Consider the following 112,514-nt stretch of genomic DNA (forward strand, 5'->3'; position numbering starts at 1 on the left):
AGAAAATCGCAGCGACCTCGCGGTGTTCAACGCCACCGACGTCGAGGCGGGTCCCGTCGCGCTGGTGCAGCTCGGCCACCGCGTGCCCGATGGCTTTCACGGCAATTGGGTCGGGGCGGCGTAGCCCTCGTCAATGCCGGGCGCAACGCGGTCGCGAGCCCGGAATCCCCGTGGATATTGCGTCATCAAGGAGGCCCGATGCACATGCTCCCGATCGCCACGCAATCCGTCGCTGTCCTCGCCCCGGCGGGCGCCGCACTTGCATTCCTGGCGATACGGCTACGCCGGCGAAGCCTCACGTTCTTCGAAGGCGGCATCCTGCTCGCTGCCGGCTTTCTACTCGCCGCCACACTCCCGATGTTGCCGCCCCTGCCCTGGACAGGATTGATCGACGAGATGACCGACCAGCTCGTTGCAGCACTTCATTTTCTGGAGGTCGCTTACGTCGCCTTGACATTGTAAGAGATGGTTGACCGGCACGGCTCCCCGTCTTGAGCGCGCCGCCCTGGTTATTACGGTTCCGAATCCCGCGCTGCCGCGTCCGGACCTGGGCGTTCCGGTCGGTTTTTGGGGCCCCTGCGCGATCTCGCAACAGCGCGCTTGTCTTCACAAAGTGATATGCCGGGTATCGCCGGATCAAGTAGGGTGCGCCGGTCCGCGCCTTGCCCGCGCCGCTGAACAGGAATGACGATGAAGGACGTATTCGCCCGCCTCGCCTCCGACCTCCTCTCCGTTATCATCTTCCTGGCCGTCTATCTCGTCACAGACAACGTGATCCTCGCAACTGCGGTGGCGATTGCTGGCGCGGTCGCGCAGGTGATCTACGCGCGCCTCAAGGGACAACCGCTCCACTACATGACCTATGCGAGCCTCGCGCTGGTCGTGGTGCTGGGCGGTATCACGCTGCTGACCAACGATCCGCGCTTCATGCTGGCAAAACCCTCGATCGCACATTTCGCCATCGGCGCGATCATGCTCAAGCGCGGCTGGATGCTGCGCTACATGCCGCCGATGGTCGTCGAGACCGTTCCGGAATATGTCACCGTTGCGGGCTATGCCTGGGCGGTGCTGATGTTCGTGATCGGCGCTGGCATGATCGTGGTCGCCGCCACCGGCGACCTGAAGCTGTGGGCGTTCTATCTCATGGTGGTCGCAGGCGGCGCCAAGATCCTGGCCTTTGCCGTGCAGTACTTCGTTCTGCGGCTGATCGTTACCAGCCGCCGGCGCGCCGCCGCCCGCGCCTAAATGCCCTATTCGAGGGTTAGGCAGGAGCTGCGAGTTGGGCTATAGGCTCGACTTCGGGACTGGCTGCGGATCGTCGCGGCCGGCCTGGATTTGTTCGGGAGACGGGAATGGCCGTAGACGGCAACTGGAATCTGACCATGACGACGCCGATGGGCGAGCGCCAGGCGACGCTGAGCCTGAAGGCCGCCGGCGGCACGCTCACGGGCACGCAGGGCGCGGAAGGTAATACCGCCGAGATTTTCGACGGCAGCGTCTCCGGCGACAACGTCTCCTGGAAGGTCTCGATCGACAAGCCGATGCCGCTTACGCTCGAATTCACCGGCACCGTCTCCGGCGACGGCATGAGCGGCGAGATGGGCATCGGCCCGATGGGCAGCTTCCCGTTCACGGGCTCACGCGCGTAGGGCCGCGCACCATCATGCGCGTGCTCCGTCTCATCGCGGCGGCGATCCTGTCCGTCGCGACGCAAGCGGCGCGCGCGGACGACACCGGGCCGGCGTGGCGCGCAAGCGCGCTCGCCATGGTGCCCGCCGGCTACGTTGCCGGCACTGCGTATCGCACCGAAGGCTCGACCGGCTATCTCGCGGTCTATCCGGCAACCTCGAATGATCCGAAGACACCGGCCAGCGTGTTCGCCGCACGCCAGACCCTCGTTGTCGCGCTGACGCCGGATGCGACACGCGCCTTGTCAGCCGAGATCAAGCCGCGCAGCGATCCCGATCGCGATGACAGCGACTTCGCCAAGCTGCACGCCGAGCTTGCCGGAAAGCGCAGGACGCTTCCCGACGGCACCGAGCCCTGCAGTCTCGGCGCCTGGTCCATCGACAAGGATCCACACGGGCTCAACGTGCGCGCCGAGCCGTCAGCGACGGCGCGCGTGCTCGGCACGCTGCCGCCGCCCTACCAGCTCAAACTGGGCGGCGCCGAGAACACGCCCGACGGCGGCTGGCTCACCGAATTCCGCATCATCGGCTTCAAGAACGGCTGGTTTCTGATCGAAGGCGCAAGGCCGCCCGGCAAGGACTACGAGGACGAGAAGCGATATCCGCGCAACGCGCCAAAGCCCTATGCCGGGCGCGGCTGGGTTGCGGCGAGCAAGATCGGCGCGAACTACGCCAATGGCGGCACGCGCGCGGGCGGCCTGTTCCAGGCCCCCTTCGTCGACGCTCAATGGATGCCGGCGCAGCGCGAGCTCGGCGGCCCGATCGACGGCGACGGCGGACCCAAGCGCCTCCTCGCCTGCAGCGGCTTCTGGGGTCTGGTCGAGAGCCACGACGGTGTGCGCGGCTGGTGGCGCGCGCTGTGCTCCAACCAGGTCACGAATTGCAGCTGATGAGATAGCGTTCGCTCGCGTGTCCCGGACGCGGTGCAGCGTGCAACACTGCTCCGCAGAGCCGGGACCCATGCCTCTACGATGGCCCCCGGATCAGCAGCGCAGCATTTCATCCTACGCAGCATCCGGGGAACGCCGCCTCAACCCAGATTTAACTCCTTGAAGAAGTCGTTGCCCTTGTCGTCGATGATGATGAAGGCGGGGAAGTCGACGACTTCGATGCGCCAGATCGCTTCCATGCCGAGCTCGGGATATTCGAGCACCTCGACCTTCTTGATGCAGTGTTCGGCGAGATTGGCCGCAGCGCCGCCGATCGAGCCGAGATAGAAGCCGCCATATTTCTTGCAAGCTTCCCGCACGGCCGGTGCGCGGTTGCCCTTGGCGACCATCACCATCGAGCCGCCGGCGGCCTGGAACTGGTCGACGAAGGAATCCATGCGCCCCGCGGTGGTCGGACCGAACGCACCGGAGGCGTAGCCGTCGGGCGTCTTGGCGGGGCCGGCGTAATAGACCGGATGGTTCTTGAAGTAGTCCGGCAGCGGCTCGCCCTTCTCCAGCCGCTCGCGCAGCTTGGCATGGGCGCTGTCGCGCGCGACGATCATGGTGCCGGTCATCGAGACCCGGGTCTTGATCGGATATTTCGAGAACGTCGCCAGTATGTCCTTCATCGGCTGGTTGAGGTCGATCTTGACGACCTCGCCGCCGAGCGACTGCTCGATCTGGGGCAGGTACTGCGCCGGGTTATGCTCGAGCTCCTCGAGATACACGCCGTCCCTAGTGATCTTGCCGAGCACCTGGCGGTCGGCCGAGCAGGACACGCCGAGCCCGATCGGCAGCGAGGCCCCATGACGCGGCATGCGGATCACGCGCACGTCGTGGCAGAAATATTTGCCGCCGAACTGCGCGCCGACGCCGAGGCTTTGCGTCATCTTGTGGATTTCCTTCTCCATCTCGACGTCGCGGAAGGCATTGCCGTCGGGCGAGCCGTGCGTCGGCAGCGCATCGAGATAGCGCGCGGAGGCGAGCTTCACCGTCTTCATGCACAGCTCGGCCGAGGTGCCGCCGATCACGACGGCGAGGTGATAAGGCGGACACGCAGCGGTGCCGAGGGTCAGGATCTTCTCCTTCAGGAACGCGAGCAGCCGGTCCTTGGTCAGCACCGAGGGCGTTGCCTGGAACAGGAAGCTCTTGTTGGCGGAGCCGCCGCCCTTCGCCATGAACATGAACTTGTAGGCATCGTCGCCCTCGGCGTAGATCTCGCACTGCGCCGGCATGTTGTTGGCGGTGTTCTTCTCCTCATACATCGAGAGCGGAGCGACCTGCGAGTAGCGCAGATTGCGGCGCAGATACGCATCGCGCGCGCCTTCCGACAGCGCCGCCTCGTCGTCGCCGTCGGTGATGACGTTGCAGCCCTTCTTGCCTATGATGATGGCGGTGCCGGTGTCCTGGCACATCGGCAGCACGCCGCCGGCCGCGATGTTGGCATTCTTCAGGAAGTCCAGCGCGACGAACTTGTCGTTGGGGCTGGCCTCATTGTCCTCCAGGATGGCACGGAGCTGCTTCAGATGGCCGGGGCGCAGGTAATGGTTGATGTCGCCGAAAGCCGCCTCCGACAGCGCCCGCAGCGCCTCGCGCGACACCACCAGCATGTCCTTGGCCAGGACCTTCTCGACCCTGACACCCTCGGACGAAATCTTCCTGTAGGGCGTTTCGTCCTTGCCCAGCGGGAACAGGGGGGTGTGCTTGTAGGGGGGAACGGGCTTGGACTGGTCGGGGAAGGCGGTCGGGGCGTTCATGGGTGAATCTCGGGGTTTTGGAGCCCTGGCGGGCCTCTCAGCATAGAAGCGTTCTAAGCCTTTTTGCCGCAAAGGGAAGCACCCCGAACGCCCGCCAGCTCATGGGTCGAGTCTAGATTTCGCGATCCCTGGCGCCATGAACGATGGCCAATATGTCGATCAGCTGATTTGGCTGATCGACCGCGTAGACAATGATATAGGGAGCCTCCACCAGCTCCCGCGTTCCTTCAAGCTGGCCCGGACGACCGATGTTGGGCAGGCCCAAAACGGCAAGACGCTCGATCTTCGCCCTGATGCGATCGGCTACCCGCGCTGCTGCGGGGGGATTGTCCTGGGAAATCCAGTCAACAATCTCATCGAGATCACGAGCCGCCGACTCGTGAATGACGACCTTCATTCGCCGAGGCGTCGCTTGAGGCGCTCTTTGAACTCATCGAGCGTGAGACGGCGCGCGTTCGGATCCGACCGGCGGCGGCGAATCTCCTCGACCTGCTCGTCGGTGAGCCGGTAAACGCTCTCGTCCTGCGACTCCATCAGCATCAGCATCTTCGCCGCATCCTCCTGGCGCTCGAGCGGCCAAGTCAGAACGCGATCCAGAACGGCTTTTACCTGCTCCTTGCTCATGTGCTCTTTATATCACGTGCCGGCCAACAAGAAAGACCCGGCCCTTGCGCTTGGCGTCCGCCGACGCTTGAATGCGCGCCGTAAGGGGCTTTTCATCATGACATTGAAACTGAACGTCCGCGGCGCGATCCTGGTCGCCGCCGCCATCACCGGCCTTGTGACCCTCACCTCGCCGGCCCGGGCCGACCGCTGCGATGACAGCGCCAAGGAGCTGGCGAACCAAGTCGACCGCCTGAAGGTGAATTTCCGTGCCGCAAACGTCGTTTACATGACGCATCCGGCGGCCAAGGAGCTCTCCGTGAGTTGCCGCGGCGACAAGTATTCCATCGAGCTCTACGCCAAGGGTGATCGCAAGCCCAAGCCGGAGTTCTATACGCTGGTGGGATCGATGGCCGCGATCGTCTTCACCGTGACCAAGGACGACACCACGACGGGCGCGACACGCTGCCTGAAGCGCATGGGCCTGCTCCGCGGCGACAAGGTCAGCATGCGCTATCGCCGGCTCAACATGGAATGCATCCGCACCAAGACGGAGGCGTCGATCGCGATCACGCGCGGCAAGGACGAATAGGCGGCGGCTCTTCTTCGTGCTTGCTGCGAATATTGTGCAGGTGTAGCGCGACGCTGCTCACCACGGACCCCGTCATTGCGAGCAAAGCGACTTGTCCGCCAAAGCCTTGGCGAAGGCGGAAGCAATCCAGGAATTTCTCTGCGGAGACAGTCTGGATTGCTTCGTCGCGAGAGCTTCTCGCAATGATGGGGAGAGATTTTTCGTCGCCCTCATCCAGCGTCGATGAAGCGAGCAGCCTATTCCCCCGCGCAATCCCTCGCATTTTAACGATCGCCTTGAAGGAATCTTCGCTCCTCACAGCGCAGGCTGAATTGTTTCCATATGTGAGGATTTGCGGATGAAGGTTTCCACCGTAGCACCGCCGCCGATCGCGATCGTGGTTCCCAGCTACGACACGACCAAGCAGCAGGACGATCAGACCAAGACCAGGGACGCCGACCCGACCTACAAGCCGCAGCCGCCCGTGCCGCTGCCGCCGGGTCAGGGCACGCGGATCGATCAGCTGGCCTAATCAGGCTTGCCACGGCGCTGTTGCCCTCGGCGTTCGCTGCCCTGAGGCGGCCATACACCCTTCGCGCACGAGCGGCGTGGAAACCGCGCGTTTTCTTGACGCGAGCCGATATCCACTTCGCTTGAAAACGCTTTACCCGTCCAGCTCCTTGTAGCGGCGGAAGATGCCCTGCTCGTTGAAGGGAATGCGGCGCGGGCTTGCGAGATAGGCCTTGATGTTGGGCCGCGCGGCGATCCGATCGTGCAGGCCGGCGAGGCCCGGCACGTCCGTCTCGAACGCCTTCATGCGCTTGGGAAAGCCATAGCGCAGCCCCGCGACGATCTGGAACAGCGAGAGATCGACATAGGTGAGCCGGCGGCCCGTAACATAGATGCCGCCGTTCGCGTCGAGAAGCTGCTCGAAATAGCCGAGATATTTTGGCACCCGCTCGTCCCAGAATGCGGCCGTGCGCTTCTTCGCCGGCGGCTTCTGGTCCTCGTAGTACAGAGAGGGCCCGAGCGGATGATGGGTGTCGTGGATCTCGACCACGAAGTCGGTGATGGTGAGCTGGAGTTGGTGCACCCAGAGCTTTCCCGCCTCCGTCTTCGGCGCAAGCCCGTGGCGGCTGCCGAGATAGAGCAGGATGTTGGCGGTCTGGCCGATGACGAGCTTGCCGGCCTTCAGGAACGGCGGCGCAAAGGGCGGCGTGCCCTTGCGCGCGTCCATCATCTTCATCATCGCCGCCGTCCCGCGCGCTCCGCGCGCGACATCGACGTAAGCCGCGCCTGCCTCCTCGAGCGCCAGCCGCACATATTCGCCGCGGCCCTGAATCTCGGGCCAGTAATAGAGTTCGTATGTCATGGGAGGGGTCCGCGAACGTGAACACGTGCGAACTAATGTAACATGCCGTCGGAGGTTCCGTCAGGTGAGACGGAGTACTCGCGCCACATAGCCGCCATTGCGGGCGTAGCGACTCGTCCGCCGAAGCCTTCGACGAGCTCCTCGCAATGACGCGCGGAACGAGTGTCGGCCTCAGTTCAATTCGCAGCGAAACAATACAGCAGCCCGTCGCCGCCGGTGCTCCTCAGATCGGCCTGCGAGCAGCCGCCATCGGAACCGCGCGAGGGATGCGAGCTGTTCCAGGACTTGGACGGTTCATCGTCGCGCAGGCCCTGGCGATCGGCGTGGCCGACCACCGCCGCACCTTGCGTGCTCGACGTCCAGTTCTTGCATGTCTTGTCGTCACCGGCCGCGAACGCGGTGCCGTCGGGTTGGGTTCCGGTCAGGATGTCGTGCCGGTTCGGCGTGTCGCCGCGGCCGTTGATGATTTCACCCTTCTCGCTGAGGGCCGTCTGCTTGGTCAGGTTGTTGGCGGGACCATGCAGCTCGGCCACGTCCTTGGCGATCACCGCACCCTTGGCATTCTGCCACGGTCCTTTGCCGATGCGATCGCGCGCGTTGACGGCCGGCTTGCCCTCGGCGGCCTGCGTCGAGAGATAGGCGCGCCAGGTCTTCGCGCCGGCGCCGGAGGCTTGAGCCAGCTTCTGGCACTGCGCATCGGCTCCCTCCAGGCCGCCGAGGTCGGCACCCTTGCCTGGGCCGCTGGAGGTCACGAAGAATGTCATGTCGGGCGACTGCGCCTGCGCCGACGGCGCCGCAAACCATGCAAACGGAACCGCGGCCAGCGCGGAAATCGTCAGGGATCTCCTGATACGGATCATGTTTGTCCTCCCGTTTTGTTTGGCGTCGGTTGTTTTTCGTTGGCCGCTTGATTTCAACCCGCTGCGCTCCCGCTTATTCCGATGCCGCGATGCAGGGCCGCAAAAGAAAAGGCGCCGTGCAGGAAGCACGACGCCCTGTCTCGTTCGATCGCTTTGCGATCAGTTGGTCTGCTGGATCGCCGACAATTCCCAGCCGCTGCCGGGCCGGCGGGCGAACGTCCAGACCTCGGTGACTTCACCCGGCTGCTCGCTACCGGCGACGAGCGTGCCGCTGTTGCGGTCCAGCGTCTTGTCGGTGAGCGCGAAGCGCAGCGCCACCGTGGCGTAGTCGGTCTCGCCTTCGCGCCAGGCTTCGGCGAGGTCGCCCTGCAAGAGCTTGACGCCGGTCACCTTGTTGACGACGTTCCGCGCACGGTTCTGGGCGAGGTCCTGCTCGAAATAGGAGACCATCTCAGGCGTCGCGAGCGTGTGCAGCTTGGCCACGTCCTCGTTCGACCAGGCCGCCTGAACTTCGCCGAGCAGGCGCTCGAACGCCTCGTAATCGTCCGGCTTGATCTCGAGCGGCGCATTGTTGGCATTGGCGCCGAAACCGAAGCCGCCAAGTCCACTACCAAGTCCACTACCAAGCGCGCTGCGCTGGTTCGGCTGCGGTCCGGAAGCTGCGCCCGCGTCGGCATTGGCATAGGCCGCCTGCGGCGCGTGACGGCGCTGCCACCAGGACATCGCCAGCCGCACCACCAGCACCACCAGCACGATCTGGATGATCAGGCCGAGGATCGAGGACAGACCGCCGAGGCCGCCGAACAGGCCGCCACCGAACAGCATGCCGAGCAGGCCGGCGCCGAGGAAGCCAGCCGCAAGGCCGCCCATGAAGCCGCCGGCACGGCCGCCGAACAGGCCGCCGCGCGCGGGCGCGGACGCAGCCGAGTTCATGCCTGCACCCGGCTGGGTGTAGGTGCGGTTGAATTGCGAGGCCGAACCCGGCGCCGTCGTGGTCGGGGGCGGAGCGGAATAGGTGCGCGAGCCGCGCGAACCGGACGAGCCGCCGCCGCCGACGCGCGCGTCGGCGGACGAGATGACGAGCGCTGTCGGCAGCGCAAGCGCCAGCATGACGGCGAGCGTCTTGAAGAGATTGCGGGAGCGTAGCGAGAAGTTCATGTTCGTTTCCCAAATCCCCGGCATGGGGACGCGCTCTTAAGATGGGCAGACTTCCCCAAAAGTGAAGCCGGTTTCGGAACTTGTGGCTGCGGCCCTCAGTCGCGGGGATGTGGCAAAAGCCCATATTGGGCGGGATCTGGCCGGATCCGGCGGGGAAACCGTCGTTACGGGTTACCGGCGGGGCCGGAGATGCGCGGCGAGAGCGCGCCCTCAGCCCTGCTTCGTCATCGTCTCCTTCACCGCCGCCACGAGCTGGCTGAGCGTGAACGGTTTTGGCAGGAAGTCGAATTGCTGCCCCTCGGGCAGGCTCTTCTCGAAGGCGTCCTCAGCGTAGCCGGAGACGAAGATGAACTTGATGTCGGGGTTCTTCTCCCGCATCGCCTTCAAGAGCGTCGGTCCGTCCATCTCGGGCATGACGACGTCGGAGACGACGAGATCGATCGCCCCGCCCTGCTCCTCCAGCATCTCCATGGCTTCGACGCCGTTCTCGGCCTCGACCACGGTATAGCCGCGCGAGCGCAGGCCACGTGCGTTCAGCGCGCGCAGGCCCTCTTCGTCCTCGACCAGCAGGATGGTGCCCTGTCCCGTGAGATCGGTGCGCGGCTTGGCCTCGACGGCAGCGGCGTCCTTCGCGGCGCCATTGGTCGCGCTGGCGACAGCCGGCTGCTCGACCTGCACCTCCGGCTCGGCGTGATGGCGCGGCAGGAAGATGTGGAACGAGGTGCCCTGCCCCGGCTCGGAGTCCACGTAGATGAAACCGCCGGTCTGCTTGACGATGCCGTAGACCGTGGAAAGGCCGAGGCCGGTGCCCTTGCCCACTTCCTTGGTCGAGAAGAACGGCTCGAAGATCTTGTCGCGGATGTCGGCGGGGATGCCGGTGCCGGTATCGGCGACCTCGATCCGGACGTAATCCGCCGCCGGCATGCCCTTGTAGGCGAGCTTGCCGGCGTCGTCGGTGGAGACGTTGGCGGTGCGGATGATCAGCTTGCCGCCGTCGGGCATGGCGTCGCGCGCGTTCACCGCGAGGTTCACGATCACCTGCTCGAACTGGGAGACGTCGACCTTCACCGGCCAGAGATCGCGGCCGTGGACGAGGTCGAGCTTGACCTTCTCGCCGATCAGCCGGCGCAGCAGCATGGTGAGATCGGAAAGCGCGTCGCCGAGGTCGAGCACCTGCGGCCGCAGCGTCTGGCGGCGCGAGAACGCCAGCAGCTGCCGCACCAGCGTCGCGGCGCGCGTGGCGTTCTGCTTGATCTGCATGATGTCCTGGAACGACGGGTCGGTCGGCTTGTGCGCGTTCAGCAGGAAGTCGTTCGCCATCATGATGGCGGACAGCACGTTGTTGAAGTCGTGGGCGATTCCGCCGGCGAGCTGGCCGACCGTCTCCATCTTCTGCGACTGGTTGATCTGGTTCTCCAGCGCGCGCCGCTCGGTGGTCTCGAGCATGTGCACGATGGCGGCTTCCGCGTCGTTCTCGGCCGAATCGACCGGCGTGACGAAGAACTGGCCCCAGCGCTCCTTGGTTCCTTCCAGCGCCACCTCGACCGGCGCGATGTCGGCCTGGCCTTCGGCGGCCTGGTTGATGGCCGCGATCAGGAGGTGGCGATCGCGCGCATTGACCGCGCGGAAGATCGACTTGGAGGCGCTGTCGAGCCCCAGCGCCTGGCCGAGCTTGGCGTAGCGGGCATTGGCGCGCACGACGTTGCCGGCGCGGTCGACGGTCGCGATCGCCATCGGCGTATGGTCGAAGAAGCGCATGAAGCGCACTTCGGCGGCACGATCGGGATCGCTGCGCTCGTCGCGGGCGCGGCTGATGACGAGCGTGCGCGAGGGCCCCGGCGCGCCGTCGGCGCCGAAGGCGAGCTTGTGATAGAGCCGCACCGGCATGGTCTTGCCGGTGCGCATGCGCAGATCGATGTCGAAGACTTCCGTCTTCACCTCGCCCGGCACCGCCACGATCGACGTCAGCAACGAGGCGCCGTCGCCGGAGACGATGTCGGTCAGCTTGAGGCCGCCCGAACCGATTTCGGCGAGGTCGTAGTCGAGCCAGTTCGCCAGCGTCGCGTTGACATAAGCGAGCTCGCCGGCCGGATTGACCGAGAAGAAGCCGCACGGCGCGTGGTCGAGATATTCGATGGCGTGCTGGAGCTCCTGGAACACGTCCTCCTGACGCTCGCGGTCGCGGGTGATGTCGGCGATCGACCATACCGCATATTTCGCCTCGCGCTTTTCAGTGCCGAGCGGGCGAACGCGCATGCGCAGCCAGCGGCCTTGGCTGCCGTCGTGGCCGGAGATGCGCACCTCCTCCTGCTGGCGCTTGCCCTCGCGCGCGGCCTTCAGCAGCCGGAACACGGCTTCGGAGACATCGGGGTTGCCGATGAAGACGCGTTCCACCGGACGCACGTCCTGCGGACCGCTGGCGCCGGTCAGCGTCAGATAGGCGGCATTGGAATAGATCACGTGGCCGCGGGCATCGGTGACCGCGAGCCCGTCGAAGGCGTGATCGGAAATGCGGCGAATGATCGGATCGTCGAGATTGCGGTCGGCAAAGCGGATGATGCCGGCCGCAAACGCGAACAGGTTGAACAGCCCCACCATCGCCAGTACGGCGAGGACACCGAGGATATAGGGCTGCGCCTGCACCCGCCCGAGCGTCATCAGTCCGACGGCGACGGCGACGAGGCCGGCGGCCACCAGCAGCACCAGCGCAATGCTGCCCGAGCGCGGCGACGGCTCGTGCGCCGCACCGGGCTCGCGTGTGAGGTCGTGGTCGGTCTCGGCGGTCATCTCAAGCTGGCGCGGCCTGTCGGCAGAGAATCAACGCGCCACGGGGCGCGTGGGGTCCTCCCTGCCTGAATCGGACCCTGAGGTGCAAGGGCAGCAGGGGCGAAAGGTACGCTGATTCCCAGATTACGGCCATTTCCGGTATTTTTCGGGTGCTTTATCCCCGCCCCGCGCCAAATCCGCGCTTCAGCCGCATAACGTAGCCGATCACCTCGGCGACCGCGTGGTAGTGCTCGGTCGGGATTTCCTGGTCGATCTCGACGGTGGCATAGAGCGCGCGGGCCAGCGGCACGTTCTCCACGATCGGGATGTCGTGCTCGCGTGCGATCTCCCGGATCTTGAAAGCGAGGTTGTCGACGCCCTTGGCGACGCAGACCGGAGCCGTCATGCCGCGCTCGTAGGACAGCGCCACCGAATAGTGGGTCGGGTTGGTGATGATCACCGAGGCCTTGGGAACCGCCGCCATCATGCGTTTCTTGGCGCGCTGCTGCCGCAATTGCCGGATCTTGCCCTTGATGTGCGGATCGCCTTCGGACTGCTTGAACTCCTCCTTGATCTCCTGGAGCGACATCTTCTGCCGCTGGAACCAGCTGCGATACTGGAAGAAATAATCGGCGATGGCGACGATCGCGAGCGCGGCGACCACCGCGCCGAGCAGTTGGACGGTCATGCTGGTGCTGGCGCCAAGCATGGCGGCCGGATCGAGCCTGACCATCGCCTCCATGCGATGCCGCTCCGGCCACAGGATCATGGTCATGACCACGGCCAGGGCAACGAGCTTGCCGATGCCCTTGAGAAAATTGGCGGCCGCCTGCTTGCCGAAGATGCGCTTGAAGCCGGCGCCGGGCGAAATCTTGTTGAACTTGGGCTTGAGGGACTCGGCCGACCACACCAGACGGTGCTGGAGCATGTTGCCGGCGATGGCCGCCAGCACCAGCATCAACAGGGGCACGCCGACCGCGGCGAGCACGGCGAGCTCGATCTGCTGCATCAGGGCGAGCAGGGCCTTGCCGTCGGTCTTGATCATCCAGGAGTTGGCGAGCAGGTTGCGCATCGGCGTCAGCAGCCCGCTGCCGACCGAGCCCGAGAAGGTTGCGACCACGAGCGTGCCGCCCGCCATCATGAACCAGGTGTTGATCTCCTGGCTCTTGGCGACGTCGCCGCGTTCGAGCGCATCGTCGAGGCGCTTTTGCGTCGGGTCTTCTGTTTGACTTTCGGGATCGTTGTCTTCCGCCATCGTTCGACCCCCGTCACTTGAGCGGCATCATCTGGTGCATGACACCGATGAAATAATCGAGAAACGTGCCCATCATCGCGGTCAGCACCACGGCGAGCACCAGGAAGCCCGCGAAGATCGACAGCGGCACGCCGACAAAATAGACCTGCATCTGCGGCATCAGCCGCGCCAGCACACCGAGCCCGATGTTGAAGACGAGGCCGAACACCAGGAACGGTCCCGAGAGCTGCAAGCCCAGGAGGAACGCGGCCGCAAAGGCCCGCGTCGCCAGCGAGGCGACATCGCCGCTCGACACGGTCTCGCCCGGCGAGAAGATCGTATAGCTGTCGTTCAGCGCGGCGATCACCAGATGATGGCTGTCGGTGGCAAACAGCAGCGTCACGCCGAGGATGGTCAGGAAGTTGCCGACCAGCACACCCTGCTGTCCCTGCGTCGGATCGACCGAGGTGACGAAACCGAGCCCCATCTGCTGCGCGATCACGGATCCTGCGACCTGGAGCGCCGACAGCGTCACGCGCGCAGTCGCGCCCAGCACGATGCCGATCGCGATCTCATGCAGCATCAGCACCAGCAGCGGCGCCAGCGAGCCCATGTCGACCTGGTAGGCGTTGCGATGCAGCGGCAGGATGATCAGCGTGAGCAGCAGCGCGATCGACAGCTTGATCCGCGTCGGGATATTGGTCTCGCCCAGCCCCGGCAGCAGCATCACCATCGCGCCGACCCGGGCGAAGGCGAGCATGAAGGACGCGGCCAGCTCCGGCAGCAGCGAGACGTCGATGCGCATAATCGCTGCATCTTGCCTCAGCCGCCGATGATTCGCGACGAGATCCGCAGCATGTGGGCATGAAGCGCGTCGGCCATGAACGGCAACGCCAGCAGCATCGTGGCAAAGATGGCGAGGATCTTCGGCACGTAGATCAGCGTCTGTTCCTGGATCTGCGTCAGCGCCTGGAACAGCGACACGACGACGCCGACCACCAGACCGACCACCATCAGCGGGGAGGACACGATCACGATCGTCCAGATGGCATCGCGCGCGACGTCGAGGGTCTCGGGGCCGGTCATTCGCAGAATTCCTTGTCCACTTTCATCCCCAACCACCCCGGCGAGGACCACCCGGCCCCTCCCCGTCATTGCGAGGAGCCCTTGCGACGAAGCAATCCAGACTGCCGCCTCGGAAAGATCCTGGATTGCTTCGCTGCGCTCGCAATGACGCCCGGAGCGGGCGCCAGCGCCGAACCATCAGATCGGCATTTTCATGATGTCTTCATAGGCCGCGATCACGCGGTCGCGGACCGACACCAGCGTGGACACCGCGACGTCGGTGTCGGCGACCGCGGTCACGACGTCCATCACGTTGGCCTTGCCGGAGGCCATCGCGATCGTCTGCGCGTCCGCCTTGCGGCCGGATTCCATGACGCTGCCGACGGCGTCCTTCAGCATCGAGGCAAAGGATTGCCCGCTTGCCTCGGTGCCCTTGCCGGCACCGCCGGTCTCCAGCACCCGGGCAAGGCTCGCGTAAGCATTGGCTGCGATTGTCGGTGATGCCATGGCTCAATTATCCTGTTCAGCTCTTGAGGATGTCGATCGTGCGCTGGATCATCCGGCGCGTCGCACTGATGATGTTGAGATTGGCCTCGTAGGACCGCTGCGCATCGCGCATGTCGGTCATCTCGACCACCGAGTTCACATTGGGATATTTGACGTTGCCGCTGGCATCCGCGACCGGATTGTTCGGCTCGTATTTGACGCGGAAGTTCGACTGGTCGGGCTTGATCCTGCCGAGGGTGACGACCTGCGCGTCCAGCGTGCGGTCGAGCGCGGAGGAGAAGGTCGGAACCTTGCGCCGGTAGGGGTCGCCGCCCGGGGTCTGCGCGGTCGAATCCGCGTTCGCGATGTTTTCCGAGATCACCCGCATGCGGCCGGCTTGCGCCCGCAGACCGGAGGTCGCGATCGCCATCGAGCGGGCGAAGTCGCTGCTGTCATTGGCCATGATGCGCCTCCTCTAGCTGTTCTGTTCCGAAGATCATGCGGCTAGGCCTTGCCGATCGCGGTCTTGAGCAGACGCAGGCTCTTCGAATAGAGCGAGGTCGCCGCCGCGTAGTCCATCTGGTTGGTGGCGGCCTTCATCATCTCCTCTTCGAGATTGACGGCGTTGCCGGCAGGCCGGGTTTCGAAGCCCGCGTTCTTGTTCTGGTCGAATACGGAAGCCGCGCCTGACGGCGTCATGTGCGAGCCGCTGGTGCGGGTCAGCGCCAGGGGGCCCATCGACCCCGTGACCGCCCCGCTCTTGTCGAGCTTCGGCTCGACCAGGTCGCGCGGCCGGAATTTGGGTGTGTCGGAATTGGAGACGTTCTCGGACAGGACGCGCTGGCGTTCCTGGTGCCACTGCATCTTGGTGCGAAGCGCCGACAGTTCCGGGATGTCGTTGATGGCCATCGTCGCGGCTCCTTCGTGTTACGCACCTCGAGGTCCGTAGCTAGGCAGAATTTGCCGCGTGTATGGTTAACAGCTGGTTAAGAAATCCCCGGCGCATGTCCCCGAGCGGGACAGGATTTCCGCGCCCCGTGATTCTACGCCTCCGAAATCAACATTAACCCAACCGTTTGGCGGCCGTGCACAGGCCAAGAAGTCGTTTTGGATCGAGCGATTCATGGGTTATTAAGAGTTGGGGACGGCAAAACTTGCCGTGGGACGTTAAGAAATCGCAGTTTGGGGCATCGTAGGCCGGTGGTTGGCGTATCCGACCATGGGCACGAGAGAAGCGCCATTTGTCGGGGACTAGTATGCAAGGCAGCCCTATCACCTTCATCGTCGCGTTCATCGTCGTTCTGGCGTTGATCGGCGTCGCTGCCTGGCTGGTTCGCCGATTCGCCACCAGCCGGCTCGGCGCCAACACCCAGCGCGGCAGGATGCCCCGCCTTGCCGTGATCGATGCCGCCGCGGTCGACGGCCGGCGCCGCCTGGTGCTGGTCCGGCGCGACAATGTCGAGCACCTCCTGATGATCGGCGGCCCCACCGACATCGTGGTCGAGCCCAACATCGTTCGCGCCGCGCATGGCCGCGATCAGCTCCCCCAGCGTCCCAACGCCGCCGAGCCGCCGCGCCTTGCGCCGATGCCGGACGCCGGCGGATGGGCTGACGAGGCGCCGCGGCCCGAGATGCTCGATCATCCCGAGCCGCAGATGCCCGAGCCGCCGCCGCGGCCTTCGCGCCCGTCCTTCGCCGACGAGGTGCGCCGGCCCGCCCCCGCTCTGGCCGAACGCCGCAGCGATCCCCTGGCGGGCTTCACGGCCGATACGATCGCGCCGCGCCCCGAGCGCGAGCCGCGGCCGGAGCCACTGCCGCCGCGCGTTCCGCGCAGCGAGCCGCCGCTGATGCCGAGGCCGCCGCGCCAGAGCGAGCCGATGAAGATGCCGCCCGTGCGGGCCGAGCGCGCCGCTTCCCCGCCGCCTCCGCCGCCGGCTCCGCCCGTTGCACCGCCGGCGCCCGCCGCCGGCCCGTCGAGCGCCGAGCAGAACCTCGCGGAAATGGCGCAGCGGCTGGAGGCAGCGCTTCGCCGCCCCGCCGGCGAAACGGTCGCCCCGCCCGTCGCGCCGGAGCCGCCGGTCGCTCCCCCGCGCGCGGCTCGCAGCGAGCCGGCAGCGCCACCGGCCCCGCCGCAAAAGCCGGCCGCGGAAAAGACCAGCTTTGAAAATCTCGAAGACGAGATGGCCTCGCTGCTCGGCCGTCCGAAGCCGTCTTCGTGAGGCTGCCGTCCCTCCCGCGTAGAGTTCTTTTCCTTTCTGTCCTGTTGGTCGCGGCCTCGCTCGCAGGCCTTGCGCATGCGCAGGACATCAGCATCAACCTCGGCGGCGGCGCTGGCGGTGGCGGCGTCACCGAGCGCGCGATCCAGCTCATCGCGCTGCTCACGGTGCTGTCGATCGCACCGTCAATCCTGATCATGATGACGTCGTTCACGCGCATCGTGGTCGTGCTGTCGCTGCTGCGCACCGCGCTGGGCACGGCGACCGCGCCGCCGAACTCTGTGATCATCGCGCTGGCCATGTTCCTCACCTTCTTCGTGATGGGCCCGGTCCTGCAGAAATCCTACGACGACGGCATCCGGCCGCTCGTCGCCAACCAGATCGGCGTCGAGGACGCGCTGCAGCGCGCCTCCGTCCCGCTGCGCGGCTTCATGCAGAAGAACGTGCGCGAGAAGGACCTCAGGCTGTTTCTGGATCTGTCGGGCGAGCCGGCACCGGCCACCCCCGACGACCTCGCACTGCGCATCCTCGTCCCCGCCTTCATGATCTCCGAGCTGAAGCGCGCCTTCGAGATCGGCTTCCTGTTGTTCCTGCCCTTCCTGATCATCGACCTCGTCGTCGCCTCGGTGCTGATGTCGATGGGCATGATGATGCTGCCGCCGGCTACGATCTCGTTGCCGTTCAAGCTGATCTTCTTCGTGCTGGTCGACGGCTGGTCGCTGGTGGCGGGCAGCCTGGTGCAGAGTTACGGCGGGTGACGGCGGGCGCACCGCTGGCGCATCCTCTCCGCTTCCCGCAATAGCCACCGCGCCCTCCCCGTCATTGCGAGGAGCCCTTGCGACGAAGCAATCCAGACTGCCGCCGCGGAAAGATTCTGGATTGCTTCGCTCCGCTCGCAATGACGGAGAGTGAGGCGGCAGCTTGCCCCACCCCCCAGCCGCATGCGCCGCTAGATCAGCGTGTCGTACAAATCCTTCCAGTCCGGATTGACGCTCTCGATCAGCGCCAGCTTGTTGGCCCGGCTGCCGCCCTTGATCTGTTTCTCGCGCGTGATGGCGTCGATCATGGTGTCGTGCAGCTCGTACCAGACCAGGAGCTTGCAGCCGTATTTGGCTGAGAAGCCCTTCACCAAGCCTTCACGATGCTCGAACGCACGACGCGGTGGATTGGAGGTGACGCCGGTGTAGATCGTCCCGTTGCGGCGATTGGCGAACATGTAGACGCATGGCTGCTTCATGGTCGTGCTCGGCTGAGGGGTGCTATTACGATAGCACAACCGCACAACAAGTGCGAGCAGCGAGGAAGGTCCTTGCGAGAAATTGCCGCCCCATCGGCGTCATTGCGAGGAGCTCTTGCGACGAAGCAATCCAGGACTGCCTCCGCAGAAAGATTCCTGGATTGCTTCGCTGCGCTCGCAATGACGGAGGATCGCGCGACTGATTGGCCTACCGCGTCATCTTGATCTGCCGCACGACGGGGATCGTCGGCAGCGAGCCGGTGTGGTCGGCTTCTTCCTTGGCCTGCGGTGCGCGGGCGGAGGCGTCGGGGAAGCGCTGCTTCATCTCGCGCAGGAAGCCGTCGAGCGTGTCGACGCTGGCGGCGAGCTTGGCGATCTCGGCGAATTCGGCGCTGGAGGCCGCGGCCGGCTTGCTGGCGATGTCGAAGGCGAGACGGTCGGCGCTCTCGCTCATCAGCGGCGCGTATTTCTCGCGGAAGCGCGACAGGCCGATGGAATCGTCGGCGAGCGCATAGCCGACGGCGGCGCGGATGATGTCGCTCTTCTCCACCGTGTTGAGCGGCTTGAAGTCGCGGAAGCGCTCGCCGTAATAGAGCTCGATCTGCTCGGCGGCCTCGCGCCAGCGCCGTGCCGCCCAGAAGATGTCGGAGCGCAGGCGGAGCACTTCGCGCCCGGCGACGTTGGAGACGATGTCGAGCGCGAGATCGTGACGGCCGACGTCGCTCTGCGCGCGCGCTTCCAGCAGCAGGCGCTGCTGCCTGAGCTCGCCGGAGAGATCGCTGATGCGGCTGGCGCGCAGTGCGGTGATCGCCATGTCGGGCTTGCGGTTGGCGAGATAGATCATGGCAAGGCGCGCGGCGACCTGGGCACGCGCGGCGCCTTCGAGGCGATGATCGACCTGGTATTGCAGGAGCTCGGCGGCCTGGTCGAGCAGGTCGATCGAGGCGAGACGGTCGGCGAGCCGGCGGATCAGCTCGTCGCCGCGGCGGCCGATCGGCGTCAGCTCGCGAAACTCGTAGAACATGCCGAGCGCTTCGACCGGCGGCAGGTCGTCACCTTTCGGTCCGAGGAAGATCTGCGTGAACAGCTCAGAGGCGAGGTCCTGCGCCTGACGGGAGGCCTCCGCGTTCGGCTGCAGCCTCGTCGCGGTGCGCGCCGCGGTGAGCGCGTCGCGGTAGCGACCGCTCTCGGCATACATCTGCGACAGCATCTGCAGCGTCTTGACCTCGATCGAGTCGCCGCGCCAGGTCATGGACAGGGTCTCGAGCTCGCGCAGCGCGTCGTCCTTGCCGATCTCGTCGCGCCTCTGCCGCAGCGCGATCTCGAGCTGCTTGGCCTCCGCCGCCGCCGGCCGGTCGGCCGAGGCGGCTGCGAACCTGTAGTCGTCGAGCGCGTCCTTGTCGTGGCCGAGCGCCTCCGCGAGCCGGCCGCGCAGCACGGCGAAGCCGGGCCCCGCCTCGGGCGAGACGCCGACCACTTCGAGCTCGCTGCGGCGCTTGGAAGCTCCGGCATAGTCCTTCACCTCGAGCGAGGCGCGCATCGCATCCATCGTCACGATGCGCTGGATGTCGAGCGGCAGCGAGGCGATGGCGAATTCGACGTTCTTGAACTTCTCGCGCGCGTCCGCCCATTTGCCCTGACGCGCAAAGGCGAGCGCCTTCCAGAGCTGGGAATCATGGCTGTTGCCGATCACGGGATTGGCGAGGTCCTTCAGGCCCTGCGCCGGGCGGCCGATCAGGATGCTGGCGATCGCATGGATGATCAGCGCGCCGCTCTCCTCCTTGTTGAGGGGATCGCTCAGCATGACGTCGGTGACGGCCTTGGCCTCGTAATACATCGCGCGCGACATGTAGAACTGCGCGAGGTCGAGCCGCGGCAGCGAGCGCAGCGCCGGCTCGACCGCCGAGATCGCCGTCATCAGCTCGTTCTGGCGCGCCATGAAGTTTTCCGACTGGCCCTTGCGCCAGGCTTCGGGGCTGAAGACCGGGCGCACCGCGGTCGGCGCCCGCTCGGCCGAGATGTCGACCGGCGACAACGTCAATCCGCCCTTCTTGCCGAGGATCACCTTGTCGGCGCCGACCTCGACCCCGACCTCGTCGGAGTTCGGCCGGATCGCGATGCCGTGCGCGGATTCCAGCAGCGAGAGATCGACCAGGTCCTGCCGCTTGATGAAGCCGCGCACCGGCCGCTGCCCGGTGACGACATAGAGCGTGTCGCCGGCATCGGGGTCGGTGAGCTTGTGCAATTGGCCCGGGTTGGCGAAGGGGATCGCGATGTTGGCAAGCGCGGGGTCGGTGATGTTGCGCGACATCATCAGCGGCAGCGGCGTCGACTGGATCTTGTCGGCCAGCGTCAGGAGCCAGTTGGTTTCCTTGCCGACCTCCTCGCTCGCCAGCGAGTAGACCAGTGGGCGGGTGAGACGGATGCGCACCGCCTGTCCCTTGTCGAGGGGAATGCGACCGACCTCGCCGATCATCGCGCCGCCCTTGGTGCGGATCGCCTCGACGTCGATCGGCTTCGGCGTATCGAACACCAGCCAGACGGTATCGCCGCGGCGGAACGCGGCCGCGGCCGTTGCGATCTGAATCGGGAACGTCACGCGCAAGCCGTCGCTGTCGCGACGCGCATCGACGCCGGCGACGGTGGGCTGCGGCGCGGGCTTGACAATTTCCTTGGCAGTTTCCTTGGCCGTTTCTTTGGCGGCTTCCTTGACCGGCTCCTTCGCGACCCCTTCGGCCGGCGCGGGCTTGGCCGGCACAATCGCAGCTTCGGCAGCGGGGAGCGCCGGCTTTGCAACCTCCTTCGCGACCTCCTTGGCCGCCTCCGGAACGCGCGCCGCCTCGGTCGCGGGAGCCGGCACCGGTTTCGGCGCCTCGGCTGCCGGCATCGCCGCCGGCGCTTCCGGCTTCAGCTCGGGCTTGACGTCGATCTTGGCTTCGCGCGCGATCGTCTCGGAGGTCGGCGGCACGATCTCGCGTTGGGCATCCTTCGGCTTCTCGGCCGCGGGTCTGTCGGGCGACGGCCGAGGTCCGGAACCTCCGGGCTTCATCTGCGTGAGCGCCGCCTCGGGCGTCGCGGCAATCTTGCCCTTGTCGGGCTGGAAAGACACGTCGACGATGTAGTTCTTCTCGTCGCGGAACGAATGCACGTCGGAATCGCCGATCAGCGCGATCTCGACATTGGTCTGGTCGATGTCGGCCTTCTGCTTGATCGAGGCAACGTTTGGCGGCGCCGCGACCACCGCGTCGGCCAGATCGAAATTGAGGTTGGCATTGAAAGCCAGCGTGAGCTTCTGCTCGTTGAGCACGGAGGAGACGCCGACACCGTCGGGCATCTCGAACACGAAGCGCACGAAGGTCGGCTGCACCGAGGCACGCACGCGGATCGGCGGACGCTTCCTGGTCTCGGCCGCGACGCGCTGGGCGCGCAGCGCGCGCTCGGCGATGCGCGCACGCTCGGCGAGCTCCTTGACGACGTCCATCGGCAGGCTCGGCGGCGGCCCCTTCCAGCCCTCGGGCAGGAGGTCGATGAAGGTGCGCTCGCCGGCGTTCATGGTGTTGACCGTGACGCGCCGCGCCAGCGACAGGCGGATGGCGCTGCCGTCGGGATCGCGGCGCGCGGAATTGATGTAATCGGGGGCGCCTTCCGGCACGCGGTCGACGGGAACGTCGACCGGCCGGTCGAAGCGGATGATGAGAATGGAGCCCGCGGTCGCCACCTCGGAGGGAACGTCCTCGCCGAGCTTGATGACGAGGCGGGCAAAGCCGCCGCCGGCCGAAAAAGTCGCCTCGCCCCTGACGGGATCGGCCGCACGGCCAGGTGCACCGAAACCGATCAGCAGGCAGACCGCCAGCATGCCCGCCGCGCGGACATGACGCGACAGCCCCGGCGCGAAAGCGCGGGCTCGCGACACAAATCCAGCGGCAGCCTCTCGCGCCATTAGCGGCATTTCTTCCGTTTCGACGGTCAACGCCGGTCCTGATCCCGGCCCCAGCCTCGACTCTAAGGTTTTGCCAATTAAGGACTTCTTAAGTATGCGGCCTCAATTCGGCTTTTGCGTCGGCTTGCCGTCGATCTTGGGCAGCTCCGCGGCCGAGGCCGATTGGTCGCCGCCGCCATTGGCGCGCCGCGCCATCTCGACCGTCAGCTTCTCGGCGGCCTCCGACGACATCAGTCCGAGGATGTCCGACATCTTCCGCGGCGCGATGGCCCAGGCGATCTCGATCAGCACGCCCATCTCCAGCCGGTCGAACACCCGTGCGGCGTCCTTCGGCTTCATGCCCTCGTACATGGTGACGAGGCCCTTCATGCGCTGGGCTTCGGCGGCCTTCTGCTCGGCCTGCGTCGCGGAGATGCGGGTTTCCACCGCCTTCATCTCCTCGACCTTGCCTTCGATGCGCTTCTCGGCCGATTTGAGCAGGCTTTCGCGGATGTCGATCTCGCGCTGGCGGGCCTCGATCTCCTGCCGGCGCGCCTGCAGCCGCTCGAGGATCGCGCGCTCGGAGGCCGAGACCTGCGGCTGGGTCTCGTCGATCTTGACCGGGGTGCCGCCCTCCATCTTGGTCTCGGGCGCGGCCGGCTTCGGTGGTTCCTTCGGCGCGCCATGGGTCGATCCCGTGATATCGGGATCGTCGCGGCCGGTCGGAAAATTCAGGTTCTCTTCCGCCCAGGACTTCTTGCCCTGGTTCGGCTTGTAGTCGAACACGTAGCCGCCGTTGATCGCGAGGCCCGCCACCTTCAGCGTGGCGAGGCCCGCGACGGCGATCAGGACGACCGGGATGACGCGAATGTTACGAAAGGATTTCATGCCCTGACTTCATGCGGCAAGACCGTTGGAGCGTCGGCGCTCGGAGAAGGCTTCGGCCGCCGCCGCCACCGCCTTCGCGGTCGAGGGCTTGGGCGCTGGCGCAGCGACCGCTTCCGGATTGGTGACGGGGCGCGCGGCGATCGCGATCTTGGACAGGCGCCGGACCACGTTGTCGGCTTCGCCGAGCTGCTTGTAGAGCTGGTCCGACATCTGCGCCGCCGCGGCGAGCTGGCTGCCGAGATTCTCGTTGACGTCGCGCACGGCGAGCTTCAGTCCGCCGATCGCGCGCTCGGCGATCTCGGTCGCGGTGATCAGCTCGCCGATCACCGCCTTCAGCGAATGCTCGTCCGCCTTCAGCCGCGTCAGCCGCTTGTTGAGCATGACGCAGTAGACGATCGTCAGCATCAGCAGGATAGCCACCAGCGTCTCGATCGCCATTCCCAGGGAGTGGTTCATGGGGCCTCCATCATCTTGTTCTGCTCGTCCACCTTCTCGAACATCGCAAGTGTCGTGCTTGGCTTGCGCAAGGGTTTGGTCACGCGGATCGCGACGCGGTCGCCGACCCGGCCCATCCGCCCCTCGGTCAGCGTGACGTCGCCGCAGCGGACGGTGACGTTGGCGTCGGCGCGCATGTCCAGCGGCAACGTGTCGCCGACCTTGAGCCGCATCAGCTGCTTGAGCGGGATGTCGGCCTCGTAGAGCACGGCATCGACAGCGATCTCGGCCTGCACGATCTCGGTGGCGAAATGGCCTTCCCAGACCGGGTCGCGGCCGAATTTTTCGCCCATGAACATCTGGAGCAGGACGCCCCGGATCGGCTCGATGGTCGCATAGGGCAGCAGCAGCTCGATGTTGCCGCCGCGGTCTTCCATGTCGATGCGCAGGCGCACCAGGATCGCGGCATTGGCCGGACGGCTGATCGCGGCGAAACGCGGATTGGTCTCGAGCCGGTCGATCGTGAAGGTCACCGGCGACAGCGGCCGGAACGCCTGCTCGGCGTCGGTCAGCACCACCTCGACCAGCCGCTTGACCAGCTCGGTCTCGATCGTGGTGTAGGGCCGGCCCTCGATGCGGAGCTGGCTGGTGCCGCGGCGCCCGCCCAGCAGCACGTCGATCATCGAATAGATCAGGTTGGAATCGACCGTCGCCATGCCGAAGTTTTCCCACTCCTCGGCCTTGAACACGGTGAGGACGGCGGGCAGCGGGATCGAGTTCATGTAGTCGCCGAAGCGCACCGAGGTGATGCGGTCGAGCGAGACTTCGACGTTGTCGGAGGTGAAGTTGCGCAGGGACGTGGTCATCAACCGCACCAGGCGGTCGAAGACGATTTCGAGCATCGGCAGACGCTCGTAGGAGACCATCGCCGAATCGATGATGGCGCGAATGCCGGAATGGTCGTCGAGCGTGACGTCGCCGACGGTGAAGCCGAGGAGATTGTCGATCTCCTCCTGCGACAGCACCCGCTCGCCGGAGTTCTTGCCGCTGCCGAGATCGCGGCTGCCGTCCTCGACCATGGCGGCCCATTGCAGGGCCATGGTCTCCGACAGCTCGTTTTCGGCGGCAGCCTTCGCGGCTTCCGCGGGATCCTCGGAATCGAGCGACGCCTCCCATTGGGCGGCAATCGCATCCTGGTCCATTTGCTCGTTGCCGGCCATGGCGCTAGTCCGTTGCCTCCCGCAGCGCCATCACTGCACCACGACTTCCTTGAACAGCACCGCGCTGACCTGGATCGGGGCGACCGCGGCGTTGACGCGCTTGGTCAGCTCCTCCTTGAGGCGGAAGATGCCGGCGGACCCGTTGAGGTCGGAGGGGCGCAGCTCGCGCACGTAGGTCTGGAAGATGTCGGTGACGCGCGGCATCGTCGGCTTGATCGCCTCGATCTGCTTCTCTTCCTTCAGTTCCAGCACGATCTTCAGCCGCAGATATTGCACGCGCTCGCCGGGCGAACCGGCGAGGTTGACCATCAGGTCGGGGACGTCGACGAAGGCCGGCGGCTTCGGCGGCGGCGCGGCCTCAGCATGGTGCTCGGCATCGCCGTGACGGAAGAAGAAGAACCAGGTCGCAGCACCGCCGCCGAGGATGGCGAGCACGCCGACGGCCATGATGATGAGCTTCAGCTTGTTCTTCGGCGGAGCGCCTTCGGTGCCCTCAGCGGCTACGCCGCCTTCCGCTTCGTTCTCTGCCATGGTCGCCGCGCCCGGATCTCTCAAAGGGGTCGAAAGAGCGAAGGCTCAAGACAGTGACGCGATACAAATGCCCCGGCGCGATGCGCTCCTTTTCATGGCAAACGCTACGGTAATAATGGTTAACGGAATCTTTCGATCGGGCTCGCGCTAGGAAAAATCTGCCGGGCAGACATGGCTAACAGAACCTTTCTGCCGCCCTCCCGCGCCCCAAAAAAATCGGCAAGACATTGAAATCGCAAATTTTTCCAGGTTGGCACGGCTTTCGCTGAGAAAGGGCCGAGACCCACCGGTTTGGGAGAACCTGAAGGTCTCGTTCACGGGGTCGGCCAAGGCGCTTGGGAGAGCGAGATGGCGGATCCACTCAGGGGAGATTTCCGATGCAGAACGCGCTTCTGATCGGGTTGTCACGGCAGATGACGTTGGAACGGCAGATGGATGTCATCGCCAACAACGTCGCCAATGCCAACACCAACGGCTTCAAGGCCGACCATTCGCTGTTCGAGGAGTACCTCAACTCGAACGCGCGTGAGGACAATTTCATCGGCGCCGACCGCCGCGTCTCCTACGTGCAGGACCGCGGCACCTTCCGCGACGTCGGCCCGGGGCCGATGGAAATGACCAAGAACCCGCTCGACCTGGCGATCACCGGCGACGCCTATTTCGCGGTGCAGGTCAATGGTGGCGAGCGCTACACACGCGACGGCAAGTTCTCGCTCAACTCGACCGGCCAGCTCGTCACCTCCGACGGCAACCTCGTGCTCGGCACCGGCGGCCCGATCACCTTCCAGCCGACCGACCACGACATCAACATCGCGCCCGACGGCACCATCACGGTGCTCGAGGGCACCGCCAGGAACGACTCGATCCGCGGCAAGATCAAGATGGTGTCGTTCGACGATCCGGCCAAGCTGACCAAGCTCGGCGCCAATCTCTACGACACCGGCCGAGCGACCCTGCAGCCGGCCACCAAGTCCACCGTGGAGCAGGGCTATGTCGAGAAGTCGAACGTGAATTCAGTCATCGAGATGACCCGCATGGTCGAGGTCATGCGCAGCTACTCCGCCGTCGCCAACCTGCTCCAGCAGCAGAGCGACCTCCACAAATCGGCGATCGAAAAGCTCGCCGACGTTCCGGCCTGATTGAGGGAGAACTGAGATGCAGGCACTTCACACCGCAGCGACCGGAATGGCGGCACAGGAACTCAACGTTCAGGTGATCTCCAACAACATCGCCAACCTGCGCACCACCGGCTTCAAGAAGCAGACCGCGGCGTTCCAGGACCTGATCTATGAGCACGTGCGCCGCGTCGGAGCGCAGGCCTCGGACCAGGGCACCATCCTGCCCGTCGGCGTCGACATCGGCGGCGGCGTCAAGACCGTCGGCACGCCGCGCAGCATGACCCAGGGCACGCTGTCACAGACCGGCAACGATCTCGACCTCGCCATGTCGGGCGAAGGCTTCTTCAAGATCCTGATGCCCGACGGCACCTACCAGTACACCCGCGATGGCACCTTCCAGATGGACAATCAGGGCCGCGTCGTCACCGCGCAGGGCAACCCGGTGCAGCCGACCATCACGATCCCGAACAACGCTTCCGGCATCAGCGTGAGCGAGCAGGGCCAGGTCTCGGTGACGCTGCCGGGCTCCTCGACCTCCTCGATCGTCGGCCAGATCGGCGTGACCCGCTTCATCAACAAGGCCGGCCTGCAGCCGGTCGGCAGCAACCAGTTCACCGAGACCCCCTCGTCCGGCCCGCCGCAGGACGGCACCGCGAATTCCGAAGGCTACGGCAAGATCACGCAAGGCAGCCTCGAGCAGGCCAATGTCGACGTGGTCTCCGAGATGAGCGACCTGATCGCCGCCCAGCGCGCCTACGAGATGAACGCCAAGGTGATCAGCGCCGCCGACCAGATGATGCAATCGACCACGGCGCTGTTCCGCTGAGGCCAACTGAAGCAATGACGATGATCCGCACCACTCTCGCCACCATCTCCGCCCTGCTCGCGCTGGCCCTGCCGGCCGCGGCCGCGGACGACTTCATCGCCGCACCGGCGCTGCGCGCGAGCGTCAGCGTGACCTCGGACGTGGTGCGGGTCGGCGATCTCATCGACAATGCCGGATCGGCCGCGACGATCCCGGTCTACCGCTCGCCCGATCTCGGCACCACCGGCACGCTGACGGTCGGCCAGGTGCTGTCGGTGCTCCGCGCCAAGCAGGTGATCGGCGTGATGACCGGCGACATCAAGGAAGTCCACGTCACCCGCCTCGCCCGCACGCTGGCGGGCAAGGAAATCGAAAGCGCGGTCGCCTCGGCGCTCGAGCGCCGCTTCGGCCTCGGCGATGCCGCCAACATCACCATCACCTTCGACCGCGCCGTCACCGAGATGCGGTTGGACGCCGCCTACAGCGGCGCGCTGCAGCCGGTCGCAACCCGCTACGATGCCCGCAGCGGCCGCTTCGACGTCGCCTTCGAGATCGCCAACGACAGCAATCCGATCCCGACCAAGCTGCGCTTCGCCGGTACCGCGATCGAGACGGTCGAAGTGGCCGTGCTGACGCGCGACATCGACCGTGCCGACGTGCTGAAGTCCTCCGACATCGCGCTGGAGCGCAGGCCGAAGGCCGAGGTTACCGGCGAGCCGGCTTCGCGCGAGCGCAGCGTCGGCATGCAGCTGCGTCGGGCGATGCGGGCAGGCATGCCGCTTCGCGCCGCCGACATCGTCAAGCCCGACTTCGTGATGCGCGACCAGAGCGTCACCATCATCTTTCAGGCGCCCGGCCTCTATCTCACCACGCGCGGCAAGGCGATCGAGAGCGGCGCCGAGGGCGACACCGTCAGCGTGCTCAATCTGCATTCCAAGCGCACGCTGACCGGGGTCGTCACCGGCCGCGGCCAGGTCACGATCCAGGGCGCGAGCCAGTCCGCGCCGATGGCGCCGGCGGTCGACCAGACCTCCTCGCTCCGACGCGACGAGACGCCGGCCCCCGTCGACACCGCAGCTCTCCTCCGGAACCTGGTGCAGGCCCCCGCCTCGCCGGCCCAGATCGCAGAAGCCCAAACCCCGCAAGCTCGCGTCTCGCAAGCTCAAGCCAAGTAAGAGTTCGTCATGTCCGCTTCCAGTTCGGCTTTCCGCCTTCGTCGCATCGCGATCTCTGCCCTGCTGCTCGCCTCCTGCGCGCTGGGCGGCTGCTCCTCGATCGACCGCCTGTCGCAGATCGGCGAGCAACCGAAGCTGTCGGCGATCGAGAATCCGACGGCACAGCCCGGTTACAAGCCGGTGCAGATGCCGATGCCGAAGCCGGAAGTCGCCTCCTACAATCCGAACTCGCTGTGGCGCAACGGCAGCCGCGCCTTCTTCAAGGACCAGCGCGCCCGCCAGGTCGGCGACCTCCTGACCGTGACCGTGAACATCACGGACAAGGCCAACATCGAGAACGACACCTCGCGCAGCCGCACCAACAAGGAAGATTCGGGGATCACCGACTTCATCGGCGCGAAGACGCTCGGCACGCAGGCGCAGAAGGTCCTGCCGGGCCGCATCCTGACCGCCGACTCGACCTCATCGAGCGAGGGCAAGGGCAGCGTCGACCGCAAGGAAGCCCTGCAGACCAACGTCGCCGCCGTCGTCACCCAGGTGCTGCCGAACGGCAACCTGGTCGTCGAAGGCAAGCAGGAGATCCGCGTCAACTTCGAAATTCGCGAGCTGATCGTGGCCGGCATCGTGCGCCCCGAGGACATCCAGAGCGACAACACCATCGATTCCACCAAGATTGCCCAGGCCCGCATCGCCTATGGCGGCCGCGGCCAGATCATGGACGTGCAGCAGCCGCGCTACGGCCAGCAGGTCATGGACGTGCTGTTGCCCTTCTAGCCTCTTCAAGAGCTCCCACATCGTGTTCGCGAACTTAAGGCGCGAACGACGATGTACGACGCGGCCCTCGCTAGCTCCCCTGGCGAGGGCCGCATGTATTCTGGCGGATGGCGCATTTGGCCGCGAGCGAGATGGTGCATCGGACGACGCTCCATCCACGTCATTGCGGGGAGCTCAGCGACAAAACTACGGAAGCAATTTTGCGCAGACGCGACGAAGCAATCCAGGCTGCCTCCATGGAAAGATTCTGGATTGCTTCGCTACGCTCGCAATGACGGCGGAGAGAGCGCCCACCCCTCACGCCGCATTCGCGACCGCACGGATCTCCAGATGCACGCCGGTCTCCTTCTGAAGCGCGTGGATCACCGCCATCAGGTTCTCAGCCGTCGGATTGCCGCGCGGCCCGAACATCCGCATCAGGCTCTTCGGCGGACGGTCCAGCACCTCGCTGAGCCGCTCGAAACCGATGGTGGCATTGATGTAGGTCCGCAGCGCGGTGCGGCCGTAATCGACATCCCCCTGCAGCAGGCCCTGCATCGCCTCCAGAAACAGTGCTTCGCGAAAGGCGGGATCGCGCTCCGCCATCGCGCGGACCGTGTCACGAAAACTCTGGGTCAACGGCATCATCTTCTCCCTACCGAACTCTTGACTTGTACTCACGCCAGCGGCGCAGCGCCGCATCGATGTCGTTTTGCTGTCTCTGCTTGGTGCCGCCGCCCAACAGAATGACGAGCAAATTGCCATGCCACCCGAAATAAACTCGGTAGCCCGGTCCACGGTTGATCTTCAATTCGGCAGCGCCCTCTCCGATGGACTTGACGTTCGACTTGTTGCCATCGGCCAGCCGCTCGATCGCCACTGCGATCATCGCGCGCGCCTGCGGATCAAGTCGTTCGAGCCAATCGCGGAAAGGACTCCGATCGTTGACGACGTATTCTTCGACTTTCAACATCTGGTACCACAAACGTTACCAATTTTCAATTTCAGAAATATTCGGATTTTGAAAGTACTGTTGACAGTCCCCGGTCGCCTCATTATGTTCTTGTTCTGTTCCATTCCACAAGAGGGCGTATCGCGATCGTCACGGAACGCGGGATGGAATGCGGTGGCCGCGACGGCGTCGGCGCGCGATGGTGGTTGCAGGGCGGGAAACCGTGAGCAGCGACAGGCGCGATACGACACGGCGCTGACAGCGTCTTCGCATGGACTTCACGGTGAGCGCACGCCAGCCGTGGAGAACCCAGCGAAGGCGTGCGCGGACGGAGAAGTCGTGTGGTCCCGACGCCCGGGGTCTGTGCGTCAAGTCATGCGGTGATGCGGCGGCCAACCGGTGGGCGCATCGATCATCCGCACGGCGACGGGGGCCATAGTGCAACGCTCCCCGAGGAGAGCACGAAGGACACCGTGAAAACCATCGCGCAGGGAAGGCCGGGCGACCGGCGTACCTGTCGTCCACCCCGTGCGCGTTCTTTAGCACACGCGGGACTTCGGGTGCCAGCCGGCGCCCGGCCTTCCCTGCGCCTCTTGATCTTCAGGAGGGCAAGACGATTGCAGAGCTCGGGCGGAAGCTGCCGCGAGGATGTGAAGGTGTGTCCATGAGTGCGGTGAAAGAAACGATATTCGTGTTTGCCGGACCTGTCGCGTGTCCCGGACAAGCCGCAGCGCGTCAGCGATGCGCTGCAGAGCCGGGACCCAGGACTACACGACACACGGTGGCGTGGGCCCCGGCTCTGCAGCGCACCGCTGAAGAAGCGCTGCGCTGCGTCCGGGGCACGAGACCGCGTCGTCCTCACGTAAACTCCGCCTCCACCGCGCCCAGCCCGTCCAGTTCCATCCGCACCTTGTCGCCGGCCTTGAGCCACAGCGTCTTGACCAGGCTGCCCGTCAGCACGAGTTGCCCCGCGTGAAGACCCTTGCCTTCGGCGGCGAGATGGTTGGCGAGCCAGGCGAGCGCATTGTGGGGGTGACCGAGCACGTCGGCGCCGGTGCCGTGGCTGACCTCCTCGCCGTTGACGATGGCGCGGCCCTTGACCGCTTTCAGATCCGGCACGGTCGAGCGGGGCGCCGACGGCCCCAGCACGCAGCCGGCCGCAAAGAAATCGTCCGCAATCAGCGTCGGGGCGCCCATGGTCTCCCACTTCACGTAGCGGTCGTCGACGATCTCGATGGCGGGATGATAGGCCTCGACCGCCTCGCCGACCCATTCGGCCGTGAACGGCGCCTCGCCGGCGGCGAGATTCCGCTTCAGCCGCACCGCGATCTCGCATTCGACGCCGACCCGGACATAGTCGGAGGCGGCCAGCCTGGCGCCGCTGTCATGCACACCCTTCTGGAACACGCCGCCGCCGCAGGGATGCGGGATGCCGATATAGTCCTGCATCACCTGGCTGGTGCAGCCGATCTTGTAGCCGACCTGCGGCCCGACATGCGCCAGCAGCAGATCGTGCAGCGCGCGCTGGACCTGATAGCCCTCGGCCTCATCCCTGGGCGGACGCTCCAGCGCCGCAAGCGGCGCATGATTGCGGCGCGCCAGCGCGATCGCCTTGGCGGCTTCGAGAATCCTGTCCATCGGCGCCGCCTCCCACGCTACGCATTCAAGGGCGGCACTTCAGCATTCCCGCCCGGGCATGACAAGCGCAGGTCGGCGCTCGTCCGGGCGATGACGGGACGCTCGCCCCGCTTAAGGAAATATTGAGTTGGTCGGGTCTTTATGGAGCCAAGCGCCCGCCCTACGCGCGGCAGAGACCCTGATTGCAGCGATGCGTGAAGCCGCTGCGCCGCCGTCTCAAGATGCCGGTCGATCTTCTTGATGCGACTCGCAAAACGTCCCGCACATGACGTGAAGGCTTTTTCTCATGCGAATTCACGTGAGCACGGAGGATTCGACTCTAGCCCCTTGATCGCGATTCATTTTTCGCGATCTCTGAAATATCCCTGGCAATCGATCCACACGACCATCGCGTCGTGGCGCAGGGGACGCGCCACAACGCCGAGTGCAACGGCACCGTCTCCGTCAATTGCGTCCAAGTGCGATGCGGATGGCGAGCTCGACCGGCGAGTAATCGCCCTCCTTCCGCTCCAGCCGGTAGGGCTCGGCAAGATGCAGCGGCGGCTGCGCCAGGAAGCGCGGTCGCGTTCCCCGGTGCTTCTGCGCGGCATGAACCAGGAAGGGATGACAGAGATAGACCGTCCCGGCCGCCCCGGTCGCGAGCGCAACCGGACAATCGGCCCCCATCCGCTCCAGCATCATGTGCGCCCGCCCCGCATCGCCGGCCGGCGCCAGATAACGCGCCATCGGCAGATGCGAACCGACCCGGATCCGCGTCGGCGCATCGTCGTCACCGACATCGGAGAACAGGAACAGCAGCAGCAGCGCCCGGCCCCGCGAGGTCACGTTGACGCGCCAGGCCGAGAAATCCTGCGCCTCGTCCGGGTTGCAGCCCTCGCCGGGAAAGCTGAGATCGACGTGCCAGCCATCGTCGCCCGGATCGTCCGGATGGGGAAAGCGCACCGGAAAGGTGCCGATATCGCCTCGCGGCCGCCATCGTCCCTGCCCGACGATCTGGTCGAACGCGGCATGCAGCACTGCGGTGTTGATGGCATCCCGGAACGGCGGGCCGCCATAATAGGGCAGCCGCACCACGGGCCGGGTCCAGCTTGCGGGGTCGTGCTCGCTGCATGGCAGATCGCGCCACATGATGGCACGCGCCGCCTCGGCCAGGCCGGGCGGAAAGGCGTTGTCGATCCGAATGAAGCCGTCGCGAACGAATTGGTCGATCTGCGCGTCGTCGAGCGCGCGGGGATTGGCCGTCATGATGATCTCTCGATATTTCGCCCAGCCCACATCGTCCGCTCGCTGCGGAACCGGCTGGGGCGATCGGTGGGGATCCGCAAGTCGCACTTGCGGGACGCAATGCCTCCGCGGCGGAGGCGCCTGCGCTCAACCCAGGAAGAAGACCGATGCGATGTCGAGAGTGCAAATCATCATGGCGGCGCCAATCTACGCGCCGGACAGGCGACACTCAAGCGGCAGGCAAAAACGCCGGATGCGGCGCGAAACCGCGCACCATCCGCTACGAAACAAAAGAGCCGCATCTCTGCGGCTCCGCCTCTATTCGTCGCGATAGACCTTCTCGCGTTTCTCGTGGCGCTCCTGCGCTTCCACCGACAGCGTCGCGATGGGCCGGGCCTCGAGCCGCTTCAACGAGATCGGCTCGCCGGTCTCCTCGCAATAGCCGTAGGTGTTGTCCTCGATGCGCTGGAGCGCGGCGTCGATCTTGGCGATCAACTTGCGCTGGCGGTCGCGGGCACGGAGCTCGATGGCACGGTCGGTTTCGGACGATGCCCGATCGGCGAGATCGGGGTGGTTGACGTTCTCCTCCTGCAAAGCTTGCAGGGTCAGCTTGGACTCTTTGAGGATCTCATCCTTCCAGGCGAGGAGCTTCAAACGGAAGTACTCCTTCTGCCGGTCGTTCATGAAAGGCTCTTTTTCGGTCGGTCGGTAGTTTTTCAACTTTTCCAAGGGCGGCCTATCTGTCTAAGCAACGACTCGCAACGGAAACAGGGTCCGTTGAACCGGGCCTTATATAGTGGCCTCCTGTGACAGACAATATTTCCCTGAGAGTCTGGCCGGTGCCCCCAAGTCCTTGCACAGGAAGGTTTATCCTGGAGGGCTCGGGGGCGGCCGAACGCCTAGTAGCCGACTGTGAAGCGCTGCCTCGGATGGGCCGGGCGCTCGATCTCGTCGGCGAGCGCGATGGCGTAGTCGGCAAAGGTGATCCAGCTCTTGCCGTTCGCATCTGCGAGAAGCTGATCGGTCCCAAGCCGGAACTTGCCCGTGCGTTCTCCTTCGACGAACAGCGCGGACGGCGAAAGGAAGGTCCAGTTCAGCTCCTTCTCCTGCCGCAACAGGTCGAGGAAGGCCCCGCCTGCCTCGGCTTCCGCCTTGTACTGGGCCGGAAAATTGGGAGTCGTGACCAGCTTCACGCCCGGCGCGACCTCAAGGCTGCCGGCACCGCCGACCACGAGATAGCGGCCAACCTTGGCGTCCTTCGCCGCGCCGATCAGCTTGCGCGCGTCGCTAGCCAGAAAGTGCACGGAACTCACGGCAACCTCGTGGCCGGCCCACAGCTTGGCAAGGCCGGTCTGGTCGAGCACGTCCCCCTTGGTGGGCGTGACATTCGGCAGGGCTGCGATCTTCTCCGGGTTCCGGGCGATGGCGGTGACCGCGTGGCCGCGGCGGGACAATTCCTTGGTGATTTCCGACCCGGCCCGGCCCGAGGCGCCGGCGACTGCGATTTTCATGGAAGGCTCCTTTTGCTACTGTGGTAACTAATGGAGACTAGATATCTCAAAGAATGCTGGTGTTAAGAGAGCACTTTGTGCTTACCTGATTACGCGAGGGTTACCCGGAGGGCGTAACCGAGCCCCCGACCGACAACCGGACCGCAAGCGACGAACCGAACCAACTCCGAGGACCGACGATGAAACCCGACGTCTACGCGGCGAACTGCCCTACGCGCCAAATCCTCGACCGCGTCGGCGACAAATGGGCCGTGCTGATCCTCCTGCTGCTGCGCGAGCAGCCGATGCGCTTCAATCAGCTGCGGCGCACGATCGAAGGTATTTCGCAGAAGATGCTGAGCCAAGTCCTCAAATCGCTCGAACGCGACGGCCTGCTCAGACGCCATGCCATCGCGACCGTGCCCGTGACGGTCGAGTATTCGATCACGCAGCTCGGGCTGACGCTGGCCGGCGCGGTCGATCCGCTGCGCGATTGGGCCGAGCAAAATCTGAAGGACGTTCTCGCCGCCCAGCGCCGCTACGACGCGCGGCAGAACGAGGAAGCGGCGTAGTTGATGGGATGAGTGTTACGCCTGCCCGGCCTTCGCCAGCTCGACCTCGACGCGCAGCTCGATCTCGGCCAGCACCGCATCGAGACCGGCATCGCCCGAGGACGATTTCAGGTTCGCCGCGGCATCCCGCAGCCGCATCACGGTCGAAGCGTCGAGATTACCGGACAAGAGGCCCATCTTGAGGTCGTCGAGCACGTCGAGCGCGGTCCTGCCGCGCGCGACCGAGCGCTTGCGACGCTCGACCGGATCCTCCTCGACACCTTGCAGGGCCAGCAGCCCATCGATGTTGGCGGCGGCCTTCGGTGCAGTAGCGCTCCGAGACTCCTGCGCCGACGAGGTGTCCGGCAGCACGAAGGTGCCGGAGCCGGTCCGCCTGGCCTGACTCGCCGGCGTTCCAAGCGTGGTGCCATTCGGTCCGTAGATGCGCATCGGAGGGAATCCGGGTGATCGATGCCGTCACCTTCGCCGTCTTATGGTTAACGGCGCGTAAACAGCCCGGCAAAATCTGCCGACGGGCGGCAGTTTCGCTCCTCAGGGACAACGCCGGCTGACACCGGTCGAAACAGATTTATTCAACCTATTCAGCCACCTGACCTTGCTGACGCCGATTGGCACAGCCCTCGCAAGGACAGCGCCGGACCAGCTCGTCATGGGAGTGTCGTGCAGGTCTTTCCGATTTGAGGGGCCCGCTTTAGGAGCCTTGGGGAGCAGAGGATGTCAGGCGTTCGTTGGGTAGGGATCGTCGGGGTGGCCTGCGCGGCGCTGGCGGCGCTGGCGCTGTCGGTCGCGCCGGCGGCTGCGACCTCGCGCATCAAGGATCTCGCCAACATCGAAGGCGTGCGGCAGAACCAGCTGATCGGCTATGGCCTCGTCGTCGGCCTCAACGGCACCGGCGACACGCTCAACAACATCCCCTTCACCAAGCAATCGCTGCAGGCGATGCTCGAGCGGATGGGCGTCAACATTCGCGGCGCCACCATCCGCACCGGCAACGTCGCCGCCGTGATGGTGACAGGCAATCTGCCGGCCTTCGCCACCCAGGGCACGCGCATGGACGTCACGGTCTCCGCGCTCGGCGACGCCAAGAACCTGCAGGGCGGCACCCTGCTCGTCACCCCCTTGTTAGGTGCCGACGGTAATGTCTACGCGGTGGCGCAGGGCTCGCTGGCGATCTCCGGCTTCCAGGCAGAGGGTGAGGCGGCCAAGATCGTGCGCGGCGTTCCAACCGTCGGACGCATCGCCAACGGCGCCATCATTGAGCGCGAGATCGAGTTCGCGCTCAATCGCCTGCCGAACGTGCGCCTGGCACTGCGCAACGCCGATTTCACCACCGCCAAGCGTATCGCGGCCGCCGTCAACGACTATCTCGGCGTCAAGACCGCCGAGCCGATCGACCCCTCGACGGTGCAACTCTCGATCCCGCCCGAGTTCAAGGGCAACGTCGTCGCATTCCTCACCGAGATCGAGCAGCTGCAGGTCGATCCCGATCTGGCCGCCAAGATCATCATCGACGAGCGCAGCGGCATCATCGTCATGGGCCGCGACGTTCGCGTCGCCACCGTGGCGGTGGCGCAGGGCAACCTCACCGTCACCATCTCCGAAAGCCCGCAGGTGAGCCAGCCCAACCCGCTCTCGCGCGGCCGCACCGTGGTCGCACCGCGTAGCGCCGTCACCGTCACCGAGGACGGCAAGAAGCTGGCCGTCGTCAAGGACGGCGTCTCGCTCCAGCAACTCGTCGACGGCCTCAACGGGCTCGGCATCGGCCCGCGCGACATGATCAGCATCCTGCAGGCGATCAAGGCCGCCGGCGCGATCGAAGCCGACATCGAGGTGATGTGATGCAGACCAGCACGATCAACACGCCGCGCCTCGCCACCTCCTCGGCCTTTTCGGTCGAGAGCCGCAACGGGCGGCCCGATTTCGACCTCGCCAGCGCCCTGCAGAAGGTCTCGCCGAAAGAGCAGGCCAGGGCCCAGAAGACCGCCACCGATTTCGAGGCGATGTTCCTCAACAGCATGTTCTCGCAGATGACCTCGGGCCTGAAGGGCGAAGGCCCGTTCGGCGACACGCCCGGCACCGGCGTGTGGCGCTCGATGCTGACCGAGCAATATTCCAAGAACTTCGCCAAGGCCGGCGGCGTCGGCGTCGCCAGCGAAGTCTACCGCACCCTCATCATGCAGCAGGCGAAAACCATCCGCACGGCATAAGGTCAAACGAGATGAACCACTTCAACGCCTCACGTCAGCCGATGCAGGCCCAACGCCCGAACATTGCGCCGGGCAACGCCGAGGGGCGCAAGCTCGCCGAAGACCTGATGGATGCGATGAGCGCCCTGCTCGGGCTGATCGAGCGCGAGACCGAGCTCGTTCGCGCCGGCAAGGTTCGCGAGGCAATGACGCTCGAGAGCAAGAAGCAGGAGCTCTCGCGAAACTATGTCGGCGCCGTCAGTCAGTTGAAGGCGAACCAGGCGCAGCTCGCGAAATCCGCCCCGGAGCTGCTCTCGACGCTGCACCGCCATCACGACGCGTTCCGCGCCATGCTCCAGGTCAACCTCACCGTGCTCGCGACCGCCCACGCCGTTTCCGAGAGCGTCGTGCGCGGCGTCAATGCCGAGATCCAGAAGCGCAACGTGCCGAACACCTATACGGCCGCGGGCCGGCGCGCAGCTCCGGGCCCGCGCCACATCTCGCCGCTCGCGGTCAGCCGTTCGCTCTGAGCGGCACGAAAACAACCGACAATTTTACGAAAAACCGCGCGGCGATTTCGTCGCGCGGTTAGGCACGTTTCCTTACCGGGTCTTCAGTCCTGACGTTCCATAGTTGCGTTATTAGAGGGGTTGGGATTTGACTCAATCAAGGCAACCAGGAGGCTGCCATGAGTACAGATTTCAGCATCAGGCCGGTGGGGATCCCGGCCCCCGTGCAGATCGTAACGACGTCCAGCGTGGCGGCGAACGAGGCTGTGCAAACCGATCTCCCGGTGAGCCAGACGGTCGCCGCGGCAGATGCGCGCGCCCCCGTGCGCAACGATCTGCCGAACCACGAGAACATCTCGCGCCAGGTCGTGTTCGACCAGGCGGCCGCGTCCTTCGTCTTCCAGGTCGTCAACGACAAGACCGACGCGGTGGTCAACCAGTTCCCCGACGAAGCGATGCTGCGGCGGCGGGCCTACTTCCATGCGCTGGACATGAAGTCCGAGCCTGCGCGTCCGCTCAGCACGGACGTCAGCGCCTGACCATCGCGTGACGAGATCGCGGAATCGGTGACGATGTTCTGCTTCGCGTCTGACCGGCACCGGTCAGCGCGACATTGGTATTGCCGAAGCAGGACTGTGGATCTTGTTCGTCACCTGCCCTGATGGCGATGTGTCGCCGCGGCATGGCGCGACGAGCCAGAGACAGGCGACAAGACGTTCGATCTGGATGAGGACGCAAGAATGCTCGTGATGTCGACCATCACGAGTTGCGGTCACGGCCGCCCGGACAGACCCGCGGCGATATTGCGGTTGATCTCGATCAACGGACGGAAGTGATCGAATTGCGGGCTCATCTGCAGCGCGGCGGTCTGGCTCAGCACGAAAACACTGATGTTGGCGATCTTCTGCCGGACGTCGATCGGCTGCGGATTGTTGTCGCGCATCGCCTCGCTCAGGAAGATGGTCCAGAGCTTGCGGTTGAACATCAGGGCCTGCATGGTCTGCTCGCTGAGCGGATCGGCGTTGTTCACGGCGTCCTGGAGCTTGTTCGCGGCCTTGAGCAGGGTCTGCGCCTCGATGTCCCGAGGAGATGCGGTGGTCGTTGCAACACGCGCATAGGCCGAGGCAGCGGAATTCGACATCAATCACACCCTGGAGGTTACCTAGCGCGTTGTACGCGCTTAAGGATTTCTTTCCCAACCCTAGGCAGCACCGCTTAAGATTTGCTTACGTGTGTGCTTTGGAAGCACTCCGGACAATTACGGGGCACGGAGGTCTTCTCAGCGCAACGCTAGATCCACGCACGCACGATGTAAACTCGCTTGCCGTGATGCGCGCCGATCTCAGCTAATCTTGCCTTAGCGATCTCCCTCAAAAGAACGGCGGAGCGTTAGCTCCGCCGCGAAATCTCGAGTGACGAGCGTGCGCCGTCGAACTAGCGGAGCAGCTGCAGCACGCTCTGCTGCGACTGGTTGGCCAGCGACAGCGCGGAGACCGCGATCGACTGGCGGGTCGACAGCGCCTGGCTGTTGGCCGCCTCTTCGTTGGTGTCGGCCAGCGTCAGGTTGGCCGAACCGGTCTGCAGCACGTTGATCAGGTTCTTGGAGAAGTCCTGACGCACCTGCACGATCGACAGGTTCGAGCCGAGTGTCGAGCCTTCCGAGCGCAGCGTGCTCGAGGCGGCGTTCAGGCTGGCCAGCACCCTGTTGGTGGCGCCGTTGTCGATGAAGTCGACGCCGTTGACGAGATTGCTGAGACCGAGGCCGGCGGCATTGAACACCACGCCGTTGATGCTGAGCGTCGAGCTGCCGGTCTCGTTGAAGACCAGCTTCAGCGTGTCGCCGTTGAGCAGGTTGACGCCGTTGAACGAGGAGTCCTGCGAGGTGGTGTCGATCTGGGCCAGGATGTTGTTGAACTGGTTGACCAGGTTGGAGCGCGCGGTCTGCGCCACGGGGTCCTGGATCGGCGGCTGCGCCGTCGTGAAGGCCAGGACGCCGGTGATCGTGCCGCCGACCGCGCCGCCGGCGAGCGTCGAGCCGAGGGTCGAGGAAGCGTACTCGTTGACGGTGGTCACCGTGAGCACGCCGTTGGCGTCGATCGTCGCAGTCAGATGATTGGCCTGTAGCTGCGCGTTGAGCTGGTCCAGGGTCTTGACGGTGCCGTTGGTGCCGTCGCCGAAGGTGACGTTCACCGGCGTGCCGCCGTTGAAGGAGGTGAACGTCAGCGTCTTGCCGCTGATGCCGCCGACGCCGGAGGTGCGCGCCGCGGTGAAGGCGGTCGCCGTTCCCGTGTTGCCGCTGAGGCCGAAGGCGCTGAGGGCGTTGCCGGTGCCGGTGATCGAGAGATCGGCGTTGACGCCGGTGGAGATCGCCAGCTGGCCGCTGGAGTTCACCGACGAGGGGATCTGCCCCGACGTGGTCGAGAGCGTCGCCGCGCCGTTGAAGATGCTCGCGGTCTTGACGCCGGTCGCAAGGTCGACCGCGTTGAGCAGGTCGGTCAGGGTCGCACTCTGGATGTAGACCGTCGAGTTGCCGTTGCCGTCGGTCACGACGTTGCCGCTGACGCCAAAGCCGTTGGCGACGCTCGCCGCCGATTGCGGCGTCTGCGCGTTCTTGAAGGTGATGGTGTGGCCGTCGATGTTCAGCGTCGAGCCGTCCTGAACGAGCGTGCCGAGCGAACCCGCCGTGGTCGAGCGGTTCGCGGTCACGTTCGCGTTGCCCGCGCCGGTCGCGGAGGTCAGACCGAGCGCCTTGAGGAAATCGGCCTTGCCTGTCACGCTCAGATCGGCACCGGTCGAGCTCTTCAAGGTCACGGCGCCCGCCGTGATGGACGACGCCACCTGAAGTGTGCCGACGGGACCGGCCGCGCCGCTGACGGCGATGGTCGCCGCGCTTGCGCTGATGGTTGCGGTCTTGACGCCGCTGGCGAGATCGATCGCGGTGAGGACGTCGTTGATCGTCGCCCCCGGCGCAGCCGCCGTTCCCTCATAAACGATCGAATTGCCGTTGCCGTCGGTGGCGATATGGCCGCTGGCGTCGAGACCCCAGCCGGTCGGCTGCGTGGCCGGCGCGACGCCGGTGCGGAAGGTGATGGTCTTGCCGTTCACCGTGATGGTGTCGCCGTCCGCGGGCGGCGTGCCGAACGTGGTGGATGCCGTGGTGCCGAGCAGCGTCGCGGTGCCGGACAGCGCGGTCGTGCCGTCGGCGGCAAGCGCTGCCGTGCCGGTGAAGGTGCCGGCGCTCGAGCCCAGCGAGGCGCCGAGCGCGGCGGTTCCCGTCACCGGGGTCACGCCACCGGCGGCGCCGGTATAGAGCACGTTGCTCTTGGCGGTCGCGCTGGCATAGGAGGTCGTGCCGCGCAGGTCGGCCGGCGTCGCGCCGGGAATGGTGGTGGAGACGTTCGACTTGGTGGAGTAACCGACCGTGGTCTGCAGCGCCTGGTTGGCGATCGACTTCGCGCTGTCGATCAGCTTCTGCAGCGAGGTGATGCCGGTATTGGCCGCCTGCAGCACCTGGACACCGTTGTTGATGCCGTCGAGCAGGTTGCTGATGTCGCTCGCCCGGTTGTCCAGCCCCTGCGCGGTGAAGAAGTTGGTGGGATTGTCGAGCGCCGTGTTGACCTTCTTGCCGGTCGCAAGCCGCTCCTGCGTCGTGGCCAGCAAGTCGGCCGTCGACTGCAGCGACAACAGGTTCTGGCGAACTGACGCCGAGAGAACGATGTTGGACATTGGCGAGTCTTCCTCTTGAACCGGATACGAATCGGCCGCTCGGGTCTGCAAAGCGGGCTTTCGTCCAGTTTTAGGAGGTGTCCTTTAAAGTATGGTTAACGCCGGTTTAAGGGATAGGGTTAATGCGCGGTGAACGCCCCTGCCCGGCTCGGCACGCAAAAAAGAGCGGCGGGACAACTGGCCCCGCCGCTCGGTTTTAGTGAGTGATTTCAATCGCTTGTTAGCGGAGCAGCTGGAGCACGCTCTGCTGCGAGGTGTTGGCCAGCGACAGCGCGGAGACCGCGATCGACTGCCGGGTCGACAGCGCCTGGCTGTTGGCCGCCTCCACGTTGGTGTCGGCCAAGGTCAGGTTGGACGAGCCGGTCTGCAGCACGTTGATCAGGTTCTTGTTGAAGTCCTGACGGATCTGCACCACCGAGAGGTTCGAGCCGAGGCTCGAGGCCTGCGAGCGCAGCGTGCTCGAGGCGGCGTTCAGGTTGGTCAGCACCCGGTTGGCGGCGGCGTTGTCGATGAAGTCGACGCCGACCGTCAGCGACGCGAGGCCGAGCCCCTTGGAATTATAGGTCACGCCCGTGATGTTCAGGCTCGACTTGGCGGTCTCGTCGAAGACCAGCTTGAGCTGATCGCCGTTGAGCAGGTTGACACCGTTGAACGAGGAGTCCTGCGCGGTGGTGTCGATCTGGTTGAGGATGTTGTTGAACTGAGACACCAGATTGGCACGCGCGGTCTGGGCAACGCCATCCTGGACGGGGGTGGAGGCCGTCGAGAAGGTCAAGGCCGAGGTGAGCGTGCCGCCGATCGCACCGCCGGCAGCCGCCGAGCCCAGCGTCGAGGACGCGTAGTCGTTGGATGCGGTGATGGTCAGCAGGCCGTTGGCGTCGATCGTCGCTGCCAGGTTGTTGGCCTGAAGCTTGGTGTTGAGCTGATCGAGCGTCTTGACCGTGCCGTTGGTGCCGTCGCCGAAGGTGACGTTGACTGCCGTACCACCGTTGAAGGAGGTGAAGGTCAAGGTCTTGCCGGCAATGCCGCCGATGCCGGAGGTGCGCGCCGCGGTGAAGGCGGTGGCATTGCCGGTGTTGCCGGCGAGACCGAACACGTTCAGCGCATTGCCGGTGCCGGTGATCGACAGATCGGCGTTCACGCCGGTCGAGATCTTGAGCTGGCCGGAGGTGTTGATGGTCGAGTTCGACTGGCCGGTCGCCGTGGCCAGCGTCGCGGTGCCGTTGGCGCCGATCGTCGCGGTCTGCACGCCGGTAGCAAGGTCGATCGCCTTCAGCACGTCGTTGACCGTACCGGCCTGCAGATAGACCGTCGAGTTGCCGTTGCCGTCGGTGAGGACGTTGCCGCTGACGCCATAGCCGGTCGGAATGCTCGGCGCGCCGGTCGATCCCGGGATCGGCGCGTTCTTGAAGGTGATGATGTGGCCGTTGACGTTCAGCGTCGAGCCGTCGGTGACGGTCGCACCCAGCGAAGCCGAGCTCGTGGTGCGGTTGACGTTGACGGTGGCATTGCCTGCACCTGTTGACGTCGTCAGGGCGAGCGCCTTGAGCAGGTCGGCCTTGCCGGTGACGCTCAGATCCGCACCCGTCGAGCTCTTCAGCGTGACGGCGCCGGCCGCAGCGGTCGATGCGGTCTGGCCGTTGCTCGTGGCGATCGTCGCTGCACCCGAAGTGATCGAGACCGTCTTGACGCCGCTGGCCAGATCGATCGCGGACAGCAGATCGTTGACGGTCGCGGCCGGAGTACCGGCAGTGCCGAGATAGACGGTCGAGTTGCCGTTGCCGTCGGTGACGATGTTGCCGCTGACGCCCGAGCCGGCGGGAACGCCGGTCGCGCCCGGAGCCGAGCCGCTGCGGAACGTGATGGTCTTGCCGTTCACGGTCAACGTATCGCCGTCGGCAGGCTGGGCGTTGCCGGCAAGGCCGGTCGCGGTCGTGCCGTTGGTGGCGATCAGCGTGAAGGTGCCGGCCAGCGCCGTGGTGCCGTCACCAGCCGTCGCGCCCGTGCTCGCAAAGGAGCCGATGGTGGCGCCGAGCGTGGTCGTTCCGTTCGCCGCGGTGGTGCCGCCGGCGGTGCCATTATAGAGAACGTTGCTGGACGCGGTGGCGCTGGCGAACGACGTGGTGCCGCGCAAATCGGCGGCGGTCGCACCGGAGATCGTGGTCGAGACGTTCGACTTGGTGGAGTAACCGACCGTGGTCTGCAGCGCCTGGTTGGCGATCGATTTCGCGGAGTCGATCAGCTTCTGCAGCGAGGTCAGGCCGGTGTTGGCGGCCTGCAGCACCTGCACGCCGTTGGCGATGCCGTCGAGCAGGTTGTTGATGTCGCTGGCGCGATTGTCGAGCGACTGGGCGGTGAAGAAGTTGGTGGGATTGTCCAGGGCCGAGTTGACGCTCTTGCCGGTCGACAGACGGTTCTGTGTGGTGGCGAGAAGATCGGCGGTGGACTGGAGAGAGAGCAGGTTCTGGCGAACCGACGCAGAGAGAACAATACCGGACATGACTCTTACCCTTCTGGCTTACGCGTCTTCGTTCGATCGCTTCTGGATCGAGTGACGGGGCCAGCGTGCCGTGACATGGCTAACAAAGGGTGAAACGGGAGAACGCGACATAAGCGCCGGTTCACCATAAGCGAGCGGAAGGTGCGGACGGAGCTTGCAATCCAGCTGAAATCATTGGGAATTCCGGGCGCTTACCCTCCATTAACCATAACCGCTGGTTACTTTTCGAGTGACGGCTGCTCCATCGAGATCTCCGAACATTACGCAAAAAGAAAAACGGCGGGGCCGAAGCCCCGCCGCCGTAATCGTCTTGCGATGTCGTCCGTGACTTAGCGGAGCAGCTGGAGCACGCTCTGCTGCGACTGGTTGGCCAGCGACAGCGCCGAGACCGCGATCGACTGACGGGTCGACAGCGCCTGGCTGTTGGCCGCCTCGACGTTGGTGTCAGCCAGCGTCAGGTTGGACGAGCCGGTCTGCAGCACGTTGATCAGGTTCTTGTTGAAGTCCTGACGAACCTGCACGATGGTCAGGTTCGAGCCGAGGCTGGAGGCCTGCGAGCGCAGCGTGCTCGAGGCGGCGTTCAGGTTGGTCAGCACCTTGTTGGTGGCAGCGTTGTCGATGAAGTCGACACCGCTGGTCAGCGAGGCGAGGCCCAGACCCTTGGAGTTGTAGGTCACGCCGGTGATGCTGAGGCTCGACTTTGCAGTCTCGTCGAACACCAGCTTGAGCTGGTCGCCGTTCAAGAGGTTGACGCCGTTGAACGAGGAGTCCTGGGCAGTCGAGTCGATCTGCTGGAGGATGTTGTTGAACTGATTGACCAGGTTGGCACGCGAGGTCTGGGCAACCGTATCCTGGACGGGGCTGGAAGCCGTCGAGAAGGTCAGAGCAGTCGTGAGCGTGCCGCCGATCGCACCGCCAGCGGCGGTCGATCCGATGGTCGACGACGCGTAGTCGTTGGTGGTCGAGACCGTCAGCAGGCCGTTGGCGTCGATCGTCGCCGTCAGGTTGTTGGCCTGCAGCTTGGTGTTGAGCTGATCGAGCGTCTTGACCGTGCCGTTGGTGCCGTCGCCGAAGGTGACGTTGACCGCCGTGCCGCCGTTGAAGGAGGAGAAGGTCAAGGTCTTGCCAGTGAGGCCGCCGACGCCGGAGGTACGGGCCGCGGTGAAGGCGGTCGCAGTCCCGGTGTTGCCGGCGAGGCCGAGGACGTTCAGCGCGTTGCCCGTGCCGGTGACCGACAGGTCGGCATTGACGCCGGTCGAGATCTTCAGCTGACCGGAGGCATTGATCGACGAGTTGGTCTGGCCGGTGGCGGTCGCAAGCGTCGCGGCGCCGCTGGCGATCGTCGCGGTCTGCACGCCGGTGGCAAGGTCGATCGCCTTCAGGACGTCGTTGACCGTGCCGCCCTGCAGGTAGACCGTCGAGTTGCCGGCGCCGTCGGTGAGGACGTTACCGCTCGCACCAAAACCTGTCGGCACGCTCGGAGCACCGGTCGAGCCCGGGATCGGCGCGTTCTTGAAGGTGATGACGTGGCCGTTGACGTTCAGCGTCGAACCGTCGGTGATCGTCGCACCCAGCGAAGCCGAGCTGGTGGTGCGGTTGACATTGACGGTGGCGTTGCCGCCGCCCACCGACGTGGTCAGGGCAAGCGCCTTGAGCAGGTCGGCCTTGCCGGTGACGCTCAGATCCGCGCCCGTCGAGCTCTTCAGCGTGACGGCGCCCGCAGCAACGCTCGAAGCGGTCTGGCCGTTGCTCGTGGCGATCGTCGCCGCACCCGAGGTGATCGAGACCGTCTTGACGCCGCTGGCCAGATCGATCGCGGACAACAGATCGTTGACGGTCGCAGCCGGGGTACCGGCGGTGCCGAGATAGACCGTCGAGTTGCCGTTGCCGTCGGTGACGAGGTTGCCGCTGACGCCCGAGCCGGTCGGAACGCCGGTCGAGCCCGGAGCCGAGCCGCTGCGGAACGTGATGGTCTTGCCGTTCACGGTCAGCGTGTCGCCGTCGGCAGGCTGGGCGTTGCCGGCAAGGCCGGTCGCCGTCGTGCCGTTGGTGGCGATCAGCGTGAAGGTGCCGCCGAGCGCCGTGGTGCCGTCGCCGGCCGTTGCGCCCGTGCTGGAGAAGGTGCCGATGGTGGCGCCGAGCGTGGTCGTGCCGGTCGCCGAGGTGGTGCCGCCGGCAGCGCCGCTATACAGCACGTTGCTGGAAGCGGTGGCGCTGGCGAACGACGTGGTGCCGCGCAGATCCGCCGCGGTCGCACCGGAGATCGTGGTCGAGACGTTCGACTTGGTGGAGTAGCCGACCGTGGTCTGCAGCGCCTGGTTGGCGATCGACTTCGCGCTGTCGATCAGCTTCTGCAGCGAGGTGATGCCGGTGTTGGCGGCCTGCAGCACCTGCACGCCGTTGGCGATACCGTCGAGCAGGTTGTTGATGTCGCTGGCGCGGTTGTCGAGCGACTGGGCGGTGAAGAAGTTGGTGGGATTGTCGAGGGCCGAGTTGACGCTCTTGCCGGTCGACAGACGGCTTTGGGTGGTGGCGAGAAGGTCAGCGGTGGACTGGAGGGAGAGCAGGTTCTGACGAACCGAGGAAGAGAGAACGATACCGGACATTGAGTGTTACCCTTCTGGTACGCAACGCAACAAACTTCGATTAGGATTAATCGATGGCCGGGACGGTGAACGTTGTGGGCTAACAAAGCATGAAGCGCGTCGCGCCAGTCCTTGCGAAGATTCACCATATCCGGATTCGGAGCAGCAACGCGCTCGTCGATATCATCATGATAGGATGATGCTTTTTGGTACCGTCGCCAGCCGTTTGCGACTTGTCAACCATAACTCAGAGTGAGCAATTGGCGGCATCCAGATGCAGCGTTCCCTTTCGCTGAACGGCATCTTGATGCCGCCCAAAAGAAAACGGCGGGGCCGAAGCCCCGCCGCCGGATCTTACTTGCGATGTCGTCCGCTATTAGCGGAGCAGCTGCAGCACGCTCTGCTGCGACTGGTTGGCCAGCGACAGCGCGGAGACCGCGATGGACTGGCGGGTCGACAGCGCCTGGCTGTTGGCCGCCTCGACGTTGGTGTCAGCCAGCGTCAGGTTGGCCGAGCCGGTCTGCAGCACGTTGATCAGGCTCTTGTTGAAGTCCTGACGGACCTGCACCACCGAGAGGTTCGAGCCGAGGCTCGAGGCCTGCGAGCGCAGCGTGCTCGACGCGGCGTTCAGGTTGGTCAGCACCTTGTTGGTGGCAGCGTTGTCGATGAAGTCGACACCGCTGGTCAGCGAGGCGAGGCCCAGACCCTTGGAGTTGTAGGTCACGCCGGTGATGCTGAGGTTCGACTTGCCGGTCTCGTCGAACACCAGCTTGAGCTGGTCGCCGTTCAGCAGGTTGACGCCGTTGAACGAGGAGTCCTGCGCCGTGGTGTCGATCTGGTTCAGGATGTTGTTGAACTGGTTGACCAGGTTCGCACGCGAGGTCTGGGCAACCGTATCCTGGACGGGGCTGGAAGCCGTCGAGAAGGTCAGCGCCGAGGTCAGCGTGCCGCCGATCGAACCACCCGCGGCGCTCGAACCGATGGTCGAGGACGCGTAGTCGTTGGTGGTCGAGATCGTCAGCAGGCCGTTGGCGTCGATCGTCGCGGACAGGTTGTTGGCCTGCAGCTTGGTGTTGAGCTGATCGAGCGTCTTGACCGTGCCGTTGGTGCCGTCACCGAAGGTGACGTCAACCGCCGTGCCGCCGTTGAAGGAGGTGAAGGTCAAGGTCTTGCCGGCCATGCCGCCGATGCCGGAGGTGCGAGCCGCGGTGAAGGCGGTCGCAGTCCCGGTGTTGCCGGCGAGGCCAAGCGCGTTCAGCGCGTTACCCGTGCCGGTGACCGACAGGTCGGCATTGACGCCGGTCGAGATCTTGAGCTGGCCGGAGGCGTTGATCGACGAGTTGGTCTGGCCGGTGGCGGTCGCAAGCGTCGCGGCGCCGTTGGCGCCGATCGTCGCGGTCTGCACGCCGGTGGCAAGGTCGATCGCCTTCAGGACGTCGTTGAGCGTGCCGCCCTGCAGGTAGACCGTCGAGTTGCCGGCGCCGTCGGTGAGGACGTTACCGCTCGTACCAAAACCTGTCGGAACGCTCGGCGCACCGGTCGAGCCCGGGATCGGCGCGTTCTTGAAGGTGATGACGTGGCCGTTGACGTTCAGCGTCGAACCGTCGGTGATCGTCGCACCCAGCGAAGCCGAGCTGGTGGTGCGGTTCACGTTGACGGTGGCGTTGCCGCCGCCCACCGACGTGGTCAGGGCAAGCGCCTTGAGCAGGTCGGCCTTGCCGGTGACGCTCAGATCCGCGCCCGTCGAGCTCTTCAGCGTGACGGCGCCCGCAGCAACGCTCGAAGCAGTCTGGCCGTTGCTCGTGGCGATCGTCGCCGCACCCGAGGTGATCGAGACCGTCTTGACGCCGCTGGCCAGATCGATCGCGGACAGCAGATCGTTGACGGTCGCAGCCGGGGTACCGGCGGTGCCGAGATAGACCGTCGAGTTGCCGTTGCCGTCGGTGACGATGTTGCCGCTGACGCCCGAGCCGGTCGGAACGCCGGTCGAGCCCGGAGCCGAGCCGCTGCGGAACGTGATGGTCTTGCCGTTCACGGTCAGCGTGTCACCGTCGGCAGGCTGGGCGTTGCCGGCCAGGCCGGTCGCCGTCGTGCCGTTGGTGGCGATCAGGGTCATGGTGCCGCCGAGCGCCGTGGTGCCGTCGCCGGCCGTTGCGCCCGTGCTGGAGAAGGTGCCGATGGTGGCGCCGAGCGTGGTCGTGCCGGTTGCCGCGGTGGTGCCGCCGGCCGCGCCGCTAAACACGACGTTGCTGCTCGCGGTCGCGCTCGCATAGGAGGTCGTGCCGCGCAGGTCGGCCGCGGTCGCACCGGAGATCGTGGCGGAGACGTTCGACTTGGTGGAGTAGCCGACCGTGGTCTGCAGCGCCTGGTTGGCGATCGACTTCGCGCTGTCGATCAGCTTCTGCAGCGAGGTGATGCCGGTGTTGGCGGCCTGCAGCACCTGCACGCCGTTGGCGATGCCGTCGAGCAGGTTGTTGATGTCGCTGGCGCGGTTGTCGAGCGACTGGGCGGTGAAGAAGTTGGTGGGATTGTCGAGGGCCGAGTTGACGCTCTTGCCGGTCGACAGACGGTTCTGCGTGGTGGCGAGGAGGTCAGCGGTGGACTGGAGGGAGAGCAGGTTCTGACGAACCGATGCGGAGAGGACGATACCGGACATGACTCTGTTACCTTTCTGGTAAACGACGCTACTGTTACACGTCTGCTTGGATCGCGATTGACCCAGCGACGGCGGACGGTGCCGCCGAGACCTCTAACGAAACATGAAATGAAACCCGTGCTTTTGCCCGGTCGCGCGTGATTCGGTCCGGGATTCCGCGCGCAGCGCTACGCCGGCACACAGACGCGCCGTTGAAATCATTGATTTTTCTGGGACGAATGGCGGGAATTTACAGCTCGTTAACTAGTTGCGAGCGAGAATCACGTCTTGGCAGGCCGCAACGAACGCTCGGTTACGAAAGCGTTGATGGAGAACAGGCAATGGCCCTCAAGGTCGAGCTCAGACCGCACGAACGCATCATCGTCGGCAACTGCGTGATTACGAATACGGACCAGCGGGCCCGTCTCCTGATCGACGGCGACAACGTGCCGATCCTGCGCGAGCGCGACATCCTCACGCCGGAGACCGCCGATACGCCTGCCAAGCTCGTCTATCTGGCGGTGCAGCTCATGTACATCTCGCCGGATCCGCAGACCCAGCACGGCACCTATTTCAACCTGGTGCGCGACATCGTCACCGCGGTCCCGAGCGCCTGGCCGATCATCGAGGCCATCAACAACAACATCCTGAACGGCGACCTCTACCGGGCGCTGAAGGATGCCCGCAAGCTGATCGCCTATGAAGAAAAGCTGCGGGGCCAGTTCGAGGCCGCCCATCCCAAGCCTGAAGCGACCAAGGTTGAAGTGGCCAAGGACGACGTGAGCTCCGCCGCCTGACCATCAACGTCCGCGTGGCGAAGCCCCACGAACGATCCAGCTCTGCAAACGACAACGGCCCCGGATCATCTCCGGGGCCGTTGTCGTTTCAACCATGCGCGGGCTATTGCGCCGCGAGCGGCGGCGCCTCGACCTCGATCACGCCGTCGCCGCATCGCCGCGCGCCGAACTGCAGCACCGCCTCGACCAGCGCATCGATGTCCGCCTCCTCGGTGCGGTGATTGACGATCGCGGCACGGATCGCAAACCTGCCGTCCAGCGTCGTGCTCGACGGCGCCCCCACTCCCGTCTCCTGGATATCGGCGACGATCTCGCGATTGACCGCATCGTCGGCACGGTAGCGGAAACAGACGATGTTGAGGTTGACCGGAGCCAGCAATTCCAGCCGCGGCTCGGCCAGCACGCGCGCCTCGAGATACTTCGCCAGCGCACAGCTTCGCGCGATCGTCGCACCCAGTCGGTCGATTCCGAACGTCTTCAGGGTGAACCACGTCTTCAGCGCACGGAAGCCGCGCGACAGGTCGGGGCCGAGATCGCAGGGCCAGACCGCTCCCGCCGCAAGTCCCCTCGCCTCGCGGCGCAGATAGGCCGCGGGCTGTGCAAAGGCCTGCCGATGCTGCTCGCCGTCGCGCACCAGCAGGAAGCCGGCATCGTACGGCACCTGTCCCCATTTGTGGAAGTCGAGCGCGATGGAATCGGCGAGCTCGATTCCGGCGAGCAGCGGCGCGAGCTCGGGCGAGAAGATCGCAAGCGCACCGAAAGCACCGTCGACGTGAAACCAGATTCCCTCCTCGCGGCACAGCTCCGCGACGGCCTTGAGATCGTCGATCGCGCCGACGTCCACCGTGCCGGCGGAGGCGACGACCAGGAACGGCTTGAAGCCGACCTCGCGATCAGCGGCGATCTGCGCGCGCAACGCGGCAATGTCGATGCGATGATCGGCATCGACGCCGACCTTGCGCAGCGCATCGGTGCCGAGCCCGGCAATGTCCATCGCCCTGGAGACGCACCCATGCGCGGCCTGCGAAGTGTAAGCGGTGAGGAGCGCGCCGTCATTGCCGATGCCGTGTTGCCGCGCCAGCGCGCCGAGCGCAGCGGTGCGCGCCACCAGCACCGCCATCAGATTGGCCATCGACGTGCCCGTGACGAAGATGCCGCTCGCGCCATCCGGAAAGGCGAACAGGCGGCGCATCCAATCGACGATCTGGCGCTCGACCTCGATCGGCATATGGTCCCGGCCGCCGAGATTGGCGTTGAGGCCTGCCGCAAGCATGTCCGCGAGCATGCCCACCGCGGTGCCGCCGCCATGCACCCAGCCCATGAAGCCGGGATGGATGTTGCCGGCCGCATAGGGCGCGACGTGATCGGCGAATTCGCGGTAGACCTCGGCGAGATCGCTCGCCTCGCGCGGCACGTCGGCCTTGAAGGCCGCGCGGACGTCGTCAGGGATCGGCTGCCAGACCGGACGCGTCCGGATGTTGGCGATGCCGTCGATCGTCTCGTCCAGCATGCGATGGGCGAGCGCGCGAAACGCGCTCCAGTCCTGCGGATCGAGCGAGGTGTTCGCCACGGAGCTCTGCGCGTTGCGGACGATCTCGTTCATGTTGCATTCCCCTCGCCCGCTCTTGCATGCCGCGACAGCATCGCCGCGAATGCCGCAAAGATCTTGCGCATCTGCGGCGGCTTGTAAGGAAACACGGCTGGCGAATCCATGTTGTGCACGACGGCGGTGTTGTCGGCTTCGAAGACCAGGAGTTCGCCGTTCTGGTTCTCGGCGCAATCGACGATGAAATAATCGAGGCCGACCCGCCTGCTCATCTCGTCGAGCGCGCTTTTGTGGCGCGCCGCGAAGGCGTGGTCGAAGTCGCGCATGAAGATCGCCTCCTCCGCACGCTTCTCCTCGCTGAAGGCCATGTTGGCGTTGAGGTACCAGATATCCCAACGGTCGGCGATCGCCATGTGGCAGGCGTAAGGTTTGCCGTCGACCATCGCGAGACGATATTTGCGATAGAGCCCGTCTGGATTCACGTAATCGACGAAACGCGCGACGAAGAAATCCTGCTCGTTACGCTCGGCAAGATAAGATGCGAGCGCCGCCGCATCGTCGAGCTTGGCGAGTCCGACGCCGGCATGTGAGCCGCGCGGCCGCGCGATCATCGGAAAGCGCAATTCACCCGCGATGTCCTGGCAGGCGATCCGCCCGCTCGAAAGCTCCGACAATTGTGCCCGCGTCGCGTGGATGGTCGCGGGAATGTCCAGACCCGGCACGCCTGCCAGCAGCCGATGCAGCTTGTCGCGATCGAGATTGCCGATGCGATCGGGACGATTGAGCAGCGGCCGCGGCCAATGCGGCGCGGCCTTTCCGATCAAGGCGAGCGCCTCGCGGCATTCCTCGGAATCGGAGGCGACCACGATGGCGACGTCGTGCTCCGGCAAATTCTCCGGCAGGCCGACGCCCTTGACCACGTAGAGCGTCAACAGCTCGATGTCGGATCCTTCGAGCAGAAAATCGATCGGCGTGTTGCCGCCCATGTCGATGTCGGCCGCGAGCGCGAGCACGCGCAAGCTGGGCTTCGGAGCGGCGCTCGGCGTGCGAAACAATTGATGGAAGGCCAGCACCTCCGACTGGATCGCAAGCCCCTGATCCTTGTCGCCGAGAAGCTGGGTGATCAACGACAGATCGAGCCCTTCGCCCGCCAGCGCCGTCCCCGCCGCGATCCGCGCCAGCAATTGGTCGCGCAGCGGATGCAGGTCGACACCTTCGAAGGCCTGGCGCGTCAGCTGCGCAAAGCCGATGCGATCGGCATAGTTCGCCGTAATCATGCCGATCGGCGCGGAAAGCGGATGCTGCATCTCACACCTCGAACGCGGAGTTTACCGGCGCGGCGACTGCGCCACGGTCGAGCAGCAGTTCGATCTTTACCAGGACATGGGCGATGCGATCGAGGACCTGCTGCACGTTGCGTTGCGCCTCTGCCGTATCAGGCGACCAGGCCTCGGTCACTATTCGGGCGCCGACGCAAAGGCGCAGCACGGCCTGCGGGGCCGCGTCCTGCCGCTCCAGACGGACCGGCTGGCCGATCAGGCAGCGCTGCGCAGCGACCTGTCGGTCCGCCGCGGTGCCGCCGATCGCCTGGCTCATGTCACGCGCCAAAGCCTGATGGATGGCGTTGGTCTCGGCGATCGAAACCGGCTTGCCGGCGCGCAGCGGCATGAACGGAAAGATCGTAGTTTGTGCAAATTCCTCGTCATCCGCGTCGGCTGCTTTGGTCGCGGTTGGGACCGAGCGAAGCGACGGCGACAGCGCGATCATGCTGTCGATGCCGGCGGCGAGATCGGCGAGCACCTTGGCGCGGAATGCACCGGGCACGGCGTAATAGCTCCCGATCTCGGCGAGCGCCGCCTCCCAGCGCAGCCATTGACCGAAATTCGGCCGGCGCTCGAAGCGCGAACGCAGCTTCGTCCAGGCCATCGGCCAATCGCAACGGCCGGCATAGTCGAGAATGCCGGGCGCGATCCCCTCGGCACGGTCGAGCGTCCGTGACAGGCTCTCGGGCACCAGCAGCGCACCGCTGAAGGCAGGCCCACCATAGAATTTCGAGCCCGTGATCAGCACCATGTAGCCGCGGTCGAGATAAGAGCGCAGCCGGCGGCGACCGAGCCGCGCCTGACAGGCGTCGACGACGATCTGGACCTTGCGCGGCCAGCGCCGCGCGATCTCATCGAGGCAGGCTGCGCTCGGTGCGCGCCAGCCGAGCTTCGATGCATCCATGATCTGGAGCAGTACGGGCGTGCCTTGCGCGATATTGGCTTCGACCGCACGCAGCACCGCGGCATCGGCATCCCCACGCATGGCAGGCGCGGGGCCTGCCTCGAGCAGCGGCAATGCGAAACTGGCGCCGGCGAGCCCCGCCACCGCGCCGTCCTTGCGAGCCGCGACGCCGCTTGCCGTGATGGAGCTGAAATGGTGCCCGCGCGCGGTATGGATCGTGCCGCTTCCGGTCTGGTCGGCGCCGACCACGATCGTCACCGGCGGCGCCCCGAGCGCCGCGCGCGCCAGGAACAGGGCGTGAAGCTGGGAGTCCGTCCCGGAGGGCGAGAACACGATTTCGACGCGCGGTGGAAGCTGGAGGTGGCCGCGCAGCTCGGTCCGCATGTCCTCGCAGCGCGAGTCGAAGGCGACCTCGACTTCGTCGAACAGGCATTTGTGCACCAGCTCTTCGCGCGCCAGCGCGACACGATCATAGGCAGCCTGCGAAATCGTCGACGCCGTCGAGGAGGCGAAATTCCAGATCTCCGGCTCCGGCGCGGCCGCGCAGCCATACACGTTGAGGCGGTCCGCGGCGTCGAGCGCCAGCCGCGGATCTCCTCCGGAGACGAGCAGCGTATCGAGGGGCGTGAAGAGATCGCGCAGGCGGTACCGCGAACCGCCGTCGGATGCGCGTTCCGGTCCTGACAGGCGGGATGCGCCGGTGCTCATCCCGAAAGGCTCAGGCCGCATCGGCCGCCGCCGCTGCGGGCGCCGGTGCGAATTGCGAGGCGATGTCGCCATGGAACACCGACGGCCCGACGTGATCGAGCGAGCTCTGGATGTCGGCCCAGATCTCGCCGCCGATATCGGTCCAGCGCTTGCAGAAGGCGAAGTCCTCGGACAGATAAGTGCCGGTCGCCGGATCGATCATGCATTCGAACAGCGCGAAGCGGTTCTGGCTCGCAACCAGCGTGTCGTGCGAATGCTCGCGGAAGAACTGCAGGCCGGCATAGTCCGGGTGCCGGCACATCGCCTCCAGCGCGTGGCGCCGGATCATCAGGAAGCCGGTGCCGGCATAGCGCACGCGGGTGAAGCCGTTGACGACGACGATGCGGTCGGGATCCTCGATCTCGAGCACGTAGTCCAGCGAAGCCGCCGGCACGTCGGTCCGGCCCGACTGGATCGCCCGCGCGGCCTTGTCCCAATTGACCCGCTTGATCGGATAGCAGCCGGCAACGACGTCCGCGCCGCATTCGATCAGGCGGAACACCTGCTCCGGCTTGAAGCCGATATCGGCGTCGACGAACAGGAAATGCGTCGCACTGGGATCGTCCAGGAACATCGCGACCAGATTGGCGCGCGCACGGGTGATCAGCGCGTCGCCGTCCCGCAGCAGCACCTTGAGCTCGAGATTGGACATGCCGTGAACGGCGCGCTGCAGCGCGAAGATCGAGCTCGCATAGATGCTCGACACCTGCCCGCCGAAGCATGGCGTTGCCACCACCAATTGCATCCTGTCCGACATCGGCAGCTCCGCCCCGCTCCAATCCTCACCAAGAGGTAAAGAGGCATGGTTAACGGCGCCTTAACGCGGGCCCTTACAGGAACTTGACCAGCGAGAGCTGCGCGAGGTTCGAGGTCACCTGGTAGGACGCCTGCAGCGCGTTCTGCAGCGCCAGGATCTCGCTCGCGACCTGGTCGGGCGAGGCCGATTCCGCCTGGTCGATGATGGTCTGGAGCTGCGCCTTGGCCTGGGTCTGGCGCGTGGAGGCGTCCTTCATCGTGTTCTGGGCCATCGCGATGTCGGTCTGGATGTCCTCGATCCGCTGCTGACCCGGCTGCTGCGTCAGCGCCTGCGTCACCCGCAGGCTCAGCGCCGAGACCTGCCCGCCCGAATACTGCCCGGTCGGCGAGGTCGAGAACGTCCCGAACACCGCGATCGCCTGCAATTGGCGGCGGATCGCGTCCTCGTTGGCCTGGGCGCCATACTGCACCGTGATGGCATCGTCGACCCGCGCCATCGCCGTGGAGCGCGCCGAGCCAGGCCCGTCATTGCCCAGATACCATTTCACGGTGTTGGCGGTGCCGTTGACCAGCGTCGTCGCCGAGCTCGCCGGCGAGGAGCCGACCCGCAGCGGCGGCTGCGTGGCGGTCACGGGCGTCGCGCCGAATCCGAGCGAGCCCAGCGCGCCGGTGTTCGAGCTGGTGATGTTGAGGCTCGCCGCATCGTCGGTGTTGATCGTGATCGAGCCGCCATGGACCGTCGAGGGCTTCGACGTCCCCGTGATGGCGTCGATCTTGCCGAGCAGGGTCTGGATGCTGTCGGTGACGTTGAGCTGGTTGCCGGTCGCGCCCGAGGCCACGAAGGTCAGCGTGGTGCCGTTGACGGTGATGGTGTCGCCGGCGACGAAGCCCGGCGAGATCGAATCCGAGGGGCTCGCACCTGATAGCGCCGTAGCGCCGGTGACGGGCGCCGGAATCGCCGCCTGGTTGTTGACCGGCGTGCCGATCGCAGAGCTGGCGGTATTGAAGAAATTGTCGCCGGCGACGATCGCGGATGCCGCGACCAGCGAGGTGTTGGCGAGCTTCGTGATCGCGGTGTTCAGCGCGGCATTGAGATTTGTCGCGGTATTGGTCGGGTTGACGGGGGTGCTCGCATCGATCGCGAAGCTGCCGAGCGGCGTCGGCGTCGCCGAGGATGCGGTCAGGTCGATCTGCTCGGTCGTGCCGTCAGGCAGCGTGAACTGGATGCTGAGCTTGTCGCCGTTGTTCGGGTTGTTGCCGTTGAGATCGACCGAGAACGACACCGGCGAGCCGCTCGGGCCGGTGACGGTCGCGCCCGTCAGCGTCGAGGAGACCGCCTTGAGCTTGAGGCCGAACGGCGAGCCCGCGACGTCTTCCGACACCTGAATCGAGCTCGGCGTCGGCTGCGTCTGCACCAGACGGCCCATGCCGTTGGCGCCGAGGTCGGCGGCCTGGCGCTCCGCCATCACCGTCTTGAAGCCCGCCTGCGTCGTGGTGCCGTTGATGATGTCGCCGGCATCCGTGACCGACTGCGTGTTGACGGCGGTTCCCGAGAACAGATAGCGGTTGCCGGTCTGCGTGTTGAGGACGCCGACCATCGAGCCGAACTGGGCCGCGGCGGTGTTCTGGGCAATGGTCTGGCCGTTGACGTTGAGATCCTGCGCCGTGTTGGCGGAGCCGGTCTGCACCGTGCTGCGGATCTTGGTCAGCGACTGCAACGCGGTATTGGCGAGGTTGATGCTGACATTGACGTTGGTGATGGTGTCGGTATAGGCGGCGATGTTGGAGAGCTGCGCGCGCCCGGCGATCGCGAAGCCCTCGTTGGTGCCCATGCCGGCATAGTTCTGCGACAGCTTGCCGGTCGAGAGCTGCGTCGACAGGTCGGTGAGCTGCTGATTGATGTTGCGGATCTGCGCGCCGAGAACCGACGATGAGTAGTTGATGCTGCTGATCGACATCTTTCAGAGCCCTGTTACTGGTTACAATTGAGCCTGTATCAACGTGTTCATCATGCTCTGCACCACCGACATGACATGGGCGTTGGCGGCATAGGCATTCTGAAGCTGGATCAGGTTCGACATCTCCGAGTCCAGGTTGACCTTGGAGGTCGAGTCGAACTTGGCCTGGAGCGTCGAGACCACGACGCTCTGGCCCTGCTGGAGCTGGGTCGCCTGGGTCGCGGCGTTGGCCTGCACGCTCAGGAATTGCTGGAGAAAGTTCGAGACGCTGCCGGTGAACGGCTGGCTCGCCGAGCCGAGGCCGCTCTGCGGCGAATAGGAGAACACCGCATTGGTGAGCTGCGAGTAGAGATAGTCCGAACGCGTGGTGTCGCCCGCGGGCGTCACCGGCGAGGTATTGTAGACCGACATCCGGGTGGGATCGGTCACCAGTTGCGTGTTCACGGCGATGCGCCCGGCAAGACCGGTCATCTGCGAGCCCGATGCCGTGATCGCGCCGGTATAGAGCGCCTGCCCGCCGTCGGTGAACAGCGGCAGCTGCGGATTGCCCGAGGTCAGCGATGACATCGTCTTGGTGGTCGAGGCCGAACCGACCTTGGCGAGCCCGGTATTGTCGTCGGTCACCCGCAGCGTCGTGGCGGTCGCCGGCGACGGGGCGGCGGAGAACGACAGGTGCGCACCCGACAGCGCGGTATTGAGCGCAGAGGCGATCGCGCCCATGCCGCCGGCGAAGTTGACGCCGATCCGCATCGGGTTGGCGTTGGTCGCGTTCTGGAGCGGCAGCGCCGCCGGATCGGTCACGTTGACCAGCGTGACCTGGCGCTGCGTGTTGGTCGCGGTGTCCGTATATGTGATGTTGACCGTGTTCCCCGGCAGCGCGCCGGCGAGCTCGAGATCGAAGCCGGCCGGCGGGCCGGAGACGGTGCTGCCCGCCGTGGTCTTGTCGGACAGCGCGCTCGACATCGTGGCGGCGAGCTGGTCGATCTGGTTCTGCGCCTGCACCAGAATGTCGTCACGCAGCTTCAGGTCGGCCGCGATCTGGCCGGACGACACCACGTTGTTGGCGACGACATCGACTTGCGAGCCGTTCGGCAGCTTGATGTTGAAGGAGCCGACGCCGGACTTGGCGGGGTCGATGTTGTATTGCGACGTCGCCGACAGCGTGCCGGCGGAGGCAAAGGAGAATTCCGAGGCGAGCCCGGCGCCGACCAGCTGAATGCCGGTCGTGGTGTAGATGTTGGCCTGGTTCGAGTTGTCGGTGGTGACGCGGACGTCGACATATTTCGACAGCGTGTTGATGGCCTGGTCGCGCTGGTCCATCAGCGTTGCGGCCGAAGGATCGTTGGCCCCCAGGCCCTGGAGCCTGGTGTTGATGTCGGCGATCTGCTTCATGGCCGCATTGGCGGCCTGCGCCGAGTTGCCGAGATCCTGCTCGACGTTGGAGCGCAGCGACTGGATGCCCTTGGTGGTGACGTTGAGCTGCGTCGCGAGCGCTTGCGCCGCCCCGAGCGCGACGGTCTGTGCCGACGAGGCACCCGAGCTGGTCGACAGCGCCTGCAGCGCCGTGGTGAACTTGTTCAGCGCGCTTTCGAGCGTGCCGGAATTGCCGGGCGTGCCGTAGACATTCTGAAGCTGCTTCAGGATGTTGGCCATCTGGTCGGCGTAGCCGCTGCCGCCGGTCTCGGTCCGCAGCTGGTTCTGCACGTAAGTGTCGAGCAGGCGGCTGACGCCGGTGGTCATCGCCGTCGAGCCGAACTCGCCGGTGGTGACCTCGATCTGGTTCGGGGTCTGGACGACGTAACCCGGCGTCTGCGCATTCGCGACGTTCGAGGAGACGATCGAGAGCGCGGCCTGGTTGGCACGCAGACCGCTCATCGCACTGGCGAGGGCTGAACTCAAACCCATATCACTGGCCCGCCTTTGGTTGCCTCACGCGCCGATCAGCGCAACACGTTCAGGAGATCCTGCACCATCGAGTTCGCGGTCGTGATCACCTTGGTATTGGCCGAATAGGCCTGCTGCGTCACGATCAGCTTGGTGAATTCGTCGGCGATGTCGGTGTTGGATCCCTCCAGCGACGAGCCGCTGATGGTGCCCGAGGCGCCGTCGATGGCGTCGCCCGACTGCTCGGTCGCGGCATAGGCGCCGCCGTCCATCGCCTTCAGATAATTGGTGCCGTTGAAGTGCGAGAGCTGCACCTGGGCGAGGTTGAGGTTCTGGCCGTTGGAGAAGGTGCCGACCACGACGCCGTTGTTGTTGACGGCGACCGAGCGGAGCTGGCCGGCGGCATAGCCGTTCTGCGTGATGGTGTTGATGGTCACCGCGCCGCTGGTGCTGGCATATTGCGTCAGCCCGCCCGAGGAGATGTTGAAGGCGACCGAGCCGAGCGACTGGCCGCTGACGGTGACGTTGTTGATGGTGATGCCCGAGCCGCTCGGCGAGGTCAGCGAGCCGTCGGCGGCAAAGGTGAAGGTCTGGCCGGTGTTGACCCAGCCGACCGTCGTTCCGGTCGCGTTCGGGTCGGTCTGGTAGAACAGGTTCCAGCTGTCCGAATGGCCCGCGCCGAGCGAGGCGCTGTCGGTCTTGGCCCAGCGCAGTTGCAGGTTCACCGGCGTGCCGGCGGCGTTGTAGGCAGTCACCGCGCCGCCGCTGATCGATTCCTTGGTGAAGGTGGCGATGTCGTTGCCGATCACGCCCCCGGTGCCGGCCGTGCCGCCACCCTCGCGATTCCGGGTGATCGTCGAGGTGAAGCCGAGCGCCGAGAAGGCGGCGCTGTTGGAGCTGGAGACCGTCAGGTTCGAGACGGTGCCGGTGTTGAGCGTGATCACGCCGCCGCTGCTGACCGACGACCCCGAGGCGCCGGAGAGCGCATCGATCTTGCCGAGCAGGGTCGTGACGTTGTCGCCAACGTTGATCTGGTTCGGCCCCGCAGCACCCGAGGCCATGAAGGTCAGCGTCTGGCCGTTGACGGTGATGGTGTCGCCTGCGGAGAAGCCGGATGTGAGCACCTGGGCACCGCCGGCCGTCGCGCTGCCGCTCAGCACGGTCGCGCCGGAGATCGCGGGCGAGGACAGCACGTTGCCGCCACGGGTCACGCTGCTGATGCCGAGGGCGGTGGCGGCCGTGCCGCTGCCGATCGCAACGTCCGTGCCGGTGCCGGTCGCGATCTGGATATTGCCGCTGACCGAGAGCGAGGCGGTGACGCCGGCGCCGCCGGCGGTCTGGATCGCGTTCAGAATGTCGGCCACCGTCGCCGTGGTGCCCGCACCGAGGCCGATCGTGGTGTTGCTGCCGACGGTCGAGACCGTGGTGCCGCCGTTGAACGTGATGGTGTTGCCATTGATGGTCAGCGTCTGGCCGCTCAACGCGGTCAGAATGCTGGAGGCCAGATGCGTGCCGGCGGCATTGTCGAGCGACGTCGTCGTCGAGGCCACCGCCGAGGAATTGTTCTGAAGCGCAACGGTGCCCGTGGCCGTCGTCGACGAATAGGCCGAGCGGATGTTGCCGGTTGCGGCCGCGCCGGAGACCGTCGCGTTGGCATAGGGCGCCGGCGGCGTGCCGACCGGCAGCGGGTTGGCGGCGAAATCGGACGGGTTCAGGCCGCCGGCCGCGAGCAACGTGCCGGTCGAGGCCGTGGTTTTCGCCACCGTGTTCGGCTGGGTCGGCAGGTTCGCCGCGTACTGGATCGAGGTGGTCGCCTGCGCCGGAATGAAGTTGTTCTGGAATTGCAGCACGTTCGCCACGCTGCCGGTCGGGTTGCCGGTCTTCGGGTCGACCGTGACGCCCATCAGGTAATAGCCGGCGCCGTTGACCAGATTGCCGTTGGCATTGAGCTGGAAGTCGCCGCGCCTCGTGTAATAGGTGACGCCGGTGAACACCGGCACGTTGTCGACGACGCCGCTCGCCTTCTGGATCGAGAAGAAGCCGTCGCCGGTGATCGCCATGTTGGTGGCGACGGTGGAGGACGAGATCGTGCCCTGCGTGGTGATGGTGGCCTTCGCATTGGCTTGCACGCCGCCTGCGACCTGCTTGCTCGGGACCGACGAGTCGGGAATGAGGTCGACGAAGCTGGTGCCGATGCCCTTGTAACCGGTGGTGGACGAGTTCGCGATGTTGCCGGAAATGTTCTGCAGCGCGAAGGACTGCGCCTGCAGGCCACCCACCGAGGTGTTCATTGCATCGAAGATACCCATAACTTTGTCTCCAAATCCGATCTCGGCGGCCGGTCGACCATGGCCGCAGTCGGGGGAGACCGTCGCAAGGGCTATGCCAATGCGGGTACTCTCATGAAATCAATGACTTAATGAAAAAGCCCCGGCCAGACGACCGGGGCACAATTGCCGGGACCGGCAACAATTGCCGGGGCGGATTGTCGTTCCGGAGCGATGCGAAGGGCTTAAAGCGGAATGTGTTTCGGTTGGATCGGTGCGTACCGAGAGCTCCGATCACCTCTCCCGTAGGGAGAGGTCGGATCGCATCGAAGATGCGGTCCGGGTGAGGGGTTTCGATCTCACTGTGGGTGCCGCGGCCCCCCACCCGGATTGCTCAGGCGCGCAATTGCACGCCAAAGCAATCCGACCTCTCCCCGCCGGGGAGAGGTGATCCCCGACCGAGCCAGCGCTAGTGCTTCTCACGTCGCCGACGCCGCCGCGGGATGGAACACCAGCCCGAAACCGTCGATGCAATAGCGCAATCCGGTCGGCTTCGGACCGTCGTCGAAGACGTGGCCGAGATGGCCGCCGCAGCGCCGGCAATGCACCTCGGTGCGAACCATGCCGTAGGCGCGGTCTTCGGTCTTGCCGACATTGCCCTCGATCGGCGCATAGAAGCTCGGCCAGCCGGTGCCGCTCTCGAACTTGGTCTCGGACGCAAACAGCGGCAGGTCGCAGCCGGCGCAAGCGAAGATGCCCTTGCGCTTCTCCTTCAGCAGCGGGCTGGAACCCGGCCGCTCGGTGCCGTGGTTGCGCAGGATCTCATATTGCTGCGGCGTGAGCTGGGCGCGCCATTCAGCCTCCGTCTTCATGATCTCGAATTTCTTGGCGGTCTTCTCGCCGGCCTCGGCAGGCGTTCCCCTCAGCCAGCGAAAGGCCCCAAGGCCGAACAGGCCGGCGGCAGTCGTCAACAGGATGCGGCGGTCGAACATCTCATTCTCCGTGCGGAAGCTCCACGCCTGAGATACGGTCTTGAACGGCCGAAGTTACACGTCCGGGCGGAATTTCACTCAACTTATCGGGAGGCCACGTCGTCATGCGAGGCCGGTTCCACGGCTTCGGCCGCCGGTCGCGGCGGCGGTGACGGTCGCGGCCGAACGCCGGGGGGCGGGCGGCGCGGACCGGTGCCGGCGGCCCGGTTGGCCTGGGCGAGGCGCGCCTCACGCTCCCTGTCCTTGACCCGCGCGCGCTCGCGGTAACGGGCCAGAGAGCCCGCCACGGCGGAGCTCGCCCTGCCCCAGATCCCGACCAATTGGCCTGCAACCCGTCCGGTGGCGCCGCCCGCCCAGACCAGCTCGAACGGCGAGAACAGCTTCCAGCGTTCGTCGCCCGCTAGAATGCTGCGCGCGATCATCTGCCCGGCCATGGCCGAGGTGTTCATGCCCTGGCGGCCGAAGCCGCTCGCCACCCACAGGCCTTTGCGCAACTGGCCGATCTGCGGCATGCCGTGCACGGTCTGGCCGATGGCGCCGCCGAACATGTCCGTGACCTCGACATCGCCGAGCGCTGGGAAGATCGTACGGATCCGCCGTCTGACGGCGCCCGCAAAGCGCTGCGGACGCGCGGCCCAGGTGGTCTCCGGGCTCTCCCACATCAGCCGGTCGCCATCGACGATGCGGAAATGATCGACACCGTCGCTGTCCATCACCGACCCCTTGAAGGCGATGATCTCGTGCACGCGCTCGCCGAGCGGCGCCGTGATTCCGGCATAGCGCCAGACCGGCAGCAGCGTCTCCGACAGGCGCTTCAAGGGCGCGCCGAGATGGATGTTGCCCGCGAGCACGATGTGGGTGGCGCGCAGCCGCGCCGAGGGCGTGACGATGCGCTTGCGGATGCCGGAATGATCGATGCTGACGACCGGCGTGTCCTCGAAGATGCGGGCGCCCGCCCGCCGCGCCAGCGCCGCCAGGCCATGCACGTATTTGCGGCCGTCGACCTGGAACGCCCTGGGATAATATACGCCGTGGAAGTAGCGATCGGTCTTCAGCGCTTCGCGGACGCGATCGACCTGCCACCCCTCGACCTCGGTGTCGAAATCCTCGTTCAGCATCTGCAACCGGCTGATCAGCCGGTCGCCGGCATCGACGTTCGAGACCTCCAGCACGCCCTCGCTCAGGGCGATCCCCGGCATGTTCTCCTCCGTGGCGTTGGCCCGGACGAACTCGGCGCCCTCCTTCGACAGCGTCCACAATTCGCGCGCGTCCTCGAGGCCGATGCGCTCGATCAGGTCGGTGAGCGGCAGCGCAAAGCCCGGCATCACCGTGCCGAGCTGGTTGCCGGACGCGTTCCAGCCGATGTGCCGGCCCTCGAGCACGGCGACACTGGCCCCGAGCCGGGCCGCCTCCAGCGCGATGGTGAGCCCGGCCAGCCCCGCACCGATGACGCAGATGTCGGCGTCGAGGTCGAACGACAGCCGCGTGCGGTCGCGAAAGCCGGCTTCGTCCTGGGACACGCTTGTGTAAGTCTCGCTCATGTCGTTTGTTTAGAGGACTGTGCGGGCGCCTGTCACCTTGTCCTCAACCCGCGCCTGTAGATTATTCTGGACGGGGAGCGATTCGAGAATGCCATGCGCCGTTTGATGTTGCTGCGTCACGCCAAGACCGAGACCGACGCGCCGAGCGGCCGTGACCAGGACCGCCGGCTCGACGAGCGCGGCCGCAGGGATGCGGCGCAGATCGGCGACTGGCTCGCCGACCATCCGCCCTTCCCCGATACCGTGCTGGTGTCGCACGCCGTCCGGGCCCGGCAGACCTGGGACATCGCCTGGGAGGCGATGAAGGACCGCGTCCCGGCGCCGCAGGTCGAGATCCTGCCGGAACTCTATGGCGCCGATCCCGCGCAGATCCTGGAGTCCATTCGCACGGCAACGGCCCCGGCCGACCCGAAGCAATTGCTGCTGGTCGCCCATAATCCCGGCATGCACGAGGCCGCGCTCATGCTGCTGGGCGGCGGCGATCCCGATGGCGCCAACGCGCTCGCCGACAATCTGCCCACTTCGGGACTTGCGATCTTCGACTTTGACGTCAAGGATTGGGCCGACGTGGCCTACCGCCGCGGCAAGCTGGTGCTGTTCACCAGCCCCAAGCTGCTTCGATCGGGATGATCGCGACGTACCGGCAGACTGCTGACCGCAAATCAGGAGGCGCAGATGTTCAAGTCCATCCTCGTGCCCATCGACCTCGCCGACACCGATCTGGCCAAGCCGGCGATCGCGACCGCGGCAACGCTGTCGCAGACCTGGAGCGGCACGGTGCGGCTGCTCAACGTGCTGCCGATGACGCCGGTGATGCTGGCCGAGTACGTGCCGGCCGATTTCGACGAGCAGCAGCGCCAGACCTCGGAAGAGGCGCTCGCCATCGTCGCGCGCGAATCCGGCATCGAGCCGGGACGGATCTCCAGCGTGGTCCGCCAGGGCGGCATCTACCACGAGATCCTGGAGGAAGCCGCGCAGATGAAGGCCGATCTGATCGTGATGACCTCGCACCGGCCGGCGATGCGCACCTATTTTCTCGGCTCCAACGCCGGCCACGTCGTGCGCTACGCCAAATGCTCGGTGCTGGTGGTGCGGCACTAGAGGGCGCTGCGAACTCGGTTTGACTGGCGGCCCCGCTCTCACCGCCGTCATTGCGAGGAGCGCTTGCGACGAAGCAAACCAGGTCTCGTAGGGTGGGCAAAGGCGCGCATCTTTGCGCGCCGTGCCCACCATCTCGCGGCGATCGCATTGGACAATGGTGGGCACGCTTCGCTTTGCCCACCCTACAAGTGACGAGGGCAACAAGCCCTTGCGCTGCCTGACGGGCGAAACACACAAGCCCTCGGTCAACCCGCGCCTCCGAAAATATTCCACTTTACCGAATTTCGGAAATGACGTATGTGTCGCGCAACCCGGCCCAAGGAAGAGGGGCGTATCGCGATCGTCACGAACGCGGGCCGGGCGGCGGTGGACGCCGATGGCATCGGCGCGACGGGTCTTGCAGGGCGGGTAACCGTGAGCAAGGCCGTCGCGCACACGACCGGTGCGATCGGCGTACGGCAAAATCGTGTGGTCCTGGCGCCCGGGGTCTGTGCGCCAAGTGTTGCGGTGATGTGGCGGCCCGACCGGGCCCGCACATCGATCGGCCGCAAGGCGACGGGGGCAATAGTGCAACGCTCCCCGGGGAGAGCACGACATAAGCCGTTCCAACCACTGCGCAGGGAAGGCCGGGATGTCTCCGGTTGCCCTGTTCTCCGCTATGCAGCAGCACACGCAGTCTGCCCTTGGCATGGCGGTCCATGGGAGCCACCGGCTCCCGGCCTTCCCTGCGCCCTCTTTCAATTCAGAGGGCGAAGCGACAAGCAAAGCTCGGGCGAACAAGCCGCGAGGGCGCGAAGGTGTGTCTGCGGGTGACAAGGTGTGTCAGCGGGTGAATGCGACTGATGAGCGATGCCGCCCCATACCCTCCGTCATTGCGAGGAGCCCTTGCGACGAAGCAATCCAGACTGCCTCCGCGGAACGATTCCTGGATTGCTTCCGCCTTCGCCAAAGGCTTCGGCGGACAAGTCTCTGCGCTCGCAATGACGTGGATGCAGTCGCGCTCCACTCTCACGGTCGTGCCCCGGCTATGCGCATCAGCGTAGGAAGGCTGCGGCGCGTCCGGGGACGCGTCACACGTGTCTCACAGATACCGCGTCAGCTCGGTCTTGAACTGTCCGTAGACCGCGTCCTCGATCTGGCTGCGCGTGATTCCGATGTCGCGCAGGGCGCGGTCGTCGAGCTCGTTCAGGGTCTTGACGGCGGAGCGGTGCTCCAGACGGTCGAACAGCGCATAGGCGGCGTAGGCGAGCGTTGCAAAAAATCCGCTCGAGGAGGATGGGCGGAAGCTCCGCCCGGCAGTTTGCGAGATCGTGGTCATTCTTCTTTCTCCGGCCTGTCGTTCCGCGCGGCGAAGCCAATGCCGTTGGCGCGGACGCTTGTGAGCGCCTGCACCTCATTTGCCGTCGGATTGCTCTCGCTCTCCTCGGCTCAATCGCGGACCTTGATGGAACTTAAATGCTTCAGTACACTGCTCGGAGCAAGGAAAACATTGCTCTCGGTGCAATAATGTCCAAGTTCGAGTACGTGAAGCTTGCCGATGCCATTGCCGTAGATATCGCTAACGGCACGTTAAGGCCCGGCGACCGGCTGCCGCCGCAGCGCAATTTTGCCTATGACCGCGGCATCGCGGTCTCGACCGCGAGCCGGGTTTATACGGAATTGCTTCGCCGCGGCCTCGTGGTCGGCGAGGTCGGCCGCGGCACCTTCATCTCCGGCGACATCAGGCGCAAGGTCGAGATGCCGAGCGAGCCGGCCGAGGCGCGGATCAATTTCGAGGTCAATTACCCGTTGCTGCCGCAGCAATGGGCGATGATCGCCAAGAGCCTCGCCGGGCTCGAGCGCGTCGATGCGCTCGAATCGGCGCTGCGCGTCTCGACCAGCACCGGCACCAGGAGCGCGCGCAATGCCGCCGCCGCCTATCTCGCGCGCAAGGATTTCGCGCCGCAGGCCGAGCAGATCGTCTTCACCGCCAACGGCAAGCAATCGCTCGCGGCCGCGCTCGCCGCGCTGGTCCCCACCGGCGGCCGCTGCGGTGTCGAGGCGCTGACCTACCCTTACGTCAAGAGCATCGCAGCGCGGCTCGGCATCACGCTGGTCCCGATCCCGATGGACGAGCTCGGCGCACGGCCCGATGCGATCCAGAAGGCGCATCGCGAGGCGCATCTGTCCGCACTGTATCTGCAGCCCATTATCCAGAACCCGCTCGGCGTCACCATGAACGCGACGCGGCGCGCCGACATCATGCGTACCGCCGAGAAGCTCGACCTCACCATCATCGAGGACGCGGTCTACGGCTTCCTCGCCGACGACACGCCGCTGGCCGCGCTCGGGCCGGACCGCTGCATCGTGATCGACAGCCTGTCCAAGAAGGTCGCGCCCGGCCTCGCACTCGGCATCCTCGTGGCGCCGCCGCGCTTGCGCGAGAGCGTGATGAGCGCCGTCCGCACCGGCGGCTGGATCGCCTCCGGCCATGCGCTTGCGGCCGGGCAGCGGTTGATGGCCGACGGCACCGTCGCCGAGCTCACGCGGCTGAAACGCATCGATGCCTCGCGCCGTCAGCAGACCGCGGCACGGTTGCTCGCCGGCTACCAGCTCGCCGCCGACCCGCGCTCCTATCATCTGTGGCTGACGCTGCCGCCGCACTGGCGCTCGCAGACCTTCGTCGCCGCGGCGGCCCGGCGCGGCATCGCCCTGACGCCGTCCTCCACCTTCGCCATCGCCCACGGCCACGCCCCTAATGCGGTGCGTCTCGCCCTCGCCCCGCCGAGCGTGGAGCAGCTCGATTCCGGCTTGCGCACGATCGTGTCGCTGCTCGGCACCAAGGAGGAGGATTTCGACTCGACGGAATAGAAACCGGTCTATGGCAGCACGGACCGGGGCAATCGATCGAAGCCATGGCTGCGCGGACGGTTGCGCCGTACGAAGCCGCCGACCTGCCAGGCGAACAGCGCGGCAAAGCCGAGGACGAACAGCGCGCCGGCGAACTCGCCGATCACGAGTGCGCGAATCAACAGGCCCGCCATCGCGACCGTGAGCATCGCCAGGAACGCCAGCACCATCGCATAGGCAATGCGGCCAAGCCCCGACGTCAGCACCGCGCGGCTACCGGCTTTGGCCATCCGCGCATGCAATTCGACGATGAAGGCGCGAAAGCCGTTGTCCTGCGGCGCCATCAGCGCGGCGGTCTGCCAGCTCGTCGACAGGATCGCGATGCGGCGGCCGCTGCCGTGGGTGATATCGGCGCGAAAGCGGTGCTGCTGCATCGAGACCGGGCGAAACGACAGCCGGATCGCGCTGATCTCGTCATAGGGCCACAGGCCCGAGCGGCCGCCGATGTGCCAGGACAGCCCCTGCTCCGTCAGCGCGAAGCGATGCGCCGAGCCGATCAGCGACGCCTTGTAGGCATAGCTCGTGACTGCCGCGGCCTCGGCTTCCGAACCCTGCATCCCAACGATCGATCCCGTCCGCGCCATCGCGCCCGCGATCCGCTTGCGCGGTCGCCCTCGCCCATCCTACAAGCGGGACATGGTTGAGACGACCTTTTTTCCGCGCCGTCTGATTCTCGGCGCCGCAATGATCTCCGGCGTGCTGTTGGCGCTCGCGGTGCACATGCTGGGCGCGCGCTACGGGCTCGACCTCGGCGGGCTCTGGCGCTCCGACTCGGCCGAGTTCATCCCCGCGGGTGCGGCGATCGCGTGGTGGCTGATCGCGACGGTCGGCTTTTCCGGCGGCTATTTCACCGCGACGCTGATGCAGAGCGCAGCCTCCGGCCAGATCCCGCAGCGAATGCGCCAGTTCCTGATCGCGGTCGGCGTGCTCCTGCTCGCGGGGGCGGGTCAGGCAGCCTCCGCGCCGAGCCCGATCCCGACCGTCTCGGGCGTGCTGGCCGGGCTCGCCGCCCTCTGCCTCGGCGCCGTCATGGCGTTCTGCGGCGCCCATTTCGCGCTGCGCCGCGGGTGACCCTTACGCCGACGCAAGCAGCCGCGGACGGTCCAGCATGATCGCCACGTCGGACGCGGGCCGCGGCTTGCTGAACAGATATCCCTGCGCCTGGTCACAACCCTCGCGCCTGAGCAGTTCGAGCTGAACGTCGTTTTCGACGCCCTCAGCCGTGGTGACGATGCCGAGACTGCGGCCGAGGCCGGTCACTGCGCGGATGATGGCCATGGAATCGTCGCGCGTCGCCAGCTCCGCCACGAAGGAACGGTCGATCTTGATCTTGTCGAACGGGAAGCTGCGCAGATAGCTCAGCGACGAATAGCCGGTGCCGAAATCGTCAAGTGATATCCGCACCCCCATGGCGCGCAACTCATGCAGCGTGGTCAACGTCGCCTCGCTGTTCTGCAGCAGCACCGATTCGGTGATCTCAAGCTCGAGGCGTCGCGCTTCGAGTCCCGAAGCAGCCAAAGCCTCCGCCACGGATGCGATCAGGTTCGGATTCTTGAACTGGACCGGCGACAAATTGACGGCGAGGTCGACGTCGTCGGGCCAGGTGGCCGCGTCGGCGCAGGCAGCGCGCAACACGAATTCACCCAGCTGAACGATCAATCCGGTCTCCTCGGCCAGCGGAATGAAGTCGATGGGCGAAATCAGGCCGCGCTGCGGATGGTTCCAGCGCAGCAGCGCCTCGAAGGCGACGACGCGACCGCTGACAACGTCGCGGATCGGCTGGTAATAAGCCGCGAACTCCCCTCGTTGCAGCGCTGCTCGCAGATCCATTTCCAAAAGGCGCCTCGCCTGCGCGCGGGCATCCATGCCGGGCTCGAAAAACCGATAGGTGCCGCGGCCGTCGGCCTTGGCGCGATAGAGCGCGAGGTCGGCGTTCTTCAAGAGTTCATCCGGATTGCTGCCGTCCTGCGGTGACAGCGAGATGCCGATCGAAACGCCGATGACGATCTGATGATCTTCGATCCCATAAGGCGCAGAAATCGCCTCGACGAGACGACGGGCCAGTGATCTAGCTGCGGCTTCCTCGGAGCGTCCGATCTGCACCACCGCGAACTCGTCGCCGCCAAGCCGCGCCACGGTGTCGCTCTCGCCGACGGCGGCCGTCAGCCTGCGACCGACCTCTTCGAGCAGCGCATCACCAATGGGATGGCCGAGCGAATCGTTGATGTCCTTGAAGTGATCCAGATCGAGACAGAGCACCGCGAGCTGCTCGCCGGACCTGGTCCGGCGCAATCCTTGCTCGAGCTGTTCATGGAACAACACGCGGTTGGGCAGGCCGGTCAGCGCGTCATGGCGCGCCATGTGCGAGATCTTGGCCTGCGCCTCCAGCCATTCGGTGATATCTTCGAAAGTGGCGACCCAGCCTCCGCCCTGCATGGGCTGATTGACCACCCGGATGGAACGGCCGAAGCGGTTGACGACGTCAGTCGTGGTCCGGCCCTCGCGCGCGTCGGCGACGAGCCGGGCGAAGAATACACCCGCGTCGCCCTGCCACTGCCCCTTGGCCTGCTCATCGCGCAATATGTCGACCAGCCGTCGGCCGGTGAGCGCGATGTCGGTACGGCGAAGCATCGCCGCGTAACGCTCGTTGAACAACATGATCTTGCCTTCAGCGTCGAACATGCACAACCCTTGCGACATGTTCTCGAGCGCCGTGTCGAGCACCATTTGCTGGGCGCCTAGTTGGCCCCTCGCCCGGCGGTCGAGCAGCGCGGCCACTAGCGCGATGGCGATGATCGCAACCGCAGCGCTGGCGGTGAGGAAGGACAGCGAAGCAGGAGGTACCGAGAGGCCCCCGATCGCAATCGTCGAATCCGGCGTCAGCAGCACCGCGCCCATAGCCGTGAAATGATGCGAGACGATGGCGACGGTCAGCAGGGCGGTCGCCATCAGCGCGTGGGAAAGGTCGTCGCGTCGCGCCGCCACGAAAAGCGCAAACGCCGCAAAGGAGATCCCTGACAGGACCGAGACCGCGACCGTGCTTCCGACCCAGTCCACCCGCGCCGGGAGCTCCAGAGCCGCCATGCCAGTGTAGTGCATCGCCGCGATGCCGGCGCCGACGATGGCACCGCCGAGGACGATCCACACAGCGCACGAGGACGACACAGCGATGCTCAATCCCACGAACGTCACGGCGATCGCGAAAATCAGCGACAGAATGGTCATCGGGATGTTGTAGGCGCCCGCGCCTCCCGGGCCGTAAGCGAGCATCGCGATGAAATGCGTCGCCCAGATGCCGCATCCGCTGACCGCCGCGTCGAGACCGAGCCATGCCAGGCGCCCGAGACCTTGGGTCGCGCGCGCCCGATGGAACAGGCTGATTGCCGCTGCGCTGGCAAGCAGACACACCGCGCCCCCGAGCGTGACGAGTCGCCAATCGTGCTCTGTAGTAAGACAGTAGAAAACTTGATACATCGCGGGCCCCCAGGACCCGCACTTGAAACCGACAGAAGTGGACGATCGGTAACTGGCTACAATCCCGGTCCACGAATGGTAAATGGATGATGTGTAGGTTGGCTCACATTGCTCATCCTCGCGCCGGCGCGCCGAGGCCGATCACCGCCGCGGCGAGGAACACGACCACCGCGGAGATCACGAGCGACAGACGCAGCCCCGCCATGAATGCCCGCTCACCGGCCACCAGCGAGCCGAACAGCGCAACGCCGAGCACGAAGGCTTCATTTGATAGTGTTGGCTCACGTGCTGTGCCTCGATTGCAGCCCCATGCGACCTATACGCTTCTAGGCCGCCCTCAAGCTTCGTGAATGATGGAACGATGATGCAAGGCATGCAAACGCCGCGCGGATGACCGCGCGGCGCCTCCTGGTTCAGCTCAGCTCGGCTCAGCTCGCCGCGCGCAGGTTCACCTTGCTCTCGGCCAGCGTGGTCAGCTTCTGATCGGTCGCCTTTTCCTCCTCGAGCGTCTTGGCGAGCACCGCGGCGCAATCGTTGCGGCCGAGCTGCTTGGCCCAGGCGATCAGGCTGCCGTAGCGCACGATCTCGTAATGTTCGGCAGCCTGGGCTGCGTTGATCAGCGCAGCGTCGAGCACGGCCTTGTCGGCGACTTCGCCGGCGGTCTCATCGGCTTCCTCGATGATGCCGTCGATCGCCGGACAGTCGACCGCCTTAACGGGGACGCCATGCATCTTGAACACTTCCTCGAGCCGCGCCACGTGCTGCTTGGTCTCTTCGAGGTGCGTCAAAAAGCCCTGTTTCAGCTGCGGATCGGTGGCCTTGCTGGCCATCTTCGGCAGCGCCTTGGTCAGCTGCTGCTCGGCGTAATAGATGTCCTGGAGCTGATGCACGAACAGGTCGTTCATGGTTTTGATGTCTTTTGTGAACAGTCCCATCGTTTCGTCCTTTTTCGGTTTGCTGGAACACGAAGGCAGCGGCTTGCACGAAAGCCGCTCATTGCGCCATGTTTCGGTTGCTGTTCGGACCCAACGAACGCGAGACATCGACGTTCCAAAAAACACCCGCATGGCATTGCGTTGGAACAATGCGGGCGGCGCCGGGATCTGAAATCATAGGCCGATACGAACGCACGCGCCGGCCGGCTTTCACGACTCATATGCTTAACGCGCCTTCCGATGTGAACCGCGTATGACAAAGTTGCCGGTCCGGCGCAGAACCTATTGTTGTCAAGGGCTGCACAAGCTGCAGTTTTTGCCTTAAATGAGCTGGATCACGCCTAGCGATCGCTGCCTGCCTTTGGTGATGATCGCACCCGAACTGGCCAATGCCTGGCCCGGTCGGTCTTGCCCCCCGCCGGGAGGATGAATGCACGGACTGCTGCCCGCGCTGAAACGCGGCTTCAAGAGATGGATCGGCTGGCGACGGCTTGGAGTTGCCGCGAGCATCTTCATCATCGCCTTCGCGATCACCACGCTGGTGCGGACCCTCAAGGGCATCGATACCGGGGTCATCCTGACGGCGCTGACCGAGATCCCCCGCGGCAGCATCGGGCTGGCGGCGGTGTGCGTGTTCTTCGCGTTCTGCACGCTGACCTTCTACGATTATTTCGCACTGCGAACGATCGGCAAGAAGCACGTGCCCTATCGCATCGCGGCGCTCTCCAGCTTCACGTCCTATTCGATCGGCCACAACATCGGCGCCACCGTCTTCACCGGCGGCGCGATCCGCTTCCGGATCTATTCGGATTACGGGCTGAACGCGATCGACGTCGCCAAGATCTGCTTCCTGTCGGGCCTGACCTTCTGGCTCGGTAACATCTTCGTGCTCTCGATCGGCCTGGCCGTCCATCCGGACGCGGCCTCCTCGATGGATCAGCTTCCTCCATCGATCAACCGGCTGATCGCGCTCGGCGGCCTTGCCTCGATAGGGGCTTATCTCGCCTGGCTCGTCATGGGCGAGAAGCGGCGCGAGCTCGGCCAGAAGGGCTGGAAGGTCGTGCTGCCCTCGGCGCCGCTGACGCTGGTGCAGATCCTCATCGGCGTGGTCGATCTCGGCTTCTGCGCCATGGCAATGTACCTCTTGATGCCGGCCAATCCGCCGATCGACTTCATGTCGCTGGCCGTGGTGTTCATCCTGGCCACCCTGATCGGCTTTGCCAGCCATGCGCCCGGCTCGATCGGCGTGTTCGACGCCGCCATGCTGGTGGCGCTGCCGCAGTTCGGCCGCGAGGAGCTGCTGGCGACGCTGCTGGTGTTTCGTATTCTCTATTTCGTGATCCCGTTCGGCCTCGCGATCTCCATCATGGGCACGCGCGAGCTGTGGATGAACGTGGTCGAGCCCTGGCAGGAGCGGCGGCGGCTGGCAGAGGCCTGTGCGCAGGCCAATCTGCCCAAAGAGGTGACGCCGATGCAGCGCGAGCGGTTGCTGCGACAGGCCAATAAGCGCTGACAGCCGCCTGCCCGGACCAAAGGGTTGCGGGCGGCAGCGCGATGCTCTCTTATTTCCGCCTCAACTTTGCCGTTGAAGACGCGGGCCATGATCCCTGTATTGCTTCGTACCCTCTGCGCCAGCGCCCTGCTGCTGGCCGGACTTTTGTCCGTTTTGCCGGCCGAGCGCGCCGCCGCGCAGGACGCCGGCCCCCTGCAGATCAGTTGGGAGGTGCGCAACCGCTTCCGGCTGTTCCGCGAGGAGCGCGACTTCCTGCTCCATGTCGAGAATGCGCGTAACCGCAGCATCCTCGCCGCAGAACAATCGCTGGAGCTCCAGAGCGAAGGCCGCGGCTGGGCGCGCAACATGGTCAACCGCCTCTGCATCGACCTTCAGGGCCGCGTCAACCAGCCCTGCACCCGCGACAACACCAAGGAAAACTACCTCACCCCGATCGACCATCCCGTCACCGTGCGTCTCGTCGGCGCGGTACCGGTCGGCGCCACCTGCGCCTGGTCGTTCGACGACGGTGACGGCCCGCAGCAATCGACCTTCGACTGCGCCGAGCCGATCAACCTGCGCGTCCGCTACGGCAAGCAGACGGTCGCGACCGTCGACGTCTCCGCCGGCGCCGATCCGACCCAGCGGGTCCAGACCGAGATCCAGGTCCGCGACATCTTCGTCGCCGGCCTCGGGGACAGCATCGCCTCGGGCGAGGGCAATCCGGACCGGGCGCTGGCGCTGTCCGACGAAGGTTTCTGCTTCCGCTCCTATCTCGGCACCGCCGGCGGGCAGTACTACCGGCCGAGCCGCCACGGCTTCAAGGGCGGCCGCGCTTGCGAGGCCCCGGATACGCTCGCCAATTGGCAACGCTACAGCGCGCTCTGGTTCAACGCACCGTGCCACCGCTCGCTGTACAGCTACCAGACGCGCACGGCCCTGGCGCTCGCGGTGCGCTACACCCACATCGCGGTGACCTACCTGCCGCTCGCCTGCACCGGCGCCAGCATCGGCGACGGCCTGCTCGGCTCGCAGCGCGCCCGCGAATGCCCGCCCGGCAAGACCGGCGTCTGCAACACCAGTGTGAACCCGCAGGTCGCCGAGCTGCGCGAGGCCCTCACCGCGGCGAAGAAGCGCCAGCCCGACCGCACGCTCGATCTCGTGCTGCTGTCGGTCGGCGCCAACGACGTCTATTTCTCCGGCCTCGTCGCCGACGTCATCGTCGACACCGCGACCGAGCGGGCGCTGTTCCGCCGCTCCGGCGTGATGGCGAGCGTCGACGAGTCCCGCGATGCGCTGGCGCGCGAGCTGCCCCAAAACTTCGTCAAGCTGCGCGAGGCGCTGAAGCCGCTGGTCGGCGGCGACCTTTCGCGCGTGGTCTATGTCTCCTACGCCAATCCCGCGCTCGCCGATGGCGGCGTGCCCTGCCGCGGCGGCCGTGCCGGCTTCGACATCCATCCCTCCTTCAACGCCGACCCGCAGCGGCTCGCCCGCGTCTCGACTTTCGTCGACACCGAATTCCTGCCGCAGCTGAAGGGGCTCGCCACCTGCACCCGCGGCGCGCTGTGCCGCGATCCCGAAGCCGAGCGCATGACCTTCGTCGATGCGCACCAGGCCGCGTTCGCCGATCACGGCTTCTGCGCCCATTCCGGCAACGATCCGGAATTCGACCGCACCTGCTTTGCCGAGAACGGCCAGAGCTTCAATCCCGATATCGTGAGCGCAGCGAGCCAGCCGATGCTGTGCGGCCGCGGCGCCTCGGAATATCGCGCCTATTGGCCCCGCGCGCGCTGGATCCGCGACGCCAATGACAGCTATTTTTCCGCCATGACCTATCCGCAAGGGCTGCCGGCGGCGAGCCAGCCGACCGACATCCACGACGCGACCTGGGGCGTGCTCTCCGCCGTCTATGGCGGCGCGGTGCATCCGAGCGCCGAGGGCCACGCCGCGATGGCGGACGCCGCCCTGCCGGCCGCGAGTGCCGCGCTCGGGCTCGACGCCGTGCCGCCGAACGTGACGCGAGGGCTGCTGCCGCAATTGTTGCCGAGCACACAGCAGTAGAAGCGAAGGCGAACTGTCTGCTCGCGTCTTTGCGAGGAGCTCTTGCGACGAAGCAATCCAGACTGTTTCCGCAGACGCATTCCTGGATCGCTTCGCTGCGCTCGCGAGGACGAGTTGGTGGCATGCACTTCCTACACCCGCGGCGACACCATCATCATTCCCCCTCGTCTGCGACCCATCGATCCAAAAACGGCATCGATCGATACCCGCTTGAACTTGGACACGGCGCGGCGGGCGCCTCTACGAGTCGTGAACGTTCCTCCTGAGGGCTCCCATGGGGCTCGACCAGGCAACTCAACGGCGGCTTCACGGCCGCCGTCTTTGTATTGGAGGTGATCGATGCTAGAAGTGCCGGGGAAGCGCCTTATCCATCTAAGGCATGTATCGATGTTCGACCTCAACCAGCTCCGCTGTTTCGTCACGGTGGCGGAGGAACTGCATTTCGGCCGCGCCGCCGCGCGGCTGAACATGACGCAGCCGCCATTGTCCCGGCAGATCCAGGTGCTCGAGCACATCATCGATGCGCCGCTGCTGGAGCGCACCAGCCGCTCGGTCCGCCTCACCCCTGCCGGGCGCAGCTTCCTGCCCGAGGCGCGGCGCATCCTCAAGCTTGCGGAAAGCGCCTCGCAGGTCGCTCGCCGCATCGCGCTCGGCAAGATCGGCTCGTTGAAGATCGGCTTCACCGCGGCCGCGGCCTATGGCTTCCTGCCGGAGCTCGTCGCCGCCTGCCGCGCCAAGCTGCCCGAGGTGGATTTCTCCCTGAAGGAGATGGTGTCGGGCGATCAGTTCGAGGCGCTGACCTCGGGCCAGATCGACGCCGGCCTGCTGCGGCCGCCGATCGCGCGGCCCGAGCTCGCCAGCCGCCGCGTCGTCGCCGAGCCCCTGCTCGCCGCGATCCCGAAGAAGCATCCGCTGGCTAATGCCGAGAGCATCACCATCAAGGATTTCGACGATCAGCCCTTCGTGATGTATTCGCCCTATGAGAGCCGCTACTTCCACGATCTGCTGGTGGCGCAATTCACCCGCGCCGACGTGCTGCCGCGCTATGTCCAGCATCTCAGCCAGATCCACTCGATCCTGGCCATGGTCCGCGCCGGCCTCGGCCTCGCCATCGTGCCGGCTGCGGCTGCGGGCCTGAAGATCTCCGACGTGCGGCTGCGGCCTCTGAAGCTGAAGGGCCGCGTGCCGGTCGAGCTGTTCATGGTCTGGCGCCGCGACGACGAGAATCCGCTGCTCCCGGCGCTGGTCAAGATCGCCGGTGAACTGTCCTCCGCGGAGGTGGCGGAGGATTGATGCTCAATCCGCATCAGTCGATATAGGCTTTGGCTTGGACCCGCATCGAACGGTCTCTTAAACCACGGCGCATGGACGCGTGGGCCTTCAAGGCCAGCGTCCTCCGCAACACGCACCAAGGGAACAGTGCCCGTGAGCAAGATGACCCCGCAGGAGATGGCCCGGAAGATCGGATCCGGCCTCCTGTCCTTTCCCGTCACGCCGTTCAAGGCGGATTACTCCTTCGATGAAACGACCTACCGCGCCAACATGGACTGGCTGTGCGGCTACGACGTCGCCGGCCTGTTCGCCGCCGGCGGCACCGGCGAGTTCTTCTCGCTGACGCCGACCGAGGTTCCTGAAGTCGTGAAGGTCGCCGTCGAGGAGACCAAGGGCCGCGTGCCGGTGCTTGCCGGCACCGGCTACGGCACCGCGATCGCCCGCGAGATCGCCGCTGGCGCTGAAAAGGCCGGCGCCGACGGCCTGCTCCTGCTGCCGCCCTATCTCACCCATTCCGAGCAGGAGGGCCTGGCCGCCCATGTCGAGGCGGTGTGCGCCGCGGTGAAGATCGGCGTCATCGTCTACAACCGCGACAACGCGATCCTCCAGCCCGATACGCTGGCCCGCCTTGCCGAGCGCTGCCCGAACCTCGTCGGCTACAAGGACGGCATCGGCGACATCGAGCTGATGACCCGCGTCTACACCAAGCTCGGCGACCGCCTCACCTATGTCGGCGGCCTGCCGACCGCCGAGACCTTCGCGCTGCCCTATCTCGACATGGGCGTGACGACCTATTCCTCCGCCGTGTTCAACTTCGTGCCGGAATTCGCCACCCATTTCTACGCGGCCGTGCGCAAGCGCGACCACGCCACGATCCAGGCCGGCCTGAAGAACTTCATCCTGCCGCTGATCGCGATCCGCAACCGCAGGAAGGGCTATGCGGTCTCGATCATCAAGGCCGGCATGAAGGTGATCGGCCGCGACTCCGGCCCGGTCCGCCCGCCGCTCACCGACCTCACCGAGCAGGAACTCGCGGAGCTGACCGCGCTGGTAAAGAACCTGCCCGCCATCCGATCGACACACCAGGCTGCAGAATAGCCGACCGCAATGAGGAGCGCGCAATGGCCCTGACCGAGATTTCCGGCGCGCCAGTCGCCGGTGCACCGATCGTCACGGCGATGCAGGTGATCCCGGTCGCCGGCCGCGACAGCATGCTCCTCAACCTCAGCGGCGCGCATGCGCCGTTCTTCACCCGCAACATCGTCATCCTCACCGACAATGCCGGCCACACCGGCGTCGGCGAGGTGCCGGGCGGGCAGAAGATCTGGCAGACGCTGCAGGATGCCCGCGATCTCGTGATCGGCAAGACCGTCGGTGCGATGAACAACATCCTCGCCGACATCCGCGCCGCCTTTGCCGATCGCGATGCCGCCGGCCGCGGCAAGCAGACCTTTGATCTCCGCGTCATGATCCACGCCGTCACCGCCGTGGAATCCGCTCTGCTCGATCTGCTCGGCCAGCATCTCGCCCTGCCCGTCGCCGCGCTGCTCGGCGAAGGCCAGCAGCGCCGCAGCGTCGAGACGCTCGGCTATCTCTTCTTCGTCGGCGACATCAGCAAATCCAAGCTGAACTATGTCCAGTGCGAGAGCGGCAAGGCGGAATGGTTCAACCTCCGCCATCAGGAGGCGATGACGCCTGAGGCCGTGGTCCGGCTCGCGGAGGCGACCCACGATCATTACGGCTTCGCCGATTTCAAGCTCAAGGGCGGCGTGCTGCGCGGCGAGCAGGAGATCGAGGCCGTCACCGCCATCGCCAGGCGCTTCCCCAACGCGCGCGTCACGCTCGACCCCAACGGCGCCTGGTCGCTGGACGAGGCGATCGGGCTCTGCAAGGGCATGCACGGCATCCTCGCCTATGCCGAGGACCCCTGCGGCGCCGAGGCCGGTTTCTCCGGCCGCGAGATCATGGCCGAGTTCCGCCGCGCCACGGGGCTGCCGACGGCGACCAACATGATCGCGACCGATTGGCGCCAGCTGTCCCATGCGCTGCGGCTGGGCGCGGTGGACATTCCGCTGGCCGACCCCCATTTCTGGACCATGCAGGGCTCGGTGCGTGTCGCCCAGACCTGCCGCGACAACGGCCTGACCTGGGGCTCGCACTCCAACAACCATTTCGACATCTCGCTGGCCATGTTCACCCATGTCGGCGCAGCCGCCCCCGGCAAGATCACTGCGATCGACACCCATTGGATCTGGCAGGACGGCCAGGCGCTGACCAAGGAGCCGCTCCGGATCAGGGGCGGCAGGATTGCGGTCCCGGATAGGCCGGGCCTGGGCATCGAAATCGACAGGGCCGCTATCGACGCCGCGCATGAGCTCTACAAGCAGCATGGACTTGGCGCCCGGGATGACGCTATTGCCATGCAGGACCTGATCCCCGGCTGGACTTTTGACGACAAACGTCCCTGCCTCGTTCGCTAAGAAACTCTGGAGGAATGAGATGACTGCGATCCTGAAGAACTTCATCGGCGGCGAATGGGTCGACGGCTCCGGCGTCACCAGGAACATCAACCCCTCCAACACCAACGACGTCGTCGGTGAATACGCCAAGGCCGACAAGGCGCAGACCGAGAAGGCGATCGCCGCCGCCAAGGCCGCCTTCCCCGCCTGGTCGCAATCGACCCCGCAGGCGCGCTTCGACGCGCTCAACAAGATTTCCCTCGAGATCCTCGCCCGCAAGGAAGAGCTCGGCCGCCTGCTCGCCCGCGAGGAAGGCAAGACCCTCCCCGAGGGCGTCGGCGAGGTCGCCCGTGCCGGCCAGATCTTCGCGTTCTTCGCCGGTGAAGCGCTGCGCCTGATCGGCGAGAAGGGCGCTTCCGTGCGTCCCGGCCTCGACGTCGAACTCACGCGCGAGCCGGTCGGCGTCGTCGGCATGATCACGCCCTGGAACTTCCCGATCGCGATTCCCGCCTGGAAGATCGCCCCGGCGCTCTGCTACGGCAACACCGTGGTGTTCAAGCCGGCCGAGCTGGTGCCGGGCTGCGCGCATGCGCTCTCCGAGATTATTGCCAAGTCCGGCATTCCGGCCGGCGTCTTCAACCTCGTGGTCGGCTCCGGCTCGGTGGTCGGCCAGACCCTGCTCGAGCATCCGGACGTCGCCGCGATCTCCTTCACCGGCTCGGTACAGACGGGACGCAAGATCGCGCAGGCCTGCGTGCTCTCGACCCCGATGAAGAAATTCCAGCTCGAGATGGGCGGCAAGAATCCGCTGGTCGTGCTCGACGACGCCGACCTCAAGACTGCCGTCGAGGTTGCCGTCAACGGCTCCTATTTCTCGACCGGCCAGCGCTGCACCGCCTCCTCCCGCCTGATCGTCACCGAAGGCATCCACGACCGCTTCGTCGCGGCGATGGCCGAGCGCCTGAACAGCCTGTCGGTCGACGACGCGCTCAAGGCCGGCGTGCATATCGGCCCGGTGGTCGACCAGAGCCAGCTCGACCAGGACCTGCGCTACATCAAGATCGGCCAGGACGAGGGCGCCAAGCTCGCCTTCGGCGGCGAGCTGCTCAAGCGCGAGACCCCCGGCCATTACCTGCAGCCGGCGCTGTTCACCGAAGCCAACAACAGCATGCGCATCGCGCGCGAGGAGATCTTCGGACCGGTCGCCGCGGTCATCCGCGCCAAGAACTACGAAGAGGCGCTGGCGATCTCCAACGACACCGAGTTCGGCCTCGCCTCCGGCATCTGCACCACCAGCCTGAAATACGCCTCGCACTACAAGCGCAACAGCGAGGCTGGCATGGTGATGGTCAATCTTCCGACCGCCGGCGTCGACTATCACGTGCCGTTCGGCGGCCGGAAAGGCTCGAGCTACGGCGCCCGCGAACAGGGCTCCTACGCGCGCGAGTTCTACACGACGGTGAAGACGGCCTATACGTTCCCGGGCTGATAGGCCGATCTCGTAGGGTGGGCAAAGCGAAGCGTGCCCACGCATACGTTCGATGAAAAGATGGTGGGCACGGCGCGTTGCGCCTTTGCCGATCCTACGGTTTCTACAAATCCGGAGTCCTCCCATGGACCAGGACGTTGCAGCGAAAGAGCAGCCCCGCTACATCAAGCTCAACGAACGCGACAATGTCGCGATCGTGGTCAATGATTTCGGGCTTCCCGCCGGCTCCCGCTTCGCCAGCGGACTGACGCTGCGCGCCTTCGTGCCACAGGGGCACAAGACGGCGCTGGTCGACATCGCGCAAGACCAGCCGATCATCCGCTATGGCGAGATCATCGGCTACGCGCTGTCGCCGATCCTTGCCGGCGACTGGGTGGACGAGGCGCGTATCCGCATGCCGGAGGCCCCTGACCTCGACAAGCTCGAGATCTCCACCGCCGTCCCCGCGCCGCTGCCGCCGCTCGAAGGCTTCACCTTCGAAGGCTATCGCAATCCCGACGGCTCTGTCGGCACCAAGAACATTTTGGGCATCTCCTCCTCCGTGCAATGCGTCAAGGGCACGATGGAATATGCGGTCAAGCGCATCCGCGCCGAGCTGCTGCCGAGATATCCTGGTGTCGATGACGTCGTGCCGCTGACCCATGCCTATGGCTGCGGCGTCGCCATCAATGCGCCCGACGCGGTGGTGCCGATCCGCACGCTGCAGAATCTCGCGCTCAACCCGAATTTCGGCGGCGAGATCCTCGTCGTCGGCCTCGGCTGCGAGAAGCTTGCGCCCGAGCGGCTGGTGCCGGAGGGCGTCAGCGATGCCATCGTGCGGATGCAGGACGAAGCCTTCGACGGCTTTGGCGCGATCGTCGAGGCGATCATGACCCAGGCCGAGGCGCGGCTGAAGGTGCTCAACGCCCGCAAGCGCGAGACCTGCCCGGCCTCCGATCTCGTCATCGGGCTGCAATGCGGCGGCAGCGACGCCTTCTCCGGCGTCACCGCCAATCCCGCCGTCGGCTTCGCCGCGGATCTCCTGGTGCGCGCCGGCGCGACCGTGATGTTCTCGGAAGTGACCGAGGTGCGCGACGCGATCCAGCTGCTCACGCGACGCGCCGTCAACCAGGACGTCGGCCGCGCGCTGGTGCGCGAGATGGCCTGGTACGATTCCTATCTCGCCCGCGGCGGCGCCGACCGCAGCGCCAACACCACGCCCGGCAACAAGAAGGGCGGCCTCGCCAACATCGTCGAGAAGTCGCTCGGCTCGATCGTGAAGTCGGGCTCCTCGGCCATCACCGGCGTGCTCTCGCCCGGCGAGAAGGCGACGCAGAAGGGCATGCTGTTTGCGGCAACGCCGGCCTCGGACTTCATCTGCGGCACGCTCCAGCTCGCCTCCGGCATGACCTTGCAGGTATTCACCACCGGCCGCGGCACGCCTTACGGCCTTGCGGCTGCGCCCGTGATCAAGGTCGCGACCCGCAGCGAGCTGGCGCGGCGCTGGAAGGACCTGATCGATTTCGACGCCGGCAGCATTGCCACCGGCGCGAAGACCATCGAGGAGTGCGGCTGGGACCTGTTCCGACTGATCCTCGACGTCGCCTCCGGCCGCACCAAGCCATGGTCGGACCGCTGGGGCATCCACAACGATCTCACCCTGTTCAATCCGGCACCGGTGACCTGAGCGCCGACGATCCGGCTCACGGCCCCCCGATCAAGTGCATGTCACCGAACGTGACGGGTAGGCTGCGCGCAATGAGGTCGACGACTGCGGCACGCAAGCGTTCGCTCGATGCAGAAGCGCCCAGCGCCTCGTCGACCGGCCCGCTCGGACCGGCCAGCTGCACGGTGCCGGTATTGTCGAGCGGCCCGGCCGCCCGCTTCTCGATCACGTTGAACGACTTGCCGTCGACGACGCGGACTTCGTACAGCGCGTGGATCAGGCCGTAATCCGCAAGCAGCGTCCGGTATTGGGCAAGGCCGACGCCCTCGACGCTGCGGCCGTTTCCAAGTTTCGATCGCGCCCGGGTGATGACGATGTAGGCGTCCAACCCTTGGGGGGTGACGTCGCTGCGAACCAGTTCCTTGAACGGATCGCTGCGCAGGAGATTGACCGGCGCCACCGCCGAATCCCTGATCGCGGCGAACGCGGCGCGCCTGTAGCTCACCGGCTGCACGCGAAAGCGTCCGTCCAGCAGCCTGGTCGCCTGCTGAACGATCAACTCGTCCAGCGCCCAGGCGCTGATCGACAGGCTTTGCGCGGTGGCGTCCGGCCGGGTCAGACCGGCTTGCGTCAGGCTCATCTCCTCGCCGATGGCGGAGACGATGCCGACCGTCTTGAGCGCCTGAATACGGCTGGCGCGGGTCTCGAATGCCGCGGCGGCACCGAGCGCGACGCACGCGGCCGCGAGGCCGATCCATAGAAATGCGATGCGGCGCATGGCGGGCTACCGAATCCTGAAATCGAACGAATAGGACGCGCCGAGGCCGACCGTCGTCTGGTTCGACGACCCACGCAGCTTCACCAGCGGGCTGTCCGCGGCATCGCCGAGCAGCTTCTCGTATTCGACATAGGCGTGGACCTCCCATTGCGGATCGATGCGATAGGAGATCTGGCTGCCGAAGCCGACCGAGTGCGCGCCGCTCTTCGCATCGTACATCGGCAATCCCGATGCCAGCGCCTGCGCCGCATCGACGCCGAAATAAGGCGCGGTCGCCTTGCTGCTCTTCCAGGTGAAGCGCGGGCCGGCCGAGATCGTCAGCCTTTGAATCAGCGGCACGATGACGTCGGCGGAGGCGTCAGCGACCGTGCCGGTGTGGCCGCCGATGCCCTGGCGCAATTCGCCGCGCAAGCGTAGCCAGTCGACCGGGTAATATTCGACGAAGCCGCCAAGCTCATAGGCAGCCTTGACGTCGCCGAGGCCGGTCAGCTCGGCATATCTGTCGGCCTTGCGCGCGGCGACGTATTTGAACGCAGGTCCCGCTCGAAAATTGCCGACGTCGAGCAGCGCGATGCTGGCGCTGTCGCGCGGCCCGCGAAACTGTTCGATCGATCCGGCGCGGCGAATCGAGAAGATTGGGATCGGCATGAACTTGCCGTTCTTCGATCCGACGAAGTCCGGCATGTACTGTCCGCCGATGCCGACCATGACGGTCCAGTTTCCAGTCGGCGAGGGCAGCATCGGCAGATCGAATGGCGGAGCCGGCAGCGTGAACGCGGTCTTTGCCGCGGTCTGCGCCGATGCGGATTGAGGGATCGTCAGGGTCGCGCCGAGCGCGGCAAGCACGGCGGTCGTCAGCCGCGCAGTCACCGTGAGGCGGAGAGCGGCTTCGTCAGGATAAGTCATTACGGGGCCCCGGACCGGCCTTGTGGCCTGGTCGACTGATGTGGTTCGGAGCCCAGCATGTGGCCCGGCAAAATTGCCCCAAGATTGCAAGGCGGGAGCCGCTGGCCGATCCGCCGCCGGAGGCAGATCGCGGGGCCACCGAAGCAACATTGCACGAACATTGCCGGGACTCTCTCACGCGTCCAAATTTCGAGCGCCGGCATCGCTCGGCTCCTTGGAGCCTGCCTTTTATTCGCCAAGCTGGCTGCCTTAATGGGAACTCTGCGACGAGCCGAGGCGCCAGATTTCGGCCGGGGAGCGTCACGCTCGGGGATGTGCTGCCCCAGCAGAGTTCAAGGACGACCCGCGTGCGCTCCCTCGTGATCGAAGACGAACCGCAGATCGGCGCCTATGTCAGCCGCCTGCTCGGACAATTGCACGGCGTAGTCGACGTCGTCGGCTCGATTGCCGATGCCCGTCAGGCGCTGGACAACTTCAAATATGATCTCGCGATCGTCGACCGCATGCTGCCCGACGGGGACGCGCTCCAGGTGGTCACGGCGCTGAGCCGGTCGCCGGAACGTCCCGCGATCATCATGCTGACATCCAAGGACGCCAAGGAGGACGTCGTCGACGGCCTCAACGGGGGTGCCGACGACTATCTCGGCAAGCCGTTCGAGCCGCAGGAGCTGCTTGCGCGGGTGCGGGCGGTGCTGCGGCGGCCCAGGCTGCTTGCACCGTCGGTGCTGTCGATCGGCAATGTCGAGCTGCACCTCGGCAGCAACGAGGCGGTGGTCGCGGGCTGCAAGATCCTGCTGCGGCGGCGCGAGGCGCTGATCCTCGGAGCGCTGCTGATGCGGCGCGACCGCGTCGTTACCCGCGCCGCGCTGATCGAGGAAATCTACGGCTTCGACGACGAGATCGAGTCCAACACGCTCGAGGCACAGGTCTCGCGCCTGAGGAAGAAGCTCACCGAGCTCGGCGGTGACGTCGAGATCCGCAGCATGCGCGGCATCGGTTACATTCTGCGGCTGGCGACACCGCGATGAGGTCGATCGCCCGGACCTTTTCGCTCTCGCTCGGCATCGCCGCGACGACGATCTTCCTGAGCATGCTCGGCATCTTCATCTGGCGATATCCGACCGAGGAACACGAGTTCAGGTCTTGTCAGGTCGTGGCTGCTATTCTCGATCGCGCGACGGTCATCGAAGGACAAAAACTGACGGTCCGTTCGACTCCTGCCCTCGAGGAATTGAAGGCGGACAGCCCAAACCTCTGGTACGTCGTGTCCGTAGGCGAGTTGGTCAGCGAGTATGGCAGCGAACATCGGCCCGCCCTTCCCTTCGTGTTTCCCTACCACGGGCCCGTCGGCACGTCCGTCTTCAGCACCCTCGACCAGAACAGCACTTTCTGTCTCTCCGCCGTACAACGGGGCTCGGTGCGGCTCGGGATGATGGTTGGCGAGCCACGGGTCCGCTTCGGCCGGATTGCAAGGACGTTTCTCCTCCGTAGGGTCTTTTCGATCTTCCTCGTGGCGCTGGCCTTTGCCGCAACCGTTGCCGTCGGCTCGGCGCTTGCTGCACGCTACGTCTCGCGCAGCATCGAGCGGGTCGCGCGTCGCGCGCTCGCGATCGATCCGTCGGCGCCGCAAGGCTTGATATCCCTGTCGGAGGTCCCCCGCGAGCTGAAGCCCCTGGTCGAGGCGTTGAACCGCGCCTTCGGCGAGATCGACGCCTATATCCGGATGCAGCGCCGCTTTCTCGGCAATGCCGCTCATCAGCTCCGCACCCCGCTGACGCTGCTGCGCGCGAAGATCGAGGACGTGCCTGACCCAGCCCTGAAGGCCGAGCTGGTGCGCGACATCAGGCGCCTGACGTCGCTGGTGTCCGCCATGCTCGACCTGGCGCGCCTGCAAAACCACACGATCGAGAAGCGGCCGATCGATCTCGGCGACATCGCCCGGGACGTATTGGCCGATTTCGGTCCCTCCGCCCTGGACGCCGGCATTGAGCTTTCGCTCGAGCAGGCCGGGCAAGGTCCGTTCACCGTGCAAGGCGTGGACGCAGCGGTGCGGAGCGCGCTCGCCAATCTGGTCGGCAATGCACTCATCCACGCCCGTGGCGCACGACGCATCACGGCCACGCTGAGCCGCGAGGGCATCTCGATCGACGATGACGGCGCAGGCCTGCCCGATGGCGCGGAGCGCGGCTTGATCGAGCCGTTTCAGACCGGCGACAGCGCCGGCGGTGGCGCCGGCCTCGGCCTGTCGATCGTCCGCGAGATCATGGCCGCCCATGGCGGCGAGCTGGTCATCTCCTCCGCACCCGGCCGCGGCACGACCATGAGCCTGCGCTTTCCCGTGAGCGCAGTGCCGACCCGATCTCCGCACCTGGAGCTGCAGACCGGCTAACTGCGAGCTGCGTCGATCGATGCCGCGAAACCGTCCGGAAACATTGACGCTGAAGACTTCGTCGCCGTTTCATCCTGTCGCATCACGCAATCAAATAGATGCGCTCGCGGCCACACGATTGTTCGCACGCGAGCGAACCTGTTCCTGCATCGTCACGACCAAACCTCCGATTGACACCTTTCAACGGAGCTTTTCCAATGCGTTTTCTCTCGATGATTGCCATCGCCGGCGCCGTGATTGCGAGCTCGGCCGCGTTGGCCGACGAGCTTCCCTCCTACGAAGTGACGTCGTATCCGATCACGCCGACGCAGGTTCGGGTGCTCGGCGGCGCCGGCGTGGAGGAGCAGTCGGTCGCGCCAGCGATGATCGTCTCCGGCATGCCGGCTTCGCCCGTACAGCTTTCCGTGCTGTCGCCGCGGATCAAGCAGCTCGCGAGCGCAGGTTCGGAGAGCGCGGCACGCTAAAGCGAATTGGCTTAGGTTGAATCCATTGTTGCGACTCGATCACCTCTCCCGCTTGCTTGCGGGAGATGTCGCGACGAAGGCGCGGGTGAGGGCTTTCTCCTCTTGGGGATAGTCCCATTGCGGAAGCACCCTCTCCCCAACCTTCTCCCGCAAGTGAGAGAGGGAGCGCACTTCCATCGTTGCGCGATCACATTTCATCGCGCTTTAACTGCCTACGTCATGCTGCCCGGCATGAAGCAGCGCACGCGCGGATGACCTTCGATGTAATGCTTCCACACCATGGTGCGACCGATCTTGTTCGGCACGGTGATGACGGCACCGTCGGGCACCACGACCCATTTGTTCGTCGATGCGGACGCGGTAGCGGCCACGATCGGACTCCCAATCGACGTCGGCAATGATGTAACCGTCGGCGTCGGTGCAGCACTGGCCGAATTCGCTATGCAGGCTTTCGAACCAGGGCTTGAGCGGTGAGTTGGCGTAGCGCCCGTCGTCGCGCGCCTGTGCCGAGAATGCCAGAAGCGCCGTCACCACCAGCAGCGTCGCTGCGCACAGACTTGGAAATTTCATCTCGTCGTCCCGCGATCAAAATGATCAGTGCGGGGGGACAGTGCCGTCGCTTGCGCGCGCCTTGAATCAGGCGCGGCACCGACGACTCGTTCCCCCAGCTGACGACGAGTATGCAAATCCGCTGCTAGCGCGCATTCCGGCGAACTACTGCCGCACGGCGCGACGCCATGCGCGTCTTCTAGGGATGCGGCCTGGGATCAAAATCCGAGGCCCGTGCGACGACGCTGAGAAATAGCCAAGCCAGCCTATTGCTTGGCCGGCGCCATCATGCCGCCGCCCTTCTTCGCCGGCGCCGTTTGCTTGGTGGCCGTGGCCTGCGCGGGCAGATATTTTGCCACGATGGCGGGATCGACCTGGGCGATGTTGGCGTCAGGCAGGCGCGTCCAGGTCTCGTCCTTGCCGAGCAGCGAAATGCCGAGATAGCCGCGCAGGGTCAGGGTCTGACCGTCGGGACTGACCTTCATGTTGGCCTTCCAGATCTGCCCGTCGCGCGGATTGAGCACGTTGCCGCCTTCGTACTTCAAGCCTTCGCGCTTCATGTTGCGGACGAAGGAGATGCCGAGCACCGGCGCGTTCTTGCGGTCATCGGTGCACTTGCTGCAGACCTCGTTTGGATCGTCGCCGGGGCGCGGGAAGGTCTTTGCGATCACGCCTTCGAAGACGCCGTTGCGGTCGACGAAGAGAAACCATCCGACCGTCCTGCCGTCTTCGACCTTCTGCCACAGGCCCGCCGCCGTGGGCTCGGCTGTCTGCGCCGCAGACGGCCTCACCGTCGCGAGCGACAATGCGAGCGCGAGGAAGGAGAGCAGCCGCAGGCTGGAGAAATTCCGCATGAGATCACCTTGTTATTCCACGACCGGAATGGCCGCAGACTACGGCGATTTCGCGAACGGTTCCAGCACCAGAAACATGGGGCATGCCTTCCCGCCCCCGTCGCCGTCAGTTGACACCGAGCTTCTTTTGCAGGCTGGAGGACGAGGTCGTGTATTGGAACACGAGCCGCTTCTCCGGATAGACGTAGCGATGGGCTTTTTGCGACATCAGCGCGCCCTCGTGGAAGCCGCACAGGATCAGCTTGATCTTGCCGGGATAGGTGTTGATGTCGCCGATCGCGAAGATGCCGGGAACGTTGGTCTCGAACGCGGAGGTCTCGACCGGCACCAGGTTGTTCTCCAGCGCGATGCCCCAGTTCGCGACCGGACCCAGCTTCATGGTCAGCCCGAAGAACGGCAGCATGGTGTCGCAGGCGACCTCGGTGATGCTGTTGTCGTTGCCCTTGACGGTGGCACCGGTGAGCTTGCCGTCGGCGCCTGACAGCGCGGTGACCTGGCCGAGCTTCAGATCCATCTTGCCGCCGGCAACCAGTGCGCGCATCTGCTCGACGCTGTGGGGCGCGGCGCGAAACTCGTCGCGGCGGTGCAGCAGCGTGATGCGCTTGGCGATGGGATGCAGATTGAGCGTCCAGTCGAGCGCGGAATCGCCGCCGCCGACGACCAGCACGTTCTTGTCGCGGAACGTTTCCATCTTGCGCACCGCGTAATGCACCGAGGTGCCTTCATAGGCCTCGATGCCCGGCACCGGCGGACGCTTGGGCTGGAACGAGCCGCCGCCGGCCGCGATCACCAGCACCTTGCATTCGAACACCTTGCCGGCGTCCGTGGTGCAGCGAAACAGGGAATCGCCGATCTTCTCCACGGTCTCGACCATCTCGCCGAGATGGAAGGTCGGATGGAACGGCTTGATCTGCTCCATCAGCGCGTCGGTGAGGCCCTGCCCCGAGACCTGCGGAATGCCGGGAATGTCATAGATCGGCTTTTCCGGATAGAGCTCGGCGCACTGGCCGCCGACCTTGTCGAGGATGTCGACGAAATGCGCCTTCATGTCGAGAAGGCCAAGCTCGAAGGCGGCGAACAGACCGCAGGGGCCGGCGCCAATAATCAGCACATCGGTTTTGATCGCGTCGCTCATGTCGTCTCTTTGTCTGTCGCTATCTGTTGGACGGCGCCCTTTGGGCCGAGGTGACCCTTGCCTGTCTAGCCAACGGGGATGGATCAGGGAAGGCATAAAAGCGGGAGCGCCCCGCGGCCGCGCCCACTTGCCGGGGCAGCATAACTGGGCTGTAACCACCAAGGATATGACGGAGATCAATCGGTGAACGCACCAAGTCGCCTCGATACGACGCCGCGCCTGGAGGACTTCCCCTACCGCCTCAGCGACAACGTCCGCTTCGGCGACCTCGATCCGAACCAGCACGTCAACAACGCGGTCTACGCCACCTATTTCGAGACCGGCCGCGTCACGCTGATGAAGCTGCCGGAATATGGCCTGACGCCACCGGGCCTCGCCTGGATCATGGTGCGCCTCGACATGCATTTTCGCGCCGAGCTGCGTTGGCCGGGCACCATCGAGCTCGGCCTCGGCGTCGTGAAGCTGGGACGCACGTCCGTGACCTTCGAGCAGGTCGTGTTCTCGGAAGGAAAATGCGTCGCCTCGGCGACGTCGGTCGGCGTCTTGCTCGACGAGGCGACGCGCCGGCCGGCCCCGCTGACCCCTGAGGTGATCGAGAAATTCAGACCCTGGCACAAGCGCGGCATCGAGGTCGCGCCGCCGAGCGGCTAGTCTTGTCGTGGGACGATCAGGCCTGGCGTTCCGGCGTCGTCACGACGAGACCGTCGAGATCGTCGGTGACCTTGATCTGGCAGGACAGGCGCGAATTCGGGCGCACGTCGAAGCCGAAGTCGAGCATGTCCTCTTCCATCGGGGTCGGGCTGCCGACCTTCTCGCGCCAGGCTTCGTCGACATAGACATGGCAGGTCGCGCAGGCGCAGGCGCCGCCGCATTCGGCCTCGACCCCGGGAATGCTGTTGCGGATCGCGGCTTCCATCACGGTTGCGCCGTTCTCGATTTCCACCGTGCGGGTTTCGCCCTTGTGGTCGACAAAGTGAATCTTGGCCATGTGTGCTCGTGTTGCCGCGGTGCTGGGAATGAAGGAGGGTCCGGGCTGTCCTATAACGGGTCGATCAGCCCGGCGCCATAGGGTTTTGATGCGAAGTGAATGCCGCTTTGCGGCAAGAAAATGCGTCAAAACAAGAGGCTAAGACAAGAGCCTGGTATCCGGCTCGGCCGCGCGGTCTCAAGCCTTCAGGATCGCCTCGATGGCGGCGCGGGCCTCGGTCACGGCCTCCTTCAGCGCGGCGAAGGCGTGACGCTCGTTATGGCCGATCTGGATCGCGGTCTCCAGGCTCGCGGCGGCATCGGCCACCGCAAAGGCGCCGATCCCGCGCGCCGACCCCTTGAGCTTGTGGGCAAGCGCGCCGGCCTCGGCCGGCAAGCCTGCCATCGCCGCCACCAAGCGCACTGCCTGCTCGGCGAACATGGCCAGCACTTCCTGCTCCAGCTCGGCGTCGCCGAGCGTCATCCGGGAGAGATGGTCGAGGTCGAGCGGGCTGTCGATGGGTGCAAGCGGGGGCGAGGGCATCCAGTCCATCCGTTGCAGTTCAGGCGTCATGGCGAAAAGCCCCGGCATCGCGCGACGGTTCCGCCGGTCCGGCGGTCAGTTCACCTCACCCAAGCATGGAAATGGTTAACGAAATGTTTGGGCGCGCAGACGCAGTTCTGCCCGTTTATTGACGAAAAGTTGCCGCAATCGGCCGAGTCCGGTGGAGAATTTCATTTATTGCTAAGGCGTTACGGCGTGATCTTGTTAACGATGATTAAGAATGTCTTAATCGCGGGCATTTCATTCGCGACGCTCTGCCAATAGGATGTTGCGGAAATTGGCGGACAAGCCGTCCGGGTGGGGACGGCTCGGAGATCCGCGCAAGCGGCATGATCCGGTCTGTGGGCTTGCGCAGGGCGCAGGGCTCGCGGGGGGACGCGTACAAGTAACGAGGGCTCGGACTGAACATGGCGAACACTCCGAAAAAGGTCAAAGACCCCACAGAAGTCGCGCTTTCTGCAATCCAGGAAGCCCTCAACATCAGCGACACCGCTGCGGATACCAGCCGCAACGCCGCGATGCGCAGCGAGACGGCGCCCCCGGTGACGCCTCCGGCCTTCGACGAGCCGAGCTTCGAGCCGCGCCCTGCCGCGAACGAACGCTCGACCGTGTTCGACCCGGTCGAGGAGCCGCGCGCCTCGCGTCGCGCCGCCAACGACGACCGCGAGACCATCGGCCAGCTGCTGCAGGCGCTGCAGAAGGGCCGCCCTGCCCGCAGCGTCTATACCTTCGCCACCATCTTCGCCGGCGTTTGGCTCGCCGCCTGTGCCGCGCTGACGTTCGGCTTCCTGCCCTCGATCCAGGCCGCCATGGGCCAGAGCGGCGGCGTGCTCGTCATCGCCGGCCTGATCGCGATGTTCTTCGCGCCGATCATGCTGTTCTACTTCCTCGCCAGCCTGGTCTGGCGCGGCCAGGAAATGCGCATGATCGCGCAGGCAATGGCGCAGGTCGCGATCCGCTTCTCCGAGCCCGAGGGCTCGGCCTCCGATTCCATGGTCACCGTCGGCCAGGCCATCCGCCGCGAAGTCGCGGCGATGGGCGACGGCATCGAGCGCGCGATCGCGCGCGCCGGCGAGCTCGAGACGCTGGTCGCCAACGAGGTCGCGGCGCTCGAACGCGCCTATTCCGACAACGAAGTGCGCATCCGCGCCCTGCTCCAGGACATCGCGCATCAACGCGACAACCTGGTCGGCCAGGCCGAGCAGGTCCGCAGCGCCATCTCCGGCGTGCAGATCGATCTGCGCCACGACATCGCGCTGATCTCGGACGCGATCGCCTCGCGCGTCGACGAGGTCGCCAAGTCCATCACCGGCGCGCTGGAAGAGCGCGGCGCCCACATCACCAGCGCGCTGAGCAATGCCGGCGACAACATGATCCTGGCGCTCGGCGAGCGCGGCGGCGACCTGCTCGACCGCCTCGAAGAGGCCAGCAACGAGACCACGCGCGCCGTGCTCGACGCCAGCGAGCGGCTGACCACCAGCCTCAACTTCAAGACCGGCCATGTCCACGACGAGTTCGTCGACCTCGCCGACCGCGTCCACGAGATGCTGAACGAGCGCATCGACCGCATCACCGGCGAATTCGAGCAGCGCTCCGCTGCGATCGTCGACGGCATCTCCGAGCGCACCGAGCAGGTGCACGACAGCCTGAAGAATTCGTCCGACTCGCTGCTGCTCGAGCTCGAGCTGCGCTCCAACGACCTTTCCGCCAAGATCGACGACGCCGGCAACCGCCTCGCCGGCCAGATCATGACGAGCGGCGACAAGGCGAGCGAGGCGCTCGACGCCACCGTCAACACCCTGGTCGCCAAGGTCGTCAGCCAGACCGAGACCGCGCACGATTCGCTGTCGCTGCAGATGAGCGCGTTCGACGAACTGGTCAGGAACCAGGGCACCGAGCTGGTCGAGAAATTCGCCCGCGATTCCGGCACGCTGGGCGCCCTGATCACGCGCCACATCTCCGAGTTCGACCGCACCGTGAAGACCTTCGGCGGCGAGATCGTCGAACGCATGGGCCAGCGCACGCAGGACATCCATGAGTCGCTGAAGACCTATGTCGACAATTTCGACACCCGCTTCACCGCCAACGGCGGCGAGATCACCGCGATCCTCGACCAGCGCCTGGCGCAGTTCGAGACCACCATCGGCGAACGCGTCAGCAATTTCGACGCCTCGCTGAACGGCAAGATCACCGGCCTCGATTCCACGATCGGAGGCCACATCAAGACCTTCGACGAGCAGCTCGGCGGCCGCGTCACCGCGCTCGAGCAATCCTTCGACAGCCGTGCGAAGTCGATGACCGAGACGATCGACGGGCGCATCAACACGCTCGCCTCGTCGCTGACCGACGGCGCCGCCCAGGCGATCCAGTCGATCGACAGCCGCCTCACCCACCTCACCAGCACGCTGACCGATGGTGCGTCGCAGGCCGTCGAAACCATCGATGCGCGCCTCAACCACCTCACGAGCACGCTGACCGACGGCGCGTCGCAAACCATCCAGACGATCGACACCCGTCTGACCCACCTCACCACGACGCTCACCGGCGGCGCCTCGCAGGCGCTCGAGTCCATCGACAGCCGCCTCACCTACCTGACCACCTCGGTGACGAACGGCGCATCGCAGGCCGTGCAGTCGATCGACACGCGCCTGACGCTGCTGACCTCGACGCTGACGGACGGCACCGCGCAGGCGATCGAAGCGGTCGACCGCCGCATTACCGGCGTCACCGAGATCATCGACGGCCGCAGCATGCACCTGACCGACACGGTCACCGCGCGCTTCCAGGAGATCCAGCAGGCCATCGAGACCAAGGTCGGCTCGGTCGCGAGCGACATCGACGTGCGCGTGGCGCAGTTCGAGGACCTGCTCGGCTCGCGCGTCGAGGCCGTTGCCGGCCGCATCGAGAGCAGCGGCCGTCAGGCCAGCGAGGACATGATGTCCCGCGCCGAGATGATTTCGACCGCGATCCGCTCGCATGTCGAGGACGCCGAGCGCTCGCTCACCAACCTCGTCGTCAACACCAGCGAGACGATCCAGACCGGCGCTCGCGCCGCCCAGCAGTCGCTGATGACGGTCTCCTCCGACGTCAACGCCCAGCTCAAGATGACCTCCGCCGAGGTCGAGCGCGCATTGACCGCGGCCGGCACCGGTTCTGCGAACTCGATCCTGAGCAGCGCCCGCGAGGCGCAGTCGACCCTGGTCGCGGCGTCGGGCGAAGCCTCCACCCAGATCAAGGGGCTCGCGGCCGACGTCGAACGCACGCTATCGGCGGCAGGCTCGGCCACCGCAGCCTCGATCCTGGCCGGCGCGCGCGAGGTGCAGACCACCCTCGTCACGGCGTCCTCGGACGCGGCCAACCACGTCAAGACGCTCACCGCCGACGTGCAGCGCTCGCTGTCGCTGGCCGGCACCACCACGGCGGAATCGATCACCGCCGGCGCCCGCGACGCGCAGAGCGCGCTGATCGCGGCCTCGACCGAGACCGCCAACCAGATCAAGGCGCTGTCCTCGGACGTGCAGCGCTCGCTCACCATGGCCGGCACCTCGACGGCCGAAACCATCATGAGCGGCGCCCGCGAGGCCCAGAGCACGCTGGTCACGGCATCCTCGGATGCGGCGAACCAGGTCAAGTCGCTCGCGGCCGAGGTGCATCGTTCGCTCTCGCAGGTCGGCCAGTCGACCGCCGAGACCATCACCACCAGCGCCCGCGACGCCCAGAGCACCCTGCTCACGGTCTCGGCCGAGCAGACCAGCCAGGTCCGCTCGCTCGCGGCCGAGATGCAGCGCGCGCTGGCGACCGCCGGCGGCGCCACCATCGAGGCGCTGACCAGCGGCGTACGCGAGGCCCAGGGCACGCTGATCTCGGCTTCGACCGACGCCGCGACCCAGATCAAGTCGCTGACCACCGACATCGAGCGCACGCTGACCGCGGTCGGCGCCGACACCGCCTCGACCATCCTCAACAGCGCCCGTGAGGCCCAGACCTCGCTGACCTCGACCTCGGCGGACGCCGCGAGCCAGATCCGCACGATCTCGACCGAGATCGAGCGCACGCTGAGCGCGGCCGCCGCCAACGCGACCAACGACATCCAGACCAGCGCGCTCAACGCCCAGAACGCGCTGATCTCGGCCTCCAACGAGGCCAGCTCGCGGGTCAAGTCGAGCTCGGCCGACGTCGAACGTTCGGTGCTCGCCGCCAGCTCCAGCTTCGGCCAGGCCATGACCGGCAAGACCGACGAGATCGTCACCTACGTGCAGCAGCAGGCCGACCGCCTGTCGAACATGATCGACGCCAAGCGCGGCGCCCTGGTCGACGCGATCGGCTCGAAGACCAGCCAGCTCACGCTCGACATCGATCGCGTCACCTCGGACGCGCTGAAGTCGATCGAGACGCGCGGCCAGGCCTTCTCGCAGACCATGATGGGCAACGGCTCGGAAGTCGCCCGCACCATCAACGCGGCGAGCGAGATCGCCACCAGCGCGGTCGGCAAGTCGCTCAAGGACCTCGAGCAGGCCTCGCGTTCGGCGATCGACCAGTCGCGCCAGGTCTCGGTCGCGGCCGTCACCGAGATGCAGGAGACCAGCAAGATCCTGCGCACCGACACCGTAGCGCTGTTCGAGCGTCTGCGCGAAGGCAACATCCTGCTCCAGGAAGTGCTGACCGGTGCGCACGACAACCTCAACTCGCTGGAGCGGGCGCTGGTGACGCGCGTCGCCGACTTCGTCTCGGCGATGAACGACGTCACCTCGCGCAACGGCGCGGCGACGCAGAACCTGGAAGAGCAGCTCAACGTCTTCAACAGCAAGACCACGAAGGCGCTGCAGGATCTCGGCGAGCTGTCGACCCAGTTCGACGCGCACGGCAAGGCGCTGGTCGAGGCCGCGCAGGTCGTCGAGCAGAGCAACAAGAACACCACCGCCTCGCTCGCCGAGCGCAAGCAGGCGCTGGAATCGCTGGTCACCACGATCGACCTGCGCACCGCCGATCTCGACCAGCGGCTGTCGCGCTTCACCGGCCTGCTCGATGAATCGCTGGCCGCGGCCGAGGAGCGTGCCCGCGACATCGCCCGCGTCGTCGCCGAGACCGCCGGCGCCGGCTCGGCCGCGATCACCCGCCAGTTCGAGGCGGTGCGCGTGGCCTCCGAGGAGGAGCACCGCCAGACCATCGAGGCGATGCACGACATCTACCGCCAGACCACCGACGAGGCGGACGCGATGTTCAAGCAGTCGACCGAGAAGTTCACCAACCTCGTCGCCAGCATGAAGCAGATGGCCCTCGAGATGCACAACGAGCTCGAAGCCACCCGCAACGAGCTGCGCCGCGGCGTGCTCGAGATGCCGCAGGAGGCCGCCGAGAGCACCGCGCAGATGCGCAAGGTGATCGTCGACCAGATCGAGGCGCTCGCCGAGCTGAACCGCATCGTGGCCCAGCACGGCCGCGGCCTCGACGTCACCACGGCGGGCCGCGCCTCCGTCGCCGTGCATCGCCAGGAAGAGCCGGTGATGGCCGTTGCGGCCGCTCGCGCGACCGAGACCCGCATGCGCGACACCGGCAGCGCCTCCACGCTGCCGCCGCCGGACCTCGGCATGCCGGCCGCGCGCCGCACCGAAGCGCCGCCGGTCGCGCCTTCCGGCAACGACCAGGGCCGTGACGGCTGGCTGTCGGACCTGCTCAGCCGGACCGACGCCAATCAGGGCGCCCCGACCGGACGTGAGGCTCCCCGTGGCCGCCCCGCGCCGCAGCCGCAGGCCCCGCAGGCCAGCAGCAATCCGCTGGAATCGCTGTCGCTCGACATCGGCCGGCTGATGGACCGCAACCTTGCCGCCGAGATGTGGGACCGCTACCAGCGCGGCGAGAACAAGGCCTTCACCAAGCGCCTCTACACGCCCGCCGGCCAGAAGGCCTTCGACGAGGTCGCCCGCAAGTACCGCGCCGACCGCAACTTCAAGGGCACGGTCGACCGCTACGTCGCCGAGTTCGAGCGCCTGCTCGACGAAGTCGCCCGCGACGGCCGCGGCCCGCAGGAGCTGCGCAGCCACCTGACCTCGGAGACGGGGCTGGTGTACACGCTGCTCGCGCATGCGGCGGGCCGGCTGGGGTGAGCGGCAGCTCGCCAATAGCGAGTAGCGAATAGCGAATGAAAAACGGAGGCCTCGCGGCCTCCGTTCTTGTTTGCTCGGTTCTCGTGCCCCGGACGCAGCGCAGCGCTATCCCGGCGATGCGAAGCATCGTCCGGTCGGCGGTGCGCTGCAGAGCCGGGGCCCATGTCTCCGCGTGAACCGTGTTGCCGCCTGGGTCCCGGCTCTGCGCAGCAACGCTGACGCGTTGCCGCTTGTCCGGGACACGAGACCTACGATGACGGCAGTGCAAAGTGCGAGCTCGCCAGCTCCTACCGCCTCGGCGCGGGACCGGGCGCCGCCCTCGGCGGCTCGGGCGGCGGTGCAGGCTGTGACGAGTTACTGGCGCCGAACAGGACGCGGGTCGGGTTGCGGTCGAAATTGTTCACGGCGCGGCTGATGTCGCCGAGGGTGCGGCGGCCGTCGGCCATCAGCGCGCCGGAGCGCTTGTCGAAATCGTCGGCGAGCTCGCGGATCGACTTCACCGCCTGGAACAGCTCGCCGCCGTCCTTGCCGCCGGCCAGCGTGTTGAGGCCGAGCATGAGATTGTCGGCCTTGAGCATGACGCCGTCGACCTTGGCCATCACGCCGTCGATCTTCTCAGAATTGCGCGCCAGCGAGTTGGTGAAGGTCTCCAGGTTCTTCAGCGAGTTCTTCACCGATTCCTGATTGTCGGCGACGATCTTGTTGACGTTCTGCAGCGTGGCGCGGATCGCCTCGGTGACGTCCTGCAGCTTGTTGGGATCGGCGGTGAGGGTCGGGATGCCGTCCTGGTCGAGCGGCGGCGGGGCCGCAGCTTCGTCGCCGCCCTTGAGCGAGATCGCGGCGACGCCGGTGAGGCCCTGGAATTCGAGGCCGACCAAGGTGTCCTTGCGGATCGGGGCGTTGTTCTCGATCATGGCGAGTGCGACAACCCGCCGCGGATTGTCCAGCTTCACCGAGACCACCTCGCCCACCCGGATACCGTTGAAGTTGACGCTACCGCCGTTGCGCAGGCCCGCCGCCGGCCCCTCGAACACGACGCGCAAGGGGCTGCGCTGCTTGGTGGTGTGCAGCGACTGAAACCACAGCACGAAGCCGATCGCCGCGGCGATCACCGCCAGCGTGAACGACCCGATCAAGATGTAGTTCGCCCGCGTTTCCATCAGGTGCTCCGGCTACTCAAGTCATGACCGCGCGGGCGCGCTTGCCATGGAAATACTGCCTCAACCAGGGATGCTGCGAGGCCTGCATGTCGGCGATCGACCCTGCCGCAATGATCTTACCGTTCCCTAAAACGGCGATGCGGTCACATGCTGTGTATAGGCTGTCGAGGTCGTGGGTTACCATGAAAACCGTCAGCCCCAAAGTGCGTTGGAGCGTCCTGACCAGCTCGTCGAAGTCGCCGGCGCCGATGGGATCGAGGCCCGAGGTCGGCTCGTCCAGGAAGACGAGGTCCGGATCGAGCGACAGCGCCCGGGCCAGCGCCACGCGCTTGATCATGCCGCCGGAGAGCTCCGAGGGAAAGCGCTCGGCCACTTCCGGCTTGAGGCCGACCATGGCGAGCTTGGCCATGGTGATCTCGTCCATCAGCCGCTGCGAGACCCGCAGATATTCGCGCATCGGAAACTGGATGTTCTGCCGCACGGTCAGCGAGGAGAACAGCGCGCCCTGCTGGAACAGGACGCCCCAGCGCCGCTCGACGTTGCGGCGCTGCGAGGTGCTCGAGGAATCCAGGTCGACGCCGAACACTTCGATCGAGCCTGCGACCTTCGGCACGAGGCCGATGATAGTGCGCGTCAAGACAGATTTGCCCGCGCCCGACGGGCCGACAAATCCCAGAATATCGCCGCGCTTGACGTCGAGGTTGAGGCCATCGAGCACGCGCGTTTCGCCGAACTGCACGGTGATGCCGCGGACGCGGATGATGGGATCCTGAATTTCGCCTGCCATCGTCACATCCCGATCGAGGCAAAGAAGATGGCGAACACGCCGTCCATCACGATGACGAAGAAGATGCCCTTCACCACCGAGGCCGTGGTGTGCTGGCCCAGCGATTCCGCGCTGCCCTGCACGGCAAGCCCTTCGACGCAAGCAACGATGCCGATCACGGCCGCCATCACCGGGGCCTTGACGATGCCGACGATGAAATGATCGATCGAGATGGCGTCGCGCAGGCGCAGCAGGAAGGCCTCCGGCTCGACGCCGCCATAGAGCCAGGCTACCAGCCCGCCGCCATAGAGCGCGGCCATGGCGCCGAGGAAAGCCAGGATCGGCAGCGCCAGGACCAGCGCCATCATTCGCGGCAGCACCAGCACCTCGATCGGATCGAAGCCCATGGTGCGCAGCGCGTCGATCTCCTCGCGCATCTTCATCGAGCCGAGCTCGGCGGTGTAGGCGCTGCCCGAGCGGCCCGCGACCATGATCGCAACCAGCAGCACACCGATCTCGCGCAGCACCAGCACGCCGAGCATGTCGACCACGAAGATGTCGGCGCCGAACCGCCTGAAGTGGAAGATGCCTTGCTGGGCGATGATGCAGCCGATCAGGAAGGTGATCAGCACGATGATCGGCACCGCGCGCCAGCAGACCTGCTCCATGTGGTGGACGGTCGAGGTCAGGCGGAACGAGCGCGGATGGATCAGGACGCGAAACCATGCCGCGAGCACGGCACCGAGCATGTCGACGAGGCCCGCGACCGTCCCGGCCAGGCCGGCCACGGTCCGGCCGATCTGCTCCAGCATGCCGCCGATGGTGATCGGGCTGCTGTCGACCACCGCCCCCGCCCTGACCCGCCGCACCTCGTCGACGAGGCTGGAATAATTGGCGGACAACCCTGCGATCTGGGCCTCGGCGGCGCCTTGGGTCAGGCTGCGGCGCAGCCGCTCGATCAGCCAGGCGCCGAAGGTGTCGAGCTTGGCGACTTCGGAAACGTCGATGAAGATGCTTTGCGGGCCGCCGGCGAGCTTCTCGGCGTCGGCCACCATCCGTTCCAGCACCGGCGCGAAGCTCGCGGTCCAGGTCCCAGTGGCGCAAAGTGCCAGCGCGTTGCCCTTGGCAATCCGTTCCAGCTTCGGATCGCTATCCAAATGTCCGCTCCCGTACCGGGGCGGAGAAAATCACAGAGTTGCGCACGCGCCCTTACCCAGAGAAGGTATCCCCAAGTGGTTAATTTTAGTTGCTAGAGGTAACTAGCAGGTTCAGATTTCGCCAGAGTTCAAAATGACTTCCATGAAATTTGCCTCCCTGGCGGCGCGAATCGAGCGCTTCCCCATCGCGGGCAGCTTCACCATCAGCCGCGGGGCCAAAACCGAGGCCGTGACCGTCATGGTGGAGGTGAGCCGGGACGGGCTGACCGGCCGCGGCGAGTGCGTGCCCTATCCCCGCTATGACGAGACGCCCGAGGCGACGCTGGCGGCCATCCAGGCCATGCAGCAGGCCGTCGCCGACGGTATCTCACGGCAGGCGCTTCAGGCCGCCATGGCGCCCGGCGCAGCCCGCAACGCCCTGGATTGCGCCCTGATCGACCTCGAGGCCAAGGCGGCGGGCTTGCGGGCCTGGAACCTGCTCGAGCGTCCTGTGCCGGGCGAGCGCACCACCGCCTACACGATCTCGTTGGGGACCCCCGAGGCCATGGCCGCCGCGACCGCCAAGGCGGCGCACCGGCCGCTGCTCAAGATCAAGCTCGGCGGCGACGGCGATCCCGAGCGGATCGCGGCGGTGCGCAAGGCCGCGCCCGAATCCGAGCTGATCGTCGATGCCAACGAGGCCTGGACCGAAGCCAATCTGGAAGCCAACCTCGCCGCCTGCGCCGCCGTCGGCGTCACCCTGGTGGAGCAGCCGCTGCCGGCGGGCCGGGACGAGGCGCTGGCGCGGATCAGGCGGCCGCTCGCGGTCTGCGCCGACGAGAGCGTGCATGACCGCTCCTCGCTTGCTCCCTTGCGCGAGCGCTACGACGCCGTGAACATCAAGCTCGACAAGACCGGCGGCCTCACCGAGGCGCTCGCGATGGCCGATGCGGCGCAGGCGCTCGGCTTCGAGATCATGATCGGCTGCATGGTCGCGAGCTCGCTGTCGATGGCCCCGGCCATGCTGGTGACGCCGCAGGCGCGCTTCGTCGATCTCGACGGCCCGCTGCTGCTCGCGCGCGACCGCGACCACGGGCTGCGTTACGACGACAGCCTGGTCTATCCGCCGGACGCCTCGCTCTGGGGCTGAACCATGAGCCGGTGCCGCGCCGACCAGATCAGCAGCGCGCCGCCCGCGGCCATCGCCGCCATGACGTAGTACAGGTCGTCGCCGATGCGGGCGTAGATCGCGCCTGACGCGATCGAGGTGGTGGCGCCCAACAGGCCGTTGCAGGCGGCGTAATAGCCCTGCCCGCGTGCGATCTGATGCGGCGGCACGCGCTGCACCAGGAGATTCATCGTGCCGACGATGGTCATGCCGAAGGTGAAGCCGTGGCCGAGCTGCACGATCGCGAGCAGCGCCAGCGGCGGCTCGTTCGCGGTGACGATCCAGCGCACCACGGCACTAAGCCCTCCGATCGCAATCATGGTGGAGGGATGCAGCGAGAAGCGCGGCGACAGCGCGAACACGACGATCTCCGCGATCACGCCCAGCGTCCACAGCCCCGCGATCGTCAGCCCGCTGATCCCGTGGAGCTGCCAGTTGATGGCCGAGAAGGTGTAATAGGCGACGTGGCTGCCCTGGATCAGCGCCGCCGAGACGATGACGGCCCAGAAGCCGGCATCGCGCAGCAGCGCCTTGCCCGCATGCCTCTCCGCCGTCTTGCGCCTGAGATCGTGGAGCGGCTGAAGCAGCAGGCTGGCCGCGACCGCAACGATGGCCCATGCGACGATGATCCAGATCAGGTCGCGCGCGGCGATGACGTCGACGAGATAGCCGCAGGCGAGCGAGCCCGCGGCGAACGCCGCCGAGCCCCACAGCCGCAACGGTCCGTAATCGAGCCCGTAACGGGCGACGCCGCGCAGCGCATAGGCGTCGGTCAGCGGCATCGTCGGCGTCCACATCATGCAGGTCAGCGCATAGATCAGGAATAGTGCCAGCGGCTGCTGCTGCAGGCCGACCGCCGTAAACCCGATCGCGGTCGCCAGCACCGACAGCATCATGGCCGCGCGGATCGCCTGTCGCTTCTCGGCAAAGGCGGTCACCTGCGGCAAGGTGGTGAAGCGGGTGATCGCCGGCAGCGCGTTGATCAGCCCGATCCAGGCCGCGTCGATGCCGATCGCCTTCAGCCACACCGGAAAGAACGGCAGATGCGTGCCCGAAACCGCGAACACGGCCGAATAGAACAGGGCGAGGCTGACGGCGAATCGCCGCTTCCTCGATGCCGCGATGGGGATTTGTGATTCGGACTGCATCAAACCAATTGCGATTCGGTCGATATCGTGGTGATCGTTACAGTAACGCGTAGTGATTTGCGCGACGAGATCGTCATGGCCAACGAAGCATTCGCCCTCTCGCCTATGTCTGCCCGCGCGGCCGAGCCGAACGAGCAGGATTACGACGCGATCCGCGAGGCCTTCATGGAGACCGCGCGCGGCCGCTGGTTCCTCGGCGAATACGCCAAGCGCAACCGCAATGCCGACACGCGCATGGTGCTCGACGCGGTCGCCAAGATCGAGGAAACCCTTGCGGCGCAGCGGCAACCCGTCGTCGAGGACCGCCTGCCCGAGGCGCTGGTCGAGATCCGCCGCGCGATCCGCGAGGCCGAGACCATTGCGCTTGCGGCGTTCGACCCCGCGGCCATCGAAGCCAGCCTCGCGCCGATTCCGCGCGGGGTGCGCATCATCAAGGAGATCTCCTGGCGCTGGCGCGAGATCGGCGCCGACGGGCGAATCTGCGACCTCATTGATTCGCAACTCGCCTCGATCGAGGCCGCCTGCGGTCAGGCCCAGGCCATCGATCCCCGCGTCGAGCTCAGGATCGCCTTCGATCTGCTGAAGGATCGGGTCGAGCAGACCGAGGGCGGCGCAACGAAGCCGGCAGCTTCCCCGGCTCCGGTGCAGGAGGCGCCGTCATCCGTCACCGGAGCGCCTGTCGAGACCGCGCCGGAAGCGATGGCCGCCGAAACACCCGTGGCTTTTACGGAGACGGCGCAGGAGGTCGCGCCAGCTCCCGAGCCGCAAGCAGCCATGGAAGCGGCCGGCGCTGCCGATGCGTTCGCCGTGGCCGAGCAGGCAACGGACACGGCGGTCGCGACGGAGATCGCGGCCGATAGCCAGGTCGCTGTCGAAAACGCCGCGCTCGACCAGGCCGCGCCGGAACATGTCGCGCGTGCAGATGCCGCGCCTGATGACGTCTCGTTTGAAGAGCCGGCAGCTGAATCCACCGCCTTGTCGGACGTCGCCGACGCGCTCGCGCTCGATGCTGCCGCGCAGGCCGAGGACGATGCCGTGCTCGAGGCCATCGCGCTGGAGATGGCCGCGCCCGATCCGGAGTTCGACGAGATCATCGCACTGGGCGAGATGGACGCGGCCGTTCCGGAGCCTAGTCTCGCGGAGACCGCAGCGCCTGTCGCTGCCGAGCCGATCGCGCCTCAGCCGGTCGTCGCTCCCGTGGTCGAAGAGCCCGCCGACGCGCCGATATCGATGGACTCGCTTGCGCGCCTCACCGACGCCATCGCGGAGGCCGCCGCCGAGGTGAGGGAGCAGCCGGCCCCGGCGATGGCGGCCAGTGCCATCTTCGCCGCGGCCCCGGCTACGACGCTGCCGACGCCCTCGCCCGTGCCGGAGCCCTCGCTCGGTGCCACTAGCCCTCGCTCGGTGCCACTATCCTCGCCAGCGGCATCCTGCAAAAGCCCCGCGCCCCCGCCAACGACCCCCTCGCCCCGATCCGCCGCATGACCCAGGCCGAGAAGATCGCGTTCTTCTCGTAAGGGAAACATCGTGTCCCGGACAAGCTGCAACGCGCCAGCGTTGCGGCGCAGAGCCGGGGCCCAGAGGCCGCAATCTCAGTCGCAACATGGCCCCCGGCTCAGCAGCGCACCGCTGAAGAAGCGCTGCGCTGCGTCCGGGGCACGGGAATGAGGGAAAGAGGCACACGCGCTCACGGCATCGTCATTGCGAGCGCAGCGAAGCAATCCAGAGTTCTTTCCGCGGGGGGATTCCGGATTGCTTCGCTGCGCTCGCAATGACGTGCTGGAGCAGCGAGCGTTACGCAATCACCCGCAATTCCACACCGCCCCGATCGGCGTGCGGGTCCAGCACGGGCCGAAGCTGCCGCCGTTGTAGCGGCCGCCGTTGAAGCCGGGGCGGCCGAAATAGTGCCACTCGCCGTCCCAGCGGTAATATTGCGGAACCGGATCGATGTACCAGTGGCGGCGCTCGTTGCGCGCCAGACGCCGCATCGCGTCCTTCTGCTTGTAGAGCGGGATGCTGTTGCTCAGCGGCTGGCGATAGCCCGGCAGGAACCCGTAGCCTTTCCAGACCGGCTTGGGACGCTTTTGCGCAGGCTCGGCGGGCGCGACCGCCGGCAGCAGAGACAGGACGACGGCAACAAATAGACACATGAGGCGAGACATGAGGTGACAATAGACAGTCGGCTCGAGACACGCCATTCAAATTCGAGTGCGGGATGTTTCGCCGCTTCTCCTGATCAGCCGCGCCGGCTAGGCTGCGAGACTCGCACGAGCGTTGCGATCACGGCTTGCATGATCCGGAGTGAGTGAATGTCGGAGACCCCGCGCGTCGGCGCCTTTGCGATCGTTCCCAGCAACGATCTTCCTGCGGCGATACCGTTCTGGGAACGTCTCGGCTTTGCGCGCACCGGCGGCGACGCCGGCTATGTCATCATGAGCGGCTGGGGATGCGAGGTGCATCTCACACAGGCTGGCGATGACCCATGGCGCGTGCCGGCGCACAATCCCTTTGGCGTCTTCATCCGCACGCCCGAGGTCGAGGCCATCGCCGCGCGCGTCGACGATCTCATCATCCGTCCCGGCGGCGTCCTGCGGCACCGGGAATGGGGCATGTATGAGTTCGGCATCAACGGCCCTGACGGCCTCCTCGTTAGGATCGGCTGGCCCTCGGCGCTGATGAGGCCCGCTAGCTGATCACGCCCTTCCTGATCAGGAAACAGCCATAGCCCCTGCTGTCGCCGACCTGCACCACGCCGAAACCAGCCGCGGCCGCGCGGTAGAAATCCGCCCGCGAGAGCTTGCCGGGACTGACCGGACCGCCGCTGGCGCGTTCGATCTCGGCGAGCACCGCGCGCTGCACCTCGGGTACGCGATCGGGATCATCGACCGGCATCATCACGCGCACCGGATCGGGATCGAAATCGTCGAGCGGATAGACCGACATGATGGCGCGGACGGCCGTCTCCATCGTCATGCCCGGCAACTGGATCAGCCGCTGCGACGATGTGCTGCGAGCGATAGCCGTGGCCGGGTGGTTGGCGTCGACGACCACGAGATCGTCGCCGTGGCCCATGGAGGCCAGCAGCCAGAGCAGGTCGGGCGTCAGGATCGGATCGATCGATTTCAGCATGTGACGGCGGCTCCTCTCAGCGCTCGCTAACCATAGCAGGTTCCAAGCGTGATTCAGATCACGTCCGTCATCATGGTGACAGGGATCACGGACCTCGCGCTCGAACGCGGCCAGGCTTGGTCGCAACCAATCTCGTATCGAGATGAGTGCCAAAGGAGCACGCCATGTTCCGCCTAAAGCCTTTGCTGATGACCGCCGGCCTCGTGGGAAGCCTGTTCGGCTTCACCTGCGGGCCCGTTTCCGCGCAAGTCGCCCCGGTCCAGCCTGCCCCCACCGCGCTGCAAGGCCCGGAGCAGCGGGTGGCGCTGGTGATCGGCAATGCGAACTACCAGAACGCGCCGCAGCTGGCGAACCCCGACGATGACGCCCAGTCGATCGCGCAGTTCCTGAACTCCGCCGGCTTCGAGGTCGTCGCAGCGACCGACCTGACCCAGAACGACATGCTGCGTGTCGTCCAGGACTTCTCCGCCAAGGTCGCTTCGCGCGGTCCGAACACGGTGGCGATGGTCTATTACGCCGGCCACGGCGTGCAGCTCGCCGGCGAGAACTATCTCGTTCCGGTCGACGCCAAGGTCTCCAGCCCGACCGAGCTCGTCAACAATTCGGTGCGCCTCGTCGACGTGATGTCGACACTGGAGACGATCCCGAGCCGCATGCGCATCGTCATCCTCGATGCCTGCCGCAACAACCCGTTCCCTGAAGTCAACGACGCCGGCCGCGGCCTTGCCATCGTCGACGCGCCGAACGGCTCGATCGTCGGTTACTCGACCGCGCCGGGCGCCGAGGCGCTCGACGGCACGAGCGGCCACAGCCCGTACACCCAGGCCTTCCTGAACGTGGCGCGCGAGCCCAACGTGCCGATCGAGCAGTTGTTCAAGCGCGTCCGCCTGCAGGTCAACCAGACCACCAGCGGCGCGCAGATCCCGTGGGAGAGCTCCTCGCTGACGAGCGACTTCACCTTCTTCGGTGACACCGCTGTCGCTGCCAACCGCGCGCCGGTAAAAGCGCCGGTGGTGCAGATGGCCTCCAACCTGCCCAGCCGTTCGACGCGCCAGGCCTATGACTACGTCGTGTCCGAGGGCCGGCCGGAATATTATCAGGAGTTCATCCGGATGTATCCGCACGACCCGCTGTGCGACCATGTCCGCTGGCTGCTCAACAACATCCTGATCTCGCAGGCCTGGCACAAGACCGTGCTGGCGAACTCGCCAGTCGCGTACAAGAGCTTCTATGACAGCTACGGCAACAGCCCCTATGCGCAGGTCGCGCTGAAGCTGCAGGCGCAGCCGAAGCAGATCCCCTTGATGCAGGCGACCAAGTTCCTGGCGCCGCAGACCATTGCCCCTACCTTCAAGATCGGCAATCTCGGCCAGCCGAAATACATGCCGCTGCTGCAGCAGGGCAATGGCGGCGGTCAGCTCAATGGCAACCTGCCGATCGTGCAGAAGCCGATCGACGGCAATGTCATCGGCAAGCCCGGCAATGGCGGCCAGATCGTCAACCTGCCCTCGGGCAACAACAACCAGCAAAACGGCACGCCGTCGCAGACCCCGGGCAAGATCGTCACCCTGCCCGCGCCGACCAATACCAACACCAACAAGGGCGGCATCGGCAAGATCGTGACGCTGCCTGCGACCAACAACAAGCCGGGCGGCGGCAACGTCAATGGCAAGCCGGGCAAAATCGTGAGCATGCCGGTGAACGTCGGCAAGGGCGGCTCGACGATCGACGCAAAGCCGGTCGTTCAGACCCAGGGCCTGCCGATCCGCGTCAACAACGGCAACACCGGCATCGTGAAGCCCAACAACAACCCGGTGAACAAGGTGCAGAACAGCGTTCAGACCAACCGTCCGCAGCTCAACACCACGCCGAGCCGCATGGTCAACAGCAACAACAACTTCCGGCAGTCGATGAACCAGGCGCCGAGCATGAGCAATGGCGGCAATCGCCGCAGCGGCTTCATGCGCTGATCGCGCGGAGCAGTCGGTGCGCTCCCTCCCCCGCCTGCGGGGGAGGGTTGGGGAGAGGGTGTTTCCGCAACGGGACAATCTCCAAGACAAGACGAAGGGGCAGAGCGGTGACGCTCTGCCCCTTCGTCATCTCAGCCATTGAACGTCGTCATTCCGGGAGGCGCTTCGCTCGCAATGACGAGGAGAGGTCTCGTAGGGTGGACAAAGCGAAGCGTGCCCACGTCGTCTCTCTTTGGAATCACGGAAAGGTGGTGGGCACGGCGCTTTGCGCCTTTGCCCACCCTGTACCCTTGAGAGGTTCGAGACGGCCTTTTGGAGTAGACTGGCCGTGCGGGCCGATCCGCCGGGAGCAGCCTTGCCCACCTGTGCCTTGAGCACCGACGTAGGAACCGCGCCCCCAGATGCTGTCCAGGATGCCGAAGGCACCGGCAACGCCGGCGCAACGCGTCCTGGACTGCATCGAGCACGGCGCTACCATATCGCTCAAGGGCGATCTCCCCTTGACCACGGGTAGGAGGTCCTACGGCACTGGATTGCTTCGCCGAAAGCGCGGGCCCGGAATGACGGCTAGGCCACCAGTTCGCCGAACAGATCCGCATCGACATTGCCGCCGGAGAGCACGATGACGACGTTCTTGCCGGCGACGTCGAGACGTCCCGCCAGCAGGGCGGCAAGACCCACCGCGCCGCCCGGCTCCACCACCAGCTTGAGCTCGCGATAGGCGAAGGCGACGGCGGCGCCGACCTCACCATCGGAAGCCGTGACGCCGCGTGCCAGCAGCTTGCTGTTGATCGCAAAGGTCATCTCGCCGGGGATCAGGGCCATCAGCGCATCGCAGATGGTGCGGCCCGCGGGCCCGTGCGGCTCGCGATGACCCGCGCTCAGCGAAATGCCGTGATCGTCGAACGCCTCGGGCTCGGCCACCACGATCTCGGCGAGCGGATAACGTGCCTTCACCGCGGTCGCGACGCCCGCGATCAGGCCGCCGCCGGACGCCGGTGCCACCACGATGTCGGGGGAAAGGCCAAGCGTTGCCATGTCCTCCGCGATCTCGCGGCCGGCGGTGCCCTGCCCTGCGATCACGAACGGATCGTCGTAGGGCCTCACCAGCGTCGCGCCGCGCTTCTCGGCGATGCCGCGCGAGATCGCCTCGCGGTCGTCCTTGTCGCGATCATAGAGCACGACCTCGGCGCCGTAGGATTTGGTGCGCTCGCGCTTGGACAGCGGCGCATCCGCCGGCATCACGATGGTCGCCTGCATGTCGAGGATTTTTGCCGCCGCCGCCACGCCCTGGGCGTGGTTGCCGGAGGAGAACGCGACGACGCCGCCGGCGCGCTTGTCCTGCGGGATCGAGAACACCTTGTTGAAGGCGCCGCGGAACTTGAAGGAGCCGGTGCGCTGGAGCATCTCCGGCTTCAGGAAGACTTTGGCGCCAACCCGCTCGTTGAGCACCGGAAAGGACAACAGCGGGGTGCGGATGGCGTAGGGCGCGATCACGCGCGCTGCGGCGTCGATGTCGGCGGGGCCGATCGGGAGAAGCTGTTCGGTCATATCAGACCTTATCGCGGCCATCGAGCCGCGGGCAAGACACCTCCGCGCGAGGAATCTTCCCTTCAGGCGACGAAGCGCGGCTGTTCCGTGCCGTCCCGGCCCGGCAGCAAGGCCCCCACCGCCTGGATATTATCAACAAAAGCCCTCGCCGAGGCTTCCCAGGTGTAATTGGCGGCGAATTCGACACAGTCCTGCCGGGAGATGTCGAGCGCCGCAAAGCAGGCGTTGCGCAGGTCGTGATCGAGGGCGCCGACCGGGGCGGCGCCGATCACGTCGCGGGGGCCCTTCACCGGAAAGGCCGCGACCGGCAGCCCGCTCGCCAGCGCCTCCAATAGCACCAGGCCGAACGTATCGGTCTTGCTCGGGAACACGAACACGTCGGCCGCCGCATAGATGTCTGCCAAGGCCTCGCCGTGCTTCTCGCCGAGGAAGATCGCATCGGGATAGGCCTCTTCCAGCGCGGCGCGCGCCGGGCCGTCGCCCACGATCACCTTTGTGCCGGGCAGATCGAGATCGAGGAACGCTTCGAGATTCTTCTCCACCGCGACGCGGCCGACCGACAGGAACACCGGTGCCGGCAGGCAGAGGTCGATGGCGCGCGGGTGGAACACGTTTGTGTCGACGCCGCGCGGCCACAACAGGACTTTGTCGAAACCGCGCTCGGCCAGTTCGCAGGCGAGCGCAGGCGTTGCCGCCATCACGGCACGACTGGGAGCATGGAAGCGGCGCAGCGCCCGCCAGATCAGGGAGCCCGGAACCGGCACGCGGGCGCGGACATATTCTGGAAAGCGCGTGTGGAAGCTGGTCGTGAACGGCAGCCGGCGCTGGCGGCAATAGCGGCGGACCATCAGGCCGATCGGCCCTTCGGTCGCGATGTGGATGCTGTCCGGGCGCGCCTCCTCGATCAGCCTGGCAATCCGAGCCGGGCGCGGCATCGCCAGCCGTACGTCGCGATAGCTCGGCATCGCGAAGGTGCGGAACGATTGCGGCGTCAGGAACGTGAACGCAACCCCGGAACCCTCGACGTCAAGCCCTTCGGCCGCGTCCGCGAGCTTGGTCAGCGTCCGAACCACACCGTTGACTTGCGGGTGCCAGGCGTCGGTCGCGACCAGGATGCGCATCGGGCGGCCTCCGTTATGCGGCTCTGGCTGCAACCTGCGGCACGGCCACCGGCTTCTGCAGATGATCCGCCCAGGTGATGATCTCGAAACGGCCGTCGTCGTGCTCGACGAGCGCGGTGTAGCTCTCGACCCAGTCGCCGCAATTCATGTAGCGAATGTCGCCCTCGTCGCGGATCACGGCATAGTGGATGTGGCCGCAGATCACCCCGTCAGCGTCGTGACGCCGCGCCTCGGCGGCGAGCGCCTGCTCGAACGCGCCGATATAATTGACCGCGTTCTTGACCTTCTGCTTGGCCCATTGCGACAGCGACCAATAGGGCACCTTGAACAAGCGGCGGAAGAAGTTGACGAGGCGATTCATCTGGATCGCGAAATCGTAGGCCTTGTCGCCGAGATGGGCGAGCCAGCGCGCGTTCTGCACCACGAGATCGAAGATGTCGCCGTGGATGACGAGATAGCGCTTGCCGTCGGCGCCGGTGTGAACGGTGTTCTCGACCACGTCGATGCCGCCGAAATGCGTGCCGTAGTAGTTGCGCAGGAACTCGTCGTGATTGCCGGGGATGTAGATGACCTTGGCACCCTTGCGCGCCTTGCGCAAAAGCTTCTGGACCAGATCATTGTGCGATTGCGGCCAATGCCAGCTCGATTTCAGCGCCCAGCCGTCGACGATGTCGCCGACCAGATAGATCGTGTCGGCATCGTGGTAGCGCAGGAAGTCGAGCAGAAGATCGGCTTGAGAACCGCGGGCTCCGAGATGAACGTCGGAGATGAACAACGTGCGAAAGCGCCGCTCGGGGCCCTCGTCACTCACATCGTAACTTCCCATGCGCCAGCCTGTAACAATGTCCCGTGACAGGGGGATGACCGGTTGAACCCTTGAGGCACCTCTAGATACGAATCACGCCTAGCCTCGCCCTCCCTGCGAATATCAGTCGCATGCGACAATCAGGCGACGGCGCCGCAGAAGGTGATCGTCATGAGGTGATCGTCCTGCCCGGGCTTGTCCCGCCTGCGCGGCCGTAGCCGCTTCGGCGCGGCGAAGGCCCGGGCATCCACGTTCTTCGTGCTGCGTGGCAAGGCGTGGATGGCCGGGGACAGGCCCGCCCATGACGATGTGGGGGCTAGCGTGTCCCCAAAGTGCGCGCGGCGGCGCTCCCGCGCGCCCGCGTCAGTAGAACTTGTGAAAATGATGGATCGGGCCGTGCCCGTGTCCGACGCTGAAGCGGTCGGCGGCGGCGATCGCCGCGCTGATCCAGGTCTTGGCGTTGCGCACGGCGCTTGCCAGATCCTCGCCCTTGGCGAGCCCGGCCGCGACCGCCGAGGACAGCGAGCAGCCGGTGCCATGGGTGTTGCGGGTCGCCACGCGCGGCGCTGCCAGCGCGAGCGTTCCCTCGCCGCTGACGAGATAGTCGGTGCTCTCGGCGCCCTCGCCGTGCCCGCCCTTAATCAGAACCGCACGGCAGCCGAGCGCCAGCAGGCGCCGCCCCTGGCTTTCGATCTCGGCTTCGCTTGCCGCGACCGGCTCGTCGAGCAGCGCCGCGGCCTCCGGCAGATTGGGCGTGATCACCGACGCCAGCGGTATCAGTTTTGTGCGCAGCGCATTGACGGCCTCCGCGGCGAGCAGGCGATCCCCCGACGTCGCCACCATCACGGGATCGAGCACGACATGCCCCGGCGACCAGCGCAACAATGCGGCCGCGATCGCCTCGATGCTGGTGACCTGGGCCACCATGCCGATCTTCACCGCGCCGACGTCGAGATCGGAGAACACCGCATCGATCTGCTCGGTGACGAACGATGCCGGCACGGCGTGGATGCCGGTGACGCCGCGCGTGTTCTGAGCCGTCAGTGCCGTAATGGCGGAAGCGCCATAGACGCCGAGCGCGGCAAACGTCTTCAGGTCGGCCTGGATGCCGGCGCCGCCGCTGGAATCGGAGCCGGCGATGGTGAGTGCGACCGGAGTCGTCATCGCCGGGCACCTTTGCTGGATACGGACACCGCCATGGCCTGTCCTAGCGCGACCGCAGAATAGCGGCAAGGCCTTGGGCCGGCCGCCGGCTGCTAGCAAGCCCGCTTGCTAAATCGTGCCGGGTTTGGCCTATTAGCCGGAACAATACGCTTTCGGAGTGCCCGCGATGGTTCCTTTTTTCGTCCAGATCAAATGTAAGCTCGGCCAGTCCTACACGGTGGCCAATGCGCTTGCCGAAGCCGAGATCGCCTCCGAGATCTACTCCACGGCCGGCCAATACGACCTGCTCGTGAAGTTCTACGTCGACAAGGACACCGACATCGGCCATTTCGTCAACGAGAAGGTGCAGGTG

The 112,514-nt window shown here is 65.9% G+C and carries 99 protein-coding genes and 3 pseudogenes (2 of these 102 only partly in view); 40 read left to right on the forward strand and 62 right to left on the reverse strand.

What is annotated here, in order from left to right:
• The 5 genes from DCM80_RS06400 to DCM80_RS06420 form a co-directional block, all read left to right on the forward strand.
• Positions 1 to 124, forward strand: partial view of a carotenoid oxygenase family protein gene (locus DCM80_RS06400; RefSeq protein WP_257196223.1) — the 3' end only. Its footprint begins 1,274 nt before the window's first position; the window shows 124 of its 1,398 coding nt (coding positions 1,275-1,398); its start codon lies off the left edge, out of view; it ends in the stop codon at positions 122 to 124.
• Positions 125 to 204: 80 nt separating this feature from the next.
• Entirely contained in the window at positions 205 to 462 is a 258-nt protein-coding gene (locus tag DCM80_RS06405; RefSeq protein WP_306594638.1) for a hypothetical protein, read from the forward strand.
• A 228-nt stretch (positions 463 to 690) separates the two neighbouring features.
• The gene (locus DCM80_RS06410; RefSeq protein ID WP_257196225.1) at positions 691 to 1,245 is read left to right on the forward strand and encodes an inner membrane-spanning protein YciB; all 555 of its coding nucleotides are present in this window, start codon (positions 691 to 693) and stop codon (positions 1,243 to 1,245) included.
• A gap of 107 nt (positions 1,246 to 1,352) precedes the next feature.
• Positions 1,353 to 1,649, forward strand: a complete 297-nt coding sequence (locus DCM80_RS06415; RefSeq protein ID WP_257196227.1) for a hypothetical protein — start codon at positions 1,353 to 1,355, stop codon at positions 1,647 to 1,649.
• Between the two features lie 14 nt (positions 1,650 to 1,663).
• The gene (locus DCM80_RS06420; RefSeq protein WP_257196228.1) at positions 1,664 to 2,578 is read left to right on the forward strand and encodes an SH3 domain-containing protein; all 915 of its coding nucleotides are present in this window, start codon (positions 1,664 to 1,666) and stop codon (positions 2,576 to 2,578) included.
• A 140-nt stretch (positions 2,579 to 2,718) separates the two neighbouring features.
• Here the strand turns inward: DCM80_RS06420 and DCM80_RS06425 are convergent, their stop codons facing one another.
• The 3 genes from DCM80_RS06425 to DCM80_RS06435 all read right to left on the reverse strand — a co-directional run bounded on the left by DCM80_RS06425 (position 2,719) and on the right by DCM80_RS06435 (position 4,998).
• Positions 2,719 to 4,374, reverse strand: a complete 1,656-nt coding sequence (locus tag DCM80_RS06425; protein ID WP_257196229.1) for a fumarate hydratase — start codon at positions 4,372 to 4,374, stop codon at positions 2,719 to 2,721.
• A 112-nt stretch (positions 4,375 to 4,486) separates the two neighbouring features.
• The gene (locus DCM80_RS06430; protein ID WP_257175489.1) at positions 4,487 to 4,771 is read right to left on the reverse strand and encodes a type II toxin-antitoxin system RelE/ParE family toxin; all 285 of its coding nucleotides are present in this window, start codon (positions 4,769 to 4,771) and stop codon (positions 4,487 to 4,489) included.
• Positions 4,768 to 4,998 (reverse strand): hypothetical protein, encoded by a 231-nt coding sequence (locus tag DCM80_RS06435; RefSeq protein WP_257196230.1) that lies wholly within the window; start codon positions 4,996 to 4,998, stop codon positions 4,768 to 4,770. The genes DCM80_RS06430 and DCM80_RS06435 overlap by 4 nt, the downstream gene beginning before the upstream one ends.
• A gap of 97 nt (positions 4,999 to 5,095) precedes the next feature.
• Here DCM80_RS06435 and DCM80_RS06440 point away from each other — a divergent pair, with 97 nt between their 5' ends.
• Together DCM80_RS06440 and DCM80_RS06445 are read left to right on the forward strand one after the other, a co-directional pair.
• Positions 5,096 to 5,569: a hypothetical protein gene (locus DCM80_RS06440; RefSeq protein ID WP_257196231.1), complete on the forward strand. Its 474-nt coding sequence runs from the start codon at positions 5,096 to 5,098 to the stop codon at positions 5,567 to 5,569.
• A gap of 337 nt (positions 5,570 to 5,906) precedes the next feature.
• On the forward strand, positions 5,907 to 6,080 hold the full coding sequence (locus tag DCM80_RS06445; protein ID WP_196236045.1) for a hypothetical protein: 174 nt from the start codon (positions 5,907 to 5,909) through the stop codon (positions 6,078 to 6,080).
• Positions 6,081 to 6,212: 132 nt separating this feature from the next.
• On the opposite strand, the gene DCM80_RS06450 is transcribed toward DCM80_RS06445, so the two are convergent.
• The 10 genes from DCM80_RS06450 to flgB all read right to left on the reverse strand — a co-directional run bounded on the left by DCM80_RS06450 (position 6,213) and on the right by flgB (position 15,398).
• Positions 6,213 to 6,920 carry a glutathione S-transferase gene (locus DCM80_RS06450; protein WP_257196232.1) on the reverse strand — a complete coding sequence of 236 codons (708 nt, stop codon included), beginning with the start codon at positions 6,918 to 6,920 and terminating at the stop codon, positions 6,213 to 6,215.
• Positions 6,921 to 7,096: 176 nt separating this feature from the next.
• Positions 7,097 to 7,780, reverse strand: coding sequence for a lectin (locus DCM80_RS06455; protein WP_257196233.1), 684 nt, complete (start codon positions 7,778 to 7,780; stop codon positions 7,097 to 7,099).
• Between the two features lie 159 nt (positions 7,781 to 7,939).
• Entirely contained in the window at positions 7,940 to 8,962 is a 1,023-nt protein-coding gene (locus DCM80_RS06460; protein ID WP_257196234.1) for a Tim44 domain-containing protein, read from the reverse strand.
• 186 nt (positions 8,963 to 9,148) lie between these two features.
• Positions 9,149 to 11,725, reverse strand: a complete 2,577-nt coding sequence (cckA, locus tag DCM80_RS06465; protein ID WP_257196235.1) for a cell cycle histidine kinase CckA — start codon at positions 11,723 to 11,725, stop codon at positions 9,149 to 9,151.
• A 154-nt stretch (positions 11,726 to 11,879) separates the two neighbouring features.
• Entirely contained in the window at positions 11,880 to 12,959 is a 1,080-nt protein-coding gene (gene flhB / locus DCM80_RS06470; protein ID WP_257196236.1) for a flagellar biosynthesis protein FlhB, read from the reverse strand.
• A gap of 13 nt (positions 12,960 to 12,972) precedes the next feature.
• Positions 12,973 to 13,743: a flagellar biosynthetic protein FliR gene (gene fliR / locus DCM80_RS06475; protein ID WP_257175496.1), complete on the reverse strand. Its 771-nt coding sequence runs from the start codon at positions 13,741 to 13,743 to the stop codon at positions 12,973 to 12,975.
• Positions 13,744 to 13,760: 17 nt separating this feature from the next.
• Positions 13,761 to 14,024 (reverse strand): flagellar biosynthesis protein FliQ, encoded by a 264-nt coding sequence (fliQ, locus tag DCM80_RS06480; RefSeq protein WP_063697870.1) that lies wholly within the window; start codon positions 14,022 to 14,024, stop codon positions 13,761 to 13,763.
• 177 nt (positions 14,025 to 14,201) lie between these two features.
• Positions 14,202 to 14,510 carry a flagellar hook-basal body complex protein FliE gene (gene fliE / locus DCM80_RS06485; protein WP_257196237.1) on the reverse strand — a complete coding sequence of 103 codons (309 nt, stop codon included), beginning with the start codon at positions 14,508 to 14,510 and terminating at the stop codon, positions 14,202 to 14,204.
• Between the two features lie 16 nt (positions 14,511 to 14,526).
• A complete protein-coding gene (gene flgC, locus DCM80_RS06490; protein WP_028137452.1) occupies positions 14,527 to 14,952 on the reverse strand; it encodes a flagellar basal body rod protein FlgC in 426 nt (141 codons plus the stop codon).
• 41 nt (positions 14,953 to 14,993) lie between these two features.
• The gene (gene flgB / locus DCM80_RS06495) at positions 14,994 to 15,398 is read right to left on the reverse strand and encodes a flagellar basal body rod protein FlgB (protein WP_257196238.1); all 405 of its coding nucleotides are present in this window, start codon (positions 15,396 to 15,398) and stop codon (positions 14,994 to 14,996) included.
• 347 nt (positions 15,399 to 15,745) lie between these two features.
• Here flgB and DCM80_RS06500 point away from each other — a divergent pair, with 347 nt between their 5' ends.
• Both DCM80_RS06500 and fliP read left to right on the forward strand, forming a co-directional pair.
• Complete coding sequence (locus DCM80_RS06500) at positions 15,746 to 16,708, forward strand: flagellar biosynthetic protein FliO (protein ID WP_257196239.1); 963 nt, start codon at positions 15,746 to 15,748, stop codon at positions 16,706 to 16,708.
• Positions 16,705 to 17,463 (forward strand): flagellar type III secretion system pore protein FliP, encoded by a 759-nt coding sequence (gene fliP, locus DCM80_RS06505; protein ID WP_028137455.1) that lies wholly within the window; start codon positions 16,705 to 16,707, stop codon positions 17,461 to 17,463. The genes DCM80_RS06500 and fliP overlap by 4 nt, the downstream gene beginning before the upstream one ends.
• Positions 17,464 to 17,654: 191 nt before the next feature.
• On the opposite strand, the gene DCM80_RS06510 is transcribed toward fliP, so the two are convergent.
• The 6 genes from DCM80_RS06510 to fliL form a co-directional block, all read right to left on the reverse strand.
• Positions 17,655 to 17,942: a GIY-YIG nuclease family protein gene (locus DCM80_RS06510; protein WP_257196240.1), complete on the reverse strand. Its 288-nt coding sequence runs from the start codon at positions 17,940 to 17,942 to the stop codon at positions 17,655 to 17,657.
• A gap of 208 nt (positions 17,943 to 18,150) precedes the next feature.
• The gene (locus DCM80_RS06515) at positions 18,151 to 21,882 is read right to left on the reverse strand and encodes a tetratricopeptide repeat protein (protein ID WP_257197882.1); all 3,732 of its coding nucleotides are present in this window, start codon (positions 21,880 to 21,882) and stop codon (positions 18,151 to 18,153) included.
• A 102-nt stretch (positions 21,883 to 21,984) separates the two neighbouring features.
• On the reverse strand, positions 21,985 to 22,749 hold the full coding sequence (locus tag DCM80_RS06520) for a MotE family protein (protein ID WP_257196241.1): 765 nt from the start codon (positions 22,747 to 22,749) through the stop codon (positions 21,985 to 21,987).
• A gap of 9 nt (positions 22,750 to 22,758) precedes the next feature.
• Positions 22,759 to 23,205 (reverse strand): DUF6468 domain-containing protein, encoded by a 447-nt coding sequence (locus DCM80_RS06525; protein ID WP_257196242.1) that lies wholly within the window; start codon positions 23,203 to 23,205, stop codon positions 22,759 to 22,761.
• The gene (fliM, locus tag DCM80_RS06530; RefSeq protein WP_028137459.1) at positions 23,202 to 24,404 is read right to left on the reverse strand and encodes a flagellar motor switch protein FliM; all 1,203 of its coding nucleotides are present in this window, start codon (positions 24,402 to 24,404) and stop codon (positions 23,202 to 23,204) included. The genes DCM80_RS06525 and fliM overlap by 4 nt, the downstream gene beginning before the upstream one ends.
• A 30-nt stretch (positions 24,405 to 24,434) precedes the next feature.
• A complete protein-coding gene (gene fliL, locus DCM80_RS06535) occupies positions 24,435 to 24,935 on the reverse strand; it encodes a flagellar basal body-associated protein FliL (protein ID WP_257196243.1) in 501 nt (166 codons plus the stop codon).
• Between the two features lie 377 nt (positions 24,936 to 25,312).
• On the opposite strand from fliL, the gene flgF reads away from it, so the two are divergent.
• The 4 genes from flgF to flgH are packed head-to-tail and all read left to right on the forward strand — an operon-like array spanning position 25,313 to position 28,807.
• Positions 25,313 to 26,074: a flagellar basal-body rod protein FlgF gene (gene flgF / locus DCM80_RS06540; protein WP_257196244.1), complete on the forward strand. Its 762-nt coding sequence runs from the start codon at positions 25,313 to 25,315 to the stop codon at positions 26,072 to 26,074.
• A gap of 16 nt (positions 26,075 to 26,090) precedes the next feature.
• Positions 26,091 to 26,879 carry a flagellar basal-body rod protein FlgG gene (gene flgG / locus DCM80_RS06545; protein WP_091965437.1) on the forward strand — a complete coding sequence of 263 codons (789 nt, stop codon included), beginning with the start codon at positions 26,091 to 26,093 and terminating at the stop codon, positions 26,877 to 26,879.
• A gap of 20 nt (positions 26,880 to 26,899) precedes the next feature.
• Complete coding sequence (gene flgA, locus DCM80_RS06550) at positions 26,900 to 28,033, forward strand: flagellar basal body P-ring formation chaperone FlgA (protein ID WP_257196245.1); 1,134 nt, start codon at positions 26,900 to 26,902, stop codon at positions 28,031 to 28,033.
• A gap of 9 nt (positions 28,034 to 28,042) precedes the next feature.
• Positions 28,043 to 28,807 (forward strand): flagellar basal body L-ring protein FlgH, encoded by a 765-nt coding sequence (flgH, locus tag DCM80_RS06555; RefSeq protein WP_257196246.1) that lies wholly within the window; start codon positions 28,043 to 28,045, stop codon positions 28,805 to 28,807.
• A 297-nt stretch (positions 28,808 to 29,104) separates the two neighbouring features.
• Here flgH and DCM80_RS06560 read toward each other — a convergent pair whose 3' ends face one another.
• The 6 genes from DCM80_RS06560 to DCM80_RS06585 all read right to left on the reverse strand — a co-directional run bounded on the left by DCM80_RS06560 (position 29,105) and on the right by DCM80_RS06585 (position 34,111).
• Positions 29,105 to 29,431: a DNA-binding protein gene (locus tag DCM80_RS06560; protein ID WP_257197884.1), complete on the reverse strand. Its 327-nt coding sequence runs from the start codon at positions 29,429 to 29,431 to the stop codon at positions 29,105 to 29,107.
• 10 nt (positions 29,432 to 29,441) lie between these two features.
• Positions 29,442 to 29,759 (reverse strand): type II toxin-antitoxin system RelE/ParE family toxin, encoded by a 318-nt coding sequence (locus tag DCM80_RS06565; RefSeq protein WP_257196247.1) that lies wholly within the window; start codon positions 29,757 to 29,759, stop codon positions 29,442 to 29,444.
• Between the two features lie 837 nt (positions 29,760 to 30,596).
• Positions 30,597 to 31,376, reverse strand: coding sequence for a 2-keto-4-pentenoate hydratase (locus DCM80_RS06570; RefSeq protein ID WP_257196248.1), 780 nt, complete (start codon positions 31,374 to 31,376; stop codon positions 30,597 to 30,599).
• A 444-nt stretch (positions 31,377 to 31,820) separates the two neighbouring features.
• Positions 31,821 to 32,621: a phytanoyl-CoA dioxygenase family protein gene (locus tag DCM80_RS06575; protein ID WP_257196249.1), complete on the reverse strand. Its 801-nt coding sequence runs from the start codon at positions 32,619 to 32,621 to the stop codon at positions 31,821 to 31,823.
• 297 nt (positions 32,622 to 32,918) lie between these two features.
• Positions 32,919 to 33,284, reverse strand: coding sequence for an RNA polymerase-binding protein DksA (gene dksA, locus DCM80_RS06580; RefSeq protein WP_085966600.1), 366 nt, complete (start codon positions 33,282 to 33,284; stop codon positions 32,919 to 32,921).
• Between the two features lie 215 nt (positions 33,285 to 33,499).
• Positions 33,500 to 34,111, reverse strand: coding sequence for an NAD(P)-dependent oxidoreductase (locus DCM80_RS06585; RefSeq protein WP_257196251.1), 612 nt, complete (start codon positions 34,109 to 34,111; stop codon positions 33,500 to 33,502).
• Positions 34,112 to 34,290: 179 nt separating this feature from the next.
• Here DCM80_RS06585 and DCM80_RS06590 point away from each other — a divergent pair, with 179 nt between their 5' ends.
• On the forward strand, positions 34,291 to 34,662 hold the full coding sequence (locus tag DCM80_RS06590) for a helix-turn-helix domain-containing protein (protein WP_126260763.1): 372 nt from the start codon (positions 34,291 to 34,293) through the stop codon (positions 34,660 to 34,662).
• A 15-nt stretch (positions 34,663 to 34,677) separates the two neighbouring features.
• On the opposite strand, the gene DCM80_RS06595 is transcribed toward DCM80_RS06590, so the two are convergent.
• Positions 34,678 to 35,091 carry a flagellar assembly protein FliX gene (locus tag DCM80_RS06595; protein ID WP_257196252.1) on the reverse strand — a complete coding sequence of 138 codons (414 nt, stop codon included), beginning with the start codon at positions 35,089 to 35,091 and terminating at the stop codon, positions 34,678 to 34,680.
• A 285-nt stretch (positions 35,092 to 35,376) separates the two neighbouring features.
• Here DCM80_RS06595 and DCM80_RS06600 point away from each other — a divergent pair, with 285 nt between their 5' ends.
• The 4 genes from DCM80_RS06600 to DCM80_RS06615 all read left to right on the forward strand — a co-directional run bounded on the left by DCM80_RS06600 (position 35,377) and on the right by DCM80_RS06615 (position 37,896).
• Positions 35,377 to 36,501: a flagellar basal body P-ring protein FlgI gene (locus DCM80_RS06600; RefSeq protein WP_257196253.1), complete on the forward strand. Its 1,125-nt coding sequence runs from the start codon at positions 35,377 to 35,379 to the stop codon at positions 36,499 to 36,501.
• The gene (gene flgJ / locus DCM80_RS06605) at positions 36,501 to 36,869 is read left to right on the forward strand and encodes a flagellar assembly peptidoglycan hydrolase FlgJ (protein ID WP_028137474.1); all 369 of its coding nucleotides are present in this window, start codon (positions 36,501 to 36,503) and stop codon (positions 36,867 to 36,869) included. The genes DCM80_RS06600 and flgJ overlap by 1 nt, the downstream gene beginning before the upstream one ends.
• A gap of 11 nt (positions 36,870 to 36,880) precedes the next feature.
• Positions 36,881 to 37,378, forward strand: coding sequence for a hypothetical protein (locus DCM80_RS06610; RefSeq protein ID WP_257196255.1), 498 nt, complete (start codon positions 36,881 to 36,883; stop codon positions 37,376 to 37,378).
• 158 nt (positions 37,379 to 37,536) lie between these two features.
• Positions 37,537 to 37,896, forward strand: a complete 360-nt coding sequence (locus tag DCM80_RS06615; RefSeq protein ID WP_028137476.1) for a hypothetical protein — start codon at positions 37,537 to 37,539, stop codon at positions 37,894 to 37,896.
• A 233-nt stretch (positions 37,897 to 38,129) separates the two neighbouring features.
• On the opposite strand, the gene flaF is transcribed toward DCM80_RS06615, so the two are convergent.
• From flaF to DCM80_RS06640, 5 genes are all read right to left on the reverse strand, one after another.
• Positions 38,130 to 38,498, reverse strand: coding sequence for a flagellar biosynthesis regulator FlaF (flaF, locus tag DCM80_RS06620; RefSeq protein ID WP_008554779.1), 369 nt, complete (start codon positions 38,496 to 38,498; stop codon positions 38,130 to 38,132).
• A 293-nt stretch (positions 38,499 to 38,791) separates the two neighbouring features.
• Entirely contained in the window at positions 38,792 to 41,083 is a 2,292-nt protein-coding gene (locus DCM80_RS06625; RefSeq protein ID WP_257196256.1) for a DUF1522 domain-containing protein, read from the reverse strand.
• 220 nt (positions 41,084 to 41,303) lie between these two features.
• Positions 41,304 to 43,583 (reverse strand): DUF1522 domain-containing protein, encoded by a 2,280-nt coding sequence (locus DCM80_RS06630; RefSeq protein ID WP_257196257.1) that lies wholly within the window; start codon positions 43,581 to 43,583, stop codon positions 41,304 to 41,306.
• 329 nt (positions 43,584 to 43,912) lie between these two features.
• Positions 43,913 to 46,189, reverse strand: a complete 2,277-nt coding sequence (locus DCM80_RS06635; RefSeq protein WP_257196258.1) for a DUF1522 domain-containing protein — start codon at positions 46,187 to 46,189, stop codon at positions 43,913 to 43,915.
• 355 nt (positions 46,190 to 46,544) lie between these two features.
• Positions 46,545 to 48,824: a DUF1522 domain-containing protein gene (locus DCM80_RS06640; protein WP_257175523.1), complete on the reverse strand. Its 2,280-nt coding sequence runs from the start codon at positions 48,822 to 48,824 to the stop codon at positions 46,545 to 46,547.
• A 320-nt stretch (positions 48,825 to 49,144) separates the two neighbouring features.
• Here DCM80_RS06640 and flbT point away from each other — a divergent pair, with 320 nt between their 5' ends.
• Entirely contained in the window at positions 49,145 to 49,600 is a 456-nt protein-coding gene (flbT, locus tag DCM80_RS06645; protein WP_257196259.1) for a flagellar biosynthesis repressor FlbT, read from the forward strand.
• 103 nt (positions 49,601 to 49,703) lie between these two features.
• Here the strand turns inward: flbT and DCM80_RS06650 are convergent, their stop codons facing one another.
• The 9 genes from DCM80_RS06650 to DCM80_RS06690 all read right to left on the reverse strand — a co-directional run bounded on the left by DCM80_RS06650 (position 49,704) and on the right by DCM80_RS06690 (position 63,517).
• Positions 49,704 to 51,203: an aspartate aminotransferase family protein gene (locus tag DCM80_RS06650; RefSeq protein WP_257196261.1), complete on the reverse strand. Its 1,500-nt coding sequence runs from the start codon at positions 51,201 to 51,203 to the stop codon at positions 49,704 to 49,706.
• Positions 51,200 to 52,453, reverse strand: coding sequence for a RimK family alpha-L-glutamate ligase (locus DCM80_RS06655; RefSeq protein WP_257196262.1), 1,254 nt, complete (start codon positions 52,451 to 52,453; stop codon positions 51,200 to 51,202). The genes DCM80_RS06650 and DCM80_RS06655 overlap by 4 nt, the downstream gene beginning before the upstream one ends.
• Position 52,454: 1 nt before the next feature.
• A complete protein-coding gene (locus DCM80_RS06660; protein WP_257196263.1) occupies positions 52,455 to 54,101 on the reverse strand; it encodes a hypothetical protein in 1,647 nt (548 codons plus the stop codon).
• The gene (locus DCM80_RS06665; RefSeq protein WP_257196264.1) at positions 54,091 to 54,876 is read right to left on the reverse strand and encodes a hypothetical protein; all 786 of its coding nucleotides are present in this window, start codon (positions 54,874 to 54,876) and stop codon (positions 54,091 to 54,093) included. Before DCM80_RS06665 ends, DCM80_RS06660 begins: the two co-directional genes overlap by 11 nt.
• Before the next feature lie 73 nt (positions 54,877 to 54,949).
• Complete coding sequence (locus DCM80_RS06670; RefSeq protein WP_257196265.1) at positions 54,950 to 56,833, reverse strand: flagellar protein; 1,884 nt, start codon at positions 56,831 to 56,833, stop codon at positions 54,950 to 54,952.
• 21 nt (positions 56,834 to 56,854) lie between these two features.
• The gene (gene flgK / locus DCM80_RS06675; protein WP_257196266.1) at positions 56,855 to 58,738 is read right to left on the reverse strand and encodes a flagellar hook-associated protein FlgK; all 1,884 of its coding nucleotides are present in this window, start codon (positions 58,736 to 58,738) and stop codon (positions 56,855 to 56,857) included.
• A 35-nt stretch (positions 58,739 to 58,773) separates the two neighbouring features.
• The gene (locus tag DCM80_RS06680; RefSeq protein ID WP_257196267.1) at positions 58,774 to 61,026 is read right to left on the reverse strand and encodes a flagellar hook-basal body complex protein; all 2,253 of its coding nucleotides are present in this window, start codon (positions 61,024 to 61,026) and stop codon (positions 58,774 to 58,776) included.
• Positions 61,027 to 61,463: 437 nt separating this feature from the next.
• The gene (gene msrB, locus DCM80_RS06685) at positions 61,464 to 61,976 is read right to left on the reverse strand and encodes a peptide-methionine (R)-S-oxide reductase MsrB (RefSeq protein ID WP_257196268.1); all 513 of its coding nucleotides are present in this window, start codon (positions 61,974 to 61,976) and stop codon (positions 61,464 to 61,466) included.
• 83 nt (positions 61,977 to 62,059) lie between these two features.
• Complete coding sequence (locus DCM80_RS06690; RefSeq protein WP_257196269.1) at positions 62,060 to 63,517, reverse strand: FAD-binding oxidoreductase; 1,458 nt, start codon at positions 63,515 to 63,517, stop codon at positions 62,060 to 62,062.
• A 93-nt stretch (positions 63,518 to 63,610) separates the two neighbouring features.
• Between DCM80_RS06690 and DCM80_RS06695 the strand changes: the two genes are divergently transcribed.
• A complete protein-coding gene (locus DCM80_RS06695; RefSeq protein ID WP_257196270.1) occupies positions 63,611 to 64,147 on the forward strand; it encodes a histidine phosphatase family protein in 537 nt (178 codons plus the stop codon).
• 45 nt (positions 64,148 to 64,192) lie between these two features.
• A complete protein-coding gene (locus DCM80_RS06700) occupies positions 64,193 to 64,618 on the forward strand; it encodes a universal stress protein (protein ID WP_028137496.1) in 426 nt (141 codons plus the stop codon).
• A 1,081-nt stretch (positions 64,619 to 65,699) separates the two neighbouring features.
• On the opposite strand, the gene DCM80_RS06705 is transcribed toward DCM80_RS06700, so the two are convergent.
• Complete coding sequence (locus tag DCM80_RS06705; protein ID WP_257196271.1) at positions 65,700 to 65,936, reverse strand: DUF1127 domain-containing protein; 237 nt, start codon at positions 65,934 to 65,936, stop codon at positions 65,700 to 65,702.
• Positions 65,937 to 66,124: 188 nt separating this feature from the next.
• On the opposite strand from DCM80_RS06705, the gene DCM80_RS06710 reads away from it, so the two are divergent.
• Positions 66,125 to 67,468, forward strand: a complete 1,344-nt coding sequence (locus DCM80_RS06710; protein WP_257196272.1) for a PLP-dependent aminotransferase family protein — start codon at positions 66,125 to 66,127, stop codon at positions 67,466 to 67,468.
• A gap of 8 nt (positions 67,469 to 67,476) precedes the next feature.
• On the opposite strand, the gene DCM80_RS06715 is transcribed toward DCM80_RS06710, so the two are convergent.
• The gene (locus DCM80_RS06715) at positions 67,477 to 68,064 is read right to left on the reverse strand and encodes a hypothetical protein (RefSeq protein ID WP_257196273.1); all 588 of its coding nucleotides are present in this window, start codon (positions 68,062 to 68,064) and stop codon (positions 67,477 to 67,479) included.
• Between the two features lie 79 nt (positions 68,065 to 68,143).
• Between DCM80_RS06715 and DCM80_RS06720 the strand changes: the two genes are divergently transcribed.
• A complete protein-coding gene (locus tag DCM80_RS06720) occupies positions 68,144 to 68,578 on the forward strand; it encodes a hypothetical protein (RefSeq protein WP_028137504.1) in 435 nt (144 codons plus the stop codon).
• Between the two features lie 3 nt (positions 68,579 to 68,581).
• On the opposite strand, the gene DCM80_RS06725 is transcribed toward DCM80_RS06720, so the two are convergent.
• The 3 genes and pseudogenes from DCM80_RS06725 to DCM80_RS06735 all read right to left on the reverse strand — a co-directional run bounded on the left by DCM80_RS06725 (position 68,582) and on the right by DCM80_RS06735 (position 71,916).
• On the reverse strand, positions 68,582 to 70,981 hold the full coding sequence (locus DCM80_RS06725) for an EAL domain-containing protein (RefSeq protein WP_257196274.1): 2,400 nt from the start codon (positions 70,979 to 70,981) through the stop codon (positions 68,582 to 68,584).
• A 112-nt stretch (positions 70,982 to 71,093) separates the two neighbouring features.
• Positions 71,094 to 71,237: pseudogene (locus tag DCM80_RS06730) on the reverse strand (MFS transporter); the annotation flags it as partial.
• 172 nt (positions 71,238 to 71,409) lie between these two features.
• Positions 71,410 to 71,916: a ferritin-like domain-containing protein gene (locus DCM80_RS06735; protein WP_257196275.1), complete on the reverse strand. Its 507-nt coding sequence runs from the start codon at positions 71,914 to 71,916 to the stop codon at positions 71,410 to 71,412.
• Positions 71,917 to 72,346: 430 nt separating this feature from the next.
• On the opposite strand from DCM80_RS06735, the gene DCM80_RS06740 reads away from it, so the two are divergent.
• The 7 genes from DCM80_RS06740 to garD all read left to right on the forward strand — a co-directional run bounded on the left by DCM80_RS06740 (position 72,347) and on the right by garD (position 82,355).
• Positions 72,347 to 73,429 (forward strand): YbhN family protein, encoded by a 1,083-nt coding sequence (locus DCM80_RS06740; RefSeq protein WP_028137506.1) that lies wholly within the window; start codon positions 72,347 to 72,349, stop codon positions 73,427 to 73,429.
• 87 nt (positions 73,430 to 73,516) lie between these two features.
• Positions 73,517 to 75,469 (forward strand): hypothetical protein, encoded by a 1,953-nt coding sequence (locus DCM80_RS06745; RefSeq protein ID WP_257196276.1) that lies wholly within the window; start codon positions 73,517 to 73,519, stop codon positions 75,467 to 75,469.
• 387 nt (positions 75,470 to 75,856) lie between these two features.
• On the forward strand, positions 75,857 to 76,762 hold the full coding sequence (locus DCM80_RS06750; protein ID WP_257196277.1) for a LysR substrate-binding domain-containing protein: 906 nt from the start codon (positions 75,857 to 75,859) through the stop codon (positions 76,760 to 76,762).
• A 132-nt stretch (positions 76,763 to 76,894) separates the two neighbouring features.
• Entirely contained in the window at positions 76,895 to 77,839 is a 945-nt protein-coding gene (gene kdgD / locus DCM80_RS06755) for a 5-dehydro-4-deoxyglucarate dehydratase (RefSeq protein WP_257196278.1), read from the forward strand.
• A gap of 23 nt (positions 77,840 to 77,862) precedes the next feature.
• Complete coding sequence (gene gudD, locus DCM80_RS06760) at positions 77,863 to 79,221, forward strand: glucarate dehydratase (RefSeq protein WP_257196279.1); 1,359 nt, start codon at positions 77,863 to 77,865, stop codon at positions 79,219 to 79,221.
• A gap of 19 nt (positions 79,222 to 79,240) precedes the next feature.
• Complete coding sequence (locus DCM80_RS06765) at positions 79,241 to 80,689, forward strand: aldehyde dehydrogenase family protein (protein ID WP_257196280.1); 1,449 nt, start codon at positions 79,241 to 79,243, stop codon at positions 80,687 to 80,689.
• Between the two features lie 124 nt (positions 80,690 to 80,813).
• Entirely contained in the window at positions 80,814 to 82,355 is a 1,542-nt protein-coding gene (gene garD, locus DCM80_RS06770; protein WP_257196281.1) for a galactarate dehydratase, read from the forward strand.
• A 16-nt stretch (positions 82,356 to 82,371) separates the two neighbouring features.
• Here the strand turns inward: garD and DCM80_RS06775 are convergent, their stop codons facing one another.
• Together DCM80_RS06775 and DCM80_RS06780 are read right to left on the reverse strand one after the other, a co-directional pair.
• Positions 82,372 to 83,112: a hypothetical protein gene (locus tag DCM80_RS06775; protein WP_257196282.1), complete on the reverse strand. Its 741-nt coding sequence runs from the start codon at positions 83,110 to 83,112 to the stop codon at positions 82,372 to 82,374.
• Between the two features lie 6 nt (positions 83,113 to 83,118).
• Entirely contained in the window at positions 83,119 to 84,018 is a 900-nt protein-coding gene (locus DCM80_RS06780) for a MipA/OmpV family protein (protein WP_257196283.1), read from the reverse strand.
• A gap of 347 nt (positions 84,019 to 84,365) precedes the next feature.
• Between DCM80_RS06780 and DCM80_RS06785 the strand changes: the two genes are divergently transcribed.
• The 3 genes from DCM80_RS06785 to DCM80_RS06795 all read left to right on the forward strand — a co-directional run bounded on the left by DCM80_RS06785 (position 84,366) and on the right by DCM80_RS06795 (position 86,871).
• Positions 84,366 to 85,046: a response regulator transcription factor gene (locus DCM80_RS06785; protein WP_257196284.1), complete on the forward strand. Its 681-nt coding sequence runs from the start codon at positions 84,366 to 84,368 to the stop codon at positions 85,044 to 85,046.
• Positions 85,047 to 85,108: 62 nt separating this feature from the next.
• Positions 85,109 to 86,407 (forward strand): HAMP domain-containing sensor histidine kinase, encoded by a 1,299-nt coding sequence (locus DCM80_RS06790; protein ID WP_257196285.1) that lies wholly within the window; start codon positions 85,109 to 85,111, stop codon positions 86,405 to 86,407.
• 197 nt (positions 86,408 to 86,604) lie between these two features.
• Positions 86,605 to 86,871 carry a hypothetical protein gene (locus DCM80_RS06795; RefSeq protein WP_257196286.1) on the forward strand — a complete coding sequence of 89 codons (267 nt, stop codon included), beginning with the start codon at positions 86,605 to 86,607 and terminating at the stop codon, positions 86,869 to 86,871.
• Between the two features lie 212 nt (positions 86,872 to 87,083).
• Here the strand turns inward: DCM80_RS06795 and DCM80_RS06800 are convergent.
• From DCM80_RS06800 to DCM80_RS06810, 3 genes and pseudogenes are all read right to left on the reverse strand, one after another.
• Positions 87,084 to 87,441: pseudogene (locus DCM80_RS06800) on the reverse strand (hypothetical protein).
• Positions 87,442 to 87,686: 245 nt separating this feature from the next.
• Positions 87,687 to 88,274, reverse strand: coding sequence for a DUF2147 domain-containing protein (locus DCM80_RS06805; protein ID WP_257196287.1), 588 nt, complete (start codon positions 88,272 to 88,274; stop codon positions 87,687 to 87,689).
• 106 nt (positions 88,275 to 88,380) lie between these two features.
• On the reverse strand, positions 88,381 to 89,409 hold the full coding sequence (locus DCM80_RS06810; protein ID WP_257196288.1) for an NAD(P)/FAD-dependent oxidoreductase: 1,029 nt from the start codon (positions 89,407 to 89,409) through the stop codon (positions 88,381 to 88,383).
• 183 nt (positions 89,410 to 89,592) lie between these two features.
• On the opposite strand from DCM80_RS06810, the gene DCM80_RS06815 reads away from it, so the two are divergent.
• Positions 89,593 to 90,060 (forward strand): thioesterase family protein, encoded by a 468-nt coding sequence (locus tag DCM80_RS06815; RefSeq protein WP_257196289.1) that lies wholly within the window; start codon positions 89,593 to 89,595, stop codon positions 90,058 to 90,060.
• Positions 90,061 to 90,076: 16 nt separating this feature from the next.
• Here the strand turns inward: DCM80_RS06815 and DCM80_RS06820 are convergent, their stop codons facing one another.
• Positions 90,077 to 90,397, reverse strand: a complete 321-nt coding sequence (locus tag DCM80_RS06820) for a 2Fe-2S iron-sulfur cluster-binding protein (RefSeq protein ID WP_028137518.1) — start codon at positions 90,395 to 90,397, stop codon at positions 90,077 to 90,079.
• 177 nt (positions 90,398 to 90,574) lie between these two features.
• On the reverse strand, positions 90,575 to 90,949 hold the full coding sequence (locus DCM80_RS06825) for an Hpt domain-containing protein (RefSeq protein ID WP_257175556.1): 375 nt from the start codon (positions 90,947 to 90,949) through the stop codon (positions 90,575 to 90,577).
• A 398-nt stretch (positions 90,950 to 91,347) separates the two neighbouring features.
• Here DCM80_RS06825 and DCM80_RS06830 point away from each other — a divergent pair, with 398 nt between their 5' ends.
• The gene (locus DCM80_RS06830) at positions 91,348 to 97,044 is read left to right on the forward strand and encodes a negative regulator of septation ring formation (protein ID WP_257196290.1); all 5,697 of its coding nucleotides are present in this window, start codon (positions 91,348 to 91,350) and stop codon (positions 97,042 to 97,044) included.
• A gap of 287 nt (positions 97,045 to 97,331) precedes the next feature.
• On the opposite strand, the gene DCM80_RS06835 is transcribed toward DCM80_RS06830, so the two are convergent.
• The 3 genes from DCM80_RS06835 to DCM80_RS06845 are packed head-to-tail and all read right to left on the reverse strand — an operon-like array spanning position 97,332 to position 100,127.
• Complete coding sequence (locus tag DCM80_RS06835) at positions 97,332 to 98,204, reverse strand: MlaD family protein (RefSeq protein WP_257196291.1); 873 nt, start codon at positions 98,202 to 98,204, stop codon at positions 97,332 to 97,334.
• Positions 98,205 to 98,220: 16 nt separating this feature from the next.
• Entirely contained in the window at positions 98,221 to 98,991 is a 771-nt protein-coding gene (locus tag DCM80_RS06840) for an ABC transporter ATP-binding protein (RefSeq protein ID WP_257196292.1), read from the reverse strand.
• Between the two features lie 2 nt (positions 98,992 to 98,993).
• The gene (locus tag DCM80_RS06845) at positions 98,994 to 100,127 is read right to left on the reverse strand and encodes an ABC transporter permease (protein ID WP_257196293.1); all 1,134 of its coding nucleotides are present in this window, start codon (positions 100,125 to 100,127) and stop codon (positions 98,994 to 98,996) included.
• Between the two features lie 133 nt (positions 100,128 to 100,260).
• Between DCM80_RS06845 and dgcA the strand changes: the two genes are divergently transcribed.
• The gene (dgcA, locus tag DCM80_RS06850; protein WP_257196294.1) at positions 100,261 to 101,256 is read left to right on the forward strand and encodes an N-acetyl-D-Glu racemase DgcA; all 996 of its coding nucleotides are present in this window, start codon (positions 100,261 to 100,263) and stop codon (positions 101,254 to 101,256) included.
• Here dgcA and DCM80_RS06855 read toward each other — a convergent pair.
• Positions 101,226 to 102,422 (reverse strand): major facilitator superfamily domain-containing protein 6, encoded by a 1,197-nt coding sequence (locus DCM80_RS06855; protein ID WP_257196295.1) that lies wholly within the window; start codon positions 102,420 to 102,422, stop codon positions 101,226 to 101,228. The genes dgcA and DCM80_RS06855 overlap by 31 nt on opposite strands.
• 75 nt (positions 102,423 to 102,497) lie before the next feature.
• Here DCM80_RS06855 and DCM80_RS06860 point away from each other — a divergent pair.
• A pseudogene (locus DCM80_RS06860) lies at positions 102,498 to 103,939 on the forward strand (hypothetical protein).
• A 285-nt stretch (positions 103,940 to 104,224) separates the two neighbouring features.
• Here the strand turns inward: DCM80_RS06860 and DCM80_RS06865 are convergent.
• Positions 104,225 to 104,584 carry a hypothetical protein gene (locus DCM80_RS06865; protein WP_257196296.1) on the reverse strand — a complete coding sequence of 120 codons (360 nt, stop codon included), beginning with the start codon at positions 104,582 to 104,584 and terminating at the stop codon, positions 104,225 to 104,227.
• Positions 104,585 to 104,731: 147 nt separating this feature from the next.
• Between DCM80_RS06865 and DCM80_RS06870 the strand changes: the two genes are divergently transcribed.
• Complete coding sequence (locus DCM80_RS06870) at positions 104,732 to 105,115, forward strand: VOC family protein (RefSeq protein ID WP_257175564.1); 384 nt, start codon at positions 104,732 to 104,734, stop codon at positions 105,113 to 105,115.
• Here DCM80_RS06870 and DCM80_RS06875 read toward each other — a convergent pair.
• Entirely contained in the window at positions 105,108 to 105,551 is a 444-nt protein-coding gene (locus DCM80_RS06875) for an RbsD/FucU family protein (RefSeq protein WP_257196297.1), read from the reverse strand. The two genes, DCM80_RS06870 and DCM80_RS06875, sit on opposite strands and share 8 nt — an antisense overlap.
• Before the next feature lie 164 nt (positions 105,552 to 105,715).
• On the opposite strand from DCM80_RS06875, the gene DCM80_RS06880 reads away from it, so the two are divergent.
• Positions 105,716 to 107,521: a caspase family protein gene (locus DCM80_RS06880; protein ID WP_257196298.1), complete on the forward strand. Its 1,806-nt coding sequence runs from the start codon at positions 105,716 to 105,718 to the stop codon at positions 107,519 to 107,521.
• Positions 107,522 to 108,088: 567 nt separating this feature from the next.
• Here DCM80_RS06880 and DCM80_RS06885 read toward each other — a convergent pair.
• The 4 genes from DCM80_RS06885 to thiD form a co-directional block, all read right to left on the reverse strand.
• Complete coding sequence (locus DCM80_RS06885) at positions 108,089 to 109,072, reverse strand: threonine/serine dehydratase (protein ID WP_257196299.1); 984 nt, start codon at positions 109,070 to 109,072, stop codon at positions 108,089 to 108,091.
• 62 nt (positions 109,073 to 109,134) lie between these two features.
• On the reverse strand, positions 109,135 to 110,193 hold the full coding sequence (locus DCM80_RS06890; protein ID WP_257196300.1) for a glycosyltransferase family 1 protein: 1,059 nt from the start codon (positions 110,191 to 110,193) through the stop codon (positions 109,135 to 109,137).
• 13 nt (positions 110,194 to 110,206) lie between these two features.
• Entirely contained in the window at positions 110,207 to 111,019 is an 813-nt protein-coding gene (locus DCM80_RS06895) for a UDP-2,3-diacylglucosamine diphosphatase (protein WP_257196301.1), read from the reverse strand.
• Positions 111,020 to 111,361: 342 nt separating this feature from the next.
• A complete protein-coding gene (gene thiD / locus DCM80_RS06900; RefSeq protein ID WP_257196302.1) occupies positions 111,362 to 112,162 on the reverse strand; it encodes a bifunctional hydroxymethylpyrimidine kinase/phosphomethylpyrimidine kinase in 801 nt (266 codons plus the stop codon).
• A 166-nt stretch (positions 112,163 to 112,328) separates the two neighbouring features.
• Here thiD and DCM80_RS06905 point away from each other — a divergent pair, with 166 nt between their 5' ends.
• Positions 112,329 to 112,514 carry the 5' portion of an Lrp/AsnC family transcriptional regulator gene (locus DCM80_RS06905; RefSeq protein ID WP_135162037.1) on the forward strand. It continues 60 nt past the right edge of the window, so the window shows 186 of its 246 coding nt (coding positions 1-186); its start codon is at positions 112,329 to 112,331; the stop codon falls past the right edge of the window.

The sequence above is a fragment of the Bradyrhizobium sp. WBOS08 genome (genome assembly GCF_024585125.1).
Taxonomy (GTDB): Bacteria; Pseudomonadota; Alphaproteobacteria; order Rhizobiales; family Xanthobacteraceae; genus Bradyrhizobium; species Bradyrhizobium japonicum_B.

What these genes read in the sequence shown, in the direction of transcription:
- DCM80_RS06830 (WP_257196290.1), top strand. Translation starts at nt 91,348, where the DNA reads ATGGCGAACACTCCGAAAAAGGTCAAAGACCCCACAGAAGTCGCGCTT.
- DCM80_RS06420 (WP_257196228.1), top strand. Translation starts at nt 1,664, where the DNA reads ATGCGCGTGCTCCGTCTCATCGCGGCGGCGATCCTGTCCGTCGCGACG.
- fliR (WP_257175496.1), bottom strand. Translation starts at nt 13,743, where the DNA reads ATGCGCATCGACGTCTCGCTGCTGCCGGAGCTGGCCGCGTCCTTCATG.
- DCM80_RS06710 (WP_257196272.1), top strand. Translation starts at nt 66,125, where the DNA reads ATGTCCAAGTTCGAGTACGTGAAGCTTGCCGATGCCATTGCCGTAGAT.
- DCM80_RS06520 (WP_257196241.1), bottom strand. Translation starts at nt 22,749, where the DNA reads ATGAAATCCTTTCGTAACATTCGCGTCATCCCGGTCGTCCTGATCGCC.
- DCM80_RS06805 (WP_257196287.1), bottom strand. Translation starts at nt 88,274, where the DNA reads ATGCGGAATTTCTCCAGCCTGCGGCTGCTCTCCTTCCTCGCGCTCGCA.
- fliL (WP_257196243.1), bottom strand. Translation starts at nt 24,935, where the DNA reads ATGGCAGAGAACGAAGCGGAAGGCGGCGTAGCCGCTGAGGGCACCGAA.
- fliE (WP_257196237.1), bottom strand. Translation starts at nt 14,510, where the DNA reads ATGGCATCACCGACAATCGCAGCCAATGCTTACGCGAGCCTTGCCCGG.
- flaF (WP_008554779.1), bottom strand. Translation starts at nt 38,498, where the DNA reads ATGTCGAATTCCGCTGCCTCGGCCTATGCGCGTGTTGCAACGACCACC.
- DCM80_RS06765 (WP_257196280.1), top strand. Translation starts at nt 79,241, where the DNA reads ATGACTGCGATCCTGAAGAACTTCATCGGCGGCGAATGGGTCGACGGC.
- DCM80_RS06695 (WP_257196270.1), top strand. Translation starts at nt 63,611, where the DNA reads ATGCGCCGTTTGATGTTGCTGCGTCACGCCAAGACCGAGACCGACGCG.
- DCM80_RS06795 (WP_257196286.1), top strand. Translation starts at nt 86,605, where the DNA reads ATGCGTTTTCTCTCGATGATTGCCATCGCCGGCGCCGTGATTGCGAGC.
- DCM80_RS06455 (WP_257196233.1), bottom strand. Translation starts at nt 7,780, where the DNA reads ATGATCCGTATCAGGAGATCCCTGACGATTTCCGCGCTGGCCGCGGTT.
- DCM80_RS06825 (WP_257175556.1), bottom strand. Translation starts at nt 90,949, where the DNA reads ATGACGCCTGAACTGCAACGGATGGACTGGATGCCCTCGCCCCCGCTT.
- thiD (WP_257196302.1), bottom strand. Translation starts at nt 112,162, where the DNA reads ATGACGACTCCGGTCGCACTCACCATCGCCGGCTCCGATTCCAGCGGC.
- dgcA (WP_257196294.1), top strand. Translation starts at nt 100,261, where the DNA reads ATGACTTCCATGAAATTTGCCTCCCTGGCGGCGCGAATCGAGCGCTTC.
- DCM80_RS06510 (WP_257196240.1), bottom strand. Translation starts at nt 17,942, where the DNA reads ATGAAGCAGCCATGCGTCTACATGTTCGCCAATCGCCGCAACGGGACG.
- flgH (WP_257196246.1), top strand. Translation starts at nt 28,043, where the DNA reads ATGTCCGCTTCCAGTTCGGCTTTCCGCCTTCGTCGCATCGCGATCTCT.
- DCM80_RS06885 (WP_257196299.1), bottom strand. Translation starts at nt 109,072, where the DNA reads ATGACCGAACAGCTTCTCCCGATCGGCCCCGCCGACATCGACGCCGCA.
- cckA (WP_257196235.1), bottom strand. Translation starts at nt 11,725, where the DNA reads ATGACCGCCGAGACCGACCACGACCTCACACGCGAGCCCGGTGCGGCG.
- DCM80_RS06720 (WP_028137504.1), top strand. Translation starts at nt 68,144, where the DNA reads ATGGTTGAGACGACCTTTTTTCCGCGCCGTCTGATTCTCGGCGCCGCA.
- DCM80_RS06840 (WP_257196292.1), bottom strand. Translation starts at nt 98,991, where the DNA reads ATGGCAGGCGAAATTCAGGATCCCATCATCCGCGTCCGCGGCATCACC.
- DCM80_RS06595 (WP_257196252.1), bottom strand. Translation starts at nt 35,091, where the DNA reads ATGCGCATCTACGGACCGAATGGCACCACGCTTGGAACGCCGGCGAGT.
- DCM80_RS06810 (WP_257196288.1), bottom strand. Translation starts at nt 89,409, where the DNA reads ATGAGCGACGCGATCAAAACCGATGTGCTGATTATTGGCGCCGGCCCC.
- DCM80_RS06660 (WP_257196263.1), bottom strand. Translation starts at nt 54,101, where the DNA reads ATGCGGCCTGAGCCTTTCGGGATGAGCACCGGCGCATCCCGCCTGTCA.
- DCM80_RS06430 (WP_257175489.1), bottom strand. Translation starts at nt 4,771, where the DNA reads ATGAAGGTCGTCATTCACGAGTCGGCGGCTCGTGATCTCGATGAGATT.
- msrB (WP_257196268.1), bottom strand. Translation starts at nt 61,976, where the DNA reads ATGTTCGACCGCCGCATCCTGTTGACGACTGCCGCCGGCCTGTTCGGC.
- DCM80_RS06410 (WP_257196225.1), top strand. Translation starts at nt 691, where the DNA reads ATGAAGGACGTATTCGCCCGCCTCGCCTCCGACCTCCTCTCCGTTATC.
- flgF (WP_257196244.1), top strand. Translation starts at nt 25,313, where the DNA reads ATGCAGAACGCGCTTCTGATCGGGTTGTCACGGCAGATGACGTTGGAA.
- DCM80_RS06740 (WP_028137506.1), top strand. Translation starts at nt 72,347, where the DNA reads ATGCACGGACTGCTGCCCGCGCTGAAACGCGGCTTCAAGAGATGGATC.
- DCM80_RS06570 (WP_257196248.1), bottom strand. Translation starts at nt 31,376, where the DNA reads ATGGACAGGATTCTCGAAGCCGCCAAGGCGATCGCGCTGGCGCGCCGC.
- DCM80_RS06575 (WP_257196249.1), bottom strand. Translation starts at nt 32,621, where the DNA reads ATGACGGCCAATCCCCGCGCGCTCGACGACGCGCAGATCGACCAATTC.
- DCM80_RS06565 (WP_257196247.1), bottom strand. Translation starts at nt 29,759, where the DNA reads ATGTTGAAAGTCGAAGAATACGTCGTCAACGATCGGAGTCCTTTCCGC.
- DCM80_RS06405 (WP_306594638.1), top strand. Translation starts at nt 205, where the DNA reads ATGCTCCCGATCGCCACGCAATCCGTCGCTGTCCTCGCCCCGGCGGGC.
- DCM80_RS06870 (WP_257175564.1), top strand. Translation starts at nt 104,732, where the DNA reads ATGTCGGAGACCCCGCGCGTCGGCGCCTTTGCGATCGTTCCCAGCAAC.
- DCM80_RS06435 (WP_257196230.1), bottom strand. Translation starts at nt 4,998, where the DNA reads ATGAGCAAGGAGCAGGTAAAAGCCGTTCTGGATCGCGTTCTGACTTGG.
- DCM80_RS06600 (WP_257196253.1), top strand. Translation starts at nt 35,377, where the DNA reads ATGTCAGGCGTTCGTTGGGTAGGGATCGTCGGGGTGGCCTGCGCGGCG.
- DCM80_RS06775 (WP_257196282.1), bottom strand. Translation starts at nt 83,112, where the DNA reads ATGCGCCGCATCGCATTTCTATGGATCGGCCTCGCGGCCGCGTGCGTC.
- DCM80_RS06655 (WP_257196262.1), bottom strand. Translation starts at nt 52,453, where the DNA reads ATGCAGCATCCGCTTTCCGCGCCGATCGGCATGATTACGGCGAACTAT.
- DCM80_RS06610 (WP_257196255.1), top strand. Translation starts at nt 36,881, where the DNA reads ATGAACCACTTCAACGCCTCACGTCAGCCGATGCAGGCCCAACGCCCG.
- DCM80_RS06820 (WP_028137518.1), bottom strand. Translation starts at nt 90,397, where the DNA reads ATGGCCAAGATTCACTTTGTCGACCACAAGGGCGAAACCCGCACGGTG.
- DCM80_RS06855 (WP_257196295.1), bottom strand. Translation starts at nt 102,422, where the DNA reads ATGCAGTCCGAATCACAAATCCCCATCGCGGCATCGAGGAAGCGGCGA.
- DCM80_RS06425 (WP_257196229.1), bottom strand. Translation starts at nt 4,374, where the DNA reads ATGAACGCCCCGACCGCCTTCCCCGACCAGTCCAAGCCCGTTCCCCCC.
- DCM80_RS06750 (WP_257196277.1), top strand. Translation starts at nt 75,857, where the DNA reads ATGTTCGACCTCAACCAGCTCCGCTGTTTCGTCACGGTGGCGGAGGAA.
- DCM80_RS06700 (WP_028137496.1), top strand. Translation starts at nt 64,193, where the DNA reads ATGTTCAAGTCCATCCTCGTGCCCATCGACCTCGCCGACACCGATCTG.
- DCM80_RS06745 (WP_257196276.1), top strand. Translation starts at nt 73,517, where the DNA reads ATGATCCCTGTATTGCTTCGTACCCTCTGCGCCAGCGCCCTGCTGCTG.
- DCM80_RS06590 (WP_126260763.1), top strand. Translation starts at nt 34,291, where the DNA reads ATGAAACCCGACGTCTACGCGGCGAACTGCCCTACGCGCCAAATCCTC.
- DCM80_RS06895 (WP_257196301.1), bottom strand. Translation starts at nt 111,019, where the DNA reads ATGGGAAGTTACGATGTGAGTGACGAGGGCCCCGAGCGGCGCTTTCGC.
- DCM80_RS06560 (WP_257197884.1), bottom strand. Translation starts at nt 29,431, where the DNA reads ATGCCGTTGACCCAGAGTTTTCGTGACACGGTCCGCGCGATGGCGGAG.
- DCM80_RS06790 (WP_257196285.1), top strand. Translation starts at nt 85,109, where the DNA reads ATGCTCGGCATCTTCATCTGGCGATATCCGACCGAGGAACACGAGTTC.
- fliQ (WP_063697870.1), bottom strand. Translation starts at nt 14,024, where the DNA reads ATGACCGGCCCCGAGACCCTCGACGTCGCGCGCGATGCCATCTGGACG.
- DCM80_RS06630 (WP_257196257.1), bottom strand. Translation starts at nt 43,583, where the DNA reads ATGTCCGGTATTGTTCTCTCTGCGTCGGTTCGCCAGAACCTGCTCTCT.
- DCM80_RS06705 (WP_257196271.1), bottom strand. Translation starts at nt 65,936, where the DNA reads ATGACCACGATCTCGCAAACTGCCGGGCGGAGCTTCCGCCCATCCTCC.
- DCM80_RS06690 (WP_257196269.1), bottom strand. Translation starts at nt 63,517, where the DNA reads ATGAGCGAGACTTACACAAGCGTGTCCCAGGACGAAGCCGGCTTTCGC.
- DCM80_RS06670 (WP_257196265.1), bottom strand. Translation starts at nt 56,833, where the DNA reads ATGTCGATCAGCAGCATCAACTACTCATCGTCGGTTCTCGGCGCGCAG.
- flgG (WP_091965437.1), top strand. Translation starts at nt 26,091, where the DNA reads ATGCAGGCACTTCACACCGCAGCGACCGGAATGGCGGCACAGGAACTC.
- flhB (WP_257196236.1), bottom strand. Translation starts at nt 12,959, where the DNA reads ATGGCGGAAGACAACGATCCCGAAAGTCAAACAGAAGACCCGACGCAA.
- flgK (WP_257196266.1), bottom strand. Translation starts at nt 58,738, where the DNA reads ATGGGTTTGAGTTCAGCCCTCGCCAGTGCGATGAGCGGTCTGCGTGCC.
- DCM80_RS06525 (WP_257196242.1), bottom strand. Translation starts at nt 23,205, where the DNA reads ATGAACCACTCCCTGGGAATGGCGATCGAGACGCTGGTGGCTATCCTG.
- DCM80_RS06460 (WP_257196234.1), bottom strand. Translation starts at nt 8,962, where the DNA reads ATGCCGGGGATTTGGGAAACGAACATGAACTTCTCGCTACGCTCCCGC.
- DCM80_RS06515 (WP_257197882.1), bottom strand. Translation starts at nt 21,882, where the DNA reads ATGGCGCGAGAGGCTGCCGCTGGATTTGTGTCGCGAGCCCGCGCTTTC.
- fliM (WP_028137459.1), bottom strand. Translation starts at nt 24,404, where the DNA reads ATGGCCGGCAACGAGCAAATGGACCAGGATGCGATTGCCGCCCAATGG.
- DCM80_RS06865 (WP_257196296.1), bottom strand. Translation starts at nt 104,584, where the DNA reads ATGTCTCGCCTCATGTGTCTATTTGTTGCCGTCGTCCTGTCTCTGCTG.
- DCM80_RS06500 (WP_257196239.1), top strand. Translation starts at nt 15,746, where the DNA reads ATGCAAGGCAGCCCTATCACCTTCATCGTCGCGTTCATCGTCGTTCTG.
- DCM80_RS06635 (WP_257196258.1), bottom strand. Translation starts at nt 46,189, where the DNA reads ATGTCCGGTATCGTTCTCTCTTCCTCGGTTCGTCAGAACCTGCTCTCC.
- DCM80_RS06615 (WP_028137476.1), top strand. Translation starts at nt 37,537, where the DNA reads ATGAGTACAGATTTCAGCATCAGGCCGGTGGGGATCCCGGCCCCCGTG.
- DCM80_RS06450 (WP_257196232.1), bottom strand. Translation starts at nt 6,920, where the DNA reads ATGACATACGAACTCTATTACTGGCCCGAGATTCAGGGCCGCGGCGAA.
- DCM80_RS06415 (WP_257196227.1), top strand. Translation starts at nt 1,353, where the DNA reads ATGGCCGTAGACGGCAACTGGAATCTGACCATGACGACGCCGATGGGC.
- DCM80_RS06665 (WP_257196264.1), bottom strand. Translation starts at nt 54,876, where the DNA reads ATGTCGGACAGGATGCAATTGGTGGTGGCAACGCCATGCTTCGGCGGG.
- dksA (WP_085966600.1), bottom strand. Translation starts at nt 33,284, where the DNA reads ATGAACGACCGGCAGAAGGAGTACTTCCGTTTGAAGCTCCTCGCCTGG.
- DCM80_RS06725 (WP_257196274.1), bottom strand. Translation starts at nt 70,981, where the DNA reads ATGTATCAAGTTTTCTACTGTCTTACTACAGAGCACGATTGGCGACTC.
- DCM80_RS06890 (WP_257196300.1), bottom strand. Translation starts at nt 110,193, where the DNA reads ATGCGCATCCTGGTCGCGACCGACGCCTGGCACCCGCAAGTCAACGGT.
- flgA (WP_257196245.1), top strand. Translation starts at nt 26,900, where the DNA reads ATGATCCGCACCACTCTCGCCACCATCTCCGCCCTGCTCGCGCTGGCC.
- DCM80_RS06445 (WP_196236045.1), top strand. Translation starts at nt 5,907, where the DNA reads ATGAAGGTTTCCACCGTAGCACCGCCGCCGATCGCGATCGTGGTTCCC.
- flbT (WP_257196259.1), top strand. Translation starts at nt 49,145, where the DNA reads ATGGCCCTCAAGGTCGAGCTCAGACCGCACGAACGCATCATCGTCGGC.
- DCM80_RS06875 (WP_257196297.1), bottom strand. Translation starts at nt 105,551, where the DNA reads ATGCTGAAATCGATCGATCCGATCCTGACGCCCGACCTGCTCTGGCTG.
- flgJ (WP_028137474.1), top strand. Translation starts at nt 36,501, where the DNA reads ATGCAGACCAGCACGATCAACACGCCGCGCCTCGCCACCTCCTCGGCC.
- DCM80_RS06880 (WP_257196298.1), top strand. Translation starts at nt 105,716, where the DNA reads ATGTTCCGCCTAAAGCCTTTGCTGATGACCGCCGGCCTCGTGGGAAGC.
- DCM80_RS06440 (WP_257196231.1), top strand. Translation starts at nt 5,096, where the DNA reads ATGACATTGAAACTGAACGTCCGCGGCGCGATCCTGGTCGCCGCCGCC.
- garD (WP_257196281.1), top strand. Translation starts at nt 80,814, where the DNA reads ATGGACCAGGACGTTGCAGCGAAAGAGCAGCCCCGCTACATCAAGCTC.
- DCM80_RS06585 (WP_257196251.1), bottom strand. Translation starts at nt 34,111, where the DNA reads ATGAAAATCGCAGTCGCCGGCGCCTCGGGCCGGGCCGGGTCGGAAATC.
- flgC (WP_028137452.1), bottom strand. Translation starts at nt 14,952, where the DNA reads ATGGCCAATGACAGCAGCGACTTCGCCCGCTCGATGGCGATCGCGACC.
- DCM80_RS06680 (WP_257196267.1), bottom strand. Translation starts at nt 61,026, where the DNA reads ATGGGTATCTTCGATGCAATGAACACCTCGGTGGGTGGCCTGCAGGCG.
- DCM80_RS06835 (WP_257196291.1), bottom strand. Translation starts at nt 98,204, where the DNA reads ATGGAAACGCGGGCGAACTACATCTTGATCGGGTCGTTCACGCTGGCG.
- DCM80_RS06735 (WP_257196275.1), bottom strand. Translation starts at nt 71,916, where the DNA reads ATGGGACTGTTCACAAAAGACATCAAAACCATGAACGACCTGTTCGTG.
- DCM80_RS06625 (WP_257196256.1), bottom strand. Translation starts at nt 41,083, where the DNA reads ATGTCCAACATCGTTCTCTCGGCGTCAGTTCGCCAGAACCTGTTGTCG.
- DCM80_RS06650 (WP_257196261.1), bottom strand. Translation starts at nt 51,203, where the DNA reads ATGAACGAGATCGTCCGCAACGCGCAGAGCTCCGTGGCGAACACCTCG.
- flgB (WP_257196238.1), bottom strand. Translation starts at nt 15,398, where the DNA reads ATGGCCATCAACGACATCCCGGAACTGTCGGCGCTTCGCACCAAGATG.
- DCM80_RS06780 (WP_257196283.1), bottom strand. Translation starts at nt 84,018, where the DNA reads ATGACTTATCCTGACGAAGCCGCTCTCCGCCTCACGGTGACTGCGCGG.
- DCM80_RS06715 (WP_257196273.1), bottom strand. Translation starts at nt 68,064, where the DNA reads ATGCAGGGTTCGGAAGCCGAGGCCGCGGCAGTCACGAGCTATGCCTAC.
- DCM80_RS06640 (WP_257175523.1), bottom strand. Translation starts at nt 48,824, where the DNA reads ATGTCCGGTATCGTCCTCTCCGCATCGGTTCGTCAGAACCTGCTCTCC.
- gudD (WP_257196279.1), top strand. Translation starts at nt 77,863, where the DNA reads ATGGCCCTGACCGAGATTTCCGGCGCGCCAGTCGCCGGTGCACCGATC.